We start from the raw sequence: 115,343 nt of genomic DNA, 5'->3' as shown, positions 1-115,343 counted from the left end.
CGGCACACCGGAAAACGATTCAGGATGCTGGTCTGGTGATCTGGTTAGGGCAGGCACATGAAGCACCGTTGGCAAAAGTGTTGAACAATAACAATAAAAGTATCGCGATTTTAGATTCGGGTATTCTGACCACTTTGCCAATGCGTAATCCACGTGGGCAAGCCTTAAAAGATACTGTCGATACCCATGTCTGGCTCGATCCTAACAATGCAGTACGTATCGGTTTCTTTATTGCAGCCCTACGTTCTCAGCAACTGCCTGAGCATCGGGAGGCCTATTGGAAAAATGCGCGTGACTTTGCCCAAACCATGTTTTTGACTGCACAGCGTTATAGTTCTACAAGTAAAGCTCAACCTTATTGGTCCTATCATGATGCCTATCAATATCTGGAACGCCCATTGAACCTGAAGTTCATGGGGGCTTTGACGGATGATCCACATGTGTCACCAACCGTGGCGCAGATCAAGTATCTGCAAGACAGTCGTGTGCAGAGCAAAATGTGTCTGCTGGCAGAAGCACATGCTGGTGAAAGTCAGTACCTTAAACTGAAACCGATTGTATTCCAGAGTGTCGATGAAAGCATGAGTGGGGCAGGGGACTTTATCCAGGCCTGGCAGAAATTGGCCGAGCAAACCCGTAAATGTGTGTTAAATGCCCATCAATGATTTAAAAATAATCAAGTTTTGATTAGTTTGCCAGCATTTGATCTGTTGAAAAAAACACGACTAAGGTCGGGAAAAGATTGCATGTTCAGGGGTGTAACTCTATAATGCCTGCGATTAAAAATAATCATCAGCTAAACTTGTCAAGCATGCTTGCTGTGAGTGAATAAATAATGAGCCGAACTAGTCGCTTGATTGACCGACGATTAGCGAAAGCTTTAGTCCTCTTACAAGCATTAATGATTCCTGTTTCAGCCTTGATTGGCTGGGTCGTGAAAGACTCAACCTTAGCCTTGAGTGCCGCTTTGGGGGCGTTCGTCTGCTGGCTTGCGAGTTGTTATTTTTCATGGCAATCATTTCGAGCGGCAGGAGCCCGGGCATCTAAGCAGGTTCTTTCGAACATGTATAAAGGCCTGATGGGCAAGTTTGCAATTGTGATTGTTGGTTTCATTTTAATTTTAAGCAATGTCAAGCCGTTATCCCCGGTTGCGTTGTTTTGTGGTTTTATGCTCGTTCAAGCCATGTCGTGGGTCGCTCCTTTTTGGGTGTCACGTCTACAAAAACGAGTTTAAACACAACAAAAAATTGAAAAGTTTTTTTAGGAGCAGGCGAGATATCAAGCAGCACGCGATATTCGTTTGTTCTATAGTTTTTTGACATTGACCAGGTGTGATTTATGGCTGCTGAAGAACATGCCCTTACTTCGACCGAGTATATCAAGCATCACTTGACCAATATGACCTATGGCAAAATGCCAGACGGTACATGGAAATTGGCCGAGAATGGTGCTGAAGCTCAACAGATGGGGTTCACTGCTATTCACTTGGATTCAATGGGTTGGTCAATCGGCCTCGGTATCATTTTCTGCTTGTTATTCTGGCTCGTAGCGAAAGCTGCAAACTCTGGTGTTCCTACCAAGTTCCAGTCTGCAATCGAAATGATTATCGAGTTTGTTGACTCAAGTGTACGCGATACCTTCCATGGTAAATCGCGTTTGATCGCTCCACTAGCGCTAACCATCTTCGTGTGGATTTTCCTCATGAACTTGATGGACCTTATCCCGGTTGACTGGATTCCTTATGTCGCTCAACACGTGATTGGTGGCCTGTTTGGTATTGATCCACACCACGTATACTTCAAGATCGTTCCATCTACTGACCCTAACATTACCCTTGGTATGTCATTGTCTGTATTTGCACTTATCTTGTTCTACAGCATCCGTGAAAAAGGTGTTGGCGGCTTCGTTGGTGAACTAGCACTTAACCCATTTAACCCAAGTAACCCAGTTGCAAAAGCGATTCTTATTCCAGTGAACTTGATTCTGGAATTGGTAACCTTCCTTGCACGTCCAGTTTCATTGGCTCTACGACTATTCGGTAACATGTATGCGGGTGAGTTAATCTTCATTCTTATCGCGTTATTACCGTTCTGGATCCAGTGGGCGTTATCTGTGCCTTGGGCGATCTTCCACATTCTTGTTATTACGCTACAAGCATTCATTTTCATGATGCTGACTATCGTATACTTGAGCATGGCAAGCGAAAAGCATTAATGGTATTGCCTAACTGTCACGGGATGGTTGGGCACAATTTTTTAACTTAATTTGGTATAAACCTAACCTCTGAGGAATTATCATGGAACTCACTTTAGGTCTAGTTGCAATTGCATCTGCTATCTTGATCGCTTTCGGTGCTTTAGGTACTGCGATTGGTTTTGGTCTTCTAGGCGGCCGTTTCCTTGAAGCTGTAGCTCGTCAACCAGAATTGGCTCCACAACTTCAAACTCGTATGTTCTTAATCGCGGGTCTTCTTGATGCTGTGCCTATGATCGGTGTTGGTATTGGCTTGTTCTTCATCTTCGCTAATCCATTTGTAGGTTAATCAGCTTAATTCCGAAATTCACTATTTGAGGAATTTGCAATGAATATCAACCTCACATTGTTTGGCCAAGCGATTGCGTTTGCGATTTTCGTCGCATTCTGCATGAAGTTTGTATGGCCACCACTAATCAATGCGATTAGTGAACGTCAGCGTAAAATCGCTGATGGCTTAAATGCTGCTGAAAAAGCGAAGGCTGACCTTGCAGATGCGCAAGCACAAGTGAAAGCTGAACTGGACGCGGCAAAAGCACAAGCGGCTCAATTGATCGAACAAGCGAACCGTCGTGCAGCGCAATTGGTCGAAGAAGCTCGTACTCAAGCGTCAGCTGAAGGTGAGCGTATTCGTCAACAAGCTAAAGAAGCTGTTGATACTGAAATCAATGCTGCTCGCGAAGAATTACGTCAACAAGTGGCTGCTCTTGCAGTTGCTGGTGCTGAGAAAATTCTTAGCCAGCAAGTTGACGCAGAAGCTCACAATGCCATGCTGACTCAGCTGGCTGCTAAACTTTAAGAGAGGCGGATTATGGCTGAACTCTTGACGTTGGCACGCCCTTACGCTAAAGCAGCATTTGCTTACGCTTCTGAGCAAGGTACAGCTGACTCTTGGTCAACTGCACTTGAATTGCTCAGTGCTGCGGTGCAAGACGAAGCATTTTCAGCTTATCTAAATCGCCCTGAGTTGACACCTGCTGAGCAGGTGGCACTTTTTGCTAAAGTTTTAGGCGAAGACCAAACGCCTGCAGTGTCAAACTTTTTGACTATGCTTGCTGAAAATGCACGTTTGGCTTTGCTTCCTGAAATCGCTGCAGAATATGAACAGCTCAAATCACAGAATAACAATACTGTGGATGTTGTAATTGAATCAGCATTCCCATTGACTTCTGTACAGGAACAACTTCTTACTCATGCGTTAGAGAAAAAATTCAATGCAGCAGTAAATGTTTCTGTAGAAGTTAACCCGGCGTTAATCGCGGGTGTGGTTATTCGTGCAGGCGACCAAGTGATAGATGATTCTGCGCTTAATAAGCTTGAAAAAATGCGTACTCGTCTTCTAGCTTAATTGCAATAAGAAGACTGAACTTTAAAAAGATTGAGGTATAGCGCAATGCAACAACTGAATCCATCCGAGATCAGTGCGCTCATTAAACAGCGTATCGGCGATCTGGACACCAGCGCGACCGCTAAAAACGAAGGTACCATTGTTATGGTATCCGACGGTATTGTGCGCATTCACGGCCTTGCTGATGCAATGTACGGTGAAATGATCGAATTCGACGGCGGCTTATACGGTATGGCACTGAACCTAGAACAGGATTCAGTGGGCGTCGTTGTTTTAGGTAACTACTTAAGCCTTCAAGAAGGTCAAAAAGCTCGTTGTACAGGTCGTGTATTAGAAGTTCCGGTTGGTCCTGAACTTCTTGGCCGTGTCGTAGACGCTTTGGGTAACCCAATTGATGGTAAAGGCCCTATTGATGCAAAACTTTCTGATGCTGTTGAAAAAGTAGCACCAGGCGTAATTTGGCGTCAATCAGTGGATCAACCTGTACAAACTGGTTATAAATCAGTAGATACAATGATCCCAGTAGGCCGTGGTCAACGTGAGTTGATCATTGGTGACCGTCAGACTGGTAAAACAGCTATGGCGATCGACGCGATCATCGCTCAGAAAAACTCTGGCATTAAATGTATCTACGTTGCAGTTGGTCAAAAACAATCAACTATCGCAAACGTAGTGCGTAAGCTAGAAGAAACTGGCGCTATGGCGTATACAACTGTTGTAGCAGCAGCTGCAGCCGATCCAGCAGCAATGCTGTTCTTGGCTCCATACTCTGGCTGTACAATGGGTGAATACTTCCGTGACCGCGGTGAAGACGCTCTGATCATCTATGATGACTTGTCTAAACAAGCTGTTGCGTATCGTCAAATTTCATTGCTTCTTCGTCGTCCACCAGGTCGTGAAGCTTATCCAGGTGACGTGTTCTATCTACATTCACGTCTACTTGAACGTGCTTCTCGTGTATCTGCTGACTACGTTGAGAAATTCACTAACGGTGAAGTTAAAGGCCAAACTGGTTCATTAACTGCATTGCCGATTATTGAAACTCAAGCAGGTGACGTATCTGCATTCGTACCAACCAATGTAATTTCGATTACTGATGGTCAGATCTTCCTTGAAACATCATTGTTCAACGCAGGTATTCGTCCTGCTGTGAACGCGGGTATCTCTGTATCTCGTGTTGGTGGTTCTGCGCAGACTAAAGTCATCAAGAAATTGTCTGGTGGTATCCGTACTGCACTTGCACAGTACCGTGAATTGGCAGCGTTTGCTCAGTTCGCTTCTGACCTTGACGAAGCAACTCGTAAACAGCTTGAACACGGTCAACGCGTAACTGAGTTGATGAAGCAAAAACAATATGCTCCATACTCAATCGCTGACCAAGCTGTATCAGTTTATGCATCTAACGAAGGCTACATGGCTGACGTAGAAGTTAAGAAAATCGTGGACTTTGATGCTGCGTTAATTGCTTACTTCCGTTCAGAACATGCTGCATTAATGCAAAAAATTGACGAGACTGGTGCTTGGGATAAAGATATCGAAGCTGAATTCAAAGCCGGTATTGAAAAATTCAAAGCGACTCAAACTTACTAATTTAGCAACTTGCTAGATTGGTGTTGGTTTGGTTCACGGAATCAACCTTCGAGGGCTCGAAAGGGCCTTCGAATACTAGGTTAAGCGTATGGCAAATTTAAAAGAAATTCGCGCCAAAGTAGCTAGTATCAAAAGCACGCAGAAAATTACTCGCGCGATGCAGATGGTAGCAGCTTCTAAGATGCGTCGTGCGCAAGAGCGCATGGCTCAAGGCCGTCCGTATGCCGAAAATATGCACCGTGTAATTGCTCACTTGGTTCAAGCGAATCCTGAATACAAACACCGTTATATGGTTGAACGTCCTGTAAAGCGCGTTGGCTATATCATCGTGTCATCAGATCGCGGACTTGCTGGTGGTTTGAACATTAACCTGTTCAAGAAAGTGGTAAAACACGTTCAACAGCAACAAGAGCAGTCAATTGAAGTTCAATTTGCTTTGATTGGTCAAAAAGCGGTTTCGTTTTTTAAAAACTACGGCGGTAAAGTACTTGGTGCGACCACTCAAGTGGGCGACACTCCAAGTCTTGAACAGTTATCTGGTTCTGTACAGGTGATGTTAGACGCTTATGATAAAGGCGAGTTAGATCGTATTTATCTGGTTTCTAACGGCTTTGTCAACGCCATGACTCAAAACCAAAAGATCGAACAGCTTGTTCCTTTGGCAGCTGCTGAAGAAGACAAGACGCTTAACCGTCAATACGGTTGGGACTACATCTACGAGCCTGAAGCTGAAGAGCTTTTAAATGGCTTGTTGGTTCGTTACATCGAGTCTGTGGTGTATCAAGGTGTGATCGAAAACATCGCGTGTGAGCAGTCTGCTCGTATGGTTGCAATGAAAGCTGCAACTGATAACGCGGGTGAGTTGATCAAGAACCTGCAACTTATTTATAACAAGCTGCGTCAAGCCGCGATTACTCAGGAAATTTCTGAGATCGTTGGTGGTGCCGCTGCCGTTTAACATATATTAGTTTGAATTGAGGAGACAGCAATGAGTAGCGGTCGTATCATTCAGATCATCGGCGCGGTTATCGACGTCGAGTTTGAACGTAACAGCGTTCCTAAGATCTATGACGCTCTCCAAGTTGACGGTACTGAAACTACATTAGAAGTTCAGCAACAACTTGGTGATGGCGTAGTTCGTACTATTGCAATGGGTTCTACTGAAGGCCTTAAGCGTGGTTTGAACGTAACTAACACTAACGCTCCGATTTCTGTACCAGTAGGTACAGCGACTCTTGGCCGTATCATGGACGTTCTTGGTCGCCCGATCGACGAAGCTGGTCCTGTTGCGACTGAAGAGCGTTTACCAATTCACCGTCAAGCGCCTTCTTATGCAGAACAAGCGGCTTCTACTGACCTTCTAGAAACTGGTATTAAAGTCATCGACTTACTATGCCCGTTCGCGAAAGGTGGTAAAGTTGGTCTGTTCGGTGGTGCCGGTGTTGGTAAAACTGTAAACATGATGGAGTTGATCAACAACATCGCGAAAGCTCACTCAGGTTTATCTGTGTTTGCTGGTGTTGGTGAGCGTACCCGTGAAGGTAATGACTTCTATCACGAAATGAAAGACTCTAACGTTCTAGACAAAGTAGCAATGGTCTACGGTCAGATGAACGAGCCACCAGGTAACCGTTTACGCGTAGCGTTGACTGGTCTGACTATGGCTGAGTACTTCCGTGATCAAAAAGACGAAAACGGTAAAGGCCGTGACGTACTATTGTTCGTCGACAACATCTACCGTTATACACTAGCGGGTACTGAAGTATCAGCACTTCTAGGCCGTATGCCATCTGCAGTAGGTTACCAACCGACTCTTGCAGAAGAGATGGGTGTTCTTCAAGAACGTATTACATCGACTAAGTCTGGTTCTATTACGTCAATCCAAGCGGTATACGTACCTGCCGATGACTTAACAGATCCATCGCCTGCAACTACGTTCGCTCACTTGGACGCAACTGTTGTATTGAGCCGTGACATCGCTTCTCAAGGTATTTACCCTGCGATCGATCCACTTGACTCTACTTCACGTCAGCTAGATCCACTTGTAGTTGGTACTGAGCATTACGAAATTGCTCGTTCAGTTCAAAACGTTCTTCAACGTTATAAAGAATTGAAAGACATTATCGCAATTCTTGGTATGGACGAATTGTCAGAAGAAGACAAACTTACTGTATACCGTGCACGTAAGATCCAACGTTTCTTCTCTCAACCGTTCCACGTAGCTGAAGTGTTTACTGGTGCTCCTGGTAAACTTGTACCGCTTAAAGAAACGATTCGTGGCTTTAAAGGTCTTTTAGCTGGTGAATACGATCACATCCCAGAACAAGCGTTCTACATGGTTGGTGGTATTGACGAAGTGATTGCTAAAGCTGAGAAACTTTAATTAGTTCCCTAATTTAGGAGATTCTCATGGCGACTATGCAATGTGACGTTGTAAGTGTTCAAGAGTCTTTGTACTCAGGCACTGTAACTATGCTAATTGCTAAAGGTGCTGGCGGTGAGTTAGGTATTATGCCTGGTCACGCTCCGCTGGTAACTTTGCTCCAACCTGGCGCGATCCGCGTTATTTTGGAAAACGGTACAGAAGAATTAATCTATGTATCTGGTGGTGTTCTAGAAGTTCAACCGCATGTTGTTACGGTTCTTGCTGATACAGCAGTCCGTGCAGAAAACTTGGATGAAGCTGCAATTATTGAAGCGCGTAAACACGCTGAACAATTGCTAGCAAATCAAAAGAGCGATTTGGACTCTGCTGCTGCTTTGGCTGCTCTTGCAGAAACTGCTGCTCAGCTGGAAACGATCCGCAAAATCAAAAACCGTGCAATGTAATTGCTGGTTTAAGATTGAAAAAACCACCCTTTTGGGTGGTTTTTTTATGGGTTTAATTTTTTCTATGTTTATGTTGATAAATATTCTCATAGAAAAAGATTAAGTCTTTTGATCTACCATAATTATTGCCAGTACCGAATGTTGCAACAACATATAAAAAACCAAATCTTTCTAATTCAGATGCTGAAAAATTACATTCTTCATTTTTAAGGTGATAATTTTTATTAGTTTTATTTTTTTCAAAGGCTACATATGCCTTTTCTAAGCCTTCTAATAAAAAAGAAGTGAAGTGAGGAATAATATGAGCATATCTGAGAAAATTTGCTCTATTAATTTCATTTACATCATATAAAAGAGCAAGTCGAGCAAGCATTTTGGATTGATGCACTAAATAAGTTTTATCTAATGCATTGAGTAGCTCACCACCTATTTCTAAGTTATTTTGATCCTTGAAGATTTTTAGTAATGTGCCTGATGCCAAGCTTTCGCCTTCTTTTATAAATTCTAGGATATTTTTCAGTTTTTGCTTTTCGTTATAATTCCTAAAAGCTTGATAAATTGCTAAACCTGATGATGCTATTGGAAAAGCTTTTACAATTTCTTGAAAAATAGTATCGGTCGTTTCTAAAACTGCATTATCAAAATAGTTTTCTGCTGTTTGAATGATAGTAGATGTTATTTGATTCATGATTAATTTTCTTTTATCCGCTATATAGATAATGTACTACATACCTGAAAATTTGAAATTTATATTATTTAGGCATCGCCTTAGAACAGCTGATTTGGATTGTTTGATTTAACTAGGAATTTTTGGAAGTATGAATGTTGAAAGTATCAGTTTTAGTATTTCTGGTTCTTAAATAACTTTCACTTTGTACCACTCGATATAACTTTTACCTGCGCTGCGTAATCTTTTGAACCAATCTGTAAGCAAAGTCATAGTCAGAAAAAAACAATGCTAAGTTGATATGGCGTCTTTAAGCTTTCCAGATTTATTCAGTAAAAAGCTTCACGGTTCTACTACCTCTGTCACGACGCGAATCACGTTGTTATCCATTTATAAAAATTGAATTGGCCAAGCAGGGATCTAATTATGAGTTATCAATCCATTAACCCCTTTAATAACCAGAAATTAAAAGATTATCCGTCACATACTGATCAAGATATCCAGAATGCTTTGGATACCGCAGAAAAAATCCTGAAGTCGGATTGGATTCAACAAGTAGATACCCGGATTGAGGTACTTCGTAAACTGGCAAACAATATGCGGGAACGTAAGTCAGAACTGGCTAAAATCATGACGCTGGATATGGGTAAGCTGATCAAGCAGAGTGAAGGTGAAATCGAAACCTGCGCCAAAATTGCTGAATACTATGCTGATCATGCCAAAGAGTTTTTAGCGCCAGTTTCTTATGAAACGGAACTGGGAGAAGCTTGGGTAGAACATCATCCCTTAGGAATTATTATGGCGGTAGAGCCTTGGAACTTCCCATTCTATCAATTGATGCGTGTCTTTGCCCCCAACTGCGCAATTGGTAACCCTGTGGTAGCCAAGCATGCCAGCATCGTTCCGCAATGTGCTGAAGCCTTTGAACGGTTGATTCTTGATGCAGGCGCACCGAAAGGTGTGTGGACTAATCTGTTTATCAGTAGTGATCAGGTCGCAGATATTATCGCAGATCCACGTGTACAAGGCGTTGCTCTTACGGGATCAGAAGGTGCAGGGCGTGCAGTAGCGGGGCAGGCCGGTAAACATGTCACCAAATCCACATTAGAATTGGGTGGTAATGATGTATTCATTGTGCTGGATGATGCTGATCTGGAAAAAGCGATCAAAATTGGCTGTCAGGCACGCGTTAATAACACGGGGCAAGTTTGTACAGCAGCTAAACGTTTTATCCTGCATGAGAAAATTGCAGAACAATTTAAAGCGGGCATGCTCGAGGTCTTTGAAGGCTTAAAAATTGGTGATCCATTGGATTCTGAAACTACTCTTGGCCCACTGTCTTCAGCAGATGCGTTGGAAAAACTGACTAAGCAGGTGGATAAAGCTGTAGAGAATGGCGCGAAAGTTTTGACTGGTGGTAAGCCTTATGAACATGAAGGTAATTTCTATCAGCCAACTATTCTGGAAAATATCAGCCGTGATAATCCGGCTTGGTATGAAGAATTCTTTGGCCCGGTCGCTCAAATTTATGTGGCAAAAGATGAAGATGAAATTGTATCGATTGCCAATGATTCCAATTATGGTCTTGGTGGCGTCATTCATTCACAAAATATTGAGCGGGCGAAAAAGCTGGCTTCACGTGTAGAAACTGGCATGATGTGGATTAACTGGTATACCGATACTGCGCCAGAGCTGCCATTTGGCGGAATCAAAAATTCAGGTTATGGTCATGAACTTTCAATTGATGGTTTCAAGGAATTTGTGCAGAAACGATTGGTAGTGGTAAAAAGCCCAAAAAAATAATATTTAATTTTTAAAATAAAGAAGCCACTTAAACAGTGGCTTCTTTTTGAACGAGATATCAACGTAAATCAGGTGTTTTCTGGTTCAGCTTCTGATGAAGCGTCTTTATCTGAGTTTTGAATCAGCATGCCTGCCAGTTTAAGCATTTCAGCTTGCACACTGACCATCTGGCTTTCAATTTTCTTTAAATCAACCTGACTGAAATCGACTTGGCCATTCAGTAAAGGAGAAGCCAGAACCTGTTGATTGGCACTCATGATATTGCTACGTACCTGATCAATTTCCTGACTTTTTAAATTCAATTCACCTAAGGCCTGATTAAAGCCTGTCAACTGTTGTTGTAACTTGCCTGCTGTAGCTTGCAGTTGCTGGGTATCTTTAGTATCTACCGCAATTTGCAGATCAATTTGGGTCTGTTTTAACTGTTCAACATAACTGCCCGCCTTGAATTGCAGATCGGCCACATCACGCACCATATAAAACATATTGCCAGACTTCAGCTCTGTTTGCGCAGTCGTCGTACGATCACTTTGCTGTACAGGTTTAAGATCAGTAGAAAGTGTACTTTGTTCTTGCTCGACCGGTGCTTCGGTCGCCTGTTCACAGCCCATTAATAAAATGCCTGAGCTAAATAATGCAAAAGGAAGAAGAGCATTTACAAGAATCTTGGACATGAAATCGTGGTCTCGGTGCAGGTGGTTCTAAGGCATGACTATAAGAATAAAATGTGGAGATAAAAAAGATTGTTGCAAAGTAATAACAAATATTTTGAATACAAATGATTAAGACATTAAAAAAGAGTGCCGAAGCACTCTTTTTTCACCGAGGAGGATAAAACTTATCCTGCAATAATTTTGATAATGTTATGGCTCATCACATTGGTCAGGATATAGTCACCATTCACTTTGATCCATTGCTGGTTTTTACCAGGTTTGCTGAGTCTTTTGTATTTGCTGTGGTCTACCTTGTACACTTTGCTCTGAAACTGAGCCGGTACTTTTTGACCTACACGCCAATCGCGTGAAGGATCTACTTTCTTATGTACCTGTTTATGCTGTTGATCGTGTGCAGGGGCTTTATGCTGTGCATGCTGCTGAACATGCGTTTTTTGTGGCTGATGGTGTTGCGAGTGATGCTCTGGAGCTGCAGCAAAAGCTGAAGTCGCCACAAGTGCACTAGATAATGAAAATATGACTGCTTTTACTAAGTTTTTCATGTTTTGAACCTATCGTTATCTCTCTTGGGATAACTGCATATTAGGCTCAACTCATTGATAAATATGGAATGAAGTGTTGTAGAAAAATAAAAATTAAGCGTAAATCATGGAGATTTTAGAGCCAAGTAAATCTGGTCTTAAGTATTTGATTTTAAAATAAATAATAATTATCTATTCTTGAAATAGATACTTACATTACTGTTACAAATCATTTAGCCAATTCTGCATTAATTGCATCTCGCAAGCGAGCATCATCTGCCGGAATATTGGGTGCAAAACGCGCGACCACTTCGCCTTGCTTGTTGACCAGGAATTTTTCAAAGTTCCATAGCACTTCTGGTAATTCATTTGGCGTATTGCCAAAACTTTTCAGGCGCTCTGCAAAATCTTCGCCGCCTGTACGTTGCGGCTGAGCTTGGGTCAGATAATGGTAAAGAGGATGCTGATCTTCACCCACGACAGAGATCTTGGAGAATAGCGGGAAATCCACATTATAGTTCAAACTGCAGAACTGCTGAATTTCCTCATCTGTGCCCGGTTCCTGACCTTTAAAGTTATTCGCAGGAAAAGCCAGAATTTCCAGTCCTTCGGTTTTTTTCTCATTATAAAGTTTTTGCAGTCCTTCATATTGTGGGGTTAAACCACATTTCGATGCGACATTCACAATCAGCAGGACTTTGTCCTGATAATCGGACAAAGTCGTATTTTTTCCAGTAACGGTTTTTACCGGAATCTCATAAATGGACTGACTCATATTGTTTTGCTCGAATTGTTATGGAAATAGACTCATGTTTTATCGGGTCTGGGCGGTTTCAGTAAACATAAATTTTAGATAAGTTTTTGAAAAAATATGAAATTCAATGTTCATGCCTATGAGCCAGGTCGGCTAAACTGGTCATCAGTTGCAACCGACCTATTTAAAAAGACTTATTTAGCAAGCTCAGCATTGATTGCATCCAGCAGGCGTGAATCATCTGCCGTGATATCCGGTGCAAAACGTGCAACGACTTCACCCTGTTTGTTCACCAGGAACTTTTCAAAGTTCCAGAGGACTTCAGGTGGTTCATTTGGAGTCAGGCCATAGTCGACCAGGTCTTTCCACCACGGACCTTCACCGATACGTTCTGGCACAGCTTGAGTCAAAGTAGCATACAAAGGATGTTTAGCTTCACCCACGACCGGAATTTTAGCAAACAGCGGGAAATCCACCTGATAGTTCAGGGAACAGAATTCCTGAATTTCCTTTTCACTTCCAGGTTCCTGTTCCAGAAAATCATTGGAAGGGAAGCCTAAAATTTCCAGTCCTTCGGCTTTTTTATCATCATAAAGTTTTTGCAGGCCTTCGTATTGTGGAGTGAGGCCACATTTTGATGCCACATTTACCAACAGCAAGACTTTGCCTTGATACTGGTTCAGCGTCGTGTCCGTTCCTTGAATCGTTTTTACCGGAATGTCATACACAGAAGTGCTCATCAGATTTCCTTTTTATTAAATGAATAAGGGCTATTTGTTTTAACGGGTATTTAAATATAGTACAAGTCGGAATCAGTGAAATGCTTACTTGCCGGCTACAAATAGCATTAATTTTAGTTGAAAAATCAATTATGCTTAGGCACTTGCCAAGAAGGCATAGATTAACAATAGATAGAGACAAGGATGAAGTTATGACGCAGCAGCAAAAAACAATGTGGTGGGCCATGCTGCTTCCATTGACTGCGGTCCTGATCTGGTCACTGAATATTGTCGTGACCCGCTATGTGACGGACTTTATTTCGCCGGTGAGCATCAGTTTTTATCGCTGGTTTTTTGCCTTTCTGATTCTGACCCCGTTTATTCTGCCGCGAGTGATTCGTGAACGTGCCCTGATCGTACCGCATCTGAAACAGCTGGCAGTGCTGAGTGCCTTTGGTCTGGTGCTGTATCAGGGCCTGGCGTATACCGCCGCACATTACACCACCGCCACCAATATGGGCATTATTAATGCCTTTATTCCAATTTTCACCATTTTTGTGTCGATGCTGATTCTGCGCGATATCCCGAATCGCTATGCGATTATTGGCAGTCTGTTGTCCTTTGCCGGGCTGATCTATGTGATGGGGCAGGGTAATCCGTGGGGGCTGCTGCATGCTGGCGGCCAGTGGGGTGATCTGCTGATGATTATTGCCGTATTTTTCTATGCCTTTTACGGGGTCTTTCTGAAAAAATGGCAGCTGCAGATTCCGCTCATGCTGAGCCTGTATGTGCAGATTCTATTTGCATTGCTGTATCACCTGCCGTTTGTGGCCTGGTTGGGTCTAGATGTCATTAATCTGGCCAATGCTGGCAGCGTCATCTACGCCAGTATTTTCCCGTCACTGATTGCACCTTTGCTGTGGATGATGGCGATTCAGCGTCTGGGGCCGAACCGTACCAGTATCTTTATGAACCTGATGCCGGTATTTACTGCTTTAATTGCCTTGGTCTGGTTAAAAGAGGCCTGGACCATTTATCACAGTACTGGTGGGGCGATTATTCTGTTCGGCATTGTACTGGCCCAGAAAAAAACCATGGCGCCGGTGCTGCTAAAAGCCAAATAATTGCCTAAAAAACGAACAAACAAACTTAGTTTTTTTGCTTGAATGATCTCGTAAATAAAGACAAATAGACTTTAGTCGAGGATGGGAGGTTTTAGGTTCTTTAAAAAGCACTTTAAAAAGAGCAAGATAATTTGAATTTTTTTAAAATAATGATTGATTAATCATAGGTTTAAGCTGCTTTTTAAGAGCTAAAATATATTTGTTTTTTTTAAACTGTTCGCCCATAATACGCTCCATCGCAGATCAGCAACTGTTGCTGAAATGTCCAGAGATTTCGATACCCTCTGGATGTGATTGATACACATCCTTTTTTATGCTCAACCATCCCTATATGGTTGAGCTTTTTTTTTATCTTAAAACTTTAGTCGACTTGAAAAGAAAAATGACTGAGCAAAGGCTCAGTCACGAATAATTTCACCTGTTACGGCATCAATAATCCGGCTTGGTTTCTGGCTCAGTCCCAGATCACCATTCAGATAATTCAGATCCTGACCAAAATAACGCATGGCATCTTGCAGGGAACGTGCAGGTTCTAAGCCGGCAGGATTGACACTGGTTGAAACAATAAAACCGCCAAAAGCCTGACACAAGGCTACACAAAGAGGATGAGTGGTCACGCGCACTGCCACTTTAAGGTGTTTGCCTTTAATCCAGCCTGGAATATCGTCATTGGCAGGGAGTAGCCAGGTGGTCGCCCGGTCTGTAGGTCGATCATTACTCCACGACTCAATTACTTTTTCACGCATTTCTTCACTTAGATCCTGAAGTAAATGTTCCACTTGTGAAATATGAGCTGCGAGTAAAATCACGCCTTTTTCAATCGGGCGCTGTTTTAAGGTTAAAATCTGGTGAAATGCCTGCTCATTATAGGGGTCGCAACCTAAGCCCCAAACAGCCTCTGTAGGGTATGCCAAGACCTGTCCAGCTTTGAGACATTTAGCTGCTTCGGCAACAGAGGTGGTGATCATGTGTATACCTTATCAAAACAAGAAGTGTCTATTGTGAACCTTATTTATGCGGACGACAACGTAGATACATGCCGGCTTGCTGGGTGCAAAAGCCAAGTAGCTCCAGTTCCATCAATTGACCGGTGAGAGAAGAAACATCCTGTTGCAGATGATGACTGAGATGATCCAGATCCTGTCCGACCCAGTCCAGCTGGTTATAAAGTCTGAGCAAATGGGGCGGTATGTGTGTAGGAAGTTCATCCGCCATGTCATGTTGTACTTCATTTTGTAAGGCTTGCCATTGGGTTGCCAGAGCCAGTTCTTCAATCACCTGTTGCGGGTGATCAATCAGAATCGCGCCTTCACGAATCAGCTGATGGCAACCTTTATGATATTCACTATAAATATGTCCCGGAATGGCAAATACAGTCTTGCCTTGTTCGGCAGCCAGTTTGGCCGTAATCAGAGAGCCGCTTTTTAAGGTCGCTTCAGCCACAATGACCCCGAGACTTAAGCCACTGACAATCCTGTTACGCCGTGGAAAGTGATGCTGCAACGGTGGGGTTTCTGGTAGAAACTCGGTAATGACGGCACCACCATGCGCAATAATCTCCTGGCGCAATTGTGCATGTTGAGAAGGGTAGGTCTGATCCAGTCCGGTTCCCATCACCGCAATGGTTCCCTGATGTTTTAATCCTGCCCGATGAGCAGCTTCATCTATGCCTTGTGCTAATCCACTATTAATATAGAAACCCTGTTCACTCAAATAAAAGGAAAAATCATAAGCTACTTGCCGGCCATGAGGACTAGGCTTGCGACTTCCCACAACTGCAATTTGGGCTTGTAGCAGGGTATCCGGCTGACCTTGGCCAAAAATAATCGGTGGTTTGTCTACATAGTGGCTGAGTTGCTGCGGATAGTGCAGATCATGGTAGAGTAGAACAAAATCACTATCTCGCTGAACTTTTTCCAGACAGCGCTGAAATTTCTGTTGTGATTCTGGAAGCGAGAAGTCTTTTAAGCGTTGGACATGATTGGCATGAATGCCAAGCGCCTGCCAGGTAGGCACCTGATCAGGCTGTATGGCTGTGGTCAGACTTGAATAATGCTGACTGATTTTATAGAAGCTCGAAAGAGAATGCTGAACCAGATACCATAACGTCAGTGTTTCCAGTTGCACGCGTGATAAAGAGTTCAGCATATCGAGACCTATACGTGTGTCTTCTTATTCTTTCAGTTGTAAAGTTAGATCAATCTATTATTCATCTAGCAATGGCGCTTGAATATTGGCACCCACCTTGATAGGTAACTCACTTTCCAGCACATAAGCATAGCTCAGCTGGTCAAAAGTTTTAAAGACCATCACATTGCCAATGCGCTCACCTGGAAGCTGTACGCGCTCTTTGGTTTTCGGATCAGTCACGACTTCACCTTTCTGGTTTACGCTAAAGACATGACCAGTCTGAACCCCATGTGCCGTACCACGGTCAATCGTCACGACACTATGACGTGCTGCTGTACCAATTGAACCCAGTACACGCACAATCTGACCACCAGCAACCGTATTTTCTGCATTCACTGGATAGAACAGGGTAGGCAACATCGGATCGTATTCAGGTAATACACGGTCACCACGACGCACTTCGGCATTGTAGCTATCTGTCAATTCCAGCGTGGTGACATCACCTTCGCCACGTACTGCGATTCCGGAAGCAACCTGTTGCAGCTCTAGAGCAGCCGTGTATTTCTTGCCATTGGCATCGGTAAAGACATAAGGGTCTGCCTCACGATACACCGCATAACGCTGGCCAACCACCAGACCATTGCCGCGTGCATAGACCTTCTGGCCTTTACCGGCCAGTACGCGCTGGTCTGCAGTGCCGAGAATGTAAGGCGTACCTTGAACTGAATCAGCTGCCACTATGGTATAGCGTTCCAACCATTGCTGGATATGCGCTAATGGAATCACTGGAATCGTATTATTTAAAGATTCAACGCGAACCTGTGGTTGTAATGAAGTACTACCGATATAACGACTGATGATACCTTCACAGCCATCACCTTCGTCTTTACCGATAATTGGACGACCTTGATAGTCACACATCAACAGGCGGTCACCTGGAAAAATCCAATGTGGATTTTTCACGTGCTTGTTACTGGCCCAGATTTCTGGCCAACGCACCGGATTTTTTAAGAAACGTTTTGAAATATCCCACAATGTATCGCCTTTTTTGACCACGTAGACATTAGGCGCACTGGCTTTTAAAGCAGGTGGATTGACGTTGCGGGCAGGAGCTGCCTCGGCTGAATACATTGTCCCCATACTCACTCCGACACAAACTGCCAGTGCGAGCATTTGATTTTTTAACCCCAAGGCACTAGAAAATGGCATGCCCTTCAAAACCTTTTTCATTATCATAATTCCTAAAATTATGTGCGTAATTGCGTTATAATAACGATCTTACACACATTTTTTTGATGAAGCATTCCCTTCATTTGGTTTTTTGATCAATGGCATAATTGAGGACGCAGTATGGCCTTATTACCTATTTTAAGTTTCCCGGATCCCCGTCTTCGTACCATTGCACAACCAGTCGAAGAAGTTACTGATGAAATTCGTCAGCTCGCTGCAGATATGTTTGAAACCATGTATGAAGCGCCAGGCATCGGACTCGCCGCGACTCAAGTCGATCGTCATATTCAGCTGATTGTGATGGACCTGTCTGAAAACAAAGATCAACCCATGGTGTTCATTAACCCCAAAATCACACCATTGACTGAAGAAACACAGCCTTATGAAGAGGGCTGTCTATCAGTTCCTCAAATATACGATAAAGTTAAGCGTCCGTCACGCGTAAAAATTGAGGCAATTGGTCTGGATGGTCAACCCTTTGAACAAGAGGCTGATGGACTTCTCGCTGTGTGCATCCAACATGAAATGGATCACTTAAATGGTAAACTTTTTGTGGATTATCTGTCGCCATTAAAACGTCAGCGTGCCCGTGAAAAAGTAGAAAAACTGGTTCGCCAGCGCAATAAGGAAAAAGTTGCAGTTAAACGCTAAAATTATTTTCCCAAGCAATTTTTATGATTCAACAAGCCCAATTTTGATTGGGTTTTGTTATACTCAGCCTAGATAAATTTAAGGGTTTGCCTATGGTTCTGCGGGGAGGTCTGCTACTTTCCTTTCTAGCGGTATTTCTACAGATTGCTGTATTCTTACAGCCTTTGCTGCCGAAGCAATATCAAGTTGCTCCGGTCTGTGAAACCATCACGCGTGCCCTTTTAGTTTCCTCGCATGTTCATTCTGAACATCCTGCTCATCATCTTGATCAGCATCCTATTTCCTCGGACTCCATAGCGCATGAACACGATGCCAGTCATCAGTGTCAGTACTGTACTGTCTATGGCAACCTGGTTTTGCCGCCTGAGCTTGAAGTGAAAGAAGTCCTGGATCGAATTCAGGTCAGACTATTGGCTTTTGAACAAGCCTTTAAGCATGTCTGGTTTATCCTTCAGCGACTCTTTTTAATCCCGCAGGGACGGGCACCGCCACTGTTTGCATAAATCCACGTTGTTTTGCCTGGGTCTTTACTGACTTAGGCCGTGTTCAATTTATGTATTCAGTGAGATAGAAAATGGCTCAGCCTAAATTTTCTTTACAGCCCCTTGCGGCTGCGATTTGTGTTGCTTGTTATTCTTCGATGGTGCTGGCAAATGAAGCCATGCCAGTACAAACCATGGCACCGATTGTGGTGACTTCAACTGCCGGTAATGATGCCAATGGTCTGATTGTCCGTGCTGATCCGAAACAGCCGATTCAGCCAGTGCCGGCAACCGATGGTGCAGATTATCTGCAAAGTATTGTAGGTTTCAGTTCGGTCAATAGCGGAGCAGGTACCAATGGCGATGTGACCTTTCGTGGCATGTTTGGTTCACGCATTAAAATCCTGACTGATGGCACAGAAAACTTGGGTGCCTGCCCAAGCCGGATGGATTCGCCCACTTCATATATTTCTCCAGAAAGTTATGACCGTATTTCAGTGATTAAAGGTCCTCAAACGGTTCAATATGCCAATACAGGTTCTGCTGCAACAGTTATTTTTGAACGTAATCCTGAAAGCTTTACAGAAGATAAAAATTACCGTGGACAAGCTAGTGTACTTATGGGCTCTTATGGTCGTTTAGATCATAATGTTGAAGCAGCATTGGGGGATGATAAAAAATACATTCGTTTAAATGCGAGCCGATCTGTATCGGATAGTTATAAGGATGGTGATAACAATAAAGTTCCATCAGATTGGGAAAGATGGAATACCGATATTGCATTAGGTTGGACACCTGATGAAAACACTTGGCTTGAGCTGACAGGTGGTCGAGGTGATGCTGAGGTGGTTTATGCAGGCCGCATGATGGATGGTTCTGAATTTGACCGCGAAAGTTTGGGTTTGCGTGTAGAAAAGAAAAATATCACTGATGTGATTAAGAAAATTGAAGCACAGGTGAACTATAGTTTTAATGATCACGTGATGGATAACTATAGTTTACGCGCCAAACCTATGATGGAAATGGCAACCAATGTGACGCGTAAAACATTAAATGCACGTATGGCTGTGACGCATGAGTGGGATAAATTACAGTTTATTACAGGTATCGATACCCAAAATAATGAACATGGTATTCGCAAAACAGATAAACAAGGTTCTTATCTGAGTAAGCCTGTTTTAACCGATATGGAGTTTCAGTCTTATGGTGGTTTTGGTGAACTGAGTTATCAACTGAATGATCAAAATAAGTTAGTCACAGGTGTGCGTATTGATCAAGCTGAGGTAGACGCAGTACAAACGGCTCAACAACGTAAAGAAACCTTGCCAAGTGGTTTTATTCGTTTAGAAAATCAACATCCACACCATGATGCTAAAACTTATGTTGGTTTGGGCTATGTAGAGCGTATGCCGGATTATTGGGAATTGTTTAGCCCTGTTAAAGGTAATGGTAGTGACAATACTTTTAAGAGCATTGATACTGAAAAAACACTTCAACTTGATTTGGGTTATCAACATGAACATGACGCATTCAGTTCTTGGGCATCGGCTTATGCTGGTTTGGTTCAAGATTTTATCTTGACCAAGTACAATGCAAACAATAAAGCTGAAACCAAAAATGTGGATACCACGATTGCAGGTGCAGAAGTTGGTATAGGTTATCAATTTACCGATGCTTTGCAGGCAGATGTGAGCGCCATGTATGCGTGGGGTGAAAACACCACAAACAATACGCCGTTACCACAAATTTCACCTCTGGAAGGACGTTTAAACCTGCGCTATGTTCAAGATAAATATACTCTAGGCGCATTATTACGTGTGGTAGATGGTCAAAGTCGTATCAGTGAACGTGAAGGTAATATCGTGGGTTATGATGTGAAAGAGAGTAGTGGTTTTGGCGTACTATCTTTAAACGGCAGCTATAACCTAAGTAAAGGTGTTGATGTGTCTGTAGGTGTTGATAACGTACTAGATAAAACTTATACCGAGCATTTAAACAAAATGGGTGCGTCAGGAGCAGGTTTACCAAGCGATCAGCAATTTAATAATATTGGTCGTAACTATTGGGCGCGTATTAGTATGAAGTTCTAATCTGATTAGATTCAGTACAAAAAGCAGGACGAAAGTTCTGCTTTTTGCTTTTTTAATTTAATAAAATTTATAAAAATCAATTACTTAACTATTATGACCATTTCTAAATAAAATAATGAACATTTTTATTAAAATATTTTTTTATATAAAACAGTTATTTATAAATATCTTGGTTTATAAAATAAACATACGTTTCAAATGTTTTAAAAAAGGTGTTGCAAGGCATCTGAAATGCTGTAGAATGCACATCCATCGGCGGTGATGAAGACTAAAACTTCTGATAAAACAGTAACTTAGGTAAGATTGGTTGAGTTGGGTTTTATTTGATAAGTTTAAAAATAATTTTCATCACTGGTTGACTTTCTAGAAATAGAGAGTAATATAGCCGACCTAGCTTGCTACTGACGAAGTAGCAAGAAGATCATTAAGAGATTATGAAGAACAACTTGTGTGGATTTTTACTGGTTGATTGATCGAAATTATTTTCATTGATTGATTGGTTTAAATTACTCGAAGTTTATTTGAGCGAAATTTAAGTCAGGAAATTGATGAGCCAAGTTTAAGAGTTTTACTTATAAAACTCGAAATGATTTTAACTGAAGAGTTTGATCATGGCTCAGATTGAACGCTGGCGGCAGGCTTAACACATGCAAGTCGAGCGGGGATAGGGTGCTTGCACCTGATTCCTAGCGGCGGACGGGTGAGTAATGCTTAGGAATCTGCCTATTAGTGGGGGACAACGTTCCGAAAGGGACGCTAATACCGCATACGTCCTACGGGAGAAAGCAGGGGATCTTCGGACCTTGCGCTAATAGATGAGCCTAAGTCGGATTAGCTAGTTGGTGGGGTAAAGGCCTACCAAGGCGACGATCTGTAGCGGGTCTGAGAGGATGATCCGCCACACTGGGACTGAGACACGGCCCAGACTCCTACGGGAGGCAGCAGTGGGGAATATTGGACAATGGGGGGAACCCTGATCCAGCCATGCCGCGTGTGTGAAGAAGGCCTTTTGGTTGTAAAGCACTTTAAGCGAGGAGGAGGCTTACCTGGTTAATACCTGGGATAAGTGGACGTTACTCGCAGAATAAGCACCGGCTAACTCTGTGCCAGCAGCCGCGGTAATACAGAGGGTGCAAGCGTTAATCGGATTTACTGGGCGTAAAGCGCGCGTAGGTGGCTAATTAAGTCAAATGTGAAATCCCCGAGCTTAACTTGGGAATTGCATTCGATACTGGTTAGCTAGAGTATGGGAGAGGATGGTAGAATTCCAGGTGTAGCGGTGAAATGCGTAGAGATCTGGAGGAATACCGATGGCGAAGGCAGCCATCTGGCCTAATACTGACACTGAGGTGCGAAAGCATGGGGAGCAAACAGGATTAGATACCCTGGTAGTCCATGCCGTAAACGATGTCTACTAGCCGTTGGGGCCCTTGAGGCTTTAGTGGCGCAGCTAACGCGATAAGTAGACCGCCTGGGGAGTACGGTCGCAAGACTAAAACTCAAATGAATTGACGGGGGCCCGCACAAGCGGTGGAGCATGTGGTTTAATTCGATGCAACGCGAAGAACCTTACCTGGCCTTGACATACAGAGAACTTTCCAGAGATGGATTGGTGCCTTCGGGAACTCTGATACAGGTGCTGCATGGCTGTCGTCAGCTCGTGTCGTGAGATGTTGGGTTAAGTCCCGCAACGAGCGCAACCCTTTTCCTTATTTGCCAGCACTTCGGGTGGGAACTTTAAGGATACTGCCAGTGACAAACTGGAGGAAGGCGGGGACGACGTCAAGTCATCATGGCCCTTACGGCCAGGGCTACACACGTGCTACAATGGTCGGTACAAAGGGTTGCTACTGCGCGAGCAGATGCTAATCTCAAAAAGCCGATCGTAGTCCGGATCGCAGTCTGCAACTCGACTGCGTGAAGTCGGAATCGCTAGTAATCGCGGATCAGAATGCCGCGGTGAATACGTTCCCGGGCCTTGTACACACCGCCCGTCACACCATGGGAGTTTGTTGCACCAGAAGTAGGTAGTCTAACCTTAGGGAGGACGCTTACCACGGTGTGGCCGATGACTGGGGTGAAGTCGTAACAAGGTAGCCGTAGGGGAACCTGCGGCTGGATCACCTCCTTAACGAAAGATTGACGATTGGTAAGAATCCACAACAAGTTGTTCTTCATGACGATGTATCTGAGGGTCTGTAGCTCAGTTGGTTAGAGCACACGCTTGATAAGCGTGGGGTCACAAGTTCAAGTCTTGTCAGACCCACCACTAACGACAAGCAAGCAATTGCAGAGTGAAGGAATCAGAGACATTGACTTATTGATAAGCTGGGGACTTAGCTTAGTTGGTAGAGCGCCTGCTTTGCACGCAGGAGGTCAGGAGTTCGACTCTCCTAGTCTCCACCATTCATTGCGATGCAATGAGTTAAACATTAAGCAAACAGTTTGATAGCTTATAGAGCTTAGTAAGAAAGCGGCGTATAATACGCGGCATTGTTATTAAGCTCTGTGATTTATCACAGTAATGCAGTCCGACGAGGATGCATTAAATCATTAACAGAATATATTTGAGTTGAAATAATTTGTTCATACTCATGAAAGAGCGGAAACAGGAGATCGCAAGATTGATTGTTGAAGTGATTGAATGAGAACTAGCGAAATTAACTGAATCAAGCGTTTTGGTATATGAATCTAATTGAAGCTGTACAGTGATTAATTTCACAAGATCGCAAACAACTACGTTGCTACACTGACTTGTAGGTGTAACGACTGTTTGGGGTTGTATAGTCAAGTAATTAAGTGCATGTGGTGGATGCCTTGGCAGTCAGAGGCGAAGAAAGACGTGATAGCCTGCGAAAAGCTCCGGGGAGGCGGCAAATATCCTGTGATCCGGAGATGTCTGAATGGGGAAACCCACCGGCTATAAGGTCGGTATCATAAACTGAATACATAGGTTTATGAGGCGAACGCGGAGAAGTGAAACATCTCAGTATCCGTAGGAAAAGAAATCAATTGAGATTCCCTCAGTAGCGGCGAGCGAAAGGGGAACAGCCCATTAAGTCATATCAGTTTTAGTGGAATGCTCTGGGAAGTGCAACCATAGTGGGTGATAGTCCTGTACACGAAAGGGCTGATATGATGATGTCGAGTAGGGCGAGGCACGTGAAACCTTGTCTGAATATAGGGGGACCATCCTCTAAGGCTAAATACTCCTGACTGACCGATAGTGAACCAGTACCGTGAGGGAAAGGCGAAAAGAACCCCTGTGAGGGGAGTGAAATAGATCCTGAAACCGCATGCATACAAGCAGTGGGAGCCACTTCGTGTGGTGACTGCGTACCTTTTGTATAATGGGTCAGCGACTTATATTCAGTAGCGAGGTTAACCGAATAGGGGAGCCGTAGAGAAATCGAGTCTTAATAGGGCGTATAGTTGCTGGGTATAGACCCGAAACCGGGTGATCTATCCATGAGCAGGTTGAAGGTTGGGTAACACTAACTGGAGGACCGAACCCACTGTCGTTGAAAAGCCAGGGGATGACTTGTGGATAGGGGTGAAAGGCTAATCAAACTCGGTGATAGCTGGTTCTCCCCGAAAGCTATTTAGGTAGCGCCTCGGACGAATACCATTGGGGGTAGAGCACTGTTTCGGCTAGGGGGTCATCCCGACTTACCAAACCGATGCAAACTCCGAATACCAATGAGTACTATCCGGGAGACAGACTGCGGGTGCTAACGTCCGTAGTCAAGAGGAAAACAATCCAGACCGCCAGCTAAGGTCCCTAAATCATAGTTAAGTGGGAAACGATGTGGGAAGGCATAGACAGCTAGGAGGTTGGCTTAGAAGCAGCCACCCTTTAAAGAAAGCGTAATAGCTCACTAGTCGAGTCGGCCTGCGCGGAAGATGTAACGGGGCTAAAACTATGTACCGAAGCTGCGGATTTGCAATTTATTGCAAGTGGTAGGGGAGCGTTCTGTAAGCCGATGAAGGTGGATTGAGAAGTCTGCTGGAGGTATCAGAAGTGCGAATGCTGACGTGAGTAACGACAAAACGGGTGAAAAACCCGTTCGCTGAAAGACCAAGGGTTCCAGTCCAACGTTAATCGGGGCTGGGTGAGTCGACCCCTAAGGCGAGGCCGAGAGGCGTAGTCGATGGGAAATTGGTTAATATTCCAATACTTCAGTGTAATGCGATGAGAGGACGGAGAAGGTTAAGTCAGCCTGGCGTTGGTTGTCCAGGTGGAAGACAGTAGGCATGCATCTTAGGCAAATCCGGGGTGCTCTATGCTGAGAGTTGATAGCAAGCCAGTTTACTGGTGAAGTGGCTGATACCATACTTCCAGGAAAAGTCTCTAAGCTTCAGTTACACTGGAATCGTACCCGAAACCGACACAGGTGGTCAGGTCGAGTAGACCAAAGCGCTTGAGAGAACTCTGCTGAAGGAACTAGGCAAAATGGTACCGTAACTTCGGGAGAAGGTACGCTGCCGGCGGTGATAGGACTTGCTCCTTGAGCTGTTGGCAGCCTCAGAAACCAGGCCGCTGCAACTGTTTATTAAAAACATAGCACTCTGCAAACACGAAAGTGGACGTATAGGGTGTGATGCCTGCCCGGTGCTGGAAGGTTAATTGATGGGGTTAGCGTAAGCGAAGCTCTTGATCGAAGCCCCAGTAAACGGCGGCCGTAACTATAACGGTCCTAAGGTAGCGAAATTCCTTGTCGGGTAAGTTCCGACCTGCACGAATGGCATAATGATGGCGGCGCTGTCTCCAGCAGAGGCTCAGTGAAATCGAATTCGCCGTGAAGATGCGGTGTACCCGCGGCTAGACGGAAAGACCCCGTGAACCTTTACTGCAGCTTGACATTGAACTTTGATCTTACTTGTGTAGGATAGGTGGGAGGCTTTGAAGTGGTGACGCTAGTTGCCATGGAGCCGTCCTTGAAATACCACCCTGGTAATATTGAGGTTCTAACTCTGCTCCCTGATCGGGAGCGAGGACCATGTCTGGTGGGTAGTTTGACTGGGGCGGTCTCCTCCTAAAGAGTAACGGAGGAGTACGAAGGTGCGCTCAGCGTGGTCGGAAATCACGCGTAGAGTATAAAGGCAAAAGCGCGCTTAACTGCGAGACCCACAAGTCGAGCAGGTACGAAAGTAGGTCTTAGTGATCCGGTGGTTCTGTATGGAAGGGCCATCGCTCAACGGATAAAAGGTACTCTGGGGATAACAGGCTGATACCGCCCAAGAGTTCATATCGACGGCGGTGTTTGGCACCTCGATGTCGGCTCATCTCATCCTGGGGCTGAAGCAGGTCCCAAGGGTATGGCTGTTCGCCATTTAAAGAGGTACGCGAGCTGGGTTTAGAACGTCGTGAGACAGTTCGGTCCCTATCTACCGTGGGCGCTGGAAATTTGAGAGGATCTGCTCCTAGTACGAGAGGACCAGAGTGGACGAACCTCTGGTGTACCGGTTGTGACGCCAGTCGCATCGCCGGGTAGCTATGTTCGGAAGGGATAACCGCTGAAAGCATCTAAGCGGGAAGCCTACCTCAAGATAAGATTTCCCCGAGACTTTATGTCTCCTAAAGAGCCGTTGAAGACTACGACGTTGATAGGTTGGATGTGGAAGTGCAGTGATGCATGAAGCTGACCAATACTAATTGCTCGTGAGGCTTGACTATACAACACCCAAGCAGTTGTATATAAAGCATCAATTGATTTCATATTGATCTAACGATCAGACGAAGCCTTGATTTAGTTAAGCTAATCGAACAAATGAGAGTATAATTAAGCACTGCTTAGTTCTACTCGCAAGAACTCAGATATTCTGTTAATAACTCATTTGGAAAAAGCATTGGCATACACTGAAAAGTGAGACATAAGACCAAAGCAAGTATCCATAAACAGTTGTGCTGGCGACCATAGCAAGAGTGAACCACCTGATCCCTTCCCGAACTCAGAAGTGAAACCTCTTAGCGCTGATGGTAGTGTGGGGTCTCCCATGTGAGAGTAAGTCATCGCCAGCTCATTATTCCAAAAGCCCTCTGCTCACGCAGGGGGCTTTTTTTATGGGAAGGATTTAGTCAAATAAATGTTATTTATGTGTAAGCGTCCGCTGAACCCCATGTCTATTTTTTAATTTGAGTTGGATTTCCAGCGGTGTGGTAGCAATTCTTCTATTTGGGTCACTTTATGGGTCGGCAATCTTTTCAGCACATCACTTAAATAGGCATACGGATCCAACCCATTCAGCTTTGCTGACTGGATTAAAGTCATGATGTTTGCCGCTCGCTGACCACTACGCAGCGAACCTGCAAATAACCAGTTCTTACGTCCCAACGCCCAAGGCCGCACTTGGTTTTCCACCCAATTATTGCAAATCGGTAGATTGCCATCATCCAGATAGCGGCTTAAAGCTGGCCAACGCTTCAGAGTGTAATTGATGGCCTTGGCGGTTGGAGAACTCGATGGCACCGTCAGTTGATGCTGGTTGAGCCATTCATACAGTTGTTGCATCACCGGTTGGCTATGCTGTTGTCGGTATTCGCGGCGGTGTTCTGCTGTACTATCGGTCTTTTTCCTGAGTTCTGCTTCTATCGCATACAGTTTCTGAATCAGCACTAATGCCTGTTCAGCGATCTGACTTTTCCCAGTCACATGTAGCTCATGGAATTTACGACGCGCATGCGCCATGCAGCCCACCTCAATGACATCGCCTGATTTAAAGCGTGCTTTATAACCACTGTAATCATCACAGACCAGATGGCCCTGCCAGCCATTCAGGAACTCTTCTGCATGCTGACCTGAACGGCTATCCTGAAAGTCATAGATCACCGCTTGAACTGGATTGTACTGTGTAGTGGCATAGGCCCAGACATAACCTTTCTTCGGTTTTTTCTCATCATCACCCATCCGCATGATGGTGACTGGTGTTTCATCGGCATGGATCACCCGCTGTTGCAGCACCACCTGTTTTAAGGCATTGGCCAGAGGTTCCAGTTCTACACCGCAGCGACCAATCCAGTCAGATAACGTGGATCTGGACAGATCAATGCCCGCCCGCTGATAGATCAGGCGCTGACGGTACAGCGGCAAATGATCGGCATACTTCGATACCAGCACATGGCTGAGCAGTTCAGGACTGGCAATACCTTTATCAATCACATAGGCGGGCATCGCTTGCTGAGTCAGGGTGTCACACTGATCACAGACCCATTTGCCACGTACATGCTGTTCCTTATAGAACTGTGCCGGTCTGAAATGCAGTTTTTCACTGATATCTTCGCCGATACGACGTAACTGGCAGCCACAACTGCATTGGGTTGATGCAGGTTCATGCTCAATACGGATGGTGTGTAGATGATCGGGCAGCAGTCGACGTTTAGGTTTGTTGACTGTGGCTTTGTGTGTCGCTGCATCAGTTTTATCTGCATTCAGCCGTTCCAGTTCCAGATCAACAGCGGCAATATCTTCTTCGACCGCTTCATCCCAGAGATGGATTTGTTTTGCGGTGAGATGTTCGTTTTTACTGTCGAATTTGTGCTTTTTAAACAGCGCAAGTTCATGCTCGTATTTTTGATTGAGAATGGAAAGATGCTGAACTTTGGCATCTAATTGCAGATTGGATACTTCAAGATGCTGAACTTTGGCATCTAATTGCTGGTTTGATTGTGCCAGAGACTGATGTTGCATTGCCAACTGTCTAGTAAATTCCAGCAGTTGTTCATGGGTCAGTTGGCTTAAATCAGGCAGTGTATTCATGACCGCAGTATGCCTGAGGTCATGAGAAGAATGAAATAGAACGTTTGGAGAATAGCAACTTGGACCAAGCTAGTTTAGAGCATTGTGACCACTTGCTGTCGTCCAATGCGCTGCCAAGGCAAACCCTGGATCAGTGCCTGTAACTGTTCTGGGCTGAGGGCTACGCTTTCACCCTGGTGAACTTTAGCCCAGTGAAATTTTCCCTGTTCCAACCGCCGAGCACACAGCCAGATCCCCAGTCCATCATGTACCAGCACTTTCATGCGATGGCCACGTTTATTACAGAACAGGTAAGCACAATGCGGTTTGATGTAGCCAAAGGCTCTCACCACCTGAGCCATGGCCGTATCCATACCTGCACGCATGTCCATGGGCTGAGTAGACAACCAGATTTCATCGATACGGATCATGTTGTAAGTGCCTTGAGTAATTTTGCTAAAGCAGACATTTCTGATACTTGCCATTTCAAGCCAATTTCTGCTTTTGAGTGGGGTAAAGTAATTTGAACCGTTAACATGCCAGTAGAAATAGGATCTAATGGTGCAGAGCAAGATAAGGCAATAAATGCAGGTTTATTCGGTAGTAGTGAGCGATCATTCCCTGGCTTAGCATCAATTAAGCGAATCCATTTGGATACAAGATTTGTATTCAATCCATGTTGCAAAGCGACCGAAGCAATTGAAACCTCCGATGCTTTACACGCCTGAACGATCTGCTGTTTAAATTCAGCACTATATGTTCTTCGTTTTATCGTAAGAGATGCGATGGATGTCTGGTTATTTGTAGTCATAAATTTAAGTTCCCACTTGTTTTTAAGTGAGGACTAAATTAAGGCTTATAGGACGAATTCATAAGGTGTGTTCAGCGGACGCTTACATTTATGTGCTATTTCGACTAAAATATCACATAAAAATAAACTTGGGAGGCTTATACTGAACCGGTCTAAGGAGCGGATATGTCCTCAAATTCATCTTCAAGCCATATCGAATATGGTTCATCTGCTTTTAAAGCTATTTTATTCTCCTTATTTCTGGCGGGTTTTGCGATTTTCTCATCGCTGTATTGTGTCCAGCCCATGATGCCGATTCTGGCGGATTATTTTCATATCTCTCCAACACAAAGTAGTTTTCCACTTTCCTTCTCTACCATTGCCTTAGCTATTGGCCTGATTTTTACAGGACTTATTTCAGACCGTTTTGGCCGTAAACCAATTATGGTTTGGTCTTTATTCTCTGTTTCAGTCTTACTGTTACTCAGTGCTTTACTGCCGATCTGGTCGATATTTCTGGCAACACGAGTGCTAATAGGTCTCACAGTCAGTGGCGTAGCGGCAGTGGCAATGACCTATATCGGAGAGGAAGTGGCGGAGCAGGATGTGGGCTTTGCCATGGGACTGTATATTTCCGGGACTGCGATTGGTGGTATGAGTGGTCGGTTGATTGCTGGAACATTGGTGGATTTTATTTCCTGGCAATCCGCGACTTTGATTATTGGATTGCTGAATCTATGTATCGCGGCAACTTTCTACTTTCTACTACCGAAGTCCAGACATTTCAAAGCTTATCCAATACAATTCAGCCGTTTTATCAGAGCATTTCAGCAGAATCTGAGTGATCCCAAATTAAGAATTCTGTTTCTACAGGGCTTTATCTTGATGGGGGGCTTTGTCTCGGTATTTAACTATCTGAGTTATCGTTTGATTCAAGTGCCATTTGAACTGTCTCATGTCTGGATAGGGTTGATTTCGATTACTTATCTGGCCGGAATTTATAGCTCTCCACGAGCCGCAGCTTGGAGCAGAAAGTTTGGACGTTATAAGGTGCTTGCCGCCATGCTTTGTACCATGCTGTTCGGCTTAGCCTTAATGTTGATTGATAACTTGGCTTTGGTTTTTATTGGTTTGCTGATTTTTACCTTTTCTTTTTTTGCGGCTCATTCAACTGCCAGTAGCTGGGTATCGGTGCAATCCTTACAGTATCGTGCGGTAGGTTCGTCCCTTTATTTGTTCTGTTACTACCTCGGTTCAAGCTTACTTGGAAGTTCAAGTGGACTAGTCTGGGAAAATGCCGGATGGTTAGGACTAAGTGTATTTATCGCTATTATTTTAGGATTAGGCTTGCTGATGGCACAGCGTTTAAAACCTATAAATGATTCTTCAAAATCAGGATAAGTATATATTCCTAATAAAGGTCTTAAAGCTGTTTTCGTATAAATTATAATCAAGCAACCTAAGCTGAATTCATGCTAAAATACTCGGCTTTCATCTTTGATCTATTTTCTGATCTTCCATCTGCCAGCCGAGAATTGCTAGCCATGTCTACTGCTTATACCGCTCAGACTGCGCCTAAAGCGTTGTTTGATTACGACAAATATTGGGCGTCATGTTTTGAACCCGCGCCTTTTTTGCCGATGTCACGCGAGGAAATGGACCAACTCGGTTGGGACAGCTGTGACTTTATTTTTGTCTGCGGTGATGCCTATATTGACCATCCGTCATTTGTGACCGGGATCATTGGACGTGTGCTCGAAGCACAAGGTTTCCGCGTCGGGATTATTGCCCAGCCAGACTGGACCAATGTAGAAGCCTTCCGTGTACTCGGTAAGCCGAATATTTCCTGGGGTGTTTCTGCCGGTAATATGGACTCGATGATTAACCGTTATACGGCAGATCGTAAGATTCGTTCAGATGATGCTTACTCACCAGATAACCAGCCGAATAAACGTCCAGACCGTGCCGCAACCGTCTATTGCCAACGTTGTCGTGAAGCTTTCCCGGATGTGCCGGTATTGCTTGGTGGGATTGAAGGTTCATTGCGTCGTATCGCGCATTATGACTATTGGTCAGATAAAGTTCGTCGTTCGATTCTGATGGATTCTAAAGCAGATCTGTTGATGTACGGTAATGGCGAACGCTCGATCATTGAAATCATGCATCGCCTGGCTAAAGGTGAAAAGATTCATCAGATTACCGATGTCCGTGGTACTGCATTCATTATTAATAAACATAACCGAGCTGCGAAAGCCCAGTTTGTCGAAATTGCATCCAATGATGTCGATACTATTGGCCGTGTTGATCCGATCATCAATCCATATGTGATGAGCGAAGATATTGACGGCTGTGAAATCGAAAAAGATAAAGGCAATAGCTTAAGCCAATACCAGAATTTCCAGAAAGAAATCGTAGCGAATCCAATCGTGCGTGAAGGGGATAACCTGGACCCAGATACGCAAATCGTGCAGCTACAACCGGCATCTAAAGCGATTAAACATAAATTACCACCACGTGAATTAGCAGTGATTCGTTTGCCTTCTTTTGAAGAAGTGGCAAATGATCCTGTGCTGTATGCGCATGCCAACCGTATTCTGCATCTGGAAACTAACCCAGGGAACGCGCGTGCTTTGGTACAAAAACATGGTGAACGTGATGTCTGGATCAACCCGCCACCGATTCCACTGACAACTGAAGAGATGGACTATGTGTTTGACCTGCCTTATGCACGTCTGCCACATCCATCTTATGGTAATGCACGTTTCCCGGCCTTTGACATGATCAAGTTCTCGGTGAACATCATGCGTGGCTGTTTTGGTGGTTGTACTTTCTGTTCGATCACCGAGCATGAAGGCCGTATCATTCAGAACCGTTCTGAAGAATCAATCCTGCGTGAAGTTGAAAAAATTCGTGATACGGCTCCAGGTTTCACCGGCATTATTTCAGATTTGGGTGGCCCAACAGCCAACATGTACCGTTTAGCCTGTAAAGATCCTGAGATTGAGAAGAACTGTCGTAAGCCGTCTTGTGTATTCCCGGGCGTGTGTCAAAACCTGCATACTGACCATGCACCATTAACTCAGTTGTATCGTAAAGCACGTGCTTTACCGGGTATTAAAAAGATTCTGATCGGCTCAGGTCTGCGTTATGACCTAGCTGTACTGAACCCGGAATATGTTAGAGAGCTGGTCACCCATCACGTCGGCGGTTATCTGAAGATTGCGCCAGAGCATACAGAGAAAGGTCCATTATCGAAGATGATGAAACCGGGGATCGGAACGTATGACCGCTTCAAGCAGATGTTTGACCGTTTCAGTAAAGAAGCGGGCAAGGAACAGTATCTGATTCCTTACTTCATCGCGGCGCATCCGGGTACCACTGATTACGACATGATGAATCTGGCAATCTGGTTGAAAAAGAATGGTTTCCGTGCCGATCAGGTACAAACCTTCTATCCGTCACCGATGGCGACTGCAACCACCATGTACTACACCGGTAAAAACCCGCTGGCGAAAGTCGCGCGTTATACTGAAGATGTGGACATCGTGAAAGGTGAAAAGCGTCGTCGCCTGCATAAAGCTTTCTTGCGTTACCATGATCCAAACAACTGGCCTTTATTGCGTGAAGCCTTGAAGGAAATGGGGCGTCAGGACTTGATTGGTAACTCGAAGCAGCATCTGATTCCAACCTATCAACCTGCAGGTACAGATGGGCAATACCAGTCTGCACGTAAGAAGAACTCGACGGTTGCAGGCGATTCACAGAAACGTACCGGCAACCCAGGCAATGGAGGACAAACTCAGAATAATCGCCCGAAAAAAGGCCAGATTCTGACCCAGCATACCGGTCTGCCACCGCGTGAAACCGGTGATGCGAAAAAACCATTCGGCGGCCCTAAACCGAAAGGAAAATCAAAGCCAAAATCACGTGCTTGATTAAGCTGATAAAAAAGACACTTCGGTGTCTTTTTTATGTTCAGACTTTATTGATGCAGCTTTCGGGTTCTCAATTAAAATGTAAAATATTTTATTTTTAGTCGATTTAAATTTTTGAAAAATGATATAAAAATAACACTTTGTCGGAATTGTCTTACAGTTCAACCGATTTATATTGCGATCTATCAGGAGACTATTTTACAGTCGCGTATAAGGATTTAACCCTAATTTCTATTGAAATAGCAAAAAGCGGTTTTTAAGTAACCGGCAATCAAGTTTTGCTACGAATTGTATTGGTCTCTACACAGAATGGTAGCAGGGCAATTTTAAAAATAGTATGGGTTTATACTGGATAACAATAAAACAAGAATGATTATAAGAATGCAAGGATTGAGTCATGACCACCTATATGATTATAGGGAGTTTCTTGGTGTTCTGTGTCGTGCTCATGGCATGGAAGCAGCTAAGGAATAGCCCAAAACCACAAGACAGTGCCTTAAAACAGCGCGCTATTTTTAATCCAAATGAACAACTGACGTTTACACGCCTTAAAGAAGTGTTGCCAGATTACATTGTACTGGCACATGTTTCTTATGATGCACTACTTACCACCAAATTTGGTCGTACCCGGCACAAGTATCGTGATCTGATTGCAGATTTTGTGATTCTGGATCAGCAATACCAGATTGTTGCCATTGTAGCTGTCGATGATCCGGTGATTTTAAAACGTCCACAGCAGGCACAATTTCAGGATGCCTTGTTGACTATGGCCGGTTATCGGGTCATTCGCTATGAAGATGTACCGGAATATTATCAGTTACGAGGAGATTTCCTGCGTGAGCAGGAGCATTCCAGTAAAGACCAGAAATTTACTGCTGTGAATGATCTCAAAAAATATCATCTCTATTCAGATCTGGAACGACGTAAAGTCAAAGCATTAAGCTGATAGAACCTAAATGAAAAAAGTATGCCAAGTGCATACTTTTTTCTATTTTAGATGAGTAGCAATTAGGCCTGAATAGAAGTCTATTCAGGTTTGACGGCTACGACAGTCAGTTCCACTAACACGCGTGGATCATACAGTTTAGCTTCGACACAGGTGCGGGGCAGGGCTTGAATATCCGATACCCAGGCATCCCAGACTTCATTAAACGCTGCATAATCTTTTTCAATATCTTTGAGATAAATCGTCACAGACATGATCTGGCTTTTATCGGTACCGGCATCCGCCAGGAACTGATCGATAATATCCAGTGTCTGCTGGGTTTGACCTTTGATATCCAGATCCAGATCTGTCGCCAGCTGGCCGGCAAGATGAACCAGATTGCCGGCAATGGCGATCTCAGAAAAGCGTTGTGAAACATGCAAACGTTGAACAGACATCAGCTTAATCCTTGGTTTTTGGCATCAAGGCTGCGACTAATGCAGTCAATAGGCAGCCTATCGCAAGATAGATAGCTACATAATGCCATGAACCATCACCCCAAATCACTAAGGAGGCTGCAATCATCGGAGTAAAACCACCACCAATAATACTGGCAACCTGATAACCGACTCCGGCACCGCTATAGCGATATTCTGTACCAAATAGCGAGGTAAAAATCGGTTGATGCACGCTGACCACCATGTCATGTGCAACATTGGCCAGTAGAATGGCACCGACAATAATCATCCAGGTATTTTGTGCATCCAGTGCCATAAAGAAAGGGAAAGCAGACACTGCACCGATCAAGCCACCCCAGACACACATAGTTTTATGCTGAATTTTATCGGATAGCCAAGCAAAGAAAGGAATACTGAAACAGCTAATCGCACCAACCATCAGGGTGATATTCAGGAAGAACTGTTTGTCCATGCCCAGGTTGTTGGTGGAATAGTTCAGGGCAAAGTTGGTGACCAGATACATGGTCAGCAGTTCGGTCAAACGTAAGGCAATAATATAGAAAAAGGCTTTCGGATGTTTGCTGATGGCCTGCAAAATCGGCAGTTTTTCTGGATGATGATCTGCCTTAATCACTTTCTCTACGAATTCTTGGGATTCATCCTGATCACGGCGAATCCACATCGCAATTCCGATCAGTACGATACTGGCAATAAATGGAATCCGCCAAGCCCATTCAGCAAAAGCCTCTTCACCCAGTGTAGCAATAATAAGGGATACTGCGCCCGTTGCCAGTACCAGACCTACGCCATAGCCGACCTGAACGCCACTGCTATAAAAGGCTTTTTTCCCTTTAGGGGCATTTTCCACCGCCATCAGGGCAGCACCACCCCATTCACCGCCGACTGCAAAGCCTTGAATGGCACGCAGTGTCACCAGTAAAACCGGTGCCCACCAGCCAATAGCTTCGAAATTAGGTAAAAAACCAATCCCGACGGTGGAAATCCCCATCAGGACCACAGTCAGAACCAGCATTTTCTTGCGGCCGAGCTTGTCGCCGAAATGACCAAATACCACACCACCTAGAGGGCGAAACAGAAAGCCAACACCAAAGGTCGCTAGCGCCGCTAAGGTGCCCATATTGGCACCAATGCTGGGGAAAAACTGGTCTTTAAAAATTAAGGCCGCAACAATGCCGTAAAGGAGAAAATCATACCAGTCGACAACGGCACCAACAAAACTGGATAACGCCGCTTTACGCGCGCGCCGTTCTTGAATAACAGAAGAATTTACAGAGGACATGCAGGGAGGGATTCCATGAGATACATCAGAGTTGCCCTGTAATATTCGGATTTGATCGTCACGCCAATCACAGGACAGTATGCTGAAAGTAAAGGTGATTTCCAGCATCTCAGCACATACATGGATAATGCATTGCGCAGATAGAGTACTCCAAAAATTCAAAATGTAAAAACAAAGTTGCCGTATTTTTAAACTAACGTCTAATACTTGTACAAAATAGGCCTAAAGCAGCAGCAATTGTGTTTCTGTTTCACGTGCAGCGAGCTGATAAACGCCAAGCCCAATCAGCCGAAATTGCAGTTGAGGAGTAATATGCATCTCTTGAAGCAGTAAGTGTAAAGCCTGCTCCAGTTCTTGCGGGCTACGCAGCAACTGGCTGAAGCTTTTACTATGCTGCATGGTCTGAAAATTTTTCATTCTCAGTTTCACAGTAACCCCGCGGGCAGAGAGCTGCTTTTTTTCCAGACTCTGCCAGAGCTGGGCAATTAATGGCTGCCAGTAAGGTTGGCATTGCGGTAAATATAAATTATCATCGAAAGTCGTTTCCTTGGAAATCTGCTGGCGTTCCCGTTCAGCTTCAACTGGCCGATCATCAATACCTTGAGCATAAAGAAAAAGACGCCGTCCATATTTGCCAAAATGTTGAATCAGGATTGCTTCTTCAATCTGCTGTAAATCTCCCAAGGTTTCCAGATTCAAACTTTTTAGTTTTTCTTGAGTGACTTTGCCTACACCGGGAATTTTCTTGAGTGGAAGATCTTGAATAAAACTCTGTACTTGTGAAGGTTTGATAACACAGATTCCATTCGGCTTATGCCAGTCGGAGGCAATCTTTGCGAGAAATTTATTCGGCGCCACGCCGGCAGAAGCGGTTAGTCCGGTAACTTGAAAAATATCTTCACGAATGCGCATTGCCACTTCAGTGGCACTTGGAATCAGCTGTAAATTTTCGGTGACATCCAGATAAGCTTCATCCAGAGACAACGGTTCGATGACCTTAGTATAAATTTGAAAAATTTGGTGAATCTGCGCAGAGACCTGACGGTATTTGGCAAAATCCGGTTCAATCACGATGACCTGAGGACAGAGCTTACGTGCTTGAGTCATCGGCATGGCAGAACGCAGTCCGAACTCGCGGGCCGGATAGGAGGCAGCCGCCACTACTGCCCGGGGATGATGTGAGGCAATCACCACAGGCAGAGCGTTCAGCTCCGGACGTTCACGCAGCTCGACTGAGGCGTAGAAAGCATCCATATCGATATGAATAATTTTGCGCATATCCAGTATCTTAAGTGGCTTTAGTTGGATTGGGAAGAGACCAGATTGATAAGTAAACAAGCTAAAGCATTATTCAATATGAAGCATATCCTGCCTAAAGGATTCAATATCCATTTCATGGTTGAATCAGGGAGAAATAGGGTTTATTTCTTGGCCGGAGGCTTGGACTGATCTTGGGTGGGAATACTGTTCTGCTGTAAAAATTTGTTCCAGTCCTGCTCCGAGCCATAAAACACATTCAGATCCACAGTACGGGCAATGCCGGGAATTTCACCCTGACTACTATGCTGCCAGAAGGTCCATTTAGGCTGGCCCTTTAAATCTGGCAAACCCTGGTACTCACGTACCCAGAGCGGTACGTCAGCAAACTCTCCCGCCAGCACAATGTTATAAAAAGATTTCGACACATAGAAAATCGGCTGCTTGCCATAATGGTGTTTTAAGGCATCATGCATGACCCGAATTTCCTTGAGCAGCTGCTCTTTGGAATAGTGATTGATGCATTTGCTGTCATATTCCAGATCCATGACAGGAGGCAGGGCATCCGTTTTACGCGGGACAGACTCTATAAAATTCTGAGCCTGAATACTGCCATCGCGGCAAAGCCGATAAAAATGATAAGCACCGACCAGAAAGCCCTGTTCGCGGGCCTGCAGCCAGTATTCCTGAAACTTGGTATCTTTAAAATCACCGCCTTCTGTAGATTTTAAATAGACAAATTTATATTTCTGTTTCGGGATTTTCTTCCAGTCTATCTCTTTCTGATGATGAGAAACATCGAAACCATGAATCGGATAATCTGCTGCATGCGCTGATGGCTGTTTGAAAACCAGTAGATAAAGTACAGTCGTCACCACAAGCGTAATCAGCAGCCCGACTGCAATCACTGAGTATTTTTTCCAGTTGCTAGAGGTGGGAGCTGCTTTCATTGTGAGTGGTGGCCTGATTTACGGATATTCATATCGAGTATATATTCTGCCCTAGACTGGCGTGTTTTTGGGGATATGCCAGAAAATATAGGCAGCAATAATGTTAATACAGCCCAGACAGAGCAGCGAAACGTGGAAGGCATTATCCAGCTGCTCAGGGCCGAAGTAGGCACTAAACATATTGACTAGCGTACCTGCCAGTGCCACCCCGATACTCATCGACAGCATCATGATCATCGACAGGAAACTGTTGCCGCTGCTGGCATCCTGCTGGCTTAAATCTTTTAAAGTCAGCGTATTCATTGAGACAAATTGCAGCGAATTCAGAATCCCGAACACAAAGAAATGCATCGCACGTAACCAGATTGGAGTCTCCGCCGTAGTCAAGGCAAAACTGGCGATACACAGACCGACCAGCAAGGTATTGATCAATAAGACTCTGCGATAACCAAAACGCTGAATGATTTTGCGGATAATCGGTTTAGATGCTAAAGAACCGAGTACGGTTGGAATCATCAGTAAACCGGTAATAAAAGGTTCAAAACCAAAAGCGACCTGCAACATTAAAGGCAATAAAAACGGAATCGAGTTACCGCCGAGCCGGGCAAAGAAATTACCTAGAATGCCAATCGAATAAATCTTATTTTTAAATAATTTACTGCGAAAAAGTGCATTTAGATGAGTATGCGAATGATAGGCATAGATGAGTGAGGCAATCAGACCACTTCCGACCAGACTTAAGCTCCACCAGAGGGGATATTGTGGATTGGCAAAGTTTTCAATTCCCAGACACAAACCAATCATCGCGATGACCAGCAGAATAAAACCGCCAAAATCAAAACGTTGTACCGTCGGTTCAGTGATATTCGGCATAGCTTTAAAGGTAATCAATGCACCCAGCAGACCAATTGGCAGATTGATCAGGAAAATCCAGTGCCAGGATAGATACTCCACCATCCAGCCACCTAAGGTCGGACCGATCAGAGGACCCATCAATCCAGCCAGACTCATCAGGCTCATGGCGGACAAAAACTGGGTACGAGGAATGATTTTCAGCATGGCCAGTCGTCCGACTGGAAGCAGCAAAGCACCACCAATACCTTGAAATACCCGATAAACCAGCAGTTCATTCAGATTCCCAGACCAGGCACAGCCCAGTGAGGCCAGAGCAAAAATAATGATTGCTGCAAAATAGATATTTCGAACCCCAAAGCGATCTGCCAGCCAGCCACTCAAGGGAATGCAGGCTGCCACAGAAAGCACATAGGCCACCACCACACTATGCATCCGTAACGGATCTTCTTGCAGATTACTGGCAATCGCAGGTAAGGCCGTATTGATAATCGTGGTATCGAGGCCCTGCATGAAAAAGCCAATCGACACCAGCAAGACCAGCAGTCTGAATTCAGGTTGTAGGGATTGATGCGTAGGCGTGACATTCATGGATTTAAAAAATCATCTATTTTTAATAGTTTAAAGAAATCTATGCAGCAGTGTGACTGAAATAAAAACGATTGTGAATAGGAGTCGTGTAGACAAAATGCTAATGAATTCACAGCCTGATTTCAGTTATTGAAGAGAAAGGGTAAAAGATATATTTCTATACTGCGAACATCTCAAACTTATACGGATTCATAAATAGGTCATTTTTGGAAAACTTCAAGCTTCTTTGTAAGGAGCAGGCTACAAAAAATATGACAGAAATGTCATGAAAATGAAATAAAACCGTCATAATCTGGGGCAAACTTCCAGAGCTGCTGTACTGGGAACTGTCTAGTAAAAGGTTTTGTACTTATGACCATCGAGATTCTGATGGTAGTTGGCTTCTGTTTGGCCGCCTATTCCATCGTGGGGAATGATGTTCCGCAAACATTAGGAACATTTATTTCATCGAACTCACATCGCCCATGGTGGGTACTCTGGATTTACATCAGTACTATTCTGGTTGTGGTGTTAATTTATGGCTGGTTTGCCTCTGGAGTAGGGGATGCTTCTTATGGACGTCTGGAAACCATTCCTTTCCCTGAAGATGGGGTCACCTGGCTATATGTAGTACCGCCTCTTTTACTGATCATTTTGACCAAATATGGTATTCCGGTGAGTACTACTTTCTTGGTGCTCACTATCTTCTCTCCGAGCAGTCTGGGTTCCATGCTGACCAAGTCAATGATGGGTTACGCCGTCGCTTTCTTTGTGGCGATTATTATCTATCGTCTGGTCATGAAAAAACTCGCGGTCTATTTTAGTGAAACCCGCGATCAGCAACATTCTCCGATGTGGATGGCCTTGCAATGGTTATCTACGGCATTTCTGTGGAGCCAGTGGCTGATCCAGGATTTGGCCAATATCTTTGTTTATGTGCCGCGTCAGGTGCCGTTTGAGTTCCTGATCTTTGCCATTTCTGTATTTGTCATCCTGCTAGGCATGATTCTTTACCAGCGTGGTGGAGCTATCCAGAATATTGTCGATACCAAGACCGGAGTGACCGATGTCCGTTCTGCTACGATTATCGACTTCATTTATGCGCTGATTCTGCTGGTGTTCAAAGAGTGGAGTAACATCCCGATGAGTACCACTTGGGTATTCTTGGGGTTATTGGCTGGTCGTGAATTTGCCATTTCAATGCTGGTGACTGAAGTCAACAAGCACCGTACTTCACGTAATGTCAGCAAAGACGCGATGAAACTGATGTTTGGCCTAGCCATTAGTGTGTTTCTGGCGACGACTTTGCCTTGGTTCTATCACACGATTTCAGGTTAATGTCTTTGCATGTATAAATGAAAAAAGCGAGCATCAAGCTCGCTTTTTTCATGGCTTTAAATCATTGGTATCTAAAGCAGATGAAAAAAATTAAACCACAAAACGTTGCGGAGCATCCAGATTCAGCAAGGTGGTATAAATCTGATCTGCATGCTCACAGACAATCAGTTTAGCCCGATGCTGGGGCGGCAAGAATCCTTCCTGCACGGCAAGATCAAGCTGGGTAATCAGTGGATTATAAAAACCATTGACGTTATACAGCATCATCGGTTTTTGATGCTGATTTAGCTGACCCCAGGTCGCAATTTCCAGAATTTCTTCAAAAGTGCCCAAACCACCCGGCAAGGCGACAAAGGCACAGGCCCGGTCTGCCATCATGGCTTTACGCTGATGCATGCTGGTGACGATATGCAGTTCTGTGAGTTGAGGATGAGCAATCTCATAATCCAGCATAAATTCTGGAATCACGCCTACCGCTTCACCACCATGCTGAATCATGGTGTCTGCTACCTGACCCATCAGGCCAATACTGGCGCCGCCATAAACCAGACCAAAACCATGTTCGGCCAGACCTTGAGAAAGTTGAATCGCTTTTTCCAGATAAATCGGTTTGTTGCCGGCACGAGAGCCACAATATAAAGCCACTAGCGGGCGTGTTGTTTTTGGGGAGTTATCATTAAAATAATCGGTCATTTTCATTACACTTTGCATTTATTTTTTTCACCTTATCATTTTTTTATCTACTTACTATAACTTAGTTAACAAATATGACAATTCCATGAGCTGACCTCATTTTAGGACAAAATCTTTCATTCAAATTCATCCATAATCCCGGATGAAAACAGGTGAATTTCATGGTGTTCTTGATATACTGAAAGTCTGTCTTACTACAATAGAACTCATATGGGTAGTCGAAGTTGGCGCTTTAATTTAATAAAACGTCACATTATCAAGTCTTTAATTCAAGTCGGGTATCAACCTGTATCTCATCATGCAAATACTTGCCTTTCTCCTCGGTTAGAGGAGCAGATGCGATGATTTTTGAATGGATGTCAGATCCCTCTGCCTGGATTGGCTTACTCACACTGATTGTTCTTGAAATTGTACTCGGGATCGATAACCTGGTCTTTATTGCAATTCTGGCTGAAAAACTTCCACCCGAACAGCGTAATGCGGCGCGTATTACCGGTCTGGGCTTAGCCCTGTTAATGCGACTGGTGTTACTGGCATCGATTGCCTGGGTCGTAACGCTTACCGAACCGCTATTCCATATCTTTGAGCATCCATTTTCAGGACGCGACCTGATTTTATTATTCGGTGGTGTGTTCCTGCTGTTTAAGGGCACCATGGAGCTGCATGAGCGTCTGGAAGCCAAACCTGTAACCAAGGAAGAAAATCCGGTTCAGGCGGTGTTCTGGATGGTGATTGTGCAGATCGTGGTACTGGACGCTGTGTTCTCGCTCGACAGCGTGATTACTGCAGTTGGCATGGTTAAAGACCTGTCTGTGATGATGATCGCGGTGATTATCGCAGTCGGTATCATGTTGTGGGCCTCTAAAGCGCTGATGGATTTCGTCAACAAGCACCCGACAGTAGTGATTCTCTGTCTGGGCTTCCTGATGATGATTGGTTTCTCGCTGGTGGTTGAAGGCTTCGGTTTCCATATTCCAAAAGGCTATCTATATGCCGCGATTGGTTTCTCGGTAATTGTCGAGTTCATTAACCAGACCATGAAACGTAATCAGGAAAAAATGGTGACCACTACTGATATGCGTTACCGTACTGCGTCTGCCGTAATGCGTATGCTGGGCGGGAAACCGGCTCAGGACAATGATTCTTCTGAACCGGAAGATGTACTGGCGACTCGTGCCTTTGCTGATGAAGTCTTTGATGATGATGAAAGTGGGGTCTACCATAGCGTTATGGTGCAGGGCGTACTTGGCTTGTCAGAACGTCCAGTGAAGTCGGTGATGACACCACGTCCTGAATTGGAATGGATTGATCTGGAAGATGATCATGCCAGTATCAAAGAGCAGTTATTGCATATGAGCCATTCACGCCTGATTGTGGCGCGTGGCGAACTGGACAATATTGCTGGAGTCGTGCTGACCCATAAAGTTCTGAACGAATACATCGAAACAGGCATTTTAGACTTCGAAAAACATCTGCGTGAACCAGTGATTGTGCATGAAAATGCTCAGGTCTTGATGGTGATGGATCAGCTACGTCAGGCACCGCTACAAATGGCGCTGGTGTTGAATGAATATGGTTCGATCGAAGGTGTAGCGACACCGATTGATGTACTGGAAGCGATTGCCGGTGAATTCCCGGATGAAGATCAGCTAGAAGCAGCCGTAGAGAGCCTAGAAGATGGCAGCCTGATTCTGGATGGTTCAACCGATATTCGCCATGTGTCACTGCTTCTGGATCGTGATCTGGTCAATGAAACGGAAGAATATTCAACTTTGTCGGGTTATATCCTGTTCCATCTGGGACGCTTGCCGGAAAATGGCGAAAAGCTCGAAGCAGATGATTATATCTTTGAGGTGGTTACTATGGACGGCCACAAGATTGATAAGGTGCATATTATTGCCCCAGCGAACCGGAAAGATTAGTTCAACGCCCGAAGGGCGAAGCTAAAATTTTGCTAAAATAGCCTGCATTGTCGGGCTATTTTTATGGAATCAATATGTCAGAAGCATGTCCATGTGGACGAGGTGAATATGCAAGCTGTTGCCAGCCACTACATCAGGGCCAGCAATTGGCTCAAAGCGCCGAGCAATTAATGCGCTCGCGGTATAGTGCCTTTGCCAAGCATGAAATTGATTATATCCAGCAGACTACCGCCCGCAGACAGCAGCAGGCTTTGGACATGCCAGCCATTGCTGAATGGAGCCGTAGTAATCGATGGCTAAAGCTGGAAATCGTGCAGGCCAATGAAAAACTGGACAAGACTCATGCGCTGGTCGAGTTCAAAGCACATTATCACGATGGCAAGCAGGCTCAGATTCATCATGAAATTTCACATTTTGTGAAGTTCGAAAATCGCTGGTACTTTCTGGATCCGACGACAGATCAACAGCTTACAATGAAACAGCCGTGCATCTGTGGCTCCGGGAAAAAATTTAAGCAATGTTGTGCGCATTTTTTATAATTTTCACATAGATTTAGCTTAGAATAGCCGCCATCTCAAAGCCTCAGGTGGAAGCAGGGCGATGTTACTGACCGTCATCTATATTATTGCAATTACCGCTGAAGCCATGACCGGAGCCTTGTCTGCCGGTCGGCGTAGTATGGACTGGTTCGGGGTCACGATTATTGCCTGTGTCACGGCGCTCGGTGGTGGATCGGTACGTGATGTACTGCTTGGCCATTATCCCTTGACCTGGGTCAAACACCCGGAATATCTGGTGCTGACCTGTTGTGCCGCCTTTATCACCATCCTGATTGCCAAATGGATGCGTCATTTACGCAATATCTTCCTGGTACTGGATGCTTTAGGCCTCATCGGCTTTACCATCATTGGCTGTCAGATTGCACTGGAAATGGGGCATGGCTTTGTAGTCAGTGCGGTCGCTGGGGTTCTGACCGGAGTGTCGGGCGGTATTTTACGTGACATTTTATGTAATGATGTGCCCTTGGTCTTCCGTCGTGAACTGTATGCCAGTATTTCCTTTGTTGCAGTCATTTTCTATTGGCTCTGCAGCAATTTCGGTCTGTCACTCGAATTGACCATTATTTCCACCCTGATTTTTGGCTTTAGTTTGCGTTTGATTGCAATCTATTTCGGTCTGGAAATGCCGAAGTTTATCTATAAGGATGATGACGAACAGTCTGCTTCATCCAAAGACGAATCTTGATATGAATTATGGTAACTGTGGGAGGGAAAACTTCCCGCAGGTGTACGCATTCGTAGTATAAAAAAATAAAAAATCAAACCTCCTGTTGGGACAGCAGCATCTCCCGTTTCACCTGATCAGAGATTTTTGTTATGGATTTAGTTTCTCGGATACAGCGCTTGCCGATCGGTAAGTTCCACTACACTCTTTTATGGGTGATTGGTCTTGGCTGGATGTTTGATGCCATGGATACGGGATTGATTTCCTTTATTCTGGCGAAAATGGCTGAAGACTGGCAGATGACCGCTGACCAGAAAAGCTGGGTGGTCTCGATTGGTTTTATCGGTATGGCCATTGGGGCGATTTTCTCAGGTGGACTGGCGGATCGCTGGGGACGTAAAACGGTATTTGCCAGTACGCTGGTGGTGTATAGTCTGGCGACTGCTGCCTGTGCCTTTGCGCCTAATCTGACCTGGTTACTGGTATTCCGTTTTATTGTCGGTCTGGGATTAGGGGGGCAGTTGCCGGTTGCGGTGACGCTGGTCAGTGAATATATCCCGGCACGGGTACGTGGTCGTTTCATTGTGCTGCTGGAAAGTTTCTGGGGCTTGGGCTGGCTGGTGGCAGCACTGGTGTCACGTTTTGTGATTCCTGATTTTGGCTGGCAAGCTGCATTCATGATTGGCGGGATACCGGCACTGTATGCCATCGTAATCTGGAAACTGGTGCCTGAGTCGGTGCCGTATCTGATCAATCGTGGCCGGGTAGATGAAGCGCAAGCTCTGGTTAAAAAGATTGAGCGCAAATGCGGCGTCGAAGTTATGGAAATCTTTGAAGTTAAACCTGTGGCTGCCAAGCAGAATATCTCGTTTACCCAGCTCTGGAGTGGTATTTTTGCCCGCCGCACCTTGATGCTGTGGCTAATCTGGTTTGGGATCGTTTTCTCCTACTATGGTATTTTTACCTGGTTACCAAGCCTTCTGGTCAAGGAAGGCTATACCATCGTGCAGTCTTTTGAATACGTCCTAGTTATGATTCTGGCACAATTGCCGGGTTATATTGCGGCAGCATGGCTGGTCGAAAAACTCGGTCGTAAGGCAACTTTAGCTGGCTTTATCGGCATGTGCGCGATCTCAGCCTATTTCTTTGGTCAGTCCGGCAGTGTTACCGAGATCGTGATCTGGGGTTGTCTGATGTCCTTCTTTAATCTGGGGGCATGGGGCGTTCTTTATACCTATACACCAGAACAGTATCCAACCAATATCCGTGCTTTTGGTTCAGGCTGGGCCGGTGCAATTGGCCGTATTGGCGGGATTGCTGCACCTTTTGCCGTAACCCATTTGATGGGGATGCCAAACGGTTTCAGTTACGTCTTTACCATGTTTACTGCGGTGCTGATTGCAGTGGCTGTGGTCATTTTAGTCCTGGGTGAAGAGACTAAGGGCAAGACGCTAGAATCCATGGGTTTATAAGGTTGGTGATTTTTTAGTTGCTCAGCTGCTATAAAGTGGATATTTTTAGCCCATAAGACACGATTTGTCGCGCTGTGTAGTTTACTGCCCTTGTGCAGTACACAGCCGCGACTTAGCATAAGAAACATTGATACAAAAACGAATTTTAGGATTATAGGTTGTTATGACAAGCCTTGCGCATCATGCGACAGAAAACCGTTCCGTAGCCGAATTTACCGAACAAGCTTATTTAAATTATGCCATGTACGTGATTATGGATCGTGCATTGCCACATATCAGTGACGGTTTGAAACCGGTACAGCGCCGTATTGTTTATGCCATGAGTGAACTGGGTCTGAAATGGACCAGTAAACCGAAAAAATCGGCACGTACTGTCGGGGATGTACTGGGTAAATACCATCCACATGGTGACTCGGCCTGTTATGAAGCCATGGTCTTAATGGCGCAGCCATTCAGTTATCGCTATCCGTTTATTGAAGGACAGGGCAACTGGGGTTCACCGGATGATCCTAAATCTTTCGCGGCGATGCGTTATACCGAAGCCAAACTGTCGCAATATAGCGAACTGCTTTTATCCGAACTAGGACAGGGTACCTGTGACTGGCAGGATAACTTTGATGGTTCGATGAAAGAACCCATCAACTTGCCGGCACGTGTTCCCAATATCCTGCTAAATGGTACCACCGGGATTGCTGTGGGGATGGCGACCGATATTCCACCGCACAACTTGCGCGAAGTGGTGAAAGGTACTATCGCCCTGATCCGTAATCCGAACCTGACCGATGCCAAAATGGCAGAATACATTCCGGGACCGGATTTACCGACCAAAGCAGAAATCATCACACCACCATCAGAGCTGCTTAAAATTCAGACGACAGGTCGTGGCAGCTATCGCATGCGTGCGGTATATACCATTGATAAAAATGAAATCGTGATTACCGAATTGCCGTATCAGGTATCCGGTTCAAAAATCATCAGCCAGATTGCAGATCAAATGCAGGCGAAAAAACTGCCATTGGTCACTGATGTTCGTGATGAATCGGATCATGAGAATCCAACACGTTTAGTGGTGGTACTGCGTTCGAACCGTATTGATGCGGAAGCAGTAATGAGCCACCTGTTTGCGACCACTGATCTCGAATCCAGCTATCGCGTCAATATGAACATGATTGGCGCGGATGGCCGTCCACAAGTGAAATCGATTCGTCGTATTCTGCTGGAATGGATCGAAATCCGTAAGACTACTGTTACTCGCCGTCTGCAATATCATCTGAACAAGATCGAAAAACGCTTGCATATTCTCGGCGGTTTGATCATTGCCTACTTAAATATTGATGAAGTCATTCGGATTATTCGTGAGGAAGATCAGCCTAAACCGGTGTTGATGGAACGGTTCGGTATTGATGAGATTCAGGCCGAAGCCATTTTAGAACTCAAGCTGCGTCATCTGGCCAAACTCGAAGAAATGGAACTGCGCCGCGAACAGGAAGAGCTGGAAGCCAAAGCTGCGGTGATTCGTGAACAGTTGGCGAATCCTGAGTCTTTAAAAACCTTGATCATCAATGAATTAAAAGAAGATGCCAAGAAATTTGGGGATAATCGCCGTTCTCCAATCGTACAACGTGCCGAAGCCGCTGCAATTGATGAAACTGAAATGCTGCCAGCGGATCCTGTAACGGTCGTATTGTCTGAAGCGGGCTGGATTCGCTGTGCCAAAGGGCATGAGGTGGATGCTGAAAATCTGAATTTCCGTGTGGGCGATCAGTATCTCAGTCATGCCCAAGGTAAGTCTAATCAACGCGTCTATGTATTAGACGATAGTGGTCGTAGCTATGGTTTGCCAATCAATAGCCTGCCATCGGCACGAGGACTTGGTGAACCATTGAGTTCAAAACTGTCTCCGGCAAGTGGGGTAGGCTTCAAGCAGGTGTTGGTCGCTGAAGATGATGCGGAAATCCTGGCAATCAGCAGTAAAGGTTATGGATTTAAAACCCAGGCCAAGCAGCTGGATACCAATGCCAAAGCTGGCAAGGCTTTCCTGAACCTATCTGAAGGTGCACAGGTCATGAACCTGCAGCCGCTGGAAGACGCAACTCATGTTGCACTACTCAGTTCAGCTGGCCGTCTACTGGTTGTTGATCTGTCGGAATTACCTGTACTCAATAAAGGTAAAGGTAATAAATTGATACAACTTGAAGATAAAGATCAAATTTTATCCATGACAATATTGAAACTTGATGAAACAATTCAAGTGCTTGCAGGACAGCAACAATTAAAACTTAAAGGGCATGACTTGCAAAAATATATTGGGAAACGAGGCTCTAAAGGAACCCTGTTACCACGTGGATATCAAAAAGCAAATAAACTGTTGATTCAAAGATAATACTAGCATCCATGAATCGAAATACGTTATATATGAGTAACGATTCGACAAATGGATGCAATGTTGCACATATACAAGTCTAAAAAATGACGTGCAGCATTGAAAAAAACAGTTGAACTACTAAGGATTATGATTGGAGAGATTGGCATTATGGAAAAAATTTGGTTCGCTGAATACCAAAAAACAGGGATTCCAGAAACTGTAGAATTACCAGCAGAAAATACATCTCTGGTTGATATTTTTGAACGCAATTTCCAAAAATTTGGCTCACGTGATGCCTTTATCTTTATGGATAAGACTTTAACGTTCAATGAGTTGGAAGAAGCTAGTCGTAAATTCGCAGCATATTTACAAAGTTTGGGTCTGGCAAAAGGCACACGTGTTGCCGTAATGATGCCAAACGTTCTTCAATATCCGGTCGTAGCATTGGGGGTGTTCCGCGCTGGTTTAGTACTGGTGAATGTAAATCCACTGTATACATCACGTGAGCTTGAGCATCAGTTAAAAGATTCTGGCGCTGAAGTTCTGGTCATTATTGAGAATTTTGCAAGCGTTTATCAGTCAATTATTGGCAAAACACCTGTGAAGCACGTCGTGGTTGCTTCTGTGGGTGACATGCTGGGTGCTTTAAAAGGTACTTTGGTGAACTTTGTATTACGTTCAGTACGTAAGCAGATTCCGGCATGGGATATTCCAGGTCACATCAAGTTCAATGCAGCCCTGAATAAAGTTAACCCAAGCAACTATAAACGCCCTGAATTGACTTTAAGTGATACTGCTGTACTTCAGTACACAGGTGGTACTACAGGTGTTTCTAAAGGTGCTGAACTGACCCATCGTAACCTGGTTGCTAACCTGTTGCAGTGTGACGGTATCTTCCAGAGCAAATTCGGTGCGCAAGATGGCCAGCCAGATGACCGTATTTTCTGTGCTTTACCGCTTTATCACATCTTTGCTTTCATGGTCTGTGCACTTTACGGCATGTATAAAGGTCAGGCGAACGTTCTGATTCCTAACCCGCGTGATCTGCCTGCGGTGATGAAAGAATTACGTAAATACCAGCCAACATTCTTCCCTGCTGTGAACACGCTGTTTAATGCGCTTGTAAACAACGAAGAGTTCAAGCAACTGGATCATAGCCGTTTAAAAATGGCGATGGGCGGTGGTATGGCTGTTCTGCCTTCTACTGCAGAAGCTTGGAAGAAAATTACTGGCACTAACATCATTGAAGGTTATGGCCTGTCTGAAACTTCTCCAGTGGCAACTGCAAACCCACCAGCATCTGAAGAATTCAGCGGTACGATTGGTATTCCGTTGCCTTCAACTGAAGTTGGTATTCTTGATGATGACGGTAATGAAGTTGCACTCGGTGAGCAGGGTGAAATCTCAATCCGTGGTCCTCAAGTGATGAAAGGCTATTGGAACCGTCCGGATGAAACCGATAAAGTGATGGTAAATGGCTTCTTCCGTACCGGTGATATTGGTGTTATGGATTCACGTGGTTACATCAAAATCGTTGACCGTAAGAAAGACATGATTCTGGTCTCTGGCTTCAACGTTTATCCTTCTGAAATTGAAGAAGTCGTTGCGAAACATCCAAAGGTACTGGAAGTGGCTGCAATTGGTGTACCAGATGAAAAATCAGGTGAAGTGCCAAAATTGTTTGTTGTGAAGAAAGATCCTTCATTGACGACTGAAGAAGTTCTGGCATTTGCGAAAGAAAACCTGACCGGTTATAAACGCCCACGTTATGTGGAATTTATGGACGAGTTACCGAAATCTAACGTAGGCAAAATCCTGCGTAAAGACCTACGTAAGTCTGCATAAATCCTGCAATTAAAAAAAGCGCCTAAGGGCGCTTTTTTTAATTCTCTTTTTTCATTAGCCAGCGGTCGAAGTAAGGACGACCTACCCCGATCACACCCAAGAAAATAAACATGGTGCCAAACTGGCGGTTAAATCCTCTCAAATTAAAACTGCCATAACTGAGAATATTATCTATCAGGCAATAAATGATGATCGCGACTACCCAGTGCCAGATCGGCATACGCTTGATGCCTACCGCATAAAAAGCAATCCATAAGATGGCAAAGGTAAAGAGGGGAGACCAGATATTCATATTGGCACAAATGACGGCCATCAGAAATGCAACAATCGGTAATACGATTTTTAATACGCGATCCACTTGACGTTGATGCTGGCGCTGTTTCTCGAGGACATCGAACATTTCATTTTGATCAGGGCTGACCATAGTGAATCCTTAATCATTTATAAAAACACTCTATTTAACAAAATTTATTCACGAAACGCCATGCTATGATAGACATAAAAATTCTCAAGAGAAAAATCAGATGCATAGCATTAGTGGGGTTATCTATCTCATTTTGGCAGCTTGTCTTTTACCTTATGTTTTTACCTTGATTGCGAAAAAATCGGCAGGGTTTCGTGCAAAAGACAATCAGAATCCACGGGCATTTTTAGAAAAGTCCACAGGCCTGGCCAGTCGCGCCAATGCTGCTCAGCAGAACAGCTTTGAAAGCTTACCGCTCTTTATCGCCTCGATTCTGATGGCAGAATATATGGTCGTTACACAAAGTCTGGTCATGACCTTTGGGATTGCCTATCTAGTTTTTCGGGTCATCTATGGGATCTGTTATCTGGCGAACTGGTCGACCTTACGTTCAATTGTCTGGCTGTTATCCTTATTATGTCCAATAACCTTACTGCTGTTAATTATCAAAATCTCTTAAGCCGAAAATAAAGCAGTTTGAGATATTTACAGTTCGGTATTTTAAAATCAAAAAAAATCTGTAAAAACCGTTATAATTGTCGCGGTTTTTAAAAGATATAACTTGTTAAAGAGTGATGCTATGAGCTACAGCAATATCCCAGCGGGTAAAGATGCGCCAAACGACATCTATGTCATTATCGAAATTCCTGCAAATGCAGCACCAATCAAATATGAAATCGATAAAGATTCTGATGCATTGTTTGTAGACCGTTTCATGGGTACAGCAATGTTCTACCCAGCAAACTATGGTTATGTACCAAATACACTTTCTCTAGATGGCGACCCTCTAGACGTATTGGTGGTAACTCCACATCCAGTAGAGCCAGGTTCTGTAATTCGTTGCCGTCCTGTTGGTAAACTGAACATGGAAGATGACGGTGGTGTTGATGCGAAACTGGTTGCAGTTCCACACGACAAACTGACTCCGATCTACAAAGATGTTCAAGAATATACTGATCTTCCTCCATTACTGATTAGCCAAATCGAACACTTCTTCCAGCACTACAAAGACTTGGAACCAGGTAAATGGGTTAAGTTAAGTGGTTGGGAAGGTGCTGATGTTGCAAAACAGGAAGTACTTAGCTCAATTGCAGCTTATGCAGAAGCAAATAAATAATTCATTTGCTTTTCAGTTTGAGTCTTTAACTTTTTAAAGCTTAAACAAAAAAACCTGCACAATGTGCAGGTTTTTTATTATAGCTTGAAATTCGGGTGAATTAGAATAATTTCACAGGAATGTCTAACCAGATACGCCATTCGTTGGTGTCACCAATGTAGTTAGATTGGTAATCATTGCTTGCACGGTAGTAAGAGTGACGTAAACGCAAGCTCGCGTCTTTAGCAAAACCAGATTGAACAGTGTATTTCACCTGGTTAAAGAATTCACGTTCTTGTGCATCATTAGTCACTAACTGAGAACGATCTGGACTACCTGCTACATCAATATCCCAACCATATACAAATGCTGAAGTCCAAGATAGACCAGGAACATTTACAGCACCGAAGTCAAATGTGTATTGAAGTTGTGCTGATTTTTCATTATTACCAATGAAGTCAGACAGGTATGAGTTTGGTAGATAAATCGTTTGATGACCATCACCTACACCGCGACCCAAACCATAGTCATAGCCTGTGTTACCAGTATTTTGTTGGTAAGCCACCATGACATTGTGCGGACCAGTATTGTAAGTGGTAGAAATAGCCCAAATATTGTTGCTTAAGTTACTTAAGTCATTTGTGGTATGAGAATAAGTATATGCACCACCGTCAGCTTTTTTATCCCACTCGGTATGATAGCCACTAAAATCGTGAGTTAAAGTGCCGCCATTGGCTACTGCATAGCTATAGTTCGCATTTACATAATGACGGTCTAAACGGTCTTTAATATCTGTACCATAGTAAGAAGCGTTTAAAGCATCACTAAATTTATATTTCGCACCCCAAACAACAGCACGATCCAGCTCGTTACCATCAGAGTTGATTTGGTCTGAATATTGGTTTTTAGTAAATTTACCAGCTGTTAATGACAGGTTGTCAATTTCATTACTCGTCACTAATACGCCTTCAAAGTATTCAGGAACGAGACGTGCAGTATTTGATGCCAATACAGGAAGATCTAAAACTTGGGTACCATATACAGCAGTGGTATTAGATACACGAGCTTTCACATAAGCGCCGCCACGTGCCCAATGGTCATAGGAATCAACATGACCATTCTCATCTTTTGCTCCATTATTATGGAGAGGAATCATGCCGTTACCAGCATGCGCATTTTCCCCAAGCTTGAATGATGCATCACCGATGATCCCGGCACCAAAGCCGACCACACCTTGAGTAAAACCTGAATCCAGTTTCACGATTGCAGTCTGTGCAGCTGAACTTGTATCTGCTACGCCATTTTTCTTATCACGAGATAAATAACCAGTACGGAAAAGTACAGATCCTTCTGCATCTTCTACAAAACCTTTAGACTCACTTTGCTCGCTAGCAAAAGCGGTTGAGATCAATGCAGCCTGAATCAAAACTGCCAATGTTAACTTTTTTGTGTTTTGCATTGGGAGAGAGCCTTATACAAATTGATGGAAATTTTTAGGAATTGTATAAGATTCGCTGAATAAATGTCATTTTTATTTACGATACTCCACTAAAGTCGAGGGATTTTTTTAATCTAATGTGAATAATAGTAAGATATCTAATAGTCTAGATCCTGACCATATAGTAAAAAAACAAATAAAAACAAAGATATTTTTTAAATATAAATTCTCTGAAGGGTATGACTCATGAGTGTATCGATAATATTTAAAATTGAAATTCTTAGAATGAAAAAGTTGAGTGTTCAAAATCTTCATTTTCTGTCTCAGACTATCCATTAATAATTTCTTAAAAGTGAGAATTGATTATAAATTATTGAATTTTAATTTATAAATATTTAATTTAAATATTTATAAATCCAAAAATGCTGATAGATTTCCGAATAATAAAAAGTCATTCTATGAGAGTCACTTTTTGTTGCTTAGCACTATTTTGAACTTTTTAATCCAGAAATTTCTGAGTTTGGGTAAGAATCAAAAACTCGAATAAAGCAATCTGCTTCTTTACCTTTTATTTCTGCACCTTTTTTTAGCACAAAATTTAATCAAAGCGAAAAAAGTTTCAAAATGGCGCAACTTGTAAATGATTATGTATAAGGCCGAAAAAAGAAAATAAATCTTTGAAAAAGGGCTAATGTTAAAAAGAATCTATCAAAGTACTTTTTTTAAAAATTTAAATATAATTTAAAAACAAATACCTAGTGATTTATTTTATTTTTATTCATCAGATTTTAGTTGTTTTATTCCAGATTGGCATAGCTCTTGCAAATTTCGAACTCGAGTTTAATCAATATCATAAAAACGTCTCAAACGATCTGGGGGAGTCATACAATGAAATCAACATTAAAAGTATTATCTTTTGCTTTACTAGGTGCTGCATCTTCTTTCACTTTCGCGGATGAACCAGCTGCTGAACATTCAGTTTCTGGGAATATCAGTGTACTTTCAAGCTATAACCTGCGTGGGATTACCAACACACCTGAAAATAGCGGAGCTACTTTACAAGGTGGGCTTGACTATAATCATTCCTCTGGCTTCTATGTTGGTTGGTGGGGTTCTACCTTAGATTATTCTTTGGTTGAAGAAGGCCGTGATGCTTTTGAAAATAATTTCTATGCAGGCTACAGCCATTCGGTAAATGATGATTTGGGTTTAACGATCGGTACGACTTACTACTATTATTATGAATCTGATGAAGAAACGAATGGATTTGAGCTGTTATTAGGTCTGAGCTATAAAGATTTAGGTATTACAGCACAAACTCTTCTTGAAGATACCACTTGGGGCAATGCAGGTGATACCTATTTAAAAGCTACTTATAGCTATGCTTTACCACAAGATTTCAGCTTGGATACAGCTTTAGGCTTATATGCTTATGAAAAATCAGGTGATATCGAAGGAACTACGGAAAGTTTTGGTTTCCGTCATTTTGACATCGGTTTAAGTAAACCTCTTGCAGATACTGGTGTGACTGCAAGCATCAATTACATTATTGGTGGTTATGATCGTATGGATGTGAAACAAAAGAACAAAGTAGTATTCGGATTAGGTTATAGCTTCTAATTTTCTCTAAATAAAAAGGCGACTCTAAGTCGCCTTTTTTATTATTTAAATGTGTTGCCCGCGATAAGACAGGGCTTCCGATAAATGCCCAGTCTGAATATCTAGACTTTGGTTAAGATCGGCAATGGTTCGGGCAACACGCAAAATCCGATGATAGCCTCGTGCTGATAAATTCAGTTTCTGCTGAGCCAGTTCAATCATTTTTTGAGCTGGTGGATCGAGAGGGGCATATTGTTCCAGTTGTTTTGGGCTAAGACTCATGTTTAAGGCATTTTGCCGTTTGATCTGAATGTTATAAGCGGTAATCACGCGTTGTCTGACCGTTTCAGAGTTTTCGACAGGTTTATTGTCCTGTAACTCCTGTGCCTGTAAAGGTGGTACGTCAATATGCAGGTCAATCCGATCCAGTAATGGACCAGAAATCCGGTTCTGATAACGCTTGATGGTTTCAGGTGAACATTGACAGCGGATGTCCTGATTAAATGCATAACCGCATGGACAAGGATTCATGGCTGCCACCAGCTGAAAATTGGCTGGAAAGGTAATTTGCCGGGAAGCACGCGAGATCACAATTTCTTTGGACTCAAGCGGCTGACGTAATACTTCGAGTACCTTGCGGTCAAACTCAGGCAGTTCGTCCAGAAATAAAACGCCCAAATGTGCCAGTGTGATCTCTCCAGGTTTAGGATGTGAGCCACTGTCATATACTATAATAAAAGCTAGTGGGATAATTAGAATTCAAAAAGTTATCTAACAAAGTCTATAAAAATAAAAGCTAGTTATTACATTAATAAACGCTAGTTGATTGTAAAACTACCATAATAAAAGCTAGTCGATTAAAGCTGAGGTTGATAATGAAAAGAATCAGTGATGAATATAGCCCGGTAAGAAAAGCTCAAACAGTATACGGGAGTATCTCGGGTAACTATTCCTTTAGAGGTGAAAAAACAATCTGGTATGAATCAACTTTAGAGCGAGATTTTTTATTTAAGCAAGAATATAACGAAAATGTCATTGATGTAGTGGGGCAACCTGTTGCTATTCCTTATATTACTGAGTTAGGGAATGAATCAACATATACACCTGATTTTTTGGTGCAGTTTTCTAGTGCACAGTATGAAGATGTAGATTTATTTGCTGCACCATTATTGATCGAAATTAAACCTAGAAAAAAACTTCGAACAGATTGGAAAGGACTCAGACCCAAGTTTAAAGCTGCTTATACTGATATACGCTGAATTATCAGGAGACTTTCCCTTGGGAGATTTTAGGCAGCCAACTTATAAAAGTCTTCGGCCATTTGATTTGGTGTCTTAAAACCCAAACCCTTTTGAATTCTTCGATGATTATAAAATAACTCAATGTATTTTATAATATCTGCTTTGGCTTCTTCTCTGGTTTGATAGTTGTAATGATGCACTAACTCATTTTTCAGTATTCCCCAAAAGCTTTCAATCGGTGCATTATCGTAACAGTCTCCGCGCTTGCTCATTGAACCTTGAAAACCATATTGCTCAAGTATATTTCGATATTCATGGCTGCAATATTGACTTCCTCTGTCTGAATGCACAATCAGTTCTTTGGTTGGTTTTTGATTGTGAATAGCCATATTTAGCGCATTACAAACAAGCTGTGTTGTCATGCGCTCATTTAAGCTATAGCCAACCACTTGCTTCGTGTAAAGGTCTTTTACCGCTGCTAAGTACAGCCATCCTTCAACAGTCCATATGTACGTAATATCACTTGACCATGCTTGATTTGGTCTAGTCATTGAGAATTGTTGCTCCAGCAGGTTTTCATAGATCGCTCGATTATGGTCACTATTCGTAGTCCTTTTAAAACGCTTGTGTCGCTTACAATACAGGTGGTTCAGCGCTTTTATCTGACGTACAGCGTACATACTCATTTTTATGCCCTGAGCTTGTAAGTATTTGGTTAATCGAATATAACCATAGCTCTGCCTTGTCTCCTCATGGGCTATTTTCACCAATATCGTCTGTTGATTTCGTTGAATCGTTCTTTTGCTCACGCCTCTCTTGAGCCAATCATAAAAACATGAAACTGAAACATGAAGTAATCGAGCCATTAAGGTAATTGGAAATGAATATCTTTTTTGTTTCATATAGGCGTACCTTACTGACTTTCTTTGGCAAAGTACGCTGCTGCCTTTTTTAAAAATTCACGTTCCATTTCAGCTATTTTGAGCTGTTGTTTGAGTTTTTTATTTTCTTCGAGTAGAGCGTTTAGATCAGGTGAATACTGTTTTGTACCTGCTAAAGTTCCAGCCTTTGCTTTGGTATTCCAATTTGAAAGAGTTTGCATTGAAATGCTAAGTTGTCTAGCTGTTTCCGAGACATTGCCTTGATTGGCTTCAATTAATTTGATGGCTTCAGCTTTAAATTCTGTGGTGTAAGTCTTGTATTTCTTGCTCATGGTAAACTCCTGATGAGTGTGTTTAGTTTACCAAGTTAAAACCTCCTGTTTTTTCAGCACACATCATACTTTTGCTTTGGAAAAAGGATGGAAGTTTAGAATCATTGATGAATCTCGTTTATATGATCAATATTGGGAGAATATTAATTTTCTTAAGAGATTTAAGCGATCTTATATAGAGAAAGATGAACAACGGATACTAACCGAAATACTGGAAAAATTAGGTTATTCTACAGTTAATCAATTACCTACTTATATTTTTACGGATCAAAGGAATATATTAAAAGCTATTCATAAAATTTGGATTTTAATATCGAAAAAAATAATACTATGTGATTTATATAGTCCTCTGTCAGCTGAAACAATTATTTGGATAAATGATAAAAATGCTACAAAAGGGGAAATCTAAATGATAGAAAATGATTCAGTTAAAATTGATAGAAAACGTTTAATTATTAAACCAAATAATGTTGTTAATTATAATGGCTCTAAATACAGAATTATTAATATTCTAAATTCAGAAGAGGTTGTTATATCCAATCTAGAATCAGCCCGTTGTATTCAAGTAAACATAAGAAATTTGTCAGTTGTAGATTCAGAAGACAATGAAACTTCTATGCTCAATAAAGGAGAAGATATTTCTGATGAAGCATGGCAGGTAGCATTACAGCATTATGAAATAATTAAGCCATTAATAGAAAATTCGACTGTTGAAACGGTAAAAAAGACTGCTGAAAAAAATAATCTTCATGTAAATACTATTTGGAAGTGGTTGAAAGCTTATCGAGAAAATAAGTCAATATTAGTTTTAATACCTAAAAAAAGAGGATGGAGGGCTAATAAGAAACGATTATCTCCTGAACTTAATTATATTATTCAACAAGCAATTCATACAAAGTATTTAACATCTCTAAAACCAAGTATTGCAAAAACGATTCTAGAAGTTAAGCTTGAGTGTTTTAAAAGAAAATTAGAACCTCCTCACGATAATACTATTAGGTGCCGAATAGAAGCTATCAATGCATATGAAGTAACTAAAGCAAGATATGGCAAAAAAATTTTAAAAGATAAGTATGAGGCTGCTGCTGGTTCGTTTCCCAATGCGGATTATCCCTTAGCATATGTCCAAATTGATCATACGCCATTAGATGTAGAGATTGTTGATGAACAATACCGTGAAACTATAGGTCGTGCTTATCTAACACTAGCAATTGATGTCTTTAGTAGAATGGTTGTGGGGTATTACCTCTCTTTGGATGAACCTAGTTCTATATCCGTAGCCATGTGTATTTCATCTGCAATCTTATCTAAAAAAAGAAAATTACTTGAATTAGGTATAGATGGGGAATGGGATGTTGAAGGGCTTATGGATTCAGTTCATTCTGATAATGGTTCAGATTTTAGAACCCTTCACCTTAGTAAGGCTTGTTTGAAATACGATATTAATTGGGAGTATCGCCCTATTGATGGAGCAAAGTTTGGTGGTCATATCGAGCGTTTGCTTGGTATAGTCAATCTAGAGATGCATGTTTTAGATGGAACAACTAAGTCAAATATTGTCATGAAGGGGGCATATGATTCAGCAAAAAATGCCTGCTTAACTCTCAGAGATCTAGAATATTATATTGTTTACTGGATTGTGAATGTTTATCATAAGAGCAAACACTCAATACTAGATGCTCCACCATTACAAATGTGGGAAGAAGGAATTTGGGGGACTAAATTTAAACCTGGCACTGGTTTAAAAGAACGAGTAGCTGATGAGGCAACTTTGTTCTTAGATTTTGCTCCTGAATTTGAATCAACTATTCAAAGAACAGGGGTTAAGAAGGATAAACTTTTTTATTTTTCTGATTGTTTAAGACCTTGGATAAATGCGATCGACCCAAATGATCCCAATAAAAAAAAGAAAAGAAAGTTTATTTTTAAAAGAGATCCTCGCGATATTTCTATGATTTGGTTCTATGAACCCAATACCAATACTTATTTTAAAGTGCCTACGGCTAAACGTGAAATACCTTCAATCAGCTTACATGAATATAAACAGGTTCAAAAATATCTTAAAAGTCAGCGTTTAAATACAGTTGATCAAGATGCTATTTATAAAGCAATTATCCATTTGCGTGAAAAAGTAGATCAAGCCTTGAGTTTGACAAGGCTTTGTTGCACAAAGATTTGAAATGCAAAGCGCCCCTAATTGAGCCAAATTTAAGGCGTAACTTGGGTAAATGGTCGACCTAATTCAGTGAATTTATTGAGGACTGCCACACGTGTATGAATCTCATTGACTTGGCTTTGAAAGCTCCTTGCACTCAGTTTATCGCCCAATAATTTAATGCAATGCATCTTGGTTTCTACCAAACTTCGCCGATGATAGCCTGACCATTTTTTCCATAGTGTCCTGCCTAAACGTTTGACTGTTCGAAGTAATTCATTTCGTTCTAGCGAGCTACTCTTTGTATCTTTCCATGGTTTCGCATTTTTTCTAGGTGGAATCACCGCATGCGCTTGCCGATCTGCAATGACCTGACGGCATTGCTTGGTGTCATAAGCTCCATCGGTATAAACAGAGTCAATCCGCTCATCTTGTGGAATCTGATTAAGTAGATCACCAAGCACCTGTGAATCACTGACATTATTGGTTGTAAGCTGAACTGCTCGTATTTGCAGGGTTTTGGCATCTATACCAATATGTAGTTTACGCCATTGGCGACGATATTCAGGTCCATGTTTCTTGCGTTTCCATTCGCCCTCACCTAGAAACTTCATGCCTGTAGAGTCCATGAGTAGATGCAGCCCATCGCTACTTTTTTGGTAGCTGATTGCAATATCAATATGCTTTTGTCTTCTACAAAGCGTGGTGTAATCTGGAGCTATCCAATTTAATCCGCAAAGTTTAATCAGACTTTGCACAAAGCCAGTAACCATACGTAAAGACAGACGAAATAAGGATTTAATCATTAAGCAGCATTGGATGGCTGCGTCGGAGTAGGTTTGATTTCGCCCTTGTTTGCCTTTTGATGGCGCATACCATTGCGTAGCAAGATCAAACCAAATGGCAATATTTCCGCGACTCATGAGTGCTCGGTTATATGCGGGCCAATTGGTTGTACGATAAATTTTAGGTGTAAGCTTCTTCATTTGAAAATTATATCGCTGAAAAAGCCTTTACAGATAGGTTTGTGCAACAAAGCCGTTTGACAAGGAAACAACGCCGATTAAACCAGAGAAGAAAAGAAAATAGTAAAAGCTTCACTCAATCTTTATTTGAAAAAAATAATGCTAATCAAAATGTTAATTCCAATTTATCACAGTCTGAAAATAGCTTATGGAATACAGATTTAACAGCATTTGATGATTTAAGGTGAGTCATGGAAAAATTTAACCATCTTGCTGCACATGTTCGTGAAATTATGGTTTTAAGCGATGATGAGCGAATTAATTTTCTTTATATGGATCGATGGATTGGTTATCAAAGAGCAATTACAGTATTAAATATGCTCACTGATCTTTTAAATCGACCTAAGAAATTAAGACCTGAATGTCTTTTAATCGTAGGTGACTCAAATATGGGAAAAACTACGATTATTCATGAATTTGCAAAAAAATATTATATAAACAAAGTTAATGATATCGATATGCAATTATTGTCCCTGACTAAGCCAGTTATTCCTATACAGGCTCCAGTCAGAGCAAATGTAAAAGAATTATATATTAATATTTTAGAGCATTTTTTCGTTCCTTTTCGTACTACTGATCCTGAAAGTAAATTAAAGAATCAAGCAATTCATTTACTAAGAAAGTATGAAACAAAAATGTTGATAATTGATGAGTTGCATAATTGTTTAAGTGGAAGCTCAAGACAACAACAAGAAGTAATGAATGCTCTTAAAACACTGAGTAATGAATTAAGTTTAAATATTATTGGTGTTGGAACTCGTGAAGCATCATTGATATTACATACAGATGCTCAGTATGCCAGTAGATTCGATATCTTAGACTTACCTTTATGGAAATTAGATGAAGATTTTTTAAGGCTCCTTTTGAGTTACGTTAAATTGATTCCATTGAAAAAACCTTCAAATTTATCATCTCAAGAAATTGCCACATTATTACATGAGATCTCAGGAGGAAATTTAGGGGATTTAAATAGGGTAGTGGTCGAATGCGCAAAAATGGCAATATTGACCGGTACAGAAGAAATCACTTTAGAAATTATCAAAAAGTTCAGATGGTTAAAACCAACTCAAGGTGTTCGCAATATTCAAAATATAAAAATTAATCGTATTTAGATTTTAGTATTTAGGGGGGAGTAATGTCAGATCATGCTGGGCAATGGTATATCAGGACACCAATTAAAAATGGTGAAATATTTTCATCTTGGTTGATTAGGTCAGCTTTAGATATGGGATGTTCGCCTTTGATTCTAGTTGAAGCGTTATGGAGGGATTGGAGAGCACTTACAATTGATTTAGATAAAGGAATAAGTGATATCAGACTTAACTCATTATTATTACATTGTTTCGAAAATAAGCAGACTATTCTGAATACAATGCTGAGTAGTATTATTCCTCAATTGTATCTGCACCCAAACAAAATCTGGATTTTAGTACTAGGTCAGAGAAATAGATCAAACTTATCAGGTCGGCAATTATGTGTGAAATGCTTCAAGGATGATGGTGTATCACCTTATTTCCGTTTAATGTGGCGGATGGGATGGCATAGTTGTTGTGAAAAGCATCAAGTAGAGTTAATTGATCATTGTCCTAAATGTGGAATCACTATTCAGCTATTTAAAATCGATCTAGAACATGGTTCTCTAGCGATATGTTCTTCATGTGGGTATAACTTTATAGATCACCAACCGAAAGTATGTAATTTAAATGCATTAGACTTTCAAATAAATGCAGATCAAGTATTAAAAACTGGCAAAGGTCTTTATAACAATCAGAGTATTTCATCTTATGAATGGTTTGAGATAGCACGTGCATGGCTAAGCGAAATCAGGCTGTTATTAGATACGGAAAATTTGCGTCTTCTTGAAATGTTTAAAAGTCTAGGTGTGGACTTAGACATTCCTCTCACAATTACTCCATTATCATTTGAGTATTTAAATATACATGAACGTACCATTCTACTTTCCTTATTAGATCGAATTATGAAAATTCCATGCGATTTGATAGTAGATCGTGCGTATGAATATGGAATTAGTAATGCAAGTTTTTGGGATAATCGTAAAAAATTACCATCTCAACTCTTACAAATGAAAGCTGCTATGGCAAAGCCAGTAAGAATTTATCCATCTCAACGATTAAAATCTTCAATAAATCAACCAAAATCTAAGAAGAATGTGGAGCGTAAGTGGCTTAAATTATTGAGAAAAATTAAAAAAGTTGGAGTTATTGAATTTGAGTAACAAAGATTCAAGACAAGTATGTAATGGATGTGCAAAAACTGTTTTAAAAATAAAGAAAAAATATAAGGATAAGAAATACTGTTCAACTTGTTATGCACGAATTTTTAAGAAACGCCCTTGCCCTAGTTGTGGTGTATTAGCACGCTTATCAAAGAATGATAGTAAGGCGAAATGTAATGAATGTATTAAAAAACAACCATGCATACGATGTAATTTAACTAATAGACCAATAGGAAAACTTACACAATATGGAGTAGTTTGTAATAGCTGTTCTGTATATTTCAGAATGATTCAACAATGTGAACGATGTAATGCACCATCACAAAAGCTAACTAAGATTTCACGTTTTAAAGATGATTTAAGAGTTTGGTAAGCGTCCGCTGAATCCCATGCCTATTTTTTAATTTTGGTCGGATTTCCAGCGGTGTGGCAGTAATTCTTCTATTTGGGTGACTTTATGCGTCGGCAGCCTTTTCAGCACATCACTTAAATAGGCATACGGATCCAGTCCATTCAGCTTTGCTGACTGGATTAAAGTCATGATATTGGCAGCTCGTTGGCCGCTGCGCAGCGAGCCAGCAAACAGCCAGTTCTTACGTCCCAACGCCCAGGGGCGCATCTGATTTTCAATCCAGTTATTATCTATAGGCAAATTGCCATCATCCAGATAGTGGCAGAGTGCCTGCCAACGTTTTAGGCTGTAATTGATCGCCTTGGCAGTTGGAGAACTCGATGGCACCGCCAGATAATGTTGGTTGAGCCATTCATACAGTTGTTGCATCACCGGTTGGCTATGCTGTTGCCGGTATTCGCGGCGATGTTCTGCTGTACCATCGGTCTTTTTCCTGAGTTCTGCTTCTATGGCATACAGTTTCTGAATCAGCACTAATGCCTGTTCAGCGATCTGACTTTTCCCGGTCACATGCAGTTCATGGAATTTACGACGTGCATGTGCCATGCAGCCCACCTCAATGACCTGGCCTGATTTAAAGCGTGCTTTATAACCACTGTAATCATCACAGACCAGATGGCCCTGCCAGCCATTCAGGAACTCTTCAGCATGCTGACCTGAACGGCTATCCTGAAAGTCATAGATCACCGCTTGAACTGGATTGTACTGTGTGGTGGCATAGGCCCAGACATAACCTTTCTTCGGTTTTTTCTCATTCTCACCCATCCGCATGATGGTGACCGGCGTTTCATCGGCATGGATCACCCGCTGTTGCAACACCACCTGTTTTAAGGCATTAGCCAGAGGTTCCAGTTCCACACCGCAGCGACCAATCCAGTCAGATAAAGTGGATCTGGACAGATCAATGCCAGCCCGCTGATAGATCAGGCGCTGACGGTACAGCGGCAAATGATCGGCATACTTCGATACCAGCACATGGCTGAGCAATTCAGGTGAAGCAATGCCTTTATCAATCACATAGGCGGGCATCGCTTGCTGAGTCAGAGTGTCGCACTGATCACAGACCCATTTGCCACGGACATGCTGTTCCTTGTAGAACTGTGCCGGTCTGAAATGCAGTTTTTCACTGATATCTTCGCCGATACGACGTAACTGGCAGCCACAACTGCATTGGGTTGATGCAGGTTCATGCTCAATACGGATGGTGTGTAGATGATCTGGCAGCAGTCGACGTTTAGGTTTGTTGACTGTGGCTTTCTGTGTCGCTGCATCGGTTTTATCTGCATTTAATCGTTCTAATTCCAGATCAACGGCTGCGATATCTTCTTCGACCGCTTCGTCCCATAGATGGATTTGTTTTGCCGTTAAGTGTTCATTCTTTTGGGCGAATTTGTGCTGTTTAAATAGTGCGAGTTCATGCTCGTATTTTTGATTGAGAATAGAAAGATGCTGAACTTTGGCATCCAATTGCTGGTTTGATTTTTCTAATTCTTGATTTGATTGTGCCAGAGACTGATGCTGCATCGCCAACTGCCGGGTAAATTCCAGCAGTTGTTCATGGGTCAGTTGGCTTAAATCAGGCAGCATTTTCATGACTGCAGTATGCCTGAGGTCATGACGCAGAGGAAATAGAACGTTTGGAGAATAGCAGAATGTAGCAGCCTGGTTTAGAGCATTGTTACCACTTGCTGTCGTCCAATGCGCTGCCAGGGCAAACCCTGAATTAGTGCCTGTAACTGTTCTGGACTGAGAGCTACGTTTTCACCCTGGTGAACTTTAGCCCAGTGGAATTTTCCCTGTTCCAGCCGCCTGGCACACAGCCAGATGCCTAGTCCATCATGTACCAGCACTTTCATACGATGGCCACGTTTATTACAGAACAGGTAGGCGCAATGCGGTTTGATTGAGCCAAAGGCTTTCATAATCTGCGCCATGGCCGTATCCATACCCGCACGCATGTCCATGGGCTGGGTAGACAACCAGATTTCATCGATACGGATCATTTGATCAAGCCCTGAAGTAAAAGCAGTAATTCAGTTGCAGACCCCACCGGCCATTCGATTTCGATCATCTGATCCCTTACTGAACCTTGTTCATCATGTAATGGAATCCTAATATGAGCGGTAGCTTTCTTCTCTGGCACAGGTGGCGGAGGTGCTTCTTGTTTGACTGGCGTCGGGTGAAGAATGACGGGAAGGAAGTCGGTCTGTGGAATGGATGAGATTGTTAATGATGGAACCATTGATCTGGACTGACGAATCCATTTATGCAACAGATTGGCATTGATCTGATGTTGCATTGCGACCTTAGCCACCGATGTATCTGGCTGCTGGCATTGCTGAATAAGTTGATGTTTAAATTCAGCCGTGAAGGTTCGACGGGGCTTTTTTAGCGTTGGTGCAGTGTCTATAACTGTCTTTAAATCCATAAATAGGTGTCCACTTAAATTTTAGTGGACACTATCGCGGTATTAATGAGTTAGAAAAAGTGGGGCTCAGCGGACGCTTACAGAGTTTGTCCAAAATGTGCTACACGAGATTATGAAACCTGTCCTTTTTGTCATAAATATCGGTTACTAGAGCTTGATGAAAATGGAGTAAAAAAGTGTAAGAGGTGTAAAAATTATAAAGATAAACCATGTCTAATCTGTAATAAATTAATAGCCGCAGGATGTGGAGATGTATGTGAAGATTGCTATTGGTATAAAAATTTATGGCAAAAATATAACCAGAATCTTAGTATTTTTGAGTCCCCTTTTTTGAAACAACAATATAAAAAATATACATCTTGGTTAATGAATGAAGTTGGGACTCATAAAGCAGCTCTATATCTCAATAAGCATACTTATTTTTTTATTAAATCCAAAATGTTATGGATGGAGTCTATACCTACTGCTAACGAATTATTATCCCAATTAAGGACTCATGGACTTAGAAAATTCGAATTAATCATAAGATGGCTTGATGAGTCCTATGATTTACAAATTTTGTCTACAAGTAAAAGGGAATGTTCCGAACAGGATCAAACAAGATTACTTATTGAAAGTTTGTCACAATTATCTATAGCGTATAAGGTTGTAAATTCTTATAAGAAGAAATTAGATAATAAAATGAAACAGGGTCTTACTTCTGCTCGATCAGTAAGACTTGCAATAAAGCCTGCGGTTGCACTTATGTTATTGACTGATCAGGGCGGAGAATTATTGCCAGACTTGAAAAGTGTAAAAGAATATTTGGTAGCTTTTCCAGGACAAGCTGCTGCTTTACATGGGTTTATAAATTTTTTAAATGACGAATACAATACGAATATAGATTATGTCACTATCAAGAAGTCAAATTCTATTAAGAAGGCTAATAAGAACAAGTTAGAAAACGACTTGATAAAAATGATTTGCTCGAATCAAAGAATTGATATGTTAACTTGGGTTAAAACAGGCTTACAGTTTTTTCATGATATGAGCAATCAACAGGCATTAAGGGTAAAGTCTGAAATGGTTGAAGAAGTTCAAGATGGTTACAATATTTCATACAATAATAAAAAATATTGGTTACCTAAAAATACTCATTGCCTTTTTCAAAAAAATGATTAATTATCAAACAAATATTAACTTAAAGGCTGATATTGAATTGCTAACTCAGAGTTAATTCGACCTCATAGGACCATAATCTTTTTAATCCTAGAGATGTCTCTCTAGAATAAGTCAAACATTCTGGTAATAAGATAGATATATCTCTTTCTTCTCCTTCTAGAGCCCAATAAATAGCAAAACCTAAAGTTTGTGCTTTAGTAGATAAAGGGGCTAAATATATATTATTTTTAGAATCGTTGACCGCATCTATACTATGTATTAATTCACTGATTATTTGAGCTGTAGCAAATGGATTATTTGCTGGTGCAAATTTTCTGTTTATAAACCAGTCGTCTTTCTTTGTTATATCCCCACTGGATGAAGCTCTGAAAGCACTTTGCTGATACATATCAGCACTTAAGGAGGGAAAAGAGAATAATGGATATACAGTAGCACTGTCTTTATAGGTAGAAACTTGAGATATGATTTTATGATCATAGCCTACATTAATTATTAAATGGTCTTGATAGCTAGGATCAATATCAGCAGAAATACCTTGAATAGAACGCACTATTGGGCTGGTTGTAGTACTAAATTCCGTGTTCTCATCATTAGAATAAGTCATGGGCTCAGAGTAAATTGCTGTAAACTTTTTTACCCCCATTTTTTTTAAACTGGCCACTAAAAAAATTAAGACATGTCTCATGAAGCCAGTAATATCAATGCAAAGTTTAACTTCAGTAATATTGTTTATATTATTTAATAATGTACGGACTTGGATACTCTCCGATCTTTCTTCAGGTTTTACAATTATCCCATCCTTAGGTAATTCTAAGTCGTTAAACAAATACTCAGGATGAATTAACCATAATTTTTTTGAAGCATTAATATTACTAAAAACACTCTTTACACGTTCGCTAGAATTATAAGCAGATATAAAAATATCATAATCAGATAAATCGTTAGGAGAACTATAAGCCTGATAATAGAAAATAGAATAGTCAATCATTGCTAAAAAGATCTGGTTGTTTTAGGAGGAGCTCATCTCTTGTAAAAGGGTTATTCCATTTCGTATCAAGACGCGTTAACAGCACTTTAAACTCATTACCTTTTTCAATATCAAATATTGCATTTACAAGTTCAGCAGAAAGGCTAATGTCACCTCTACGCCCAATAGGTAAATCCCATTTAGGAGAGAGGATTGGGTTTAGATATATTTTACGATTGATCCGTTCTGAATTTCTATCAGGTCTACCACTACTGGTTTCAAAGATAAATGAATAATTTAAAGCACTTTGAATAGCCAATTTTGCATTTTTGGAAAGATCATCATCAATAAAACTAACGCTTAATGGCGAAACCTCAGGAATATTTAGAGCAAATCTAGCCGTTCTTAGAAGGGACGCTAATCTATCTACAACAATTTGTGCTATATCTGATGGACGACCATAATTGGAGTCTTGTTCAAATATAAACTTAGAATTACTTAGTACTGATTTTGTCTGGTTTTCAATAGACAGAGGGGCTTTATTAATAAAATCTAAATTATTAAATATCGCTAGATCATAGGCATTACTAAGGATACTTAATAAATTTCGTGGATTATTTGATGACATTTTTACAAATGTATCAAATCCAGAATAGATAACAGGCTTTCTATTTTCTCTACATAATTGAGCTATTAAATTTGAGCTCCAATGGCTATAAGAGTCATCGTAGCTTTTACATTTTTCATCCTTAGGATTTTCTATATATAGCTCACAAATTTGGTTAATATTCTTTGCAACCTCTATTACACTATCTTTATTGCTATAATCTTTGCAGAATCTCAATATATTATGTTTTTGCAATAATATTGGGAAATTAGAGGTTAAAAGATCAATTATTTGATCAATCTCCTCTGTAGCAATTAATTTTGGAACTTTAAGAAGCGTACTTCTAAAATTTTGAACAAAAACCTGTGGTTGGCTAGAGTCTAGTTCTAGAAAATCTATAAATTCACTATAGTAGTTACTAGATTTGATACTTTCAAAACAGTCTTCTATATTAAAAGATTCTAATCTATTTAGTGGTATTAATTTTTTAACACACAGTCGTTGCTTAATAAAATTATTTGCAAAATTCTTATACTTGGCGCCAAGTTCTTTAAGCTTTTCATCAAGATTAATTTTCTTGAATTCAACATCCTCTCTATTTTCTTCTCCACCACCAATTGTTGAATAGGTCTTGATTGCATATAAACGGCCACTAATTCTAAAAGTGGTCATTCCCTCGCCATATCTTATAAAGGATTGAATGACTTCTTGGTGTTCAATAGAGTAAAAGTTTTCAATTTCATCAATAAGATATACTAATGATATATCTTTAAAAACTGGATGCCATTCATCAAGTGCTTTTTTAAATTTTAGAGATAAGCTGCCAGGAGTAAATGGAGGTATTAGGTCTAATGTACTAGTGAAAGCATAATTATTAATAGCAGTATTTATTTTCTTAGATGCTTTTTTTAACCATATTTTTAACTCTTCAAGACTTTTAATTTGTGCAAAATAGGTCTCTTGAGATATTTCAGAAGATAAAATCTCAAGCAGTCCTTTAGTATTAAATTTATAATCTGTAGAAGTTTTTTCAATATCAATTAATGTGTCTAAAAGGTTTTCAGTAAGTTTAAGCTCAAGAAAGATCGCAAATAATATTTGCCATTTTCCTTTTTCATTCTCATTACTTGTATCAAAACGAGAAGCATCTAATGCATTTGCTCGTAAAAACACTCCTACAAATCCATCATTTCGGATGATCTCTAATCCTGATAGATTGGGATGACGCAGTTTGGTTGAGGCATAAGAGAAATGGCGGAGCAAATGAGTTTTCCCCGTTCCTTTACCTCCGAGAATGAAAGAAGACTTTTTTGAAGTTGGATCAATTATTTTTCTTACAAAATCATCATCAATATCTACCCAAAAGGTATTAATTTCTTCATCTGTATAATCAGAAGCCTTTGAAAAGGAGAAGGGATTGGAATTTTCCATTTTTATTTAGCTCTCCATAGACCATAGTTTTTGTCAAATCTTTCAAAAATAGGGTACCACTTCATTAAAGATTCATTAATCGAGCCATTTTTCCAAAAAATTGGAAGAGTGTTATTGGGAGTATTATGAGAAAAACCTAATAATAACTCACAATCACCATGCCCTAATGGCTGTTCATATAAGAAAGTACCGTAATACTCGGCAATCCTTCTGAATGTTTCGATAGAAAACCATGAAGGATGTTTTTCGAAATAACGGGAACCAGGGGAACAACTTTTAAAAGTATCATCTAATTCAAATAAACAAGAAGCTTTGCCATTAAATAGTTGTACTTCATTTAATTTTGATAAACCATTACTAGTTGAAAATAAAGATATAAATATCAACTCAATATCGGGATTATTACTTCTGATACTTGCAATAGGTTTCTCTAAGTATCTGCTAGCCTGTGTCCCACCTCCCACAAAGTCATCAAAAAAAATATATCTTTTTATATTTGAAGTACGTGCTACCCAATGTGGTGTTCCACCATCTGGATCAGCGACAATATCAAATGCTCCATGTAAGTCACAAAATAATTTTTTTTCTAAATTATTTACTTGTCTAAAAATGTAGAGTAGATGAGCACCACTTTCTGCTGGATTACCCACACCAATAAATCTGGTGGTATTCAAGTCTTCGGAATACAATTTGGAAAGCTCTTCTATATTCGTTGTATTTCCATTATTTCTTCTAATATCTTGAATAATTGGAGCTCTAATAAAATCTCTATAAAGAGATATGAGCATCTCTCTAACCATTCTTTGACTAAAATACATGAATTTAGATAAGGCATAAATCATATATTTTTTTTCTTCTTCGGCTGATACAACATTGCCTTTAAATTGTTCAAGCCATTTATTTATTTGGGGTTTATTACAGACACTGTCCCAAACACTTTGATTCAATATTTGTAACTTATCAAAGTATTTTTCAATATCATCTTCTGGATGTGGATGGGTAGACATGTAATGTTACTTCTCAAAAACCAAAACTGTTTCACGTGAAATCACAGATGCTGTTCTATTACGTTTTGTCATTAAACCTCTCGATTTAATATCATCAATCAAAACTAACTTAAGTTTTAAGTGATACTTCTGAAAACACTCAATAATAAATTTATCATTTCTTAAAGTTTCTCCACAGACTTGATTATTGCCTAAAACGAAAATAATTCGTCCTTTAGGGGAAGTCAATCGAGCAAGTTCTTTAACTACTTGTGCCATTTCAATTAGATATTTTTGGGTGATTCTTGCTCTTGTTTCATTTTTTTGAGCAATTTTTTTAATGAGATCGACATACTCTAAAGGTAGATCACCTTCATCGTATTGAAATGGAGCTCTTATTAAATGTTCTCGACCTATCGACTTCTCTTCTAGAGTACGAAGTTGTGATGGAGAGGCAAGTTTTAACCAATTTAAAGATAAACTAGTAGACCGTATATACTTTTGAGCACTCCCATATGGGGGCGAGGTGATTACTAATGGAATTGAGTTATCTGGCATTGCTATAAGTTGATCATAATCTGAAAATAATGATCGAGCATCCACACCAACTTTTTTAGCTGAAAGTCGGTTTGGATATTTATTATTTGTCTCTTTGATACGTTCGATATTGATGTTTACAATATTGTTGAACTCTTGAAAGACATCAGCTTCTTTTATCCAGTCTAACCTTTTTTGTATTCGCTGATTAACAGCTGAGGAAAATTTTTCTTTAGTTCTTAAGCGCACAGGAACACTAATTGCAGGATCAGCAAAGCTAATCTTTTTTGTTAGTGAAGATATACATATCTTAAAAAATGCCTGCTCAGAATCTGCTGTTAATTCTTCAATTGCTCTTAGCAAAATTTCTAACTTTTTTTTATGTTCTGGTAGGTACCATAGATCAGGATTTACTACATCAATAGAGGGAGCCGTCTTGTATCTTTTTGCTTTTTTTAATATGTGATTTTTAACTTCTATCAATTTATCAACATTATATGGTGTAGTTTTTACTTTTGTGAGTAATAAAGCAAAAGGATTGGCATCAGCAACAAGTGGCTTAAAACCGTGGATAGAAGCTTCTAATGCCACAGTGCCAGAACCACAAAACGGATCCAAAACAGTTTTATCCAGTAGATTGCTATGAGCTTTTAGAAAAAAATAGGCAATATGCGGTAATAATTTGGCTGGGTAAGGATGAATATGATGAGTCAACTGGTCACCTGCTCGTAACCAATGTATAAGCTTTCTAAAGTCAATATTAATAGGCGAGTGATTACTACTATATTCCTGGATCATCTGACACAGAACTTCTTGTAGGTATTGATCTGAGGGGATCTCTACGAAGTCCGTCTCATAGCTTTCCAGGGCTGTAAATCGATATGTAAGATCACCCATTATACAAAATTAAACTCCATGAAATTTAAGGAAAAATAGAATAATTAGAGCAGCTTAAATTAATAAAATATTTTCATCAAGTCTATTAATAGGGAATGAGTTTATCCCTATGATAGAAAGTGATTTATTTATAATGTTTATAACAGTACAAAGGGCTCAGAGCTTATGAGCTTTCGCCTAATTCACGATCAGTATGGGTCGGAATAAGTTCTAATATTGGATCATATTGATCTAGGTTTTTTAGCAATTCTTCTTCTGTGAAAGGAAACATGCTGGATAGCTTGCTGGAAGTATCATCATCATTAGACATTTTTCAATTCTCGCATGGAATTTTAGGTGCTAAAAATAAACGTAAGACTTTGCTTGTAAACGCACTCATTAAGGGCAGTTGAGAGTTCGCTATCCAAGCCTAGTGTACTGGGAACAAATTTTAGGCGTAATCTATCAAATAATACCTCAATTTAGGGCTAGCTGAGCTATTCATGAGTAAATCTTCTACTTAAAGTCATGTTTAAGTATTTTCAATTATTGTCGATTGTTAGATAGTGATTAAGAGTTATGATTTAATAATTAGTATATAGAATGAACAATAAAGAGAAATTTTAGTATTTTTGATGCTTGATAATATAGTGTATATTCAAATAATCTACTGATTTATATTAATAAATTTTTTATAGTGGGGGTGGTGTATTGATTGTAAGAAAACTTAATTATACACTGTATCTGTCAATAATTTTATTAATATAAAATTGATATAAATCAAAGAGTTAATCTTTTAAATTGGTAAAAATATTAATTGGAAAATGGCATTATTAACGTAGAAGTAGCTCATGTATCAAAGAAACAAAGTTGAAATCAAAGCCTATTTTGAAGAGATTGATCAGCATTTAATTAGGGAATTAAATAATGCAAAAGAGTCAATATTAATATGTGTTGCTTGGATTAGCTGGAAGTTATATACCCCAATTTTAAATAGGCTTTCAAGAAAAGGGGTAAAAATTGAAATCATCTATTATAATGACTTTATAAATAGAAAATATTTAAAAATCCCAGATGAAGAAGTAAAGATTTTTCCTGTAAAACCTAGATTTAATAAATATATGCATAATAAATTTTGCATAATTGATAATGAAACTGTAATAACGGGAAGTTTTAACTGGTCAAAAACAGCTGTACTGCATTTTGAAAATATTGTGGTAGTGAAGAACGATTTGAAATTGGTGAAGTCATACTTACGTGAATTTTATGATATAAAAGATTTTTATCATTATGAAAATAAAAATAAAATTAGTTGCCATGCTAATGCGTGTGAAGCGGGAGCTTATAATTTGGCAATTTTAGGAGCGGAGTCAGGAAAATATGATGAGTCATATATAGAAGTTTGGAATGTTTGTTTGTCTAAAGAAAACTCCGCAGTAAAGTTAACAGATGAATATGCACAATATTTACATACTCATTTAGGTATAAAAGATGATTATTATGACATATATATCGATTATAATGCTGAATATGATAAGGATATAATGTTAAGTGAATTTAATAGAGAAAGACAAATATTTATAGATGCGCATCAATATTTCCATAATACTTTTAAAGTCCCAATTAATGCTGTTGGTCAAGTGGTTATGACAAATCCAAATGAACATATAGAATATGGGCAAGAGCCAGAGTATATAATAGATATTATTTGGCGAGATATGTATTTTAGAAAATTAATACCTAGTGAAATTTATGATGATGGTTACTACTTTTCAAGTGAAATAATTTCAAATCATATATAATTTTTTATATATGATGTTTTTTATAATTCTAGTTTATAAGAAATTATCAATACTATTAAAGGACTCAATTTTGGTAATTAAGAAAATTTCATTTTTCTTAATCCAAATTCCTTTAATAGTTAAACCTAGATCATTTATATAAGGAGGTGTGATAATAGGATGGCGGATTTTTGAGTATTTATTGTGTGGTGAGAAGATAGTGTCTTCTAATGACATTTGTAATACAGAAATAACTTCTTGGACTTTTGGATTATATGTAATTGATTTTAAGAAATTTATCGATTGATTTCCTAATTTTTTATAAGAGTCTCTGATCACATAAATGTAATTATATGAACAGTCAAAATTTAGATAAAAATATTTATTAATTATTTTTTCACGGCTATGAATAAGAATATCATTCTTAATAAAACTATTTTTTGTGAAAAAAGCCTGTAGAAGAACCATGCATGAGATGAATACTCTCTTACCTGTGACTGTAATTAAATCACAATAATAGCTTTTTAAAAATATATGAAATAGTTCAGAATCTTTATTAAGAATTTTTTTTGCTACGAGTTTTTCAAAGAAATTAATATTAATTAAGTCAAATTTTATCAAAGTTTCTAAATTTTCAACTTTTGGCTTATTAAATTTAAATAGAAAGTTTAATTTTAAAGAACATATTGTATTTGAAAAGTTAAAATTTTGAGAAATATATTTTTGACCTTTCCAAATGGAACCTATCTTGGCTTTATACAATTGATTTAAACAAATTGTAGAAATAATAAAGTTATCTTCAATAAGGGACTTCTTATTAATATCAACTTCCCAAAGCAAAACATAAATTAAAGGGCTACTTGAATTTCCTGAAAAATTATTCTCAATTCCACCATATAAGGTTAAGACACGTATTACATCATCATTAGGAAAACTATTAAGGAGAAAATTTGAGTTCATATTTTTAAAAAGAACTAATTAGTAGGTTAGAATTTTTCCATTAATAACTTTACTAGCATTTATTGTTGTAAAACTAGCTTTTATTTTTGTAAATGACAGCCACCGCCGACCAGTGCAATGGCAGAGGCAGTATGATGCGGTGCCCGAAATGGCCGCTGACCAAAGGGATGATTGGCATTGGCAATTGAATAGATACTGGCAACTTCCAGATTTTCCTGAGTATTTAAGGGCGGTAAAATACTGGCGAGGCGCGATGCTAACAAGGTTTTACCTGTACCAGGTGGACCGCGGAACAGCAGGGAATGGCCGCCAGCAGCTGCAATTTCCAAGGCACGTCGTGGTCGCAATTGTCCTTTCACATCCGCTAGATCAAATTTATAAAAAGAGTGCTGATCTAATGGACTGGTCTTAAACGGGGTCAAGGTTTCTGCTTGAGCCAGATGTGCACAGACTTCCTGTAAATGATTGGCAGCAAATACCTGAAAATCCGGGAGCTGAGAGGCTTCCTGAGCATTCGGACTAGGCAAGATCAGCTGGTGCTGTTCCTGCTGGCAGGCGATTGCAATGCTCAAGATGCCTGTTACAGGCCGCAATTGACCATCTAAGGCCAGTTCACCAATAAACTCAAGATTATCAGTACAATTTTCTGGAAGCTGTCCTGAAGCAACCAAAATTCCTAGCGCAATCGGCAAGTCTAAACGTGAGCCATTTTTAGGTAGATCGGCAGGTGCCAGATTAATCGTCAGGCGTTTAGTCGGAAACTGAAAGCCACTATTCAGAATGGCAGAGCGAACCCGATCCTTACTTTCTCTGACTGCGGCTTCAGGAAGCCCCACAATGGTGAGGGAAGGCATGCCAGAACTGACATGGACTTCGACTTCAATTAAAGGTGCATGCAGGCCTAACAGGCCTCGCGTATAAATTTTGGCAAAAGACATATTGTTGTTCCAATATAGTGCATTATTTTTATTGTTCTCGTGTCTTTTGTGCACTGTAGTTGTGCTTATTTTTTAATCGAGATTTTTTCTTCTAGCTCTTCGACTTGTTTTAGTAAATCATTTAAACGCTGATTGGCATTATTTAGGGCAGTGCGTTGGCGTTCAAGCTCTTCTTTAGACACTAAATCCATCTTGCTAACGGCTTCATTGAGCAGGGCACGCAGATTGTGTTCCAGATCCTTTTTAGGCTGTTCAACTTGCTGCAAAATTGCTTGTAACAGGGTTTCAATCATAATCCGATCCATCGCCATATAAATGCGCGGACAGTGTAGCATTGCTGCAAGAGTGACTGACAGTATTTCAGATAAAATATAGGCTGCTTCGATTAGTAATATTGTAAAAATCCACATAAAAAATATCCGATTTGTGCAGATTCCAATACGTTATAAGTATAAAATAAAGGAGCAAGAAACATCGTGCCGGGCTTTCTAATTTCCCCCGACCTTAGGAATCTTGGCATGAAATTTGAACATAAAACCTTACTGGTGAAATAAGCCGAAGGAAAACAAACATGAAGCTCGTAACTGCAATTGTAAAACCTTTCAAATTGGATGATGTGCGTGAAGCATTATCTGAAATTGGTGTTCAAGGCATCACTGTGACTGAAGTCAAAGGCTTTGGTCGTCAAAAAGGCCATACTGAACTTTATCGTGGTGCTGAATACGTTGTAGATTTCCTACCGAAAGTCAAAATTGAAATCGCAATCAGCGACGAAATGGTTGATTCGGTAATTGAATCAATTACTCGTGTTGCAAGCACTGGAAAAATCGGTGACGGAAAAATTTTCGTAACTAACTTAGAACAAGTCATCCGTATTCGTACCGGTGAAACAGGTGCAGACGCTGTTTAATTTGGCACGAAGTTTGCTGAGTACCTAATAACTCACAAAAAACATGGTTGGGGGATACGAATGAAAAAAATGCTAATGGCGTTCGGCTTGTCCAGCGCTCTTTTAGGGGGTTCTGTTGCGTGGGCTGAAGAGGCCGTAACAGCACCAACACCTACTGAAGAAGTCGCACTTGTTGCAGAGACTGGTGATACTTCACTTACAACAACAGACACAACTACAGCAGAGATTGCTGAAGTGGCGCCAGCTGAACCAGCAGCGCCTGCAGAAGAAGAAGCTACTCTCGATACTGGCGATACAGCCTGGATTCTCACTTCAACAGCCCTTGTATTACTGATGACCATTCCAGGTTTAGCCCTGTTCTATGGCGGTATGGTCCGTAAGAAAAATGTGCTGGCAACAATGGCACACAGCTTTGTTGCTGCAGCCGTAGTCAGTATTGCTTGGGTCGTGATTGGCTATACCTTGGCCTTTGGTGAAGGAAATGCCTTTATCGGCAGTCTGGACAAGCTCATGCTGGCTGGAATAACCACCGATGCGCTATCCGGCACAATTCCTGAAATCCTGTTCGTGATCTTCCAAATGACGTTTGCCATTATTACGGTTGCCATCATCAGCGGTTCAATTGCGGAACGTATGAAGTTTGGTGCTTTCGTGGCATTCATTGCACTCTGGGTAATTCTAGTTTATGCACCAATTACTCACTGGGTATGGGGTGGCGGCTGGTTAGGCAACGACGGTGCGCTTGACTTTGCTGGTGGTACAGTCGTTCACATCAACTCAGGTGTAGCGGGTCTGGTTGCAGCCTACATGCTAGGTAAACGTATGGGCCTTGGCCGTGAATCAATGGCGCCACATAATCTGACTTTAACCGTCGTCGGTGCAAGCTTACTTTGGGTAGGCTGGTTCGGCTTCAACGGTGGTTCAGCATTGGGTGCAAATGGTTCTGCAGGCTATGCGCTGATCGTAACTCAAGTTGCAGCAGCGGCAGCAGCAATCTCTTGGTTAATTACTGAAAAAGTAGTACGTGGTAAAGCCTCTGTATTAGGCGGTGCTTCTGGTGCGGTAGCAGGTCTGGTGGTGATTACTCCAGCAGCTGGTTTCGTTACTGTCGGTGGTGCACTGGCAATGGGTCTGATCGGTGGTGTGGTATGTTTCTGGGGTATTACTGCCTTGAAACGTGTACTGAAAGCCGACGATTCTCTAGATGCCTTTGGTCTGCATGGCGTCGGTGGTATCGTTGGTGCGATTCTGACAGCATTCTTTGCAAGCGAATTCATCATGGGTGATGCTGCTCCAGCAAATGTAATGAGCCAACTTTGGGTTCAAGTTGAAGGTGTACTTGCAACCATCGCTTACTCTGCAGTATTAACTTTTGTGATTCTTAAGGTGATCGATCTGATCATCGGTATCCGTGTTTCTTCTGATGATGAACGTATGGGTCTGGACTTGAGTCAACATGGCGAACGCGTAGAATAATCTGCTAAAACAATAATCAATATATTGTGTAAAACAGCCCATATGGGCTGTTTTTTTTCTATATGTTGCGTAAAACTCTACAAAGTTTGGAATTTTTGCTACACTCGGAAATCATCAGGATTTGTTCAATTAAACCGCTATGCATTGCCCATTTTGCAATACACCAGACAGTAAAGTGATTGATTCACGCCTGGCCGCTGAAGGTTGCCAGATTCGCCGCCGTCGTGAATGCGTCAGTTGTAATGAACGCTTTACCACCTTTGAAAGTTATGAAGTGGTGATGCCGCGTGTCATTAAATCTGATGGCAAGAATGAACCCTTTGATGAAGCCAAATTACGCCGTTCACTGATGCATGCCTTGCAGAAACGTCCTGTGACGCAAGAACAGATTGAAACGGTGCTCAGTGATATTCAATTACAGATTCGCCGTTTGGGTGAACGTGATGTGAAATCACGCACGATTGGTGAAATTGTCATGCAATCTCTATTTGCACTTGATCATGTCGCTTATGTCCGTTTTGCTTCAGTCTATCAGGACTTCCAGGATGTCGAAGCCTTTCGTCGTCAGATTGAACAAATGCAGCAACGCGGTGAGTTTCAAGAATAAGCATGACTGAACTCACTCAAGATCAAATCTGGATGCGCCGTGCCATCGAACTGGCACGTCAGGGACAGTACTCCACTAAACCCAACCCGAATGTCGGCTGTGTCATTGTCAAAGATGGCATAATCGTAGGTGAAGGTTTTCACCCTAAAGCAGGTCAACCTCATGCGGAAGTTTTTGCCATGCGTCAGGCGGGTGAACAGGCACGTGGAGCAACGGCTTATGTCACTCTGGAGCCGTGCGCACATTATGGCCGTACACCGCCGTGTGCCAAAGGTCTGGTTGAAGCAGGCTTAGCCAAAGTGATTGTGGCTTGTCCTGATCCGAATCCACTGGTCGCTGGAAAAGGTGTGCAGATCCTGAAAGAGGCCGGTATCGAAGTGGAAGTTGGCATCTGTGAAGATGAAGCGCATCTACTAAATGATGGCTTCCTGAAAGCCATGGCAACCGGTATGCCTTATGTGCGTCTAAAAATTGCATCCAGTCTGGATGGCCGTACGGCAATGGCATCGGGTGAATCAAAATGGATTACTGGTGTAGAGGCTCGACAGGATGTACAACATTGGCGTGCGATTTCCGGTGCAGTAATTACCGGGATTGATACGGTATTAGCAGATGACTGCCAGCTCAATGTTCGTAGTCTGAAAGAAGTTGATGACATCAGCACAATCGTTCAGCCAAAACGGATTATTCTGGATCGTCAGGGGCGTTTGCCACTGACTGCCAAAATTTTAGAAAATCCAGAAACGGTAATGGTGATGGGGCCTTATCGTCAGGAGCTGGCTGAGTTGGGTGTGATCCAACTCGAAATTCAGCCTTTAAAAGAATTATTACAGCAACTGGTTCAGCTGCATCAGATTTATGATGTGCTGGTTGAGTCAGGCGCAACCTTATCTACCGCATTTTTACAGGCAGGACTGGTGGATGAACTCATCAGTTATGTTGCACCGACCTTATTGGGGCAAACTGCGCGTAGTATGTTGAATGCAGAATTTAGCCGAATGGCAGAACAACTTCGATTCAAGCTACAGGATGTCACTCGCGTGGGTGATGACGTGCGCTTCAGGTTAATTCCTTCTCAAGAGACACTATGAATTCAGAGTCTACGGTTTATCACAAACGCCGCCATGCGGCACGTACTACCGATGAATATCTTTTCCATCAGTTGGTTCCTTATTTGGGGAACAAGCGCCGTTTACTACATTTAATTCTGGAAGCACTTGAGAGCACGGGAACCTTAAAACGTGAAGATGGTCGTGCGCCTATTTTTGCCGATTTCTTTGCTGGTTCTGGTGTGGTGTCGCGTTTAGCACGTCAAAATGGCTATCGTGTGATTGCCAATGACTGGGAACCGTATAGCCATGCGCTGAATCATGCAGTTCTGGCTTGTACTGATGCACCTGCATTTAAAGAACTGGGTGGCTATCAGAAAGCAATTGATTATCTGAACCGTCTGCCTGAAGTCAAAGGCTGGGTGACGCATAATCTGTGTCCACGCAATGACGAAATCTATGATCCGACCCGTGACCGTTTATTCTTCAAACGCCGTAACGGCATGCGTATCGATGCGATCCGTCAGCAGATTGCCACTTGGCAAGCGCAAGGTGCGATTGATGACGTGGAAATGAGTGCCTTGCTGGCACCATTACTTTATTCAGCCAGTTTTGTCAGCAATACTTCAGGTGTATTTAAAAGTTTCCATCATGGTTGGGGCGGTAAGACTCAAACTGCACTAGAACGTATTGAATCACTACTTTGGTTAACGCCAAGCCGTTTTTGTGAAGATGCCAAGCATCAAGGACCTGCCGCAGAAATGTGGTGTGTGGATGCCCAACACTTAGCCAATCAGATGAGTGGTTTTGAAGTCGATGTAGCTTATCTTGATCCACCCTATAACCAGCACGCCTATAGCAGTAACTACCATGTACTGAATGCTTTAACACTCTGGGATCAGGTGGATCTGCCTACGCCAGACACTAAAGGCTTCAAGAGCGGAATTGACCGTGCATGGCGTAAAGAACGTCCAAGTCAGTACAACTCATCCAAGCATGCCAAAGAAGCCTATGAAACTTTGTTAGCGACCATTAATGCGCGTTTTATCCTGACCAGTTATTCGACCGATGGTAATATCAGTGCCACAGATTTGTTGCAGGCCAACCTGAAACGCGGCCGTGTAACCTTGCTCACTCAGGATGTGCCACGTTATCGTGTCAGCAAACAGCGCCAGTCTGAACGTGCACGCGTACTAGAATTTATTGTAATTACCGACACGCATGCCAAGTCAGGTCCACCAATTCGTCAGTTACTGAGCCAGTTGCATCATTATGCCGAGCTGGGCGGTGTGGATACGACCGGGGTGAGTACCCAATTGGCCTTGTGGTAAGCGCAGAGAAAAAGGAAATAAAGATGTTTACAGGTATTATTGAAAGTCTGGGCAAGGTCGAGAGCCTGCAAGGCGTTGGTGGTGATGTGCGTTTACGCATCCAGACGGACCTGGATATGTCCGATGTACATCTAGGTGATTCGATTGCCACCAATGGCATCTGTCTGACCGTAATTGACTGGGGTGAGAACTGGTATGCTGCAGACGTATCACGTGAAAGTCTGGACCGGACTACACTGGCTAACTGGAAAGTCGGCCAACCTGTAAATGTCGAAAAGGCGATGCTGCCAACTACACGCTTTGGTGGACATATTGTTTCTGGTCATGTCGATGCTGTGGGTGAAATTAAGGTGGTACGTTCCGATGCTCGTTCCATCTACTTTGAAGTGACTGCACCAAAAGAAATTGCCAAATATCTGGCAGAAAAGGGCTCTATAACAGTAGATGGCATCAGCCTAACCATCAATCACTTACGTGGAAATATCCTTAGTCTGAATCTGATCCCGCATACAGCCGAACGTACCAATATTAGTACCTGGAAGCTAGGCACTAGAGTCAATCTGGAAGTGGATATACTGGCGCGTTATATCGAGCGTTTATTGCTTGGTGACAAGGCCGCAGAACCTACAGAACAGTCTAAAATCAGCATGGACTTCTTAGCCGAAAATGGCTTTTTGAAATAAATTAGCTACACAATTACCAGACAATCTAATTGAAAAATTAGACTGTTTTTTTATTTTTCGGGATAATACGTGGCTCAACTCGCGATTTTAGCCCCAGTGGACAGGTCGAATGCTCGATTTTTTACTTCATCTTGAACAGTCTTTACCCTTATTACTGGAGCAGTATGGGGTATGGATCTATGCAATTTTGTTCCTGGTGATTTTTGCGGAAACAGGTTCGCCGTTTTTCTTCTTTTTGCCAGGTGACAGTTTGTTGATTGCTGTCGGTGCGTTGTGTTCCAGCTCTGACCTGATTACCTTGCACTCCATGGGTTTATTACTACTGATTGCTTCGATTCTGGGTTATACCGTGAATTATTATTCGGGTAGAGTACTCGGATTAAAGTATTTCAATGAGCATTCACGATTTTTCAAACCCGAATATATGGTCAAAACCAATCATTATTTTATGAAACATGGTGGCAAGACGATCTTAATTGCGCGTTTTATTCCCTTTGTACGTTCCTTCGGTCCTTTTGCGGCAGGTTCTGGCCATATGAGCTTTGCGACTTTCAGTTTTTATAATGTAACTGGGGGAATTCTCTGGATCAGCACTTTGCTAGGGGTGGGCTATCTGCTTGGTAATACCGCATTTTTACTGGCTGACTTGTTTTAATTTTAAAGTAGATTTTAGCTAGATAGAATAAGTTTAAACAAGGCAAGCAAGGAGTTAAGGCTGAAAAATAAAAAGACTATTTCAGCCAAATGACTATCAACTTTACTCAGCCAGATCAGAATTTTTCAGAATATAGTCAATTTCTTCTTTGGCTGCAGCGCGTAATTTCTCACGCAGTGCATTGATGGTTTGTTCAATCACAGTTTCTGCTTCGAGTTCCAGACGTAACCGTAAGCTTTCCAGCTCAGACAAAATCTGGGTATCATCGATATTTAAGCGACCTTTGGCAAAGTCGAGAACCTGATCCGGATTTTTCTGATAGCGTGCGGCATAATCCTGAACTTCAGTATCCAGTATATGACGCATTTCAGCAAGCTTCTGGGTTTGCTCGGCAAATTTTCGCTCTTCATCACGGCGTAGCTGTTCGGCATAAGCCTGTTCTTCAGCACGTTTTTCGGCTAAGGCTTTTTCGAGTGCCCGTTGTCTGCGAATGCGTGCTTCTTCAATCAGTTCGGCCTTGCGCTGTGCATACGCTGCTTCAATTTTACGCTCAGACTCTTTCTGTAACTGCTGGTCGCGGACCAGCCATTCTTCTACAACGGTTTCAGGCTTAAGTACTTCACAGATGCGCGAGAGGTCATCGATAAAGGTCTGACGTACAGCCTCAGGTGTGTTTAACCAGCGCTGTTTAAAATCTGGACCTACATTTAATGCCACTTGCATCTCCTTGTTCACGTGATTACTTAGAGCTTAAAGGTATTTGGCTGAATGCCAAAGCGACGATATTGTTTATATTTTTCACGTCCCAGCTGTTTGGCCGGTTCATTGTTTTCAATAATCTCAATAATGTGACTAAATTTCGCATCAGGTTCAAGTGCTTCCGGATTAAAATTAAAAATAATCCAGCCCGACTGCTCTGGTAATTGAGCCGAGATACAAACGGTTGCATCTGGCTGATCGATTCCATGCGGAATAAAGCTGGCAGGATCAAAGTTCCATAGCTTTTCATCCAGTTCCTGCTGTAAGGCAGGATCAGCACACAGCAGCCAGATGCGCTCTGGCTGACGCAAAATTTTACGGCATAAACGACAAGTGCTGTCCACTTGTCGTTCAGGACTTTTTTCAAATAAATAAAAGCTGACCTTAGCCATGCTTTTGAACGCGATTAGCCAGGAATTGCATTAATAAAGGTACTGGACGGCCAGTTGCGCCTTTATTTGGACCTGAATTCCATGCAGTACCTGCAATATCCAAGTGAGCCCAGCGATAGTCACGTGTAAAACGTTGCAGGAAGCATGCAGCTGTTACAGAACCAGCTTTAGGGCCACCAATATTGGCAATATCAGCAAATGGGGAATCCAGTTGTTCCTGATAGTCGTCCAGTACCGGCATGCGCCATACACGGTCAAATGCGTTTTGGCCAGCGGTTTCAAGTTCTGCAGCCAGCTCATTGTCTGGCGTAAACATACCAGTCAAGACTGAACCTAACGCCACTACACAAGCACCGGTTAGAGTTGCAATATCAATCACCAGAGCAGGATTAAAGCGTTTCACATAAGTTAATGCATCGCAGAGTACCAGACGGCCTTCAGCATCAGTATTTAAAATTTCAACGGTTTGGCCACTCATGGTGGTGACGATGTCACCTGGACGTGTTGCTTTGCCAGACGGCATATTTTCCGCTGCAGCAATCGCACCTACAACGTGAATTGGTAAACGAGATTCACATAGTGCACGAAGCGTGCCCAGAACTGAAGCTGCACCGCACATATCGTATTTCATTTCGTCCATGCCAGCGCCTGGTTTTAATGAAATACCACCGGTATCAAAAGTAATGCCTTTACCCAGTAATACCACTGGTGCTTCTTCACGATGCGCCAGATATTCAATCGTAATAATACGGCCTGGACGATCTGAACCTTTGCTGACTGCAAGGAAGGCCCCCATGCCAAGGTCAGCCATTTGCTGTTCATTGAGTACAGTTACTTTAAGCAGGTCCGGATATTGAGCCGCCAGCGCTTGGGCCTGTTCTGCCAGATATTCCGGGAAACAGATATTGCCAGGACGGTTACCCAGATCACGCGCCAGATTCTGACCAGTCTGTACGGCCTGAATCAATTGCAACTGTTCAGTTGTTAGCGGAGTTTCGGCAGCGATGAAATCAATCTGCTGCAGAATAAATTCGTTCTTTTTCGACTTGTATTCGTCATAGCCGTAGCTGGCCTGAGTTAAAGCCAATGCAAACAGATAGTGCAATTCTTGTGGAAGTTGTGTCAGATCAACAGAAATCTGTTTGAATTTTTTTTGAGAGGCTTTAATAATGGCCTGGGCAATTTTCGCCAGTTTTCCCGCTTGTAATTCGGCAGTCTTGCCGAGGCCGATCAGGGCCGCATGCTGAGACTGGCTGACCTGTCCAATTAGGCTTAAACTTTCTGCTAGACCGGCCTTGAATTGGGAGGCTTCAATTAATGTGTCTAGGTTGTTGATTTGGTATGTTGATGCAGCGCTCTGAATTTGCTCTGAGTTGACTAAAATCAACAAAGATTGACTTGATCCATTCTCTGGGAATGACGTATTAATTGTAAGGTTCATATCTTGTTTTCACGCCTGTTTAGATTTGCAAATCATTCAAGCATTGAAACATTTATCCGAATAGATTTTCAATGGGCAGAGCCACCTAGGTTTTATATTTTTGCTATTCGGGTAAACTAGCACTCGTTTTATGGAGCTCATTTTGGAAGAACTAATTTGATTATTCGGCGTTATCTGGTCAAGCAAGTGGTATCGACCTCCTTGGTGGTGATTGCCTTACTGACCCTTATCATGATGGGCGGTCGTTTGATCAAGTATTTTGGTGTGGCCGCACAGGGGCGTCTGGATGCTGGAATCCTGTTCAGCATCATTGGTTATCGTTTGCCTGAATTCCTGACCTTGATTCTTCCACTTGGGTTCTTTATTGGTTTAATGCTGGTCTTTGGTCGTCTCTATGTTGATCATGAGATGGCGGTCTTAAATGGTAGCGGAATTAGCCGGCATCAGCTGGCACGTCTTTTGATTCCGATGACTTTGGTCTATCTCCTTGCACAAGGCTTTCTCATGTTGTGGGCTTCACCGTGGGGGATTCGACAGTTCGAAGCCTTGACCAGTGAGCAGGCAGTACGAACCGGCTTTGATCTGGTTCGGCCCAAAGAATTTATCTCTTCCGGACCTTATACCATTTATGCCGGAGATCTATCCGAAGATCGCAAAAACCTGAAAGATATCTTTTTCTATCAGCGTGCGGAAAAAGAAGGCAAGCCAGATGTGATGATTCTGGCGCAGGAAGCGACCCGGATTGAAATGCCGAATGATGCAGCTAATGTGGTCGACCTAGTCAATGGTCGCCGCTATGAAATTTATCCAGGCACGCCGCAATATACCCAGGCTGAATTTGAAAGCTATCGTTTACGGATCGAAAGTGATAAAGAAGCATCACTGGCCAGTGATGAAGTTGAAGCCTTGCCGACCGGACAGCTTTGGAAAAATCGTCAGGATCCTGTCGTAGCCAGTGAGCTTGGCTGGCGTGTCTTTGTGCCATTTGCCATTGTGATTGCCCTGATTTTGTCTGTAGCCCTGTCTGAAGTGAGCCCACGTCAAGGTCGCTACCTCAAATTATTCCCGGCACTGATGATCTTTGCCAGCCTGATCGTCGCCCTGATGGCGATCAAAACCCGGGTCAGTAAGGCGGAAATGGGCATTTGGGCTTATCCATTAGTCCTGATCATTTATGCTATAGCCGGTGCATTGTTCTCACGTAAACAGAATTTGGCGCCAAAAATTAAAAAACGGATTCAGCGAGTGAGGTCTTAACAATGTTAGCACGTCGTATAGTTGCCAAACATGTGACCGGAACCACTGCGCTGGCGATGCTTGGGGCAACAGCTGTTCTTTCAGGTCTGCAGGTCTTATTTACGTATTTAGGTGAATTGGGTTCCCTGAAAGAAGGCTATGGTGCCTGGGATGCCTTGAAATATGTACTCTGGGGCGCACCCAATTATTTGTATGAAATCCTGCCAATTTCGGCACTGATTGGTGCGGTACTCGGTTTGGGTACATTAGCTTCCAATAGTGAGCTGATCGTAATGCGTTCAGTCGGCGTTAGCCTGTGGCGTATTGTCGGCTGGGTCATCCGTTCAGCATTGCTATTAGTCGTATTGTCGTTTGCCCTGAGCGAGTGGGTGATTCCCTATACCAATGAACAGGCCAAAGCTGTCAAAAGCTATAACAAGCCGGTCAAAATTGGTGAAGTGAAAGGTTACTGGACGCGTGAGGGTAATCGCTTTATCTATATTGATTATGCAAATGCCAAAGGCCAGCTGAAAAATGTGCAGATGCTGGACTTTGATGACAATTATCGTCTGCGGGGTACTCTGGATGCCAAACAGGGTGAGTTTGTCAAAGATGGGGCCTGGAAACTAGATAGCACAGAACAGTTTGATATTTTACAAAACGGCAATGCGACACTGGTACAGCATGATGAGCAGCCACTGGCTTTGGCCTTGCAGCCAAAATATGTGCATATGGTCACGATTGATCCGGAAGATTTATCGCCAAGCCAGCTGGTGAGCTTTATGAGCTATATGCATGAATATAGTCAGGTACCTAAAACCTATCAGCTGGCCTTCTGGCAGAAAGTCGGTTCGCCATTTGCCCTGATTGCGCTGGTAGTGATTGCCTGTTCATTTATTTTCGGACCATTGCGTCAGCAATCCATGGGTTTCCGTTTGGTGATTGCATTATTCGCAGGTTTAGGCTTCTTCTACCTGCAGGATTTTCTTGGCTATGCCAGTCTGGTCTATGCGCCGTCACCGGCATGGTTCGTATTTATTCCTATTTTGCTGATGTTTGCTATTGGCGGCTACTTACTCCATCGGGCCCGCTAAGCTACAGGAAAATAGAAGAAATCAATCGCAACAAGAGGCTTAAACCATCGTCTGGTCATGGCCTCTTTTTGCAAAATTCGGTAAACTAGAGCGATTAATTCGTAGACGAAAAGAGTATTTCATTATGACGGATGCAACTGCTGGCAAAATCCCTCACGTTTTGGTGATAATGGATGGTGTGGGTCATCGCGAAGCGGTCGAAGACAATGCGTTTTTAGCGGCTAAACGACCAAATTTAACTGCTATGCAGGAAAAGCATCCGCATGGTTTGATCTCAGGTTCAGGTGAAGATGTCGGCCTGCCTGATGGTCAGATGGGGAACTCTGAAGTCGGTCATATGAATCTTGGTGCTGGCCGTGTGCTCTATCAGGACTTTACCCGTATTACTAAAGATATCCGTACTGGGGCTTTCTTCGAACATGAAGTGCTGGTAGATGCGGTTGAGAAAGCCAAAGCAGCAAATGGCGCAGTCCACATTATGGGTCTGCTGTCTGAAGGCGGTGTGCACTCACACGAAGACCATATTGTGGCCATGGCTGAACTGGCATTAAAACGTGGTGCTCAGGTTTATCTGCATGCGTTCCTCGATGGCCGTGATACTCCACCAAAAAGTGCTCAACCCTCTTTAGAAAAACTGGATGTATTATTTGCTCAATATCCGGGTCAGGGTCGTATTGTCAGCATGATCGGTCGTTATTTTGCCATGGACCGTGACAACCGTTGGGATCGTGTAGAGCAAGCGTACCGTCTGCTGACTGAAGGTGAAGCAGTGCGTACTGCAGCTAGTGCAGTTGAAGGTCTGGAACAGGCTTATGCTGCAGAGGAATCAGATGAATTTGTAAAAGCGACTCGCATTGGCGACACTGTGAAGATTCAGGATGGCGACAGCGTCGTATTCATGAACTTCCGTGCTGACCGTGCCCGTGAATTGACTCGTGCCTTTGTTGAAAAAGATTTTGCTGGTTTTGAACGTAAGGTTGTACCGAATCTGGCGAAATTTGTAATGTTGACCCGTTATCAGGCGACCATTGATGCGCCAATAGCCTATATGCCAGAAGCGCTGGTAAATTCTTTAGGTGAGTATCTGTCGAACTTGGGTAAAACTCAGCTACGTATTGCAGAAACCGAGAAATATGCGCATGTAACCTTCTTCTTTAGCGGTGGCCGTGAAGATGAGTATCCAGGTGAAAAACGTATCCTGATCCCATCGCCAAATGTTGCGACTTATGACCTGAAACCGGAAATGAGTGCCTATGAAGTCACTGATGAACTGGTGGCAGCGATCAATTCAGGCGAGTTTGACCTACTGGTTGTGAACTATGCCAACGGTGATATGGTCGGTCATACAGGTGTATTTGATGCAGCAGTGAAAGCCGTTGAAGCCGTGGATACTTGCTTAGGCCGTGTTTATGAAGCTGTGATGGCGAAAAAAGGTCATATGATTATTACTGCCGACCATGGTAATGTGGAGCAAATGCAGGATTATCAGAGTGGTCAGGTGCATACCCAGCATACCACTGAACTGGTTCCATTTATCTATGTGGGTCCAAGTTCTGCAACAATCGCAGAAGGTGGTGTATTGGCTGATGTCGCACCAACCCTGCTGAACTTGATGCAAATTCCGGTACCAGCTGAAATGCAGGGTCGCAATCTTATTGAGCTGCACGCTTAAACTTTTATAAAACGGGTATAAGAATGATAAAAACACATGGCAAGTCTGTAGTCTTATCCTGCTTACTGATGTGTTTGAGTCATTCCGCCTGGAGTGCTGTTTCGACCGAGATGGCACTCGATGAACTGGAAATAGATGAACAGGTCTATAATGAAATTCCTGTTACATCCATCCAGGAATTTGTTCAGATTTATGGCATCGTCAAAGATAATTATATTCAAGACAAAAATGACGATGTGCTTTTCCAGCAAGCCATTCAAGGTTTGGTGAGCGGCTTGGACCGCTATTCCCGCTATTTATCTCCTGAAGACTATAAGCAGCTGCGTGAATATACCGAAGGTGATCTGGCCAGTATTGATTTTGATCTGTATTTTAATCCACAGCTAAAACAATGGATGGTACAAGGCTTGAGTCCAGATGCTGACTCTGCCAAGCAAGGCCTTCGTAATGGTGTAACAGTTTATAAGATTGATGATCAGGTCTTGAGTGCGCTGAAACGTGAGCAGGTGCGAGATTTATTGACTGGTGCTATTGGCTCTACTTTAACGCTACAGCTTTCTGCGCAAAGTGTACCGATTACACTGGTTCGCAATACCAAAGTGGATACCGAGATTAAATCGACCTTACACAGCAATCAGGTTCTGGTGCTACAGGTCAAAGTCTTCCAGCAGGATACCGCTAATGAAATCAAACGGATTATTGAAAGTTATTCAACTAATCGCCTGAAAGCGGTGCTGTTTGACCTGCGTAATAATCCGGGTGGTTTATTATCTGCAGCTGTTGAATCAGCAGATTTGTTTCTGAATCAGGGTATTATTGTCTCGACCAAGAGCCGTTCTGAAGGTAATCAGCAATTTCAGGCACTACCAGGAATTGAGTTTCAGAACCTAAAAGTCGGGATTCTGATCAATAACCGTTCTGCTTCTGCTGCAGAAGTATTTACTGCTGCTCTGAAAGAACATAATCGTGCTTGGGTGGTAGGAGAAAAGAGCTATGGCAAAGGGGTAGTGCAAAAGCTATTCCCTTTAAGTAATGGCTCTGCTTTGCAGATGACAGTATCTCAATACTTTAGCCCGAGTGGCAATATGATCGAAGGACAGGGGATTCAGCCACATTTCACCTATCCCTTAGGTCAGGATGCACGTGAGGAGAGCTATCTGGATCACGTCACAGACTTGCTGCTCCTGCAAAAATAATTATTCCTCTTCTTCGGTATCCAGTCCGAATTTTTTCAGACGGTAACGTAAAGACCGAAATGACATCCCCAGTTTCTTCGCGGCCAATGTACGGTTCCAATGGGTCAGATTCAAAGCATTCAACAGAATTTCTTTTTCAATCTTTTCTAAATACAGTTCCAGACCTTCTTCGGGGAGTTTCTTGGGAATAATGATCTGATCCGAAGATGAAGTCGGCTCTGCCAGATTGGCAGTTTCTGATAAGACAGGTGCCATATGACGTAGTGGAGCAGTTTGCAGATGCTGAAGATCAATCTTGTCTTCATCACTCAAAATAATTGCGCGTTCAATAATGTTGCGCAGTTCGCGTACATTGCCCGGATAATATTGCTCGAGTAAAAATTCTTTACTCCGTTCCGTCAACTTTTTCGCAGGAATTTCCCATTCTTGGCAGATCTTTTGAATAAAATGCTCAGCGAGGAGCAGAATATCCTGGCCGCGCTCACGCAGGGGTGGTAAGACCAGATCCATCACATGAATACGGAAGAACAAGTCCTGACGGAATTTGCCTTGTTGTACCAGCGCATCGAGATCCTGATGGCTGGCACTGATGACACGGAAATCGACATCAATTTCAGTATCGGAACCGACTGGACGAATGCGTTTTTCCTGAACAGCACGTAACAGTTTGACCTGCATAGATAACGGTAATTCAGCAATCTCATCTAAGAACAAACTACCTCCATGGGCAGACTGAATTAGTCCCTGCTTGTCCTGTGTCGCGCCAGTAAAGCTGCCTTTCTTATGGCCAAACAGTTCACTTTCCATCAGTTCAGTCGGGATTGCACCGCAGTTAATTGCGATAAAAGGTCCTTCATTGCGATTGCTGAGACGATGAACCAGATTGGCGACAACTTCTTTCCCGGTACCTGATTCGCCAGTAATAAACACGGGTGCCTGGGAACGGGCAATTTTTTTCAAGGTGACACGCAATTGCTGAATAGGCAGAGATTGTCCAATCAGCAGCTTATGTTCTAGTGAATCATTGGAATTATTCTGATAATAGTCTACTGGTTTATTTAGTGCTTTTTGCAGCAGTTGCTCCAGATGCTTTTGATTGATCGGTTTGCTAACAAAGTCAAATGCACCTGCCTTGAGTGCAGCAATAGCAATATCCATATTACCATAGGCCGTTAGAACAGCTACCGGAAGGTAAGGGGAATGCTGGTTAATCCAGTCCAGTAATTGCAGACCATTGCCATCAGGAAGATTTAGATCCGTCAGACAGGCATCATATTGATGATCTGTCAGAAATTTTTTTGCATCTTCCAGACGATGGGCAATATGTGTACGGATTCCCATGCGCATCAATGACATTTGCATGAGGGTACATAGATCTTCCTCATCATCCACCAATAAAACCAGTGGTTGTTGTTCCACAATATTTCCCCTTATTCCTTTTATGCTGTCACACGTTGACAACTAATCCGAAAGCATGCGCCCTGTTCTTGTGAAATGTAGTTGAGTTGTGCCTGATTGGCTTCACAAAAACTGTGTGATAAATATAGTCCGAGTCCCGTTCCATGGATAGACGTGCTGAAAAAAGGTTTAAATAATAATTCCTGATCATGGGTGGCAACACCAGAGCCAAAATCCCGAACATCTATCCATACCTTATGTTCATATGGGTGAATATTCAATTGAATATGAGATGAATCTGGAGAATTGTGACGGATAGCATTACGAATCAGGTTAATTAGAATCTGACGTAACTGGGCTTCATCGAACTGAATAGCCAGTGGTACATCAATATTAAATTGAATCTGGTCGGCCACATCTGCTAAATCTTCCTGAATAAATAGTGGTATAAATTCATTCAGCTGAATTACGACCGGATGGGTTTCTTTATTCTTCACCATATTCAGGGTGTCCTGAATAATCCGGTCAATACGGGTAGCCTGTCGGCTGATCATCTGATGCAGGACCTGTTGCTGTTCAGGTTCAGAATCGAGATAAAGATCATTGGCCTGTACAATGGCAGCCAGAGGATTGCGAATTTCATGGGCAATACTGGCGGAAAGCTGGCCTAAAGCAGCAAGCTTTAACTGTTGCACCTGCTGATTAAGTTTGCGGGCATCTTGCAGCACGAGCAGAGTCAGAGTCTGGTGCGGCACAATCAGCTTTTGTACCTGCACGTGAATATTATAACGACTCTGTTGGGATTCAAATTGAAACCGCTCGCCATTTTCCAGATTTTCAAAACGGATCAGTTCAAATAAGTCATTTTGAGATTGGTATAACGAAAACCTTTCATGGGCATACATTGGCTCAATGCCGAGCAGATGACAGGCAGCCGGATTACTGAGCACCACATGGTAATTCTCATCTAAGACCAGATAACCAGTTTCAATCTGTTCTAGAATATAGCGGTTAATATTCTGTAAGCGATATAGTTCTAGCGATTGAGAAAAATTCAGGTTTTCCAGAATTTGAAAGCGCCGTACCGCAATTTGTCCCGAGCCATAGACGACAAAAAACAGAAAGGCCAGCAGGGCACTGTTTCCGATATTGGTAAGGGAAGAAAAAGCAAAAATACTGCCGATAAAATGCTGGTAGATAATACTAATCACCGCAATCAGAGTAATGATCAGGGCTTTCTTGGCATCCAGTAATAATGAAGCTGAAAAAATGGTAATAACAAAAATCAGTCCGAGATGGACATTTGGGCCCTGACTGGCCAAGGTCAATAAACTGAGAAAAAAGACATCGCTGGCAAAAATCAGAATGAACTGTGGCTGAATCAGGCGCTTTACCCATCTTAGTGTAAACAGCTGCACAGTATTGACGGCGACGCCAATCATTAAGGCATAGTGATAGAGTTTAGGATACTGATAATCCGCAGTCATATCGGGATAAGTCAGCAGGAAAATCAGCAACAGACCCGTGCTGATAATCAGGCGGTAGGCGCTATACCATAGGCCCAGATGATATTGATTCAGTTCAGAATAACTGGATGTTTGCGCCATAGAAACCGCATTAAGCAGAGGGTTAAATTAAGGTTTAATCAGGCCATAGCGCATTGCAAGATGGGTCAGTTTAACATCACTATCAATATTCAGTTTTTCGAAGATCCGGTAACGGTAAGTATTGACTGTTTTAACACTTACAAACAGCTTGTCGGCAATTTCCTGCGCGCTGATACAGTTCACTACCATCATGGCTACCTGCATTTCACGTTCAGACAGTGCGTCGAAAGGAGACTGCTGGGTATCAGACAGGTAGGAGCTGGCCAGCTGTTCTGCGATATCAGCACTGAAATATTTACCGCCCTGCATGACTTTATTGATGGCACGGACCATCTCTGATACAGGTGCACCCTTGGTGATATAGCCTTTGGCTCCTGCCTTAAGTAAAAGAGAAGGATAAGGCTCTTCAGCCAGGCCACTCACCGCAAGAACTTTGGTTTCAGGAGCAGTCTGTAGTAAACGGCGTGTGGTTTCTACACCACCGATACCTGGCATGTTGACATCTAATAGAACCACATTGGGATGATGCTGACGGACGAGGGTAATTGCTTCTTCACCAGATTCAGCCTGTCCAATCACCTGAACATCCGCATGGTCTTTCAGCATTCTGCAAATTCCAGTACGAACTAATTCATGGTCGTCGACAACTAAAACTGTGATCACCTAGACTCTCCCTCTATTAAAAAATCATTTTTTTGTTACATAAAGCAAAATAAGCTTGCAATGAAACTACAAAATTAGCAATCCTATTCGCAGATTAAATCTGAAACTTATCACATAGTGTCAAGAACAAAAAATGTTCGGCATTGTGTTTAAATGTAAGGCATATTAGAGGTAATACGCAAATCAATCTTACCTCTGTTAGTTGAGTGAAGGAATAGTGAAGAAAATAAACAAGTCTTTAAGGCATCTACTCGGCCTGTCCGTGTTAATCAGCATGAGCACGACAAGTTTTGCTGAAATCATTATGAATTCTGGCACAACAGAGGGCGGATCCAGCATCAGCTGGTCTTCTGATGAAGTCAATCAGCTCATGAATGATAATTTGAGCGTATCTGCTACAGAACCTTCACCACCAGGTTCTGCAACTGTTACGACGACGATTCGTCAGGGCGGTGTACCAGCACCAGCAAAACCTGTGCAGATTATTGATAATAGTCATTTTAGTAATCAACCTCCTGTAAGTGCGCGTGCAGCTTTGGTGATGGATTCACAGACGGGTGAAGTGTTATTCAGTAAAAATACCAATAATGCTTATCCGATTGCGTCGATTACCAAGTTGATGACTGCAGTAGTGATTTCAGATGCGCGTTTGAATATGTCTGAAAAAATTACTTTGCAACAGGCTGATTTTTCCTGTGCAGGCTGTAAGAGCTCAAGTTCTACCTTAAGAGCCGGGGACAGCATGAATCGTGCTGAAGCTTTATTATTTGCTTTGATGAAATCTGAGAACCCAGCTGCAGCTGCATTGGCGCGTACCTATCCAGGCGGTCGTGCAGCCTTCATTGCGAAGATGAATGCCAAAGCTAAAGAGCTGGGCATGAATTCAACCCATTATATGGAATCTACCGGCCTGCATCCTGGCAATGTGTCTTCTGCACGTGATTTGGGGATTCTGGTGAATACTGCTTCACAGTATGGTCTGATCCGTCAATTCTCTACCACTGCCAGCTATGATTTTAACCTTGGCTATCGTGTATTGAAATCGAACAACACCAATTCACTGGTGCGTAATGGTGGCTGGAATATCAACCTGTCTAAAACCGGTTATATCAATGAAGCAGGACGTTGTGTCGTCATGCACACGACCTTGAATAACCGTCCTGTGGTGGTCGTGGTATTAGGTGCGGATTCAACTGCTGCACGTACCAATGATGCGACTCGTCTCATGACCTGGGTGTCTAGCTTGCCTAAACAACGTGTTTAATCTTTTTTAAGCGCATATAAAAAGCCCTGCAATTGCAGGGCTTTTTTGATTCTGTATCTTACATATTTGAAAGAATTGATTCACGAACCTGTTCTAAAGTTGCGTCGATAGACAGCATTACAGCATCAGAACATTGTTTGATCGCAGTATCCGGATCTTTCAGACCGTTACCAGTTACAGTACACACGATCACAGAACCTTCAGCAATTTTACCTGCTTTAATGTCACGGATTGCGCCACCGATTGAAGCTGCAGATGCAGGTTCTACGAATACGCCTTCATACATAGAAAGAAGACGTTGCGCTTCCAGAATCTCGGCATCAGTCAGTTCATCGAACCAACCTTTAGAATCACGAACAACCGCTTTCGCATGGTTCCAGCTTTGTGGATTACCAATACGGATTGCAGTTGCAACAGTCTCAGGATTTTCAACAGGTGCACCACGAAGGAAAGGTGCAGCACCAGAAGCCTGGTAACCTACCATTGTTGGCAGACCTTCAGGTTTAGGACCAGTGAAGGCATCAGTGGCAGCGTCGTAAACCACTTGCTCGAATTGATCAGCAGGTTGATTCGCAACTGCTTCGGTATAACCCATCCAGTGCGCAGTAATGTTACCTGCATTACCTACTGGCAGGCAGTGGTAGTCTGGTGCACGGCCCAATTCATCCACGATCTCGTAAGCAATGGTTTTTTGACCTTGCAGACGGTATGGGTTAATTGAGTTAACAATCGTCACAGGTGCTTTGTCAGCGATTTCTTTTACCAGACGCATACCGTCATCGAAGTTACCGCGGATTTGCATGGTGATTGCACCGTACATCATCGCTTGCGCCATTTTACCCATGGCAATTTTGCCTTCTGGAATTAAAACGAACGCTTTGATACCTGCACGCGCTGCATAAGCTGCTGCAGCTGCTGAAGTATTACCTGTAGATGCACAGATAATGGCTTTAGAGCCTTCTTCAACCGCTTTTGTTACCGCCATGGTCATACCACGGTCTTTAAATGAACCAGTCGGGTTTAAGCCCTCGTACTTCACATAAATTTCAACATTTTTGCCAATAATGCGCGGAATATTCGCAAGCTTAATCAGTGGCGTGTTACCTTCACCCAGAGAAACAGCTTTAGTAGTTGCAGACACTGGTAAACGGTCGCGATAGCGGTCAACTAAACCAGTATAACGATTGGCATTCGACATGATGATGTTCCAATTGTGTGTAGAGCTTGGCAAGGGGAGAGTGTCCCCTCGACCCGATTAATTATCAAGCGATTCTAAACGAATTCGTACAATTTCGCCATGAATGACAGGAAGAGCTTGAATTTGTTTTAACGCTTCATCCATTTTTGCTTCCTTGACAGGATCAGTCAGGATCACGATAGGAATAAGATCTTTCAGACGTGACTGCTGCAGAATTGCATCAATACTGATGCCTTCGCGGCTTAGAATAGAGGTTACTTCAGCCAGTACTCCGGTTTGATCTTCAGCATTGATCCGGATGTAGTATCCAGTCGTCATTTCTTCACGTGGCAGGATTGGCAGGTCACTTAAGCTTTCAAAAGCCAGTTGTGGAATTGTACCAGCACCGTCTTCAGTATAAGAAATATCACGTACGATATCCACGACATCTGCAACTACTGCAGAAGCTGTAGGGCCCGCGCCAGCACCCGCACCGTAATACAGTGTAGGACCAACCGCATTGGCTTGAACTAGAACTGCATTTTTCACACCATTGACATTAGCGATCAATTGCTCTTCAGGAATCAGGGTAGGATGCACGCGGAGTTCGATACCGGTTTCAGCACGACGCGCAATACCGAGGTGTTTGATACGGAAGCCCAAGTCTTCAGCATATTTCACGTCTTGTGCAGTAATTTTGCTGATGCCTTCAGTAAAGACTTTATCAAACTGCAATGGAATACCAAAAGCAATAGAGGCCAGTAATGTCAGTTTATGTGCTGCATCGATTCCTTCTACATCGAAGGTTGGATCGGCTTCTGCATAACCCAGTTCCTGCGCTTCTTTCAGTACATCAGCAAAGGCACGGCCTTTATCTCGCATTTCAGTCAGAATGAAGTTGCCTGTACCGTTGATGATGCCAGCCAGCCAGTCAATCTTGTTGGCTGCCAGACCTTCACGCATCACTTTAATAATTGGAATGCCACCAGCCACCGCTGCCTCGTAAGCAATTTGCACAGCGTTGTCATCGGCAAGTTTGAACAGTTCATTCCCATGTTCAGCCAATAAGGCCTTGTTGGCAGTCACGACCTGTTTGCCATGCAGAATGGCTTCTTTAATCACTTCATAAGCAGGGTGAATACCGCCCATCACTTCAACCACCACATCTACATCAGGTTGACGTACGATGTCGAGCAGATCTGCACTTTGTTTAACTGATTCAGGTAGATCCAGATCAGGACGCGGACGACGCGTACCAACATGGGTAATTTGAATCTCACGACCGGTGCGACGTTTAATCTCAGCAGCATTTTCTTTTAATAGTTTAAGGGCACCACCACCCACAGTACCAAGACCGAGGATTGCCAGACGAACTGGTTTCACGTCACACTCCAAATATAAACAGTTTTTTACGAGAGCCTAGATCATAGCTAAAAAAGCGGCCTGACTCTAGGGTCATTTCAGAATATCTTTATCTATAAAATAAAGTTAAATAACTAATTAAAATGAGTTATTTAAGGCGATCCAATAATTCTGATGTGCTCATATAGCCACCGAGATAAAGTCCTTCAGAACTGTATACACCCGGGGTGCCATTCACACCAATATTAAGACCCATTTGATATTGATCTTTCACAGGATTTTTACAAGTAGTCGGCGTGATAGATCCACCGGCAATGGCTTGGTCGAAGGCTGCACGACGGTCGGAATTACACCAGATGGCTTCCATGGCAGGCATATGCTGCTCGCCACGTGGCCAGGCAATATAACGTACTTCGATACCTTTGCTGTTCATCTCATCCATCTGCTCATGGAATTTGTGACAATACGGACAGCTGACATCGGTAAAGACATAGATTACATGTTTGGTTTTACCTTTGGCTGGATAAATCAACAGGTCTTCAGCTTTAAGGTTTGCAAAGATTTTCTTGTTCGCGTCAGATTGCAGGGTTTCGCTGACATTATGCAGCTCTTTGTCTCCAAGACGAATGACATCGCCCTGAATCAGATATTTGCCATCATTTGTCACATAGACGGGTGCCATACCTTCCAGGCTGACCCAAGACATGTTTGGTACTTCAGTGGATTTAATACCCGTGATTTTTGCGTTAATCCCCGCTTTTTTGAAATGACCTTCGAGCGTTGAAATCAGACGTTGCTGTGCATTACGTTCGCTAAGGTTAGAGGCTTCACCCGTCGCCGGCGCACTTGCTGTAAGCGTATCTTGCTTTTTATCTGAATTATTGGAATTGGAACATGCGCTCAGTCCCAGACCGGTAGCAAGCAGACAAGCGATAAAAATTTTGGTGCGGGCAAATGTCATAATAACCCTTTTTTTCTTGGACTAAAAACAGAGCATTAGCATAGCAAAAAAAGATAGAGCTACGTCAAACTTCTCAGTTTATTCTATTCAAATCAGCTCCTAAGCCCGTGGATGATGGGTTGCATGCAGTTGCTGCATTCTGACTTGTGCCACATGGGTATAGATCTGTGTGGTGGATAAATCACTATGACCTAGCAACATTTGTACTACCCGTAAGTCGGCGCCATGATTGAGTAAATGCGTGGCAAAGGCATGACGCAAAGTATGCGGAGACAGTTCAGCCTGAATTCCGGCCTGGAGTGCATAGCGTTTAATGGCATACCAGAAATTCTGCCGGCTCATGATGCCGCCATACTGGGTGAGGAACAGATAATCACTCGCTGTTTTATACAGTTGCGGACGTGCCTCTTGCAGGTATTTTTCTACCCATTCACAAGCCATCTGTCCCATTGGCACCAGACGTTCTTTATTGCCTTTACCGACAATACGCAAATAGCCTTGTTTTAAATTAATCAGATCGAGACGTAGATTAATCAGTTCTGTCACCCGTAAACCACAGGCATAAAGTACTTCAAACATGGCACGATCACGTAAACCGAGGGCAGTATTAATATCGGGTGCATGAATCAACGCTTCGACATCAGACTCAGACAGGTCTTTTGGCAGGGCACGGCCCAGTTTTGGTGTTTTATGAGCAGCGACCGGATTGTCACTACGTAGTTTTTGTTCCCGCAGGAATTTATAAAAAGAACGTAAGGCGGACAAACATCGTGCAATTGAACGTGGACTTTTTTGCTGTTTGGTCAATTCAATCAGCACATCGGAAATATCATCATGGTCCCATTCCGGTAAAGGTTTGACCAGACATTCAGCACACTGAATCAGATCAGACAAATAGGCATTCCGGGTATGGGGACTCACTGTCTGGGCAATCAGATAATCACGAAAACCCTGTAAGTAACTGAAAGCTTCAGGAATCTGAACTGGACTAGGAATGCGAGGTTTTTTATTCAGCATGATGTTTAATGAAGATAATTTTTAAAAGCGAGAAGCCTGATTGCTATTCTCCACTCTAGTTTAATTTTACGAACATGTCGATGTGCTATACAGCCAAGAAGAAATGTAATTAATACTTATTTGTTAATTATTCTCATTTGTTTGTATACTGTACAAAAGTCTTAGGAATTTTCACGGTGCGTTTGTCTGATTTGAAAGTAAAACAAACTGCCATCATTCGAAAAGTTAATCGAACTACTGATGGTAAAGGCGCTTCCCACGATGTTGTGGCCAGTCGCTTGGAAACTTTAGGTTTTGTACCAGGAACTCAGGTACAAGTCATTACCAAAGGTATTTTTGGTGGGGATCCGATTCTTATTCAGGTGGGGTTTACGCGTTTTGCTTTACGAAAATCGGAAGCGGCCAAGATTGAAATTGAACAGGGAGCGGCGGCATGAGTGATACCTTACGTATTGCCCTTGTCGGTAACCCAAACTGCGGTAAAACCTCTTTATTCAACCATTTAACCGGATCCCGTCAAAAAGTCGGCAACTATGCCGGGGTTACGGTTGAGCGTAAAGTCGGGAATTTTACACTTCCTTCAGGCAAACCGGTACGTGTACTGGATCTGCCAGGAACTTATAGTCTGGATGCGACCAGCCCGGACGAAGAAATTACCCGTAATGTGGTTCAGGGTAAAATTGCAGAAGAAGGCCAGCAAGATACTTTCCTGTGCGTGGTAGATGCAACAAATCTAAAACTGCATCTGGGACTGGTACTGGAAATGATTCAGCTGGGTCGTCCAATGCTGGTGGTGCTGAACATGATGGATGAAGCACGCCGTCGCGGGATGCAGATCAATACCCAGAAACTGTCTGAACGTCTGGGTGTACCTGTGGTTGAAACTGTTGCCGTGCGTACTTCAGGCGTTGAAAACCTGAAAAATGCACTGGATAAAAACAAGTTTTCTGCTCCGCAAACTGAACTCAGCGGTTTGAATGGCGATCACCATCATCAGATTGCCAGTATTCTGAAAGATGTGGTGAATTATGCCGATCAGGAAGATAAACGTACTGATTTCCTGGACAAGATATTCCTGCATCCGGTATTGGGCCTACTTAGCCTAGCCATCATGATGTTTGTGGTGTTTCAGGCGGTCTTTGCCTGGGCTGCACCATTTATGGACGGAATTGAAACTTTCTTCGGCTGGCTGGGCGAGTACATGGGTGGACTGATCGCTCATCCTTTATTAAACAGCTTAGTGGTTGACGGGATTATTGCCGGTGCGGGTGGGGTCGTGGTCTTCCTGCCGCAGATTCTGATTCTGTTCTTCTTTATTCTGGTTTTGGAAGAGTCCGGGTATTTACCACGTGCCGCCTTCCTGCTGGATAAATTGATGTTTAAGGCAGGTCTTTCGGGTCGTGCTTTCATCCCTCTATTGTCCAGCTTTGCCTGTGCCGTGCCGGGGATTATGGCTTCAAGAACGATTAGTGATCCACGTGACCGTCTGACCACAATTTTTGTAGCACCACTGATGACCTGTTCTGCACGTCTGCCAGTATATGCGTTGCTGATTGCAGCCTTCATTCCTAAGCAAACTGTGTGGGGCTTCATGAACCTGCAAGGTCTAGTGTTATTTGGTCTGTATATGGCCGGTATTCTAAGTGCACTGATTGTTTCCTTTATCTTGAAATTTTTCCATAAAGACAAGTCTCAGCACATGCTGTTGATGGAGCTGCCAAGTTACCGTTTCCCGGATGTTAAAAACGTCTGGATTGGTTTGCTTGATCGCGGCAGAATCTTCTTGAAGCGTGTCGGTGGCATCATCTTTGCGTTATCTATCCTGCTTTGGTTCCTGTGTACGTTCCCGCAGCCGCCAGAAGGTGCAACTTTACCGGATATCGATTATTCCTTTGCCGGGATGCTCGGTCATGTGATGCAACCTATTTTTGCACCATTGGGCTTTAACTGGCAGATCTGTATTGCACTGATTCCGGCGATGGCAGCGCGTGAAGTTGTCGTGGCAGCATTGGGTACGGTTTATGCCTTGTCTGCAGTTGATGAAGATGCCATGTCTGAGGGTCTGGCGGCACTGATTAGTGGCGGCGGTGATTTAGGCTGGTCGATCGCGACCGGCTTGTCTCTACTGGTCTGGTTTATTTATGCACCACATTGTCTGGCGACCTTAGCCACTGTGAAGCGTGAAACCGGTTCATGGAAAACGGTCAGCTTTATGACCTTCTACCTGTTTGGTTTGGCATATTTCATGTCATTCCTGACTTATCAAATTGCATCACATTATTTGGGTTAAACTGGCTGAAGGGAAACCTTGGCTAGATCTGAATGATCATGTGAATGGGAGATTGAGATGATTGAAATTCTGATTGTAGCGGTACTGGTTGTCTGGAGTGCGCTAGTGGTATTTAAAAAGGTATTTCCGAATACTTCACGCTCAGTCTTCCAGAAGTTGTCTGATGCCTGTGCAGCCAAGGACTGGCATACGCTGGCGAAATGGTTAAAACCGGCTATGGCCAGTGGCTGTGGTGGTAACTGTGCCTGCCCGGCATCGGAACAAAGTTCGGATGCTAAGCCTAAAGCTCAGGCAGTGAAATGGAAGTAAATTTTCATTCTGTTTGAGAATAAAAACTGAGCATGCAAATGAGTAGGGGGAGTTTAGAAATAAGCTCCCTCATTTTTTTATTTTTTAGAAACTTATTGATTTATCTGGGTGAGAAGAATCCACTATTTTTCTATATATGAATGGAAACGTTATCTGATTTTCCTTTCAAGTTATGGATAGCATGGTCTTAACTTTTATTCCCATAATGACGCCAATAAAAATTTATTAATTATTAAACCGATTAAAGATGAAGATTGAACGATATTTTTTTACGCCCTGACACAAAAAATGCCAGAGAAAGTCAAAACAGAAAAAGCATTCAAAACAGCAAAGTGCTACCATTTCGTCAGTTTTAAAATAGACCAGAAAATGGGGCGAAAATGTTAATACAACGTGGTGGATTAAAAGTCGTTGCAGGACTCGGAATTTCAGGTGTTGCAGCGGTCAACTTCTTACATGACCAGGGCTACCGCGTTGCAGTAACGGACTCAAGAGCTACCCCACCGGGACATGACCAGATTCCTGCGGAAGTACAGACCAGTTTTGGCAAGTTTGACCAGAATCTGTTGCTCTCTGCCGAAGAAATTATCATCAGTCCGGGACTCGATCCAAAACTGCCTGAGATTCAAGCAGCACTGGCACAAGGTATTCCTGTGGTAAGTGAAATCCAGATTTTACGTCGTGCGACGGATAAGCCGATTGTGGCCATTACCGGTTCAAATGCCAAAAGTACCGTAACGACTTTAATCGGTCTTATGGCAGCGAATGCGGGTAAAAAAGTGGCAGTTGGGGGGAATCTTGGTCGTCCAGCACTGGATCTGACCAAAGATGATCCTGAACTGTATATTTTGGAATTGTCGAGCTTCCAGTTAGAAACCACATCAAACTTGCAGGCTGAAGTGGCTGTTGTTCTAAATATGAGTGAAGACCATCTGGATCGTCATGGCGACATGATGGGTTATCACACCGCCAAACACCGTATTTTCCAAGGTGTAAAAAAAGTGGTGTTTAACCGTGATGATTCACTGACCCGTCCACTGGTTCCAGATGCAATACCGATGCAGAGCTTTGGTTTGAATGCACCGGACATCAACCAGTACGGTATTCTCAAAGATACAGACGGCACAATCTGGCTGGCACGTGGTCGTGAACGTCTGCTCAAAAGTTCTGACATGTATATTCAAGGTACCCATAATGTGGCAAATGCCTTGGCTTGCTTAGCTTTAGGTGAAGCGATTGGCCTACCAATGGACATTATGCTGGACACTTTAAAAACCTTTAAAGGTCTGGAACACCGCTGTGAATTCGTTAAAGAAGTCAATGGGGTACGTTATTATAATGACTCCAAAGGAACCAACATTGGTGCAACACTGGCAGCACTTGATGGTCTAGGCATGGCGATCGAAGCTCAAGGTGGCAAGGTTGCTATTATTCTTGGCGGTCAAGGTAAAGGCCAGGACTTTACTGCTTTACGTGACTCATTATCTAAGTATGCGAAAGTAGCCGTATTGATTGGTGTGGACCGCCCAATTATTGAAGAAGCGATTGCGGGTACGACTGAATTGATTCATGCGGAAAGCCTGCAGGAAGCAGTAGAAATTTGCCAGAAGCGCACTCAGGCACATGATGTCGTGTTATTGTCTCCTGCATGTGCAAGTTTTGACATGTTCTCCGGTTATCCGGAACGTGGTCGCAAGTTTGTGGCCTATGTGAATGAACTCAATTAAGAATAACAAGGATTCGTGATATGGCTGAGTTTGCTCAGACTGCGATCAATAAAATTAATCAATTTTATCAGCAGTGGGTACCTAAGCTGCCCGCTGAAGTTAATCCGCGTAATGTGCTGATTTTTTGTGTACTGGCTTTGCTGTGCATCGGTTCGATCATGGTGGCATCGGCTTCGATGCCTTATGCGGAACGGATGCATGAAAATGCTTTCCACTATGTAACCCGACATGCAATCTCGATTCTGGTTGCGGCGGGTGCAGCCTTTCTAGCTTATAAAGTTCCATTAAAAGTCTGGTTCAATAACACCTTCTTTTTATGGATTATTACTATTGTTTTGCTGGTCGCCGTACTCTTTGTCGGGACTGAGGTAAACGGCTCCAAGCGCTGGATTCGGGTAGCCGGTTTTACCTTGCAGGCTTCGGAAGTCGCCAAGGTCATGATGGCGATTTTTACCGCTGACTACGTCGTGCGCCGTGCTGAAGAGGTTCGTAATAATATCAAGGGCTTGGTACGTTTAAGCGCCATCATGGGTGCAACCGTTGGTCTGATTATTCTTGAGCCTGACTTGGGTGCAACGGTGGTAATTACCCTGACCATGCTCGGTGTATTCTTTCTGGCAGGTGCTCCCTGGATTCAGTTCGGTGTCGCTTTTATTACTTTATTGGGTGCATTTGCTGCTGCGATTGCTCTGGAACCTTATCGTTTACAACGTTTAATGTCTTTCTCGAATCCTTGGGAAGATCCGCTTGGTACAGGTTATCAGCTTTCCAATGCCTTGATGGCGTTTGGTCGTGGTGAATGGACGGGAGTAGGGCTAGGCCACAGTATCCAGAAAATGTCATATCTTCCTGAAGCTCATACTGACTTTATGTTGGCGATCTTAGGGGAAGAATTTGGTTTCTTGGGTATTTCTATCATTCTGATTCTGTCCTTTACCGTGATGGTCTGCTGTATCCGGATTGGACATCGTGCCTTGCAGCATCAATACTTGCGCGCAGGTTATCTGGCTTATGGGATCAGTATCATTTTCCTGTTACAGATTCTGGTAAACGCTGGTATGAATATGGGCCTATTGCCAACCAAAGGTTTGACCCTGCCATTTATTAGTTATGGCGGTTCATCACTAATTGTCTGTGCGGTGATGATCAGTTTGATTCTGAAAATTGACTCAACCACTCAACAGGTCAATCCAAGCCGGGAAGAATCAAGCTTCTAGATTAGACGAGCGCTGTGGATCAGGCTGAGCATGGTCAAGTACTGTGCTCGGCATGACAGTTCCACAATTCAGGCAACGCACAAAAGTACTTTTTGCCTTGGAAAGTGGAACTAGCGGAATAAAAAATAAAGAAAAATAATTACGCTGCTGTTTTAGTTCATACCCAGAACGAGTTCTGCAAACTGGACAAAGAAACTGGCTTTTTTCAATGACCTTGGTTTTCGGTCCTATACCAAAAATAAAAAACATTGTTATGGTTCTCACTCGCCTTTGTTATTGCTTTTAGCTTAAGTGAAAACTCTCTTTTATAAATAGTGACCTTGTAGCTCAGTTGTATGCGGGATTCGGGAGATGTCCCATTGTGCGACGGCTTGTTTGAGCATACGAGCAGGGCGATCCAGTTCTACGGGCACCTGACATAGGGCTTGAAGTGCTTGTTGCAAGAGCAGGGGAGCCTGATCAAGATCCAGTGCTTGCGCCAAGTTTTGTTTGGACAGTTTCTGGCCCTGATCATTCATTGCCAGTGGTAAATGCATATAGCTTAAACGCGGATAATCTAACAATTGACCCAGATAAATCTGACGTTCGGTATTATCTAAAAGATCTGCACCGCGAACTACATGGGTCATGCCTTGCAGATAGTCATCGACTACGACTGCCAACTGATAATTGATGATGCCATCACGACGTTTCAGTACAAAGTCACCCAAGTCTTTTTTCAGCTTTGAACAGTGTTGACCTTGCAGGCGATCTTCAAAACAGATTTCAACATCTTCAACCTTGACCCGAATTGCTTGATGTTCAAAAGGCAAACCTAAGTCACGACAGGTGTCTTGGTAAATATGATTGGAGCCCAGCATTTTGCGGGTACATTGACAGGCATAAACCAGACCCTGCTGGCGCAGTTGCTGAATGACATTTTCGTAAATATCCAGACGCTCTTTCTGGTAGATGATTTCGCCATATGGCTCGAATTCAAAAGCATCCATTGCATGTAGAATATGTTCTTCGCTGCCGGGATAAATTCGCGGGATGTCTGTATCTTCAATACGGACTAGCCAGCGCCCCTGATGGGCTTTGGCATCGCAGTAACTAGCGACTGCGGTAATGAGGGAACCAAAATGCAAAGGGCCGGTTGGCGATGGCGCGAACCGGCCCACGTAATTCTCTTCAGCTTTCCCTCCCTTTGATAAAGGGAGGGTCAGGGAGGGATTACTTAAAGACATGCTTAACCGTTATTTTGCTTCTCTTTGATCTCTGCCAAAGTCTTGCAGTCGATACATAAAGTTGCAGTTGGACGTGCTTCCAGACGGCGCAGACCAATCTCGATACCACAAGTTTCACAGAAACCGTAGTCATCATTTTTAATTGCTTCGATAGATTGCTCGATTTTGCGGATCAGTTTACGTTCACGGTCACGAGTACGAAGTTCGATGGCAAATTCTTCTTCCTGAGTCGCACGGTCGTTTACATCAGGGAGCGCAGTGTTTTCGTCTTGCATCGTATTTAAAGTACGATCAACTTCTGACATCAGTTCAGCTTTCCATGCCATCAAAATTTGGCGGAAGTGTTCAAGCTGCCCTTCAGACATGTATTCTTCATTTTTTTTAGGTTGATAAGGTTCAATACCAAATAAGCTAGCAGTAGAACCACCCTCAGTCGTTTTCGGCTTAGATTTGCGCACACGTTTTGTAGGTTTTTCCTCTACAACATCAGTTTGTTCGTCTAAGACTTGATTTTGGTTGTCATTCGCCATTTAGGGCATTCCTCATCATATGCGTATGTAATACGCAAAAAATATGGTGATATGCAATTTTTATCCACCCTGTAGAAAGATTATCCTCCTACGGGGGTCGTCATCATATAGACTTTTTATGCTTTTTGATAGTCTTTGATGTCTGGATTATAGATATCACATTTCCTTTGGTTGCAATAAAGTAATTCAAAAAAAATAAAATGCAAAGTTAATAACCTGAAATTTCGGTATTAATATTTTGCTGGCTTAAGGCCACACGTTCGATATGTGTATCGAACTCCCCATTTTGTTTCAAATGTAATACACGATAGCCAGGTGTCGCCTGGTCTAGCGCGAATTCATCACTCTTGGGTTTGAACTGTACACTGGTCGATGGCGTTGATAAAAACTGGATACCGTGCCATTTATTGCAGGAATCCTGATGTACATGACCAAATAGAACCAACTTCACATTCTGGTGCCGGGCCAGTACATCTTTTAGATCTTCAGCATTCTTTAGCCGGTGCTGATCAATCCAGTGCGACTTCATCGCAAAAGGATGATGATGGCAAGCCACAACCACATACTGATTTCGGTATTCAAGCAATAATTGATCCAGCTGTTCCAGTTGAGCCTGTTCTACCCAACCATCTATCCGATCCTGGACTGCACTATTCAGTAAAATCAGGGTCCAGTTGCCAAAATGAATCGCATGAGCCTGATCTCGATCCTGATAAAAAGGAAAGACCTTGATGTCATCATGATTGCCCGGAATCTGGTAATAGGGCACCTGGCAAGACTGGATATATTCTAAATAACGCGTATAGGTTTGTGCGAACGGCACCTGTGCCAGATCACCAGTATGTACGAGTGCATCCATTTCTGGAAAATTGTGTTGAATATGCTGCATGACTTCATGGAAGCTCTGCTCGGGATTCATATTCGCGAATTCCAGATTGGGCTGATCCATCAAGTGGGTGTCAGAAATCTGGATAATGGTCCATTCTTGTGGTGATGCAGGATTGAATTGTTCCGATGTCATGTCTGCTCCCTTAAACCTGACGGGACAGCCTGCTGATGCTGCTGTAGCCATTGCAGTGCCATAATCACAGGTGCATTTCTAAGGCGACCATTACTCAGCAGGGTCGGAATATCGGCATAATCCAGAATGTGCAGCTGGATATTTTCCCCTTCATCCGGCATGCCAAAAACACCGCCTTCTTCAGGCAGTTCAGTCTGGGCGACATAAAGATGAAACAGTTCCGAGCAGGCACCGGCAGAAGGATAGAAACTGAAAAGATGCTGCAAGGAATCAATGGTACAACCTGACTCTTCGAAAACTTCGCGGCGAATACAGGTCTCAGGCGTTTCATTGCCATCCAGTACACCGGCAATGACTTCTAGTTGCCATGGCGTATCCTGATCATCCAGTCCCCCAATACGGAACTGTTCAATCAAGCCGAATTTTTGCTGCTGATCGTTATACAGCAGTACCCCAGCGGCTTCAGGACGATGGATGAGCTCACGCTGCAATGCAGGTGTATAAGATTCCTGATGGAAGACACGGTGACGTAACGTGACTTTTTCCACCTGAATAAATCCCCGATATAAAAACTCACGGGCCTCTATCCTAAAATCTTTTTTATTATAAGAGGCTTGTTTAATAATATTCATAACTCAGAAAAGGATGAAATAACTTATTTTTTTCATCCTATCTGAGATTTTTATGAAAACAACTGTTTTTTTTACAGTTTTACACCTTGTGGTACAATTTTTGACCAGAGCTATGGAAATCGTTTTTCATCTGGTTAAGTCCGGCTTCAATCTCTGCCTGCGTTACAGCCGGGGTCTCATCAGCAGATAACTGGCTGGCATAATCCCGCACATTCTGGGTGATTTTCATTGAACAGAACTTCGGTCCGCACATCGAGCAGAAGTGAGCTGATTTATGCGCCGCTTTTGGCATGGTTTCATCATGCATGCTGCGTGCTGTGTCCGGATCCAGGCTCAGGTTAAACTGGTCTTCCCAGCGGAACTCAAAACGGGCTTTAGACAGGGCATTGTCACGGGCTTGAGCACCTGGATGACCTTTGGCCAAGTCGGCAGCATGTGCAGCAATCTTGTAGGTAATGATGCCGTCTTTCACATCTTTCTTGTTCGGCAAGCCTAAATGTTCTTTCGGTGTCACGTAGCAAAGCATTGCCGTACCGTACCAGCCAATCATCGCGGCACCAATCGCCGAAGTAATGTGGTCATAACCCGGTGCGATATCTGTGGTTAATGGCCCAAGTGTATAGAAAGGTGCTTCCTTACAGACTTCCAGCTGCAGATCCATATTTTCCTTGATCATATGCATCGGTACATGCCCCGGACCTTCGATCATCACCTGAACATCATGTTCCCAGGCACGATGCGTTAGTTCACCCAAAGTGCGCAGTTCAGCAAATTGTGCTTCGTCATTGGCATCCTGAATACAGCCCGGACGTAAGCCATCCCCGAGGCTGAAAGACACATCATAGGCTTTCATGATTTCGCAGATTTCATCGAAATGGGTATAAAGGAAGTTTTCCTGATGATGTGCCAGACACCACTGTGCCATGATCGAACCACCACGTGACACAATACCAGTCAGACGATTTGCGGTCAGCGGTACATAACGCAATAACACACCGGCATGAATCGTGAAGTAATCCACGCCCTGTTCAGCCTGTTCAATCAAGGTATCTTTAAATATTTCCCAAGTCAGGTCTTCAGCTACACCGTTGACTTTTTCTAGAGCCTGATAAATTGGGACTGTACCAATTGGCACTGGTGAGTTACGGATAATCCATTCACGGGTTTCATGGATGTTTTGACCAGTCGACAGATCCATAATGGTGTCGGCACCCCAGCGGGTGGCCCAGGTCATTTTTGACACTTCTTCTTCAATACTTGAACCCAGCGCAGAGTTTCCGATATTGGCATTAATTTTTACCAGGAAATTGCGACCAATAATCATTGGTTCCAGTTCAGGGTGATTGATATTGGCAGGAATAATGGCACGGCCTGCAGCTACTTCCTGACGGACAAATTCAGGCGTGATTTCCTGTAAATTTTTGGCACCAAAATTCTGTCCCGGATGCTGGCGCATATCGGTACCTTCCAGCTGACGCAGGTTTTCCCGGATCGCGATATATTCCATTTCCGGCGTAATAATGCCCTGTTTGGCATAATGCATCTGGGTCACATTCTGGCCATGTTTAGCCCGGCGTGGTTTCTGAATATGGGCAAAGCGGATGTTGGCAGTACGGATATCACGTAAGCGTTGGCGACCGAACTCAGAGCTTAAATCGTCCAGCATTTCTGTGTCATTACGCTGTTCAATCCAGCCTTCACGTAGATTTGGCAGGCCTTTATTCAGATCAATTTCAACGTTTGGATCGGTATAAACCCCTGAAGTGTCATAGACCATCAGCGGTGCATTATATTCACCACCTAGGCCAGTCGGGGTTTCGCTAAGAGAAATTTCCCGCATGGGTACCTGAATATCAGGACGTGAACCTTGCAGATAGACTTTACGGGAAGCCGGCAGAATGCGGGTCAGATCACGCGCTTCCTGTTCGTGTGGAGTAAGGGGAGTTTCAGAAGAAAGATTCGTTAACTGGCTCATTGCAATGATCCTTATGAATGACATCAACGAATCAAGCACGACCAAAAACGTGGACAGAATTATCAGGGAGTAGATAAAACAAGGGTAGTCGTTTTTAGATGGCTTGATTCCTACGCAGGTATTAACCTGATCAGGTTCAACGGTACTCACTATCAAATGGCCGAAAAGGCTGATTTAAGTGATCTCAGCGAGTTATTACTCGCGCTCCGTCAAGCGAGGCTAAATCTTAGCTTAGTTGGTATTTAAAAAGTAGCTTTAAATTGGAAGGGGATGCTGATTTTTGGCTATCTCATCGATTTTTAAGAAAAGATTGTTTTAAAGACAGATGGCATCCTTAAAACAGTCTTTACCGTAGTTCTGTGAGGGTGGGGTGACTTGGGCATAATATAAAATCTGTTCAGTGCTGGAACGGTTACGATAATCCGCAGCTAAGGCACGCTGACGCTGTTCAGGATTCATGTCCAGAAACTCTAAAAATAATTGTGCCTGTGTCGATAACTTGGATTTCTGACCACGCGCCAGACCGATAATAGTTTCCAGATGGCTGGTTTCTACCGAATAACGATCACGATAATCTTCAGAGATTGGTGATTGCTCGCTGCCTCTAAACAGGAAATAAGTATATTGTTTCAGCAGATATTCGGCATCACGCTGATAGCTGCTTTTCGGATAGGTTTGCAGATAATCTTCCCAGAACAGAGCGCGAGCGGCAATATTGGCGGCTTCAAGCTGCAAACGTTTTTCGACCAAGACCGGTTCCATATTCTGCTCAGCCAGATTTTCAATAAATACCTTTTCGGCAGCCGGTAAATACGGTGCAAAGATACGCGCCAAGTATTCCGGGCTACGACGATATTGCAGCGTGCCATTGCCCTGATCCAGCAGTTCTACATAGGCCTGACCTTTATGCTTCAATAAATACTGGTCACGCGTAGTTAACTGTTCAAAGTGGCTTTGCTGAATGGTGGGATGTTGAGCCATTTCCAAGGCATATTGCTCGAAAGCACGTTGCTGGAATTCGGTACGTTCCACATGCAGGAAGCGTTGATACATTTCAGTAGAACGCTGCATCAGGTGTTTCTGCTCGGCCAGTTCCATCAGCGGCAGACACACTTTAAGATCCTGATTAATCTGTTCCAGTGCAAAAGTGGTGCGCTGTTCATTAATCTGGGACATGTTTTTTTCAATATTTTCACACATGAGGGTGAAATCGTTCGCGGGAGATTGAACGGTTTTAACCTCGGCCTGTTCCATTTCAACCTGCGGTTCTGAGGATTGCTGGCATCCGCCTACGAACAGCAAACTGCTGAAAACAAAACAAACTTTGAATATCGAATGAATTCGCGTTAACACTATGCTTCAGGACTCTATATAGATGAAATCAGAAATAACTGCCTTACTGGGAGCTATATTGTATAGATCTAATTCAAGTTCTATGTGTAGTATTGTGAATGGCTTTGTTAAGCTAGGATGCAGGATGGGGAAAGTAGGAGGAATATTGAATAAAATCGTGGATCTATAAGAGAAAAGTAATAAAAGTCATACGTAAAAAATCAAAAGAAATCTTTAGTATTGCTGGGTTTAAAGCGCCTTAATCTGATGATTTAAATGGCTGTAGGGGTGAAAACTATAAAATGAAATTAAAACTCATCGTCAGTGCCTGTTTATTGGGGGCCAGTCCCACACTGTTTGCGCTGGATCTGCTCGAAGCTTATCAGCGTGCCCAGCAGAATGATCCGAACTGGCAGGCGAATCTGTTGCAATACCAGTCGGATCAGCTCAATCTGGGCATTGCCAGCGGAAATTTATTGCCGACTGTGACTTTATCTGGAAATGTGACCCGTAAAAACCAGTCTGCTGATAATTCATCGATAGAAGGCTTGCCTGTTGAATTTGGGGAATTACAAGGTTCGAGTACGACCACACGTCAGATTGCAGTCACTGCACGTCAGCCACTATTTCGTTGGGATGCCTGGCAAGGTTATAAGCAGGTCAAAACCTCAGTAGAACTCAGCGAAGTTAATTTGCGTCTGCAAAAGCAGCAGCATATTTTGCAGGTGGCAGAAGCCTATTTTAATGTTTTACGTCAGCAGTCTTTAACTACGGCTTATCTGCAAGAAGAGCAGGCTTTATCAGAACAGTTAAGGATGATGAATGCCAAACTTCGAGAAGGGCTCGTGGCGAGAAGTGATGTCAGTGAAGCCAATGCCCAATATCAGAGTGCGCAAGCTAACCGGATTTCTACACAGGTGCAGTTGGTTCTAGCTCAGGAACAGTTGGCTAAGTTGATTGGAGCTTATCAGGAAAATCTGGCGGTTCTGCGTGAGGATTTCCAGTTCCAGAAACCTGTTCCGAGTAATATCGGTTCCTGGACCGAACTGGCACAAAACCAGAATCTGGAAATTTTGCAGGCACGTTTGCAGAAACGCTATTCTGAAGATGCCAAACGGGTGGAGCAGGCGGCTCTCTATCCTCAGGTTGAAGCCGTTGGAACCTATGGCTATTTAAAGCAGACCCCTGAAACAGTGTTATCAACCAATGGGGATTTTGACCAGATTGGTGTCGAGATTAACTGGAATCTGTTTACCGGTGGCCGAACCCAAAAAAGTATTCGTCAGGCGGGCGTGAATGTACAGAGAAGTGAGGCCCAACTGGATGCCGCCATTCGCAAAGCCAACACCGATGTCAAACAGTCTTATCTGCAGGTAGAAACGGATGAGGCTAAACTGAATGCACGTAAAGCAGCGATGCAGTCTTCAGATATCGTTTCTCAAGCTTCCAGAGCTCAATATCAGGAAGGTTTAAAAACCATGGTGGATGTATTACTGGCGCAGCGCAATGCCTTCTCTGCCAAGACCGATTATCTGAATGCCAAATATGATTATTTGCTGCATGTACTGCAATTACAGGCTTCAGTAGGACAATTGACAGAAAAGGAACTGGCAGAGATGAATGCCTGGCTCATTGAATATGACCGTTCTTAAAGAAGGCTAACAAGTTGTCATCAAACTTTCATGATAGTCATGCTTTAATCACAGTTCATGATGTATTTTTGCCTTTTCCTGTTCAGGAGTAGATTTCCTTGAGTCCCAATAATCCTGTGCTCAGTCATCACATTTCTTCGCAATTCAATGAAGAATTGCAGGATGTAAATACCAAGTTCATGACCATGGGTGGCATGGTAGAACAGCAGGTAGCCAATGCCATTCATGCGCTGCTGGATACAGATGCTGCAATGGCGGTCGATGTGCAGTTTCAGGACAATACTGTGAACCGCTTGGAAAGTGAAATTGATGAGGCGCTCACCCTGATTTTGGCTCGCCGTCATCCCGCTGCCATTGATCTGCGTATGGTGCTTGCCATGTCCAAGGCCAATACCGATCTGGAACGGATTGGAGATGAAGCATCGAAAATTGCCCGTATTGCCCAGACTTTGTGTGAAGAGGGTGGTTCACCACGCGGTTATATGGAAACCCGACATATTGGTAATCAGGTTCGGGTGATGATTCATGATGCATTGGATGCCTTTGCCCGTCTGGATGTAGACCAAGCGCTACGCGTGATGCAGGCAGATGCTGACATTGACCGGGAATATCAGTCCGCTACCCGTACCTTAATGACTTATATGATTGAAGATCCACGGCATATTAGTCGGGTGATCAATGTGCTTTGGGTGCTACGCTCACTGGAACGCATTGGAGATCATGCACGTAATATTTCGGAACAGGTTATTTATATGGTCAAGGGCCTGGATGTGCGTCATAGCAGTGTTGAAGAAATTGAACAAAAATTTCAGCGTTAAGCAAACCTAAATAATGATAAAAAGCTTGCATTGTGCAGGCTTTTTTTATTTCAAAAATATGCTCTTGATATTGGGAAAGCTAGACAGGATAGGCGTTCCCTAATATTACTATGAGAAAAATCACATAAATAACAATTACTAATAAGCGTTATAAATTTAATTAAAAGAAATGTGAACTATTTGTCAAAAAACATACAAAAGTTGTATGTAATTTAGCAAAATGCGGGTTGATTTATGAAAATGGAATTATTTTCAGAAAGTGAAAAGATTTTTTCATGTGCTCATCAAACCAATAGATAAGAAAGAAAAACGAAGCTCTTTTGCTATCAGTCACATACTTCTGGTCTAAACCTAACCCTGCATTCATTTACTCAGTGAAATTATATATTTAAGAGAAAATTCATGATCATTGATGAAAGTCAAAGAGAAGCTTCCCGAATTACGATTATCGCTATATCAGGGGTGAATGGATTGTGCAGTTTTAGCACTGAATGATGAATCTTGATTTTAAGCGGTCTTTAAAGACCGCTTTTCTTTTTTATGGAGAGGAAAGAGCTAACTATGCGTTTCTTCCTCTCCATCATCTTCAAAAGTCTTGGCAATTTTTTCAATATTCA

General features: G+C 42.6%; 102 protein-coding genes, 2 tRNA genes, 3 rRNA genes, 5 pseudogenes and 1 riboswitch (2 of these 113 running past the window's edge). Of the genes and pseudogenes, 61 read left to right on the top strand and 51 right to left on the bottom strand.

Features of this window, described 5'->3' with window-relative positions:
• From FOC32_RS03550 to FOC32_RS03505, 10 genes are all read left to right on the top strand, one after another.
• Positions 1-665 carry the 3' portion of a metal ABC transporter solute-binding protein, Zn/Mn family gene (locus FOC32_RS03550; RefSeq protein ID WP_175966365.1) on the top strand. 175 nt of this gene lie to the left of the window's left edge, so only the last 665 of its 840 coding nucleotides appear in the window; its start codon lies beyond the left edge, outside the window; it ends in the stop codon at positions 663-665.
• Between the two features lie 170 nt (positions 666-835).
• Positions 836-1,234 carry an ATP synthase subunit I gene (locus FOC32_RS03545; protein ID WP_004780700.1) on the top strand — a complete coding sequence of 133 codons (399 nt, stop codon included), beginning with the start codon at positions 836-838 and terminating at the stop codon, positions 1,232-1,234.
• A gap of 104 nt (positions 1,235-1,338) precedes the next feature.
• Positions 1,339-2,214 (top strand): F0F1 ATP synthase subunit A, encoded by an 876-nt coding sequence (atpB, locus tag FOC32_RS03540; protein WP_004780701.1) that lies wholly within the window; start codon positions 1,339-1,341, stop codon positions 2,212-2,214.
• Positions 2,215-2,296: 82 nt separating this feature from the next.
• Positions 2,297-2,542 carry a F0F1 ATP synthase subunit C gene (atpE, locus tag FOC32_RS03535; RefSeq protein ID WP_000424060.1) on the top strand — a complete coding sequence of 82 codons (246 nt, stop codon included), beginning with the start codon at positions 2,297-2,299 and terminating at the stop codon, positions 2,540-2,542.
• 39 nt (positions 2,543-2,581) lie between these two features.
• On the top strand, positions 2,582-3,052 hold the full coding sequence (locus FOC32_RS03530) for a F0F1 ATP synthase subunit B (RefSeq protein ID WP_004780703.1): 471 nt from the start codon (positions 2,582-2,584) through the stop codon (positions 3,050-3,052).
• A 12-nt stretch (positions 3,053-3,064) separates the two neighbouring features.
• A complete protein-coding gene (locus FOC32_RS03525; RefSeq protein ID WP_004780705.1) occupies positions 3,065-3,601 on the top strand; it encodes a F0F1 ATP synthase subunit delta in 537 nt (178 codons plus the stop codon).
• A gap of 45 nt (positions 3,602-3,646) precedes the next feature.
• The gene (gene atpA, locus FOC32_RS03520) at positions 3,647-5,191 is read left to right on the top strand and encodes a F0F1 ATP synthase subunit alpha (RefSeq protein ID WP_004780707.1); all 1,545 of its coding nucleotides are present in this window, start codon (positions 3,647-3,649) and stop codon (positions 5,189-5,191) included.
• A gap of 88 nt (positions 5,192-5,279) precedes the next feature.
• Positions 5,280-6,149, top strand: a complete 870-nt coding sequence (gene atpG, locus FOC32_RS03515) for a F0F1 ATP synthase subunit gamma (protein ID WP_004780708.1) — start codon at positions 5,280-5,282, stop codon at positions 6,147-6,149.
• A 30-nt stretch (positions 6,150-6,179) separates the two neighbouring features.
• Positions 6,180-7,574 (top strand): F0F1 ATP synthase subunit beta, encoded by a 1,395-nt coding sequence (gene atpD, locus FOC32_RS03510; protein ID WP_004780710.1) that lies wholly within the window; start codon positions 6,180-6,182, stop codon positions 7,572-7,574.
• Positions 7,575-7,600: 26 nt separating this feature from the next.
• Positions 7,601-8,020 carry a F0F1 ATP synthase subunit epsilon gene (locus FOC32_RS03505; protein WP_004780711.1) on the top strand — a complete coding sequence of 140 codons (420 nt, stop codon included), beginning with the start codon at positions 7,601-7,603 and terminating at the stop codon, positions 8,018-8,020.
• Positions 8,021-8,072: 52 nt separating this feature from the next.
• On the opposite strand, the gene FOC32_RS03500 is transcribed toward FOC32_RS03505, so the two are convergent.
• Positions 8,073-8,708, bottom strand: coding sequence for a hypothetical protein (locus FOC32_RS03500; RefSeq protein ID WP_175966363.1), 636 nt, complete (start codon positions 8,706-8,708; stop codon positions 8,073-8,075).
• Between the two features lie 405 nt (positions 8,709-9,113).
• Between FOC32_RS03500 and FOC32_RS03495 the strand changes: the two genes are divergently transcribed.
• On the top strand, positions 9,114-10,490 hold the full coding sequence (locus tag FOC32_RS03495; protein ID WP_175966361.1) for an NAD-dependent succinate-semialdehyde dehydrogenase: 1,377 nt from the start codon (positions 9,114-9,116) through the stop codon (positions 10,488-10,490).
• Between the two features lie 68 nt (positions 10,491-10,558).
• Here the strand turns inward: FOC32_RS03495 and FOC32_RS03490 are convergent, their stop codons facing one another.
• From FOC32_RS03490 to FOC32_RS03475, 4 genes are all read right to left on the bottom strand, one after another.
• Complete coding sequence (locus FOC32_RS03490; RefSeq protein WP_175966359.1) at positions 10,559-11,164, bottom strand: hypothetical protein; 606 nt, start codon at positions 11,162-11,164, stop codon at positions 10,559-10,561.
• 164 nt (positions 11,165-11,328) lie between these two features.
• Positions 11,329-11,706 (bottom strand): RcnB family protein, encoded by a 378-nt coding sequence (locus tag FOC32_RS03485; protein WP_104426930.1) that lies wholly within the window; start codon positions 11,704-11,706, stop codon positions 11,329-11,331.
• A 208-nt stretch (positions 11,707-11,914) separates the two neighbouring features.
• Positions 11,915-12,460: a glutathione peroxidase gene (locus tag FOC32_RS03480; RefSeq protein ID WP_175966357.1), complete on the bottom strand. Its 546-nt coding sequence runs from the start codon at positions 12,458-12,460 to the stop codon at positions 11,915-11,917.
• Positions 12,461-12,633: 173 nt separating this feature from the next.
• The gene (locus FOC32_RS03475; RefSeq protein WP_104426931.1) at positions 12,634-13,179 is read right to left on the bottom strand and encodes a glutathione peroxidase; all 546 of its coding nucleotides are present in this window, start codon (positions 13,177-13,179) and stop codon (positions 12,634-12,636) included.
• 191 nt (positions 13,180-13,370) lie between these two features.
• On the opposite strand from FOC32_RS03475, the gene FOC32_RS03470 reads away from it, so the two are divergent.
• Positions 13,371-14,282 carry a DMT family transporter gene (locus FOC32_RS03470; RefSeq protein WP_175966355.1) on the top strand — a complete coding sequence of 304 codons (912 nt, stop codon included), beginning with the start codon at positions 13,371-13,373 and terminating at the stop codon, positions 14,280-14,282.
• 398 nt (positions 14,283-14,680) lie between these two features.
• Here FOC32_RS03470 and FOC32_RS03465 read toward each other — a convergent pair whose 3' ends face one another.
• Genes FOC32_RS03465 through FOC32_RS03455 form a run of 3 tightly spaced genes read right to left on the bottom strand, consistent with a single transcriptional unit; the run spans position 14,681 to position 17,642 of the window.
• Positions 14,681-15,250, bottom strand: a complete 570-nt coding sequence (locus FOC32_RS03465; protein WP_175966353.1) for a Sua5/YciO/YrdC/YwlC family protein — start codon at positions 15,248-15,250, stop codon at positions 14,681-14,683.
• 40 nt (positions 15,251-15,290) lie between these two features.
• Positions 15,291-16,430, bottom strand: a complete 1,140-nt coding sequence (gene dprA, locus FOC32_RS03460) for a DNA-processing protein DprA (RefSeq protein WP_175966351.1) — start codon at positions 16,428-16,430, stop codon at positions 15,291-15,293.
• Positions 16,431-16,487: 57 nt separating this feature from the next.
• Positions 16,488-17,642, bottom strand: a complete 1,155-nt coding sequence (locus FOC32_RS03455) for a LysM peptidoglycan-binding domain-containing protein (protein WP_175966349.1) — start codon at positions 17,640-17,642, stop codon at positions 16,488-16,490.
• 120 nt (positions 17,643-17,762) lie between these two features.
• Between FOC32_RS03455 and def the strand changes: the two genes are divergently transcribed.
• The 8 genes from def to rrf all read left to right on the top strand — a co-directional run bounded on the left by def (position 17,763) and on the right by rrf (position 26,887).
• The gene (def, locus tag FOC32_RS03450; protein ID WP_175966347.1) at positions 17,763-18,293 is read left to right on the top strand and encodes a peptide deformylase; all 531 of its coding nucleotides are present in this window, start codon (positions 17,763-17,765) and stop codon (positions 18,291-18,293) included.
• 92 nt (positions 18,294-18,385) lie between these two features.
• Positions 18,386-18,796 (top strand): DUF2946 family protein, encoded by a 411-nt coding sequence (locus FOC32_RS03445; RefSeq protein ID WP_104426935.1) that lies wholly within the window; start codon positions 18,386-18,388, stop codon positions 18,794-18,796.
• 71 nt (positions 18,797-18,867) lie between these two features.
• On the top strand, positions 18,868-20,865 hold the full coding sequence (locus FOC32_RS03440; protein WP_175966345.1) for a TonB-dependent copper receptor: 1,998 nt from the start codon (positions 18,868-18,870) through the stop codon (positions 20,863-20,865).
• Positions 20,866-21,458: 593 nt separating this feature from the next.
• Positions 21,459-22,996: ribosomal RNA gene (locus tag FOC32_RS03435) — 16S ribosomal RNA — on the top strand.
• A 61-nt stretch (positions 22,997-23,057) separates the two neighbouring features.
• A tRNA-Ile gene (locus tag FOC32_RS03430) sits at positions 23,058-23,134 on the top strand.
• A 61-nt stretch (positions 23,135-23,195) separates the two neighbouring features.
• Positions 23,196-23,271: transfer RNA gene (locus FOC32_RS03425), tRNA-Ala, on the top strand.
• Positions 23,272-23,650: 379 nt separating this feature from the next.
• A 23S ribosomal RNA gene (locus FOC32_RS03420) occupies positions 23,651-26,542 on the top strand.
• 230 nt (positions 26,543-26,772) lie between these two features.
• A 5S ribosomal RNA gene (gene rrf, locus FOC32_RS03415) occupies positions 26,773-26,887 on the top strand.
• The 16S, 23S and 5S rRNA genes sit together here with 2 tRNA genes alongside, the layout of an rRNA operon.
• Positions 26,888-26,996: 109 nt before the next feature.
• Here rrf and tnpC (FOC32_RS03410) read toward each other — a convergent pair.
• The 3 genes from tnpC (FOC32_RS03410) to tnpA (FOC32_RS03400) form a co-directional block, all read right to left on the bottom strand.
• Positions 26,997-28,622 (bottom strand): IS66 family transposase, encoded by a 1,626-nt coding sequence (gene tnpC / locus FOC32_RS03410; protein ID WP_005104480.1) that lies wholly within the window; start codon positions 28,620-28,622, stop codon positions 26,997-26,999.
• Positions 28,623-28,696: 74 nt separating this feature from the next.
• Complete coding sequence (gene tnpB / locus FOC32_RS03405) at positions 28,697-29,032, bottom strand: IS66 family insertion sequence element accessory protein TnpB (protein WP_004642106.1); 336 nt, start codon at positions 29,030-29,032, stop codon at positions 28,697-28,699.
• Entirely contained in the window at positions 29,029-29,412 is a 384-nt protein-coding gene (gene tnpA / locus FOC32_RS03400) for an IS66-like element accessory protein TnpA (RefSeq protein WP_005100737.1), read from the bottom strand. Before tnpA (FOC32_RS03400) ends, tnpB (FOC32_RS03405) begins: the two co-directional genes overlap by 4 nt.
• A 165-nt stretch (positions 29,413-29,577) precedes the next feature.
• Here tnpA (FOC32_RS03400) and FOC32_RS03395 point away from each other — a divergent pair, with 165 nt between their 5' ends.
• The 3 genes from FOC32_RS03395 (at position 29,578) to FOC32_RS03385 (ending at position 34,272) form a co-directional block, all read left to right on the top strand.
• Positions 29,578-30,792: an MFS transporter gene (locus tag FOC32_RS03395; protein ID WP_175966343.1), complete on the top strand. Its 1,215-nt coding sequence runs from the start codon at positions 29,578-29,580 to the stop codon at positions 30,790-30,792.
• Positions 30,793-30,935: 143 nt separating this feature from the next.
• Positions 30,936-33,326: a YgiQ family radical SAM protein gene (locus FOC32_RS03390; RefSeq protein WP_175968145.1), complete on the top strand. Its 2,391-nt coding sequence runs from the start codon at positions 30,936-30,938 to the stop codon at positions 33,324-33,326.
• 397 nt (positions 33,327-33,723) lie between these two features.
• Positions 33,724-34,272: a DUF2726 domain-containing protein gene (locus FOC32_RS03385; RefSeq protein WP_175966341.1), complete on the top strand. Its 549-nt coding sequence runs from the start codon at positions 33,724-33,726 to the stop codon at positions 34,270-34,272.
• A gap of 80 nt (positions 34,273-34,352) precedes the next feature.
• Here the strand turns inward: FOC32_RS03385 and FOC32_RS03380 are convergent, their stop codons facing one another.
• From FOC32_RS03380 to mdtD, 5 genes are all read right to left on the bottom strand, one after another.
• Positions 34,353-34,709, bottom strand: a complete 357-nt coding sequence (locus FOC32_RS03380) for a RidA family protein (RefSeq protein WP_005233436.1) — start codon at positions 34,707-34,709, stop codon at positions 34,353-34,355.
• A gap of 4 nt (positions 34,710-34,713) precedes the next feature.
• Positions 34,714-36,009 (bottom strand): shikimate transporter, encoded by a 1,296-nt coding sequence (shiA, locus tag FOC32_RS03375; RefSeq protein WP_175966339.1) that lies wholly within the window; start codon positions 36,007-36,009, stop codon positions 34,714-34,716.
• Positions 36,010-36,231: 222 nt separating this feature from the next.
• Positions 36,232-37,287, bottom strand: coding sequence for a DNA polymerase IV (dinB, locus tag FOC32_RS03370; RefSeq protein WP_175966338.1), 1,056 nt, complete (start codon positions 37,285-37,287; stop codon positions 36,232-36,234).
• A gap of 143 nt (positions 37,288-37,430) precedes the next feature.
• Positions 37,431-38,216, bottom strand: a complete 786-nt coding sequence (locus FOC32_RS03365) for a GH25 family lysozyme (RefSeq protein ID WP_175966336.1) — start codon at positions 38,214-38,216, stop codon at positions 37,431-37,433.
• Positions 38,217-38,267: 51 nt separating this feature from the next.
• Positions 38,268-39,659, bottom strand: coding sequence for a multidrug transporter subunit MdtD (mdtD, locus tag FOC32_RS03360; protein ID WP_175966334.1), 1,392 nt, complete (start codon positions 39,657-39,659; stop codon positions 38,268-38,270).
• Positions 39,660-40,010: 351 nt separating this feature from the next.
• Here mdtD and FOC32_RS03355 point away from each other — a divergent pair, with 351 nt between their 5' ends.
• Complete coding sequence (locus FOC32_RS03355; protein WP_125279419.1) at positions 40,011-40,976, top strand: hypothetical protein; 966 nt, start codon at positions 40,011-40,013, stop codon at positions 40,974-40,976.
• A 90-nt stretch (positions 40,977-41,066) separates the two neighbouring features.
• Here the strand turns inward: FOC32_RS03355 and FOC32_RS03350 are convergent, their stop codons facing one another.
• A complete protein-coding gene (locus tag FOC32_RS03350; protein WP_125279420.1) occupies positions 41,067-41,687 on the bottom strand; it encodes a TIGR00730 family Rossman fold protein in 621 nt (206 codons plus the stop codon).
• Positions 41,688-42,010: 323 nt separating this feature from the next.
• On the opposite strand from FOC32_RS03350, the gene FOC32_RS03345 reads away from it, so the two are divergent.
• The 6 genes from FOC32_RS03345 (at position 42,011) to FOC32_RS03320 (ending at position 50,497) form a co-directional block, all read left to right on the top strand.
• A complete protein-coding gene (locus tag FOC32_RS03345; protein ID WP_104426943.1) occupies positions 42,011-43,591 on the top strand; it encodes a TerC family protein in 1,581 nt (526 codons plus the stop codon).
• Between the two features lie 74 nt (positions 43,592-43,665).
• Positions 43,666-44,130 carry a YchJ family protein gene (locus FOC32_RS03340; RefSeq protein WP_125279421.1) on the top strand — a complete coding sequence of 155 codons (465 nt, stop codon included), beginning with the start codon at positions 43,666-43,668 and terminating at the stop codon, positions 44,128-44,130.
• Positions 44,131-44,191: 61 nt separating this feature from the next.
• Positions 44,192-44,836, top strand: coding sequence for a trimeric intracellular cation channel family protein (locus tag FOC32_RS03335; RefSeq protein ID WP_104426945.1), 645 nt, complete (start codon positions 44,192-44,194; stop codon positions 44,834-44,836).
• A gap of 131 nt (positions 44,837-44,967) precedes the next feature.
• Positions 44,968-46,287, top strand: coding sequence for an MFS transporter (locus FOC32_RS03330; protein WP_005233444.1), 1,320 nt, complete (start codon positions 44,968-44,970; stop codon positions 46,285-46,287).
• Positions 46,288-46,450: 163 nt separating this feature from the next.
• Positions 46,451-48,670 (top strand): DNA topoisomerase IV subunit A, encoded by a 2,220-nt coding sequence (gene parC / locus FOC32_RS03325; protein ID WP_175966333.1) that lies wholly within the window; start codon positions 46,451-46,453, stop codon positions 48,668-48,670.
• A 150-nt stretch (positions 48,671-48,820) separates the two neighbouring features.
• Positions 48,821-50,497, top strand: a complete 1,677-nt coding sequence (locus FOC32_RS03320; protein ID WP_125279423.1) for an AMP-binding protein — start codon at positions 48,821-48,823, stop codon at positions 50,495-50,497.
• A gap of 37 nt (positions 50,498-50,534) precedes the next feature.
• Here FOC32_RS03320 and FOC32_RS03315 read toward each other — a convergent pair whose 3' ends face one another.
• Positions 50,535-50,921: a hypothetical protein gene (locus FOC32_RS03315; protein WP_004787363.1), complete on the bottom strand. Its 387-nt coding sequence runs from the start codon at positions 50,919-50,921 to the stop codon at positions 50,535-50,537.
• Positions 50,922-51,021: 100 nt separating this feature from the next.
• Between FOC32_RS03315 and FOC32_RS03310 the strand changes: the two genes are divergently transcribed.
• Positions 51,022-51,420, top strand: a complete 399-nt coding sequence (locus FOC32_RS03310; protein ID WP_034169791.1) for an MAPEG family protein — start codon at positions 51,022-51,024, stop codon at positions 51,418-51,420.
• A 120-nt stretch (positions 51,421-51,540) separates the two neighbouring features.
• A complete protein-coding gene (gene ppa, locus FOC32_RS03305; RefSeq protein WP_005233448.1) occupies positions 51,541-52,077 on the top strand; it encodes an inorganic diphosphatase in 537 nt (178 codons plus the stop codon).
• Between the two features lie 100 nt (positions 52,078-52,177).
• Here the strand turns inward: ppa and FOC32_RS03300 are convergent, their stop codons facing one another.
• On the bottom strand, positions 52,178-53,515 hold the full coding sequence (locus FOC32_RS03300; RefSeq protein WP_034169790.1) for an OprD family outer membrane porin: 1,338 nt from the start codon (positions 53,513-53,515) through the stop codon (positions 52,178-52,180).
• 867 nt (positions 53,516-54,382) lie between these two features.
• Between FOC32_RS03300 and FOC32_RS03295 the strand changes: the two genes are divergently transcribed.
• Positions 54,383-55,114, top strand: coding sequence for a TorF family putative porin (locus FOC32_RS03295; protein WP_125279424.1), 732 nt, complete (start codon positions 54,383-54,385; stop codon positions 55,112-55,114).
• Positions 55,115-55,159: 45 nt separating this feature from the next.
• On the opposite strand, the pseudogene FOC32_RS03290 reads toward FOC32_RS03295, so the two are convergent.
• A pseudogene (locus tag FOC32_RS03290) lies at positions 55,160-55,813 on the bottom strand (ATP-binding protein); the annotation flags it as partial.
• Positions 55,814-55,968: 155 nt separating this feature from the next.
• Here FOC32_RS03290 and FOC32_RS03285 point away from each other — a divergent pair.
• Positions 55,969-56,337, top strand: a pseudogene (locus FOC32_RS03285) (Tn7 transposase TnsA N-terminal domain-containing protein); the annotation flags it as partial.
• Positions 56,338-56,381: 44 nt separating this feature from the next.
• Here FOC32_RS03285 and FOC32_RS03280 read toward each other — a convergent pair.
• A protein-coding gene (locus FOC32_RS03280; RefSeq protein WP_087748731.1) for an IS3-like element ISAba22 family transposase occupies positions 56,382-57,547 on the bottom strand; the annotation gives its coding sequence in 2 pieces (ribosomal slippage) (positions 56,382-57,289 and positions 57,289-57,547; 1,167 coding nt in all).
• A gap of 16 nt (positions 57,548-57,563) precedes the next feature.
• Here FOC32_RS03280 and FOC32_RS03275 point away from each other — a divergent pair.
• Both FOC32_RS03275 and FOC32_RS03270 read left to right on the top strand, forming a co-directional pair.
• Positions 57,564-57,956 carry a TnsA endonuclease C-terminal domain-containing protein gene (locus FOC32_RS03275; RefSeq protein ID WP_217706276.1) on the top strand — a complete coding sequence of 131 codons (393 nt, stop codon included), beginning with the start codon at positions 57,564-57,566 and terminating at the stop codon, positions 57,954-57,956.
• Positions 57,957-59,705, top strand: a pseudogene (locus tag FOC32_RS03270) (Mu transposase C-terminal domain-containing protein); the annotation flags it as partial.
• Positions 59,706-59,755: 50 nt separating this feature from the next.
• Here the strand turns inward: FOC32_RS03270 and FOC32_RS03265 are convergent.
• The gene (locus tag FOC32_RS03265; protein WP_175966329.1) at positions 59,756-60,688 is read right to left on the bottom strand and encodes an IS5 family transposase; all 933 of its coding nucleotides are present in this window, start codon (positions 60,686-60,688) and stop codon (positions 59,756-59,758) included.
• Between the two features lie 41 nt (positions 60,689-60,729).
• Here FOC32_RS03265 and FOC32_RS03260 point away from each other — a divergent pair, with 41 nt between their 5' ends.
• From FOC32_RS03260 to FOC32_RS03245, 4 genes and pseudogenes are all read left to right on the top strand, one after another.
• Positions 60,730-60,915: a hypothetical protein gene (locus FOC32_RS03260; RefSeq protein ID WP_175966327.1), complete on the top strand. Its 186-nt coding sequence runs from the start codon at positions 60,730-60,732 to the stop codon at positions 60,913-60,915.
• 3 nt (positions 60,916-60,918) lie between these two features.
• On the top strand, positions 60,919-61,839 hold the full coding sequence (locus FOC32_RS03255; protein ID WP_175966325.1) for a TniB family NTP-binding protein: 921 nt from the start codon (positions 60,919-60,921) through the stop codon (positions 61,837-61,839).
• 23 nt (positions 61,840-61,862) lie between these two features.
• Positions 61,863-62,963, top strand: a complete 1,101-nt coding sequence (locus FOC32_RS03250; RefSeq protein WP_125279887.1) for a TniQ family protein — start codon at positions 61,863-61,865, stop codon at positions 62,961-62,963.
• Positions 62,956-63,330 (top strand): annotated as a pseudogene (locus FOC32_RS03245) (transposase); the annotation flags it as partial. The gene FOC32_RS03250 and the pseudogene FOC32_RS03245, both read left to right, overlap by 8 nt.
• A 33-nt stretch (positions 63,331-63,363) precedes the next feature.
• On the opposite strand, the gene tnpC (FOC32_RS03240) reads toward FOC32_RS03245, so the two are convergent.
• From tnpC (FOC32_RS03240) to tnpA (FOC32_RS03230), 3 genes are all read right to left on the bottom strand, one after another.
• Positions 63,364-64,968, bottom strand: a complete 1,605-nt coding sequence (tnpC, locus tag FOC32_RS03240; protein WP_175965973.1) for an IS66 family transposase — start codon at positions 64,966-64,968, stop codon at positions 63,364-63,366.
• 74 nt (positions 64,969-65,042) lie between these two features.
• Positions 65,043-65,378 carry an IS66 family insertion sequence element accessory protein TnpB gene (gene tnpB / locus FOC32_RS03235; RefSeq protein WP_004783682.1) on the bottom strand — a complete coding sequence of 112 codons (336 nt, stop codon included), beginning with the start codon at positions 65,376-65,378 and terminating at the stop codon, positions 65,043-65,045.
• The gene (gene tnpA, locus FOC32_RS03230) at positions 65,375-65,803 is read right to left on the bottom strand and encodes an IS66-like element accessory protein TnpA (protein WP_175965975.1); all 429 of its coding nucleotides are present in this window, start codon (positions 65,801-65,803) and stop codon (positions 65,375-65,377) included. Before tnpA (FOC32_RS03230) ends, tnpB (FOC32_RS03235) begins: the two co-directional genes overlap by 4 nt.
• Before the next feature lie 330 nt (positions 65,804-66,133).
• Here tnpA (FOC32_RS03230) and FOC32_RS03225 point away from each other — a divergent pair, with 330 nt between their 5' ends.
• Positions 66,134-66,964: a hypothetical protein gene (locus tag FOC32_RS03225; RefSeq protein WP_175966323.1), complete on the top strand. Its 831-nt coding sequence runs from the start codon at positions 66,134-66,136 to the stop codon at positions 66,962-66,964.
• 40 nt (positions 66,965-67,004) lie between these two features.
• Here the strand turns inward: FOC32_RS03225 and FOC32_RS03220 are convergent, their stop codons facing one another.
• From FOC32_RS03220 to FOC32_RS03200, 5 genes are all read right to left on the bottom strand, one after another.
• Positions 67,005-67,952, bottom strand: a complete 948-nt coding sequence (locus FOC32_RS03220) for a hypothetical protein (RefSeq protein WP_125279817.1) — start codon at positions 67,950-67,952, stop codon at positions 67,005-67,007.
• Positions 67,945-69,969 carry a hypothetical protein gene (locus tag FOC32_RS03215; RefSeq protein WP_125279816.1) on the bottom strand — a complete coding sequence of 675 codons (2,025 nt, stop codon included), beginning with the start codon at positions 69,967-69,969 and terminating at the stop codon, positions 67,945-67,947. Before FOC32_RS03215 ends, FOC32_RS03220 begins: the two co-directional genes overlap by 8 nt.
• Before the next feature lie 2 nt (positions 69,970-69,971).
• On the bottom strand, positions 69,972-70,976 hold the full coding sequence (locus FOC32_RS03210; protein WP_125279815.1) for a hypothetical protein: 1,005 nt from the start codon (positions 70,974-70,976) through the stop codon (positions 69,972-69,974).
• 6 nt (positions 70,977-70,982) lie between these two features.
• Entirely contained in the window at positions 70,983-72,290 is a 1,308-nt protein-coding gene (locus FOC32_RS03205) for a DNA adenine methylase (RefSeq protein ID WP_228301739.1), read from the bottom strand.
• Positions 72,291-72,552: 262 nt separating this feature from the next.
• The gene (locus FOC32_RS03200; protein WP_158651062.1) at positions 72,553-72,699 is read right to left on the bottom strand and encodes a hypothetical protein; all 147 of its coding nucleotides are present in this window, start codon (positions 72,697-72,699) and stop codon (positions 72,553-72,555) included.
• 520 nt (positions 72,700-73,219) lie between these two features.
• Here FOC32_RS03200 and FOC32_RS03195 point away from each other — a divergent pair.
• Entirely contained in the window at positions 73,220-74,170 is a 951-nt protein-coding gene (locus tag FOC32_RS03195; protein ID WP_125279813.1) for a phospholipase D-like domain-containing protein, read from the top strand.
• 33 nt (positions 74,171-74,203) lie between these two features.
• On the opposite strand, the gene FOC32_RS03190 is transcribed toward FOC32_RS03195, so the two are convergent.
• From FOC32_RS03190 to FOC32_RS03180, 3 genes and pseudogenes are all read right to left on the bottom strand, one after another.
• Positions 74,204-75,109: a hypothetical protein gene (locus FOC32_RS03190; RefSeq protein ID WP_175966321.1), complete on the bottom strand. Its 906-nt coding sequence runs from the start codon at positions 75,107-75,109 to the stop codon at positions 74,204-74,206.
• 92 nt (positions 75,110-75,201) lie between these two features.
• Positions 75,202-76,047, bottom strand: a pseudogene (locus tag FOC32_RS03185) (YifB family Mg chelatase-like AAA ATPase); the annotation flags it as partial.
• 65 nt (positions 76,048-76,112) lie between these two features.
• Positions 76,113-76,340, bottom strand: coding sequence for an accessory factor UbiK family protein (locus FOC32_RS03180; RefSeq protein ID WP_034169813.1), 228 nt, complete (start codon positions 76,338-76,340; stop codon positions 76,113-76,115).
• 278 nt (positions 76,341-76,618) lie between these two features.
• Between FOC32_RS03180 and glnK the strand changes: the two genes are divergently transcribed.
• From glnK to FOC32_RS03145, 7 genes are all read left to right on the top strand, one after another.
• The gene (gene glnK, locus FOC32_RS03175; protein WP_004650081.1) at positions 76,619-76,957 is read left to right on the top strand and encodes a P-II family nitrogen regulator; all 339 of its coding nucleotides are present in this window, start codon (positions 76,619-76,621) and stop codon (positions 76,955-76,957) included.
• 60 nt (positions 76,958-77,017) lie between these two features.
• Positions 77,018-78,433: an ammonium transporter gene (locus FOC32_RS03170; RefSeq protein WP_005233457.1), complete on the top strand. Its 1,416-nt coding sequence runs from the start codon at positions 77,018-77,020 to the stop codon at positions 78,431-78,433.
• 139 nt (positions 78,434-78,572) lie between these two features.
• Positions 78,573-79,040 carry a transcriptional regulator NrdR gene (nrdR, locus tag FOC32_RS03165; RefSeq protein WP_004787309.1) on the top strand — a complete coding sequence of 156 codons (468 nt, stop codon included), beginning with the start codon at positions 78,573-78,575 and terminating at the stop codon, positions 79,038-79,040.
• 2 nt (positions 79,041-79,042) lie between these two features.
• Positions 79,043-80,131 (top strand): bifunctional diaminohydroxyphosphoribosylaminopyrimidine deaminase/5-amino-6-(5-phosphoribosylamino)uracil reductase RibD, encoded by a 1,089-nt coding sequence (gene ribD, locus FOC32_RS03160; RefSeq protein ID WP_125279624.1) that lies wholly within the window; start codon positions 79,043-79,045, stop codon positions 80,129-80,131.
• Positions 80,128-81,420, top strand: coding sequence for a DNA adenine methylase (locus FOC32_RS03155; RefSeq protein WP_004787305.1), 1,293 nt, complete (start codon positions 80,128-80,130; stop codon positions 81,418-81,420). Before ribD ends, FOC32_RS03155 begins: the two co-directional genes overlap by 4 nt.
• Before the next feature lie 23 nt (positions 81,421-81,443).
• Complete coding sequence (locus FOC32_RS03150) at positions 81,444-82,103, top strand: riboflavin synthase (protein ID WP_125279625.1); 660 nt, start codon at positions 81,444-81,446, stop codon at positions 82,101-82,103.
• A gap of 109 nt (positions 82,104-82,212) precedes the next feature.
• Entirely contained in the window at positions 82,213-82,758 is a 546-nt protein-coding gene (locus tag FOC32_RS03145; RefSeq protein WP_005233462.1) for a VTT domain-containing protein, read from the top strand.
• Positions 82,759-82,860: 102 nt separating this feature from the next.
• On the opposite strand, the gene FOC32_RS03140 is transcribed toward FOC32_RS03145, so the two are convergent.
• The 3 genes from FOC32_RS03140 to FOC32_RS03130 are packed head-to-tail and all read right to left on the bottom strand — an operon-like array spanning position 82,861 to position 85,350.
• Positions 82,861-83,475, bottom strand: a complete 615-nt coding sequence (locus tag FOC32_RS03140) for a hypothetical protein (RefSeq protein ID WP_125279626.1) — start codon at positions 83,473-83,475, stop codon at positions 82,861-82,863.
• A 26-nt stretch (positions 83,476-83,501) separates the two neighbouring features.
• Positions 83,502-83,909: a DNA polymerase III subunit chi gene (locus FOC32_RS03135; RefSeq protein ID WP_004787296.1), complete on the bottom strand. Its 408-nt coding sequence runs from the start codon at positions 83,907-83,909 to the stop codon at positions 83,502-83,504.
• On the bottom strand, positions 83,902-85,350 hold the full coding sequence (locus FOC32_RS03130) for a leucyl aminopeptidase (RefSeq protein ID WP_125279627.1): 1,449 nt from the start codon (positions 85,348-85,350) through the stop codon (positions 83,902-83,904). Before FOC32_RS03130 ends, FOC32_RS03135 begins: the two co-directional genes overlap by 8 nt.
• Before the next feature lie 156 nt (positions 85,351-85,506).
• Between FOC32_RS03130 and lptF the strand changes: the two genes are divergently transcribed.
• From lptF to FOC32_RS03110, 4 genes are all read left to right on the top strand, one after another.
• A complete protein-coding gene (lptF, locus tag FOC32_RS03125) occupies positions 85,507-86,607 on the top strand; it encodes an LPS export ABC transporter permease LptF (protein WP_034169783.1) in 1,101 nt (366 codons plus the stop codon).
• 2 nt (positions 86,608-86,609) lie between these two features.
• Positions 86,610-87,680 carry an LPS export ABC transporter permease LptG gene (gene lptG / locus FOC32_RS03120; protein WP_005233468.1) on the top strand — a complete coding sequence of 357 codons (1,071 nt, stop codon included), beginning with the start codon at positions 86,610-86,612 and terminating at the stop codon, positions 87,678-87,680.
• Between the two features lie 124 nt (positions 87,681-87,804).
• Positions 87,805-89,352, top strand: a complete 1,548-nt coding sequence (gpmI, locus tag FOC32_RS03115; RefSeq protein WP_175966319.1) for a 2,3-bisphosphoglycerate-independent phosphoglycerate mutase — start codon at positions 87,805-87,807, stop codon at positions 89,350-89,352.
• Between the two features lie 23 nt (positions 89,353-89,375).
• On the top strand, positions 89,376-90,548 hold the full coding sequence (locus tag FOC32_RS03110) for a S41 family peptidase (RefSeq protein ID WP_175966318.1): 1,173 nt from the start codon (positions 89,376-89,378) through the stop codon (positions 90,546-90,548).
• Here FOC32_RS03110 and FOC32_RS03105 read toward each other — a convergent pair whose 3' ends face one another.
• Genes FOC32_RS03105 through FOC32_RS03095 form a run of 3 tightly spaced genes read right to left on the bottom strand, consistent with a single transcriptional unit; the run spans position 90,549 to position 94,216 of the window.
• Positions 90,549-91,970 carry a sigma-54-dependent transcriptional regulator gene (locus FOC32_RS03105; RefSeq protein ID WP_414632198.1) on the bottom strand — a complete coding sequence of 474 codons (1,422 nt, stop codon included), beginning with the start codon at positions 91,968-91,970 and terminating at the stop codon, positions 90,549-90,551.
• A 17-nt stretch (positions 91,971-91,987) separates the two neighbouring features.
• Positions 91,988-93,553, bottom strand: a complete 1,566-nt coding sequence (locus tag FOC32_RS03100; RefSeq protein WP_175966316.1) for a sensor histidine kinase — start codon at positions 93,551-93,553, stop codon at positions 91,988-91,990.
• 27 nt (positions 93,554-93,580) lie between these two features.
• Positions 93,581-94,216 (bottom strand): response regulator, encoded by a 636-nt coding sequence (locus FOC32_RS03095; protein ID WP_175966314.1) that lies wholly within the window; start codon positions 94,214-94,216, stop codon positions 93,581-93,583.
• Positions 94,217-94,433: 217 nt separating this feature from the next.
• On the opposite strand from FOC32_RS03095, the gene FOC32_RS03090 reads away from it, so the two are divergent.
• Positions 94,434-95,480 (top strand): serine hydrolase, encoded by a 1,047-nt coding sequence (locus tag FOC32_RS03090; protein ID WP_175966312.1) that lies wholly within the window; start codon positions 94,434-94,436, stop codon positions 95,478-95,480.
• A 58-nt stretch (positions 95,481-95,538) separates the two neighbouring features.
• Here the strand turns inward: FOC32_RS03090 and thrC are convergent, their stop codons facing one another.
• From thrC to xerD, 4 genes are all read right to left on the bottom strand, one after another.
• Complete coding sequence (thrC, locus tag FOC32_RS03085) at positions 95,539-96,678, bottom strand: threonine synthase (RefSeq protein ID WP_034703411.1); 1,140 nt, start codon at positions 96,676-96,678, stop codon at positions 95,539-95,541.
• 57 nt (positions 96,679-96,735) lie between these two features.
• Positions 96,736-98,040: a homoserine dehydrogenase gene (locus FOC32_RS03080; protein WP_005233480.1), complete on the bottom strand. Its 1,305-nt coding sequence runs from the start codon at positions 98,038-98,040 to the stop codon at positions 96,736-96,738.
• Positions 98,041-98,167: 127 nt separating this feature from the next.
• Positions 98,168-98,980 carry a DsbC family protein gene (locus tag FOC32_RS03075; RefSeq protein WP_175966310.1) on the bottom strand — a complete coding sequence of 271 codons (813 nt, stop codon included), beginning with the start codon at positions 98,978-98,980 and terminating at the stop codon, positions 98,168-98,170.
• A 99-nt stretch (positions 98,981-99,079) separates the two neighbouring features.
• Positions 99,080-99,997: a site-specific tyrosine recombinase XerD gene (gene xerD, locus FOC32_RS03070; RefSeq protein WP_175966308.1), complete on the bottom strand. Its 918-nt coding sequence runs from the start codon at positions 99,995-99,997 to the stop codon at positions 99,080-99,082.
• A 176-nt stretch (positions 99,998-100,173) separates the two neighbouring features.
• On the opposite strand from xerD, the gene FOC32_RS03065 reads away from it, so the two are divergent.
• The 5 genes from FOC32_RS03065 to ftsW all read left to right on the top strand — a co-directional run bounded on the left by FOC32_RS03065 (position 100,174) and on the right by ftsW (position 105,540).
• Entirely contained in the window at positions 100,174-100,434 is a 261-nt protein-coding gene (locus FOC32_RS03065) for a FeoA family protein (RefSeq protein ID WP_034169774.1), read from the top strand.
• A complete protein-coding gene (gene feoB / locus FOC32_RS03060) occupies positions 100,431-102,287 on the top strand; it encodes a ferrous iron transporter B (protein WP_175966306.1) in 1,857 nt (618 codons plus the stop codon). Before FOC32_RS03065 ends, feoB begins: the two co-directional genes overlap by 4 nt.
• A 57-nt stretch (positions 102,288-102,344) precedes the next feature.
• Positions 102,345-102,596, top strand: a complete 252-nt coding sequence (locus tag FOC32_RS03055; RefSeq protein ID WP_175966305.1) for a DUF6587 family protein — start codon at positions 102,345-102,347, stop codon at positions 102,594-102,596.
• A gap of 380 nt (positions 102,597-102,976) precedes the next feature.
• Positions 102,977-104,323 carry a UDP-N-acetylmuramoyl-L-alanine--D-glutamate ligase gene (gene murD / locus FOC32_RS03050; RefSeq protein WP_175966304.1) on the top strand — a complete coding sequence of 449 codons (1,347 nt, stop codon included), beginning with the start codon at positions 102,977-102,979 and terminating at the stop codon, positions 104,321-104,323.
• Positions 104,324-104,343: 20 nt separating this feature from the next.
• Positions 104,344-105,540 (top strand): putative lipid II flippase FtsW, encoded by a 1,197-nt coding sequence (gene ftsW, locus FOC32_RS03045; RefSeq protein WP_175966303.1) that lies wholly within the window; start codon positions 104,344-104,346, stop codon positions 105,538-105,540.
• Here ftsW and FOC32_RS03040 read toward each other — a convergent pair.
• The 7 genes from FOC32_RS03040 to FOC32_RS03010 form a co-directional block, all read right to left on the bottom strand.
• Positions 105,529-105,789 (bottom strand): zinc ribbon domain-containing protein, encoded by a 261-nt coding sequence (locus FOC32_RS03040; RefSeq protein WP_175966302.1) that lies wholly within the window; start codon positions 105,787-105,789, stop codon positions 105,529-105,531. The genes ftsW and FOC32_RS03040 overlap by 12 nt on opposite strands.
• A gap of 56 nt (positions 105,790-105,845) precedes the next feature.
• Positions 105,846-106,766, bottom strand: coding sequence for a tRNA glutamyl-Q(34) synthetase GluQRS (gene gluQRS, locus FOC32_RS03035; protein ID WP_228301740.1), 921 nt, complete (start codon positions 106,764-106,766; stop codon positions 105,846-105,848).
• Between the two features lie 2 nt (positions 106,767-106,768).
• On the bottom strand, positions 106,769-107,296 hold the full coding sequence (gene dksA, locus FOC32_RS03030; RefSeq protein ID WP_004787252.1) for an RNA polymerase-binding protein DksA: 528 nt from the start codon (positions 107,294-107,296) through the stop codon (positions 106,769-106,771).
• A gap of 208 nt (positions 107,297-107,504) precedes the next feature.
• On the bottom strand, positions 107,505-108,317 hold the full coding sequence (locus FOC32_RS03025) for a metallophosphoesterase (RefSeq protein WP_175966301.1): 813 nt from the start codon (positions 108,315-108,317) through the stop codon (positions 107,505-107,507).
• The gene (locus FOC32_RS03020) at positions 108,314-108,949 is read right to left on the bottom strand and encodes an NUDIX domain-containing protein (RefSeq protein ID WP_005233495.1); all 636 of its coding nucleotides are present in this window, start codon (positions 108,947-108,949) and stop codon (positions 108,314-108,316) included. The genes FOC32_RS03025 and FOC32_RS03020 overlap by 4 nt, the downstream gene beginning before the upstream one ends.
• A gap of 79 nt (positions 108,950-109,028) precedes the next feature.
• Positions 109,029-110,924, bottom strand: coding sequence for a phosphomethylpyrimidine synthase ThiC (gene thiC / locus FOC32_RS03015; RefSeq protein WP_005233496.1), 1,896 nt, complete (start codon positions 110,922-110,924; stop codon positions 109,029-109,031).
• Between the two features lie 90 nt (positions 110,925-111,014).
• A riboswitch (TPP riboswitch) is annotated at positions 111,015-111,143 on the bottom strand.
• A 96-nt stretch (positions 111,144-111,239) separates the two neighbouring features.
• The gene (locus FOC32_RS03010; protein ID WP_051069696.1) at positions 111,240-112,277 is read right to left on the bottom strand and encodes a hypothetical protein; all 1,038 of its coding nucleotides are present in this window, start codon (positions 112,275-112,277) and stop codon (positions 111,240-111,242) included.
• A gap of 281 nt (positions 112,278-112,558) precedes the next feature.
• Between FOC32_RS03010 and FOC32_RS03005 the strand changes: the two genes are divergently transcribed.
• Both FOC32_RS03005 and phoU read left to right on the top strand, forming a co-directional pair.
• Positions 112,559-113,908 (top strand): TolC family outer membrane protein, encoded by a 1,350-nt coding sequence (locus FOC32_RS03005; protein WP_175966300.1) that lies wholly within the window; start codon positions 112,559-112,561, stop codon positions 113,906-113,908.
• Positions 113,909-114,006: 98 nt separating this feature from the next.
• Positions 114,007-114,726 (top strand): phosphate signaling complex protein PhoU, encoded by a 720-nt coding sequence (gene phoU, locus FOC32_RS03000; RefSeq protein WP_004787240.1) that lies wholly within the window; start codon positions 114,007-114,009, stop codon positions 114,724-114,726.
• A gap of 555 nt (positions 114,727-115,281) precedes the next feature.
• Here the strand turns inward: phoU and FOC32_RS02995 are convergent.
• Positions 115,282-115,343, bottom strand: the 3' portion of a protein-coding gene (locus FOC32_RS02995; RefSeq protein WP_175966299.1) for an ABC transporter ATP-binding protein. The gene runs 1,741 nt beyond the window's last position; 62 of the gene's 1,803 nt are visible here — the last part of the coding sequence; its start codon lies beyond the right edge, outside the window — the gene reads right to left on this strand; the stop codon is at positions 115,282-115,284.

The organism is Acinetobacter sp. FDAARGOS_724 (assembly GCF_013364475.1).
Classification (GTDB): Bacteria; Pseudomonadota; Gammaproteobacteria; order Pseudomonadales; family Moraxellaceae; genus Acinetobacter; species Acinetobacter variabilis.
Note: the sequence above shows the minus strand (reverse complement) of the source record. Positions and strands in the feature narration are given on the sequence as shown.

What these genes read in the sequence shown, in the direction of transcription:
- FOC32_RS03545 (WP_004780700.1), top strand. Translation starts at nt 836, where the DNA reads ATGAGCCGAACTAGTCGCTTGATTGACCGACGATTAGCGAAAGCTTTA.
- atpB (WP_004780701.1), top strand. Translation starts at nt 1,339, where the DNA reads ATGGCTGCTGAAGAACATGCCCTTACTTCGACCGAGTATATCAAGCAT.
- atpE (WP_000424060.1), top strand. Translation starts at nt 2,297, where the DNA reads ATGGAACTCACTTTAGGTCTAGTTGCAATTGCATCTGCTATCTTGATC.
- FOC32_RS03530 (WP_004780703.1), top strand. Translation starts at nt 2,582, where the DNA reads ATGAATATCAACCTCACATTGTTTGGCCAAGCGATTGCGTTTGCGATT.
- FOC32_RS03525 (WP_004780705.1), top strand. Translation starts at nt 3,065, where the DNA reads ATGGCTGAACTCTTGACGTTGGCACGCCCTTACGCTAAAGCAGCATTT.
- atpA (WP_004780707.1), top strand. Translation starts at nt 3,647, where the DNA reads ATGCAACAACTGAATCCATCCGAGATCAGTGCGCTCATTAAACAGCGT.
- atpG (WP_004780708.1), top strand. Translation starts at nt 5,280, where the DNA reads ATGGCAAATTTAAAAGAAATTCGCGCCAAAGTAGCTAGTATCAAAAGC.
- atpD (WP_004780710.1), top strand. Translation starts at nt 6,180, where the DNA reads ATGAGTAGCGGTCGTATCATTCAGATCATCGGCGCGGTTATCGACGTC.
- FOC32_RS03505 (WP_004780711.1), top strand. Translation starts at nt 7,601, where the DNA reads ATGGCGACTATGCAATGTGACGTTGTAAGTGTTCAAGAGTCTTTGTAC.
- FOC32_RS03500 (WP_175966363.1), bottom strand. Translation starts at nt 8,708, where the DNA reads ATGAATCAAATAACATCTACTATCATTCAAACAGCAGAAAACTATTTT.
- FOC32_RS03495 (WP_175966361.1), top strand. Translation starts at nt 9,114, where the DNA reads ATGAGTTATCAATCCATTAACCCCTTTAATAACCAGAAATTAAAAGAT.
- FOC32_RS03490 (WP_175966359.1), bottom strand. Translation starts at nt 11,164, where the DNA reads ATGTCCAAGATTCTTGTAAATGCTCTTCTTCCTTTTGCATTATTTAGC.
- FOC32_RS03485 (WP_104426930.1), bottom strand. Translation starts at nt 11,706, where the DNA reads ATGAAAAACTTAGTAAAAGCAGTCATATTTTCATTATCTAGTGCACTT.
- FOC32_RS03480 (WP_175966357.1), bottom strand. Translation starts at nt 12,460, where the DNA reads ATGAGTCAGTCCATTTATGAGATTCCGGTAAAAACCGTTACTGGAAAA.
- FOC32_RS03475 (WP_104426931.1), bottom strand. Translation starts at nt 13,179, where the DNA reads ATGAGCACTTCTGTGTATGACATTCCGGTAAAAACGATTCAAGGAACG.
- FOC32_RS03470 (WP_175966355.1), top strand. Translation starts at nt 13,371, where the DNA reads ATGACGCAGCAGCAAAAAACAATGTGGTGGGCCATGCTGCTTCCATTG.
- FOC32_RS03465 (WP_175966353.1), bottom strand. Translation starts at nt 15,250, where the DNA reads ATGATCACCACCTCTGTTGCCGAAGCAGCTAAATGTCTCAAAGCTGGA.
- dprA (WP_175966351.1), bottom strand. Translation starts at nt 16,430, where the DNA reads ATGCTGAACTCTTTATCACGCGTGCAACTGGAAACACTGACGTTATGG.
- FOC32_RS03455 (WP_175966349.1), bottom strand. Translation starts at nt 17,642, where the DNA reads ATGAAAAAGGTTTTGAAGGGCATGCCATTTTCTAGTGCCTTGGGGTTA.
- def (WP_175966347.1), top strand. Translation starts at nt 17,763, where the DNA reads ATGGCCTTATTACCTATTTTAAGTTTCCCGGATCCCCGTCTTCGTACC.
- FOC32_RS03445 (WP_104426935.1), top strand. Translation starts at nt 18,386, where the DNA reads ATGGTTCTGCGGGGAGGTCTGCTACTTTCCTTTCTAGCGGTATTTCTA.
- FOC32_RS03440 (WP_175966345.1), top strand. Translation starts at nt 18,868, where the DNA reads ATGGCTCAGCCTAAATTTTCTTTACAGCCCCTTGCGGCTGCGATTTGT.
- tnpC (WP_005104480.1), bottom strand. Translation starts at nt 28,622, where the DNA reads ATGAATACACTGCCTGATTTAAGCCAACTGACCCATGAACAACTGCTG.
- tnpB (WP_004642106.1), bottom strand. Translation starts at nt 29,032, where the DNA reads ATGATCCGTATCGATGAAATCTGGTTGTCTACTCAGCCCATGGACATG.
- tnpA (WP_005100737.1), bottom strand. Translation starts at nt 29,412, where the DNA reads ATGACTACAAATAACCAGACATCCATCGCATCTCTTACGATAAAACGA.
- FOC32_RS03395 (WP_175966343.1), top strand. Translation starts at nt 29,578, where the DNA reads ATGTCCTCAAATTCATCTTCAAGCCATATCGAATATGGTTCATCTGCT.
- FOC32_RS03390 (WP_175968145.1), top strand. Translation starts at nt 30,936, where the DNA reads ATGTCTACTGCTTATACCGCTCAGACTGCGCCTAAAGCGTTGTTTGAT.
- FOC32_RS03385 (WP_175966341.1), top strand. Translation starts at nt 33,724, where the DNA reads ATGACCACCTATATGATTATAGGGAGTTTCTTGGTGTTCTGTGTCGTG.
- FOC32_RS03380 (WP_005233436.1), bottom strand. Translation starts at nt 34,709, where the DNA reads ATGTCTGTTCAACGTTTGCATGTTTCACAACGCTTTTCTGAGATCGCC.
- shiA (WP_175966339.1), bottom strand. Translation starts at nt 36,009, where the DNA reads ATGTCCTCTGTAAATTCTTCTGTTATTCAAGAACGGCGCGCGCGTAAA.
- dinB (WP_175966338.1), bottom strand. Translation starts at nt 37,287, where the DNA reads ATGCGCAAAATTATTCATATCGATATGGATGCTTTCTACGCCTCAGTC.
- FOC32_RS03365 (WP_175966336.1), bottom strand. Translation starts at nt 38,216, where the DNA reads ATGAAAGCAGCTCCCACCTCTAGCAACTGGAAAAAATACTCAGTGATT.
- mdtD (WP_175966334.1), bottom strand. Translation starts at nt 39,659, where the DNA reads ATGAATGTCACGCCTACGCATCAATCCCTACAACCTGAATTCAGACTG.
- FOC32_RS03355 (WP_125279419.1), top strand. Translation starts at nt 40,011, where the DNA reads ATGACCATCGAGATTCTGATGGTAGTTGGCTTCTGTTTGGCCGCCTAT.
- FOC32_RS03350 (WP_125279420.1), bottom strand. Translation starts at nt 41,687, where the DNA reads ATGCAAAGTGTAATGAAAATGACCGATTATTTTAATGATAACTCCCCA.
- FOC32_RS03345 (WP_104426943.1), top strand. Translation starts at nt 42,011, where the DNA reads ATGATTTTTGAATGGATGTCAGATCCCTCTGCCTGGATTGGCTTACTC.
- FOC32_RS03340 (WP_125279421.1), top strand. Translation starts at nt 43,666, where the DNA reads ATGTCAGAAGCATGTCCATGTGGACGAGGTGAATATGCAAGCTGTTGC.
- FOC32_RS03335 (WP_104426945.1), top strand. Translation starts at nt 44,192, where the DNA reads ATGTTACTGACCGTCATCTATATTATTGCAATTACCGCTGAAGCCATG.
- FOC32_RS03330 (WP_005233444.1), top strand. Translation starts at nt 44,968, where the DNA reads ATGGATTTAGTTTCTCGGATACAGCGCTTGCCGATCGGTAAGTTCCAC.
- parC (WP_175966333.1), top strand. Translation starts at nt 46,451, where the DNA reads ATGACAAGCCTTGCGCATCATGCGACAGAAAACCGTTCCGTAGCCGAA.
- FOC32_RS03320 (WP_125279423.1), top strand. Translation starts at nt 48,821, where the DNA reads ATGGAAAAAATTTGGTTCGCTGAATACCAAAAAACAGGGATTCCAGAA.
- FOC32_RS03315 (WP_004787363.1), bottom strand. Translation starts at nt 50,921, where the DNA reads ATGGTCAGCCCTGATCAAAATGAAATGTTCGATGTCCTCGAGAAACAG.
- FOC32_RS03310 (WP_034169791.1), top strand. Translation starts at nt 51,022, where the DNA reads ATGCATAGCATTAGTGGGGTTATCTATCTCATTTTGGCAGCTTGTCTT.
- ppa (WP_005233448.1), top strand. Translation starts at nt 51,541, where the DNA reads ATGAGCTACAGCAATATCCCAGCGGGTAAAGATGCGCCAAACGACATC.
- FOC32_RS03300 (WP_034169790.1), bottom strand. Translation starts at nt 53,515, where the DNA reads ATGCAAAACACAAAAAAGTTAACATTGGCAGTTTTGATTCAGGCTGCA.
- FOC32_RS03295 (WP_125279424.1), top strand. Translation starts at nt 54,383, where the DNA reads ATGAAATCAACATTAAAAGTATTATCTTTTGCTTTACTAGGTGCTGCA.
- FOC32_RS03265 (WP_175966329.1), bottom strand. Translation starts at nt 60,688, where the DNA reads ATGAAGAAGCTTACACCTAAAATTTATCGTACAACCAATTGGCCCGCA.
- FOC32_RS03255 (WP_175966325.1), top strand. Translation starts at nt 60,919, where the DNA reads ATGGAAAAATTTAACCATCTTGCTGCACATGTTCGTGAAATTATGGTT.
- FOC32_RS03250 (WP_125279887.1), top strand. Translation starts at nt 61,863, where the DNA reads ATGTCAGATCATGCTGGGCAATGGTATATCAGGACACCAATTAAAAAT.
- tnpC (WP_175965973.1), bottom strand. Translation starts at nt 64,968, where the DNA reads ATGAAAATGCTGCCTGATTTAAGCCAACTGACCCATGAACAACTGCTG.
- tnpB (WP_004783682.1), bottom strand. Translation starts at nt 65,378, where the DNA reads ATGATCCGTATCGATGAAATCTGGTTGTCTACCCAGCCCATGGACATG.
- tnpA (WP_175965975.1), bottom strand. Translation starts at nt 65,803, where the DNA reads ATGGATTTAAAGACAGTTATAGACACTGCACCAACGCTAAAAAAGCCC.
- FOC32_RS03220 (WP_125279817.1), bottom strand. Translation starts at nt 67,952, where the DNA reads ATGATTGACTATTCTATTTTCTATTATCAGGCTTATAGTTCTCCTAAC.
- FOC32_RS03215 (WP_125279816.1), bottom strand. Translation starts at nt 69,969, where the DNA reads ATGGAAAATTCCAATCCCTTCTCCTTTTCAAAGGCTTCTGATTATACA.
- FOC32_RS03210 (WP_125279815.1), bottom strand. Translation starts at nt 70,976, where the DNA reads ATGTCTACCCATCCACATCCAGAAGATGATATTGAAAAATACTTTGAT.
- FOC32_RS03205 (WP_228301739.1), bottom strand. Translation starts at nt 72,290, where the DNA reads ATGATCCAGGAATATAGTAGTAATCACTCGCCTATTAATATTGACTTT.
- FOC32_RS03200 (WP_158651062.1), bottom strand. Translation starts at nt 72,699, where the DNA reads ATGTCTAATGATGATGATACTTCCAGCAAGCTATCCAGCATGTTTCCT.
- FOC32_RS03195 (WP_125279813.1), top strand. Translation starts at nt 73,220, where the DNA reads ATGTATCAAAGAAACAAAGTTGAAATCAAAGCCTATTTTGAAGAGATT.
- FOC32_RS03190 (WP_175966321.1), bottom strand. Translation starts at nt 75,109, where the DNA reads ATGAACTCAAATTTTCTCCTTAATAGTTTTCCTAATGATGATGTAATA.
- FOC32_RS03180 (WP_034169813.1), bottom strand. Translation starts at nt 76,340, where the DNA reads ATGATTGAAACCCTGTTACAAGCAATTTTGCAGCAAGTTGAACAGCCT.
- glnK (WP_004650081.1), top strand. Translation starts at nt 76,619, where the DNA reads ATGAAGCTCGTAACTGCAATTGTAAAACCTTTCAAATTGGATGATGTG.
- FOC32_RS03170 (WP_005233457.1), top strand. Translation starts at nt 77,018, where the DNA reads ATGAAAAAAATGCTAATGGCGTTCGGCTTGTCCAGCGCTCTTTTAGGG.
- nrdR (WP_004787309.1), top strand. Translation starts at nt 78,573, where the DNA reads ATGCATTGCCCATTTTGCAATACACCAGACAGTAAAGTGATTGATTCA.
- ribD (WP_125279624.1), top strand. Translation starts at nt 79,043, where the DNA reads ATGACTGAACTCACTCAAGATCAAATCTGGATGCGCCGTGCCATCGAA.
- FOC32_RS03155 (WP_004787305.1), top strand. Translation starts at nt 80,128, where the DNA reads ATGAATTCAGAGTCTACGGTTTATCACAAACGCCGCCATGCGGCACGT.
- FOC32_RS03150 (WP_125279625.1), top strand. Translation starts at nt 81,444, where the DNA reads ATGTTTACAGGTATTATTGAAAGTCTGGGCAAGGTCGAGAGCCTGCAA.
- FOC32_RS03145 (WP_005233462.1), top strand. Translation starts at nt 82,213, where the DNA reads ATGCTCGATTTTTTACTTCATCTTGAACAGTCTTTACCCTTATTACTG.
- FOC32_RS03135 (WP_004787296.1), bottom strand. Translation starts at nt 83,909, where the DNA reads ATGGCTAAGGTCAGCTTTTATTTATTTGAAAAAAGTCCTGAACGACAA.
- FOC32_RS03130 (WP_125279627.1), bottom strand. Translation starts at nt 85,350, where the DNA reads ATGAACCTTACAATTAATACGTCATTCCCAGAGAATGGATCAAGTCAA.
- lptG (WP_005233468.1), top strand. Translation starts at nt 86,610, where the DNA reads ATGTTAGCACGTCGTATAGTTGCCAAACATGTGACCGGAACCACTGCG.
- gpmI (WP_175966319.1), top strand. Translation starts at nt 87,805, where the DNA reads ATGACGGATGCAACTGCTGGCAAAATCCCTCACGTTTTGGTGATAATG.
- FOC32_RS03110 (WP_175966318.1), top strand. Translation starts at nt 89,376, where the DNA reads ATGATAAAAACACATGGCAAGTCTGTAGTCTTATCCTGCTTACTGATG.
- FOC32_RS03100 (WP_175966316.1), bottom strand. Translation starts at nt 93,553, where the DNA reads ATGGCGCAAACATCCAGTTATTCTGAACTGAATCAATATCATCTGGGC.
- thrC (WP_034703411.1), bottom strand. Translation starts at nt 96,678, where the DNA reads ATGTCGAATGCCAATCGTTATACTGGTTTAGTTGACCGCTATCGCGAC.
- FOC32_RS03075 (WP_175966310.1), bottom strand. Translation starts at nt 98,980, where the DNA reads ATGACATTTGCCCGCACCAAAATTTTTATCGCTTGTCTGCTTGCTACC.
- xerD (WP_175966308.1), bottom strand. Translation starts at nt 99,997, where the DNA reads ATGCTGAATAAAAAACCTCGCATTCCTAGTCCAGTTCAGATTCCTGAA.
- feoB (WP_175966306.1), top strand. Translation starts at nt 100,431, where the DNA reads ATGAGTGATACCTTACGTATTGCCCTTGTCGGTAACCCAAACTGCGGT.
- FOC32_RS03055 (WP_175966305.1), top strand. Translation starts at nt 102,345, where the DNA reads ATGATTGAAATTCTGATTGTAGCGGTACTGGTTGTCTGGAGTGCGCTA.
- murD (WP_175966304.1), top strand. Translation starts at nt 102,977, where the DNA reads ATGTTAATACAACGTGGTGGATTAAAAGTCGTTGCAGGACTCGGAATT.
- ftsW (WP_175966303.1), top strand. Translation starts at nt 104,344, where the DNA reads ATGGCTGAGTTTGCTCAGACTGCGATCAATAAAATTAATCAATTTTAT.
- FOC32_RS03040 (WP_175966302.1), bottom strand. Translation starts at nt 105,789, where the DNA reads ATGTTTTTTATTTTTGGTATAGGACCGAAAACCAAGGTCATTGAAAAA.
- gluQRS (WP_228301740.1), bottom strand. Translation starts at nt 106,766, where the DNA reads ATGTCTTTAAGTAATCCCTCCCTGACCCTCCCTTTATCAAAGGGAGGG.
- dksA (WP_004787252.1), bottom strand. Translation starts at nt 107,296, where the DNA reads ATGGCGAATGACAACCAAAATCAAGTCTTAGACGAACAAACTGATGTT.
- FOC32_RS03025 (WP_175966301.1), bottom strand. Translation starts at nt 108,317, where the DNA reads ATGACATCGGAACAATTCAATCCTGCATCACCACAAGAATGGACCATT.
- FOC32_RS03020 (WP_005233495.1), bottom strand. Translation starts at nt 108,949, where the DNA reads ATGAATATTATTAAACAAGCCTCTTATAATAAAAAAGATTTTAGGATA.
- thiC (WP_005233496.1), bottom strand. Translation starts at nt 110,924, where the DNA reads ATGAGCCAGTTAACGAATCTTTCTTCTGAAACTCCCCTTACTCCACAC.
- FOC32_RS03005 (WP_175966300.1), top strand. Translation starts at nt 112,559, where the DNA reads ATGAAATTAAAACTCATCGTCAGTGCCTGTTTATTGGGGGCCAGTCCC.